The following is a 97,329-nucleotide window of genomic DNA, read 5'->3' as shown; positions in this document are numbered from 1 at the left end:
GCGCCCCGTTGGTGCATCTCTGCGCCGCCGGTGAGGTGGGTTCTACGGTTAGTGGCCGGTACCCGCAACCCCTTTTTTCAAGAAACGACGCTTTTTTTAATCTTTTCTTCCTTTATGAACAAAAACAATGGGTTAGACTTCATTATTCTTTGATACTTCCGCGCCTGCTGCTTCAGATTAGGTTTACCGTAGGTCAAAGGTGCGCCCGGAATCCCTACATATTGGGGTATCAGATGACTTATCCCCAAGAGCAGCCGAGTCTTTTCGCAAATCACTCGTGAATCATTCCCGGAATCGCATGAATCGCACAGAGCGAGTCGGGTGATTCATTCCGAATTTCTCGTTCTGGCGTCAAAAAACCAGGGGGACTGCTGAGAAACTGTGTCCTGATGACATGGAATCGATGAATCACTTTGGCTGGCTGGTTCGCAAACCGCTGCTTTTTCAGTCACAGCGCGCTCAGACTGTTTGATTCCTACGCTTCTTGGGTAGGCGCAGCGCCAACAGCCCCATGATCACGCCCAAATAGATCAAGGGCTCAAGCTCCCAGACCTTCTTGACCATGATGAAATGCACCGCACCAAGGATAACCGCGACATAAGCAAGTTTGTGCAGCTTGTGCCATGTGGCACCAAGGCGGCGCACGGACCAGTTGTTGGACGTCACCGCCAGCGGCACAAGAAGCAGAAACCCTATCATGCCGATGGTGATGTAAGGACGCTTTATAATGTCCGCCCAAATCTGGCTGATGATCCCCACATCCAGAACGAGCCAGACCAGCAGGTGCAAGGCTACATATATAAAGGCAAGCAAACCAAACGTTCGGCGGAACCGGATCAGGTTCACACCAAGATATCGCCGCAGTGGCGAGATACATAATCCGATGATCAGAAGCTGCAGGGCGATCTCGCCCAGCTCATGTTCCAACGCCTTGATCGGTTCACGCCCAAGGCCACCCGTTTGGGCCAGATAAAGCAACCAAGGCACGGGCAAGAGATACAGTATATAGACAGCCCAAACCGGAACCTTTCGGGCAAAGCCGTTTATGCGGTCTGTGAGTGGCATGGGCTGATACTATATACTAACGTTTGTGCTCAGTAGAACTTGCTCAGGTCCATACCGGCATAGAGGCTCGCGACCTCTTCTTCATAGCCGTTGAACATCAGGGTCGGAATACGCGGGGAAAACAAGCCGCCGCCGATCACGCGTTCCGTCGCCTGTGACCACCGCGGGTGATCGACCTCAGGGTTCACATTTGCATAAAAGCCGTATTCGCTGGGCTGCAGCTGCTGCCACGTATTTACCGGCGCTTCATCCGTTACCGTAATGCGCACGATCGACTTGATCGATTTGAAGCCATATTTCCACGGCACCACCAACCGCATCGGCGCGCCATTCTGGTTGGGGATATCCCTGCCATATATACCAGTGGCCATCATGGTCAGCGGATGCATCGCCTCATCAAGCCGCAGCCCCTCGACATAAGGCCAGTCGATGAAGTTGCTGCTCTGACCACGCATCTCGGAGGGCCGGTAAAGGGTTTCGAAGCGTATGTATTTCGCCCCCTCCTGCACACCCGCGAATTCCAGCAGGTCCGCCAGTTCAAAACCATTCCACGGAATCACCATCGACCACGCCTCAACACAGCGGAAGCGGTAGATGCGCTCTTCCACGGTCATCGCCTTCATGATGTCTTCGAAATCATAATCCGCCGGACGATCCACCATCCCGTCGATCTTCACCGTCCAGGGCGATGTCGTCAGCGCATCGGCATATCGGACCGGATCATCCTTGCCGGTGCCGAATTCATAGAAGTTGTTATATTGTGTAATGTCATCCCACGACGTGGGTTCAAGCGCCTCTTCAGCAGCAACCGCCTGCCCCGTCATCGCTAATCCGGCACCCGCCGCCGCTGCGCCCATCAATTGACGTCTGTTCAGAAACAGCGCCTCATCCGTCACATCGCGATCTTTAAGGGTGTTCTTCCAGCGAAAGGCCATTTTTTGCTCCGGTTTTTTACGTGTTGCAGCAGATGTAGGCGTCGGAGCACGCGCAACCAAATGAATTGCGGACAGATTTCACATTTATCACCAGAATGTTTGACGCTGTAATAGAAGGCAAAGCGCCGCTAGAGGCCCAATAGCCCCGGCAAATCACCCATCGCATGAAAGACATCGTCGCATACAGGCGTCAGCAGCGCGGCATCCGTTTCCGCAGCAAACCCCAGACACCACATGCCCGCTGCCTGCCCGGCGCGGGCCCCATTGGGGCTGTCTTCAATGACCACGCAGCGGTTGGGCGCAACACCGGCATCCGCCGCCGCCTTGAGATAGACATCCGGCGCGGGTTTTGGCTGCGCGACGTCTTCGCGTGAATAGACGCGCCCCTCTAGCCGGTTGATGAGCCCTGTTCTGGTCAGTGTGATCTGCATCTTTTTATGGGGACCATTGGACCCGACCGCATAGGGTATGCCCGCCGCATCCAGCGCATCCAGAACACCAAACACACCGGGAATGATTTCAACGGACGCCCCAAGCGTCTCGAAGACCTCCGCATAAATCTGATCTACCCAGTCTTTTGGCAGGTCCGCGCCAAGTTCCAGCGCCTTGGCTTCTACACCCATGATCGTGCCACCAAGAAACATCGCGCCAAGTTCTGCATGGGTAAGCGCCAAGCCGTGCCGCCGCAGGTTCAGACACAACACGTCCGCCGTCAGCGCTTCGCTATCGACCAAGACGCCGTCACAATCAAACAGAACCATTTCGGGGGGCATTTTCATAGGCTTCGTAGTGCACCCCAGCCCGCCGGTCGTCAATGCTCAGGCGTGAAATAGCGGCAGATCACTCACGGTTCCTGACATATTCGTTATTGGAAATAATCACGCGGCACTGCTTAGTGCGAAGACCAGCCCGATCAATGCCAACCTGTTGAAAAATAGGGTGATCCAGCCGTGGGTTTCAACCGTTTCCCTTACGATGCCACTCACGGCAGACCTAAAACAAAATATCGGGAGAATTCCATGCTTCGTAAAACACTCTTTGCCCTTACAGCAGCAACAGCCCTCGCAACTACCGCCGCCTTTGCAGGTGCCAAGAAAGACATCGTCGACACAGCTGTCGGTGCCGGCACATTCGAAACACTGGTTGCAGCCGTCAGCGCGGCTGATCTTGTGGACACGCTGAAAGGCGATGGCCCCTTCACTGTATTCGCACCCACGGATGAGGCATTCGCCGCTCTGCCCGAAGGCACGGTCGAAAACCTGCTCAAGCCAGAGAACAAGGACCAGCTTATCGCGATCCTGACCTATCACGTTGTCGCCGGCAAAGTGATGTCCACGGACCTGACTGACGATATGACAGCCGCAACTGTCAACGGCAGCGACATCATGATCGATCTGGATGACGGCGTGAAAATCAACGAGGCCAGCGTGATCACGGCGGACATCGAAACATCCAATGGCGTGATCCACGTGATTGATGCGGTGATCCTGCCGCCACAAAGCTGATCACGGTATCTGTAAAAAAGGATGGCCCGGCAAAACTGAATTGCCGGGCCATTTCAATTATTGATGTGGGTTAGTGTACGACCGCTTCATCCGGCTTGGGCTTGTTGGTCGCCGCGATCCTGTCGCCGATTAACAGACCTTCGCTGCCGACACTGACCTGAATGACATCGCCATCTTTGACGTCCCCTGCCAAGATCATCTCGGCAAGCGGATCCTGCAAGGCACGCTGGATCACACGTTTCAGCGGGCGCGCGCCAAAGACCGGGTCGTAGCCTTCGTCCGCGAGCCACATGCGTGCCGCGTCATCCAGTTCCAGTGCGATCTTGCGACCCGCCAGCCGTTTCAACAGACGCGCCATCTGAATGTCGACGATCCCATCCATATCGGTCCGTGCAAGTCGGTCAAAGATGATCGTCTCATCCAGACGGTTCAGGAATTCTGGCCGGAAATGGGCGCGGACCGCATCCATCACATCCCGCTTTGCACCCGATGCATCGGCCCCATCAGGCAGCTGGCTAAGCGCCTGCGCCCCAAGGTTTGATGTCAACACGATCAACGTCTGTTTGAAATCCACCGTGCGACCCTGACCGTCGGTCAGAACCCCATCATCCAGCACCTGCAACAGGACGTTGAAAACATCCGGGTGGGCCTTTTCGACCTCATCGAACAGGACAACCTGATAGGGTCTGCGACGCACAGCTTCGGTCAAAACGCCGCCTTCATCGTACCCGACATAGCCGGGAGGGGCACCGATCAGGCGCGACACCGCGTGTTTTTCCATGAACTCTGACATGTCGATGCGCACCATCGCATTGTCGTCATCAAACAGAAACTCAGCGACCGCTTTGGTCAGTTCGGTTTTACCAACACCGGTTGGCCCAAGGAACAGGAACGAGCCCAAAGGCCGGTTCTCATCATTCAGACCCGCGCGCGCACGGCGCACCGCGTTGGAAATCGCGCGCACCGCGGGTTCCTGCCCGATCACCCGGCCATGCAGCTGATCCTCCATGCGCAGCAGTTTATCGCGTTCACCTTCCAGCATTTTGCCCGCCGGGATACCGGTCCAGCGCTCAACCACACTTGCGATCTGCTCGGGGCGCACGGCTTCTTCGACCATGACGTCGCCGTCGTCCCGCCCCTCGGCAGCCTCCAGCTGCTTTTCCAGTTGCGGGATCACACCATAGGACAGTTCGCCCGCTTTACCGAGGTTCCCCTCGCGCTTGGCGATTTCCAGTTCCGCGCGGGCGTGATCAAGTTGTTCCTTGAGATCACGCGCCCCGGCCAACTTGTCCCGCTCGGCCTGCCATTTCGCAGTCATCGCATCGCTGCGCTCCTGCAATTCGGACAGTTCCTTTTCCAGCGTCTCAAGGCGATCCATGCTTGCCGCATCGTCCTCACGCCGGAGCGCTTCGGCCTCGATCTGCATTTGCAGAATCTGGCGGTCGATGGCGTCCAGTTCTTCGGGTTTGCTGTCCACTTCCATGCGCAAACGCGATGCCGCTTCGTCCACGAGGTCGATTGCCTTATCAGGCAAGAACCGGTCGGTGATGTAGCGGTGGCTCAGCGTCGCCGCCGCGACCAGCGACGAATCCGAGATACGCACACCATGGTGAAGCTCGTATTTCTCTTTGATACCACGCAGGATCGACACCGTGTCCTCGACCGTTGGCTCCTGCACCAGAATGGGCTGGAACCGACGCGCAAGGGCTGCGTCTTTTTCAACATATTTGCGATACTCATCAAGCGTGGTTGCCCCGACACAATGCAACTCACCACGCGCAAGGGCAGGTTTGATCAGGTTGGCCGCATCCATTGCGCCATCCGCCTTACCCGCGCCGACAAGCGTGTGCATCTCGTCGATGAAAAGAATGATCTCGCCCGCAGCTTCCGTGACTTCGGTCAGCACCGCTTTGAGGCGTTCTTCAAATTCACCGCGAAACTTTGCACCCGCGATCAATGCACCCATATCCAGCGCGAGCAGCTTCTTGTTGCGCAGGGATTCAGGCACATCGCCATTTACGATCCGCAGGGCCAGCCCTTCGGCAATCGCGGTTTTACCAACGCCCGGCTCCCCGATCAGCACCGGATTGTTCTTGGTCCGGCGGCTCAGAACCTGCATGGTGCGGCGGATCTCCTCGTCCCGACCGATAATCGGGTCGATCTTGCCCGCCTCGGCCCGATCTGTCAGGTCCATCGCGTATTTCTTCAACGCATCATAGCCTTCTTCGGCGGTTGCGGTATCCGCTGTGCGCCCCTTGCGCACATCGTTAATTGCGCCGTTCAACGCCTGCGCGGTCACCTGCCCCGCATCCAAGGCCGTTTTGGCCCCTGATTTGACCATGCACAGCGCCATCAAGATGCGCTCGACAGGGACAAAACTGTCACCGGCCTTTTTGGCCAGTTGCTCGGCCTCGGCGAGGACCTTGGTCGTGGTGCCATCCACATAAACCTGTGCAGCATCACCGGTCACCTTGGGCATTTTACCCAGTGCGAGATCAACAGCATCCAGGACCTGCGCTGGTTGCCCACCCGCAGCCGAGATCAGATTGCTGGCCAGCCCCTGATCGTCATCCATCAATGCTTTTAATAAGTGTTCGGCTGCCAATCTCTGATGGCTTTCACGTGCCGCAATCGTCTGTGCCGCCTGGATAAACCCGCGCGACCGTTCCGTGAACTTGTTCAAGTCCATGGCAATCTCCTTTTCGTTAAGCGTCCCCTTTGCGCTGCGCCCGACTTGGCGGCACGTCAGCGTACTGGACCTTTCCTTTCATTTGGGAAGCGGAACCCGACGCTTCAAGAGCGAAACAATACCACCTCCGCCTTTCTTCTACTTTAACGCGCCGTAAAACGCAGTGATCCATGTCAAGATCAGGGTGGGAATAGGGTGCGGCCTTTCCCCGTTACGCACACCGAGCGGTCGCGTAAATTGATCTCAAGAGGGTGGGATGGCGAGTGTTTGGTTAAGTTGTATTCCTCTTAGGTACGAATAGTGACGAGTTGGCATGGTACGCCATAAACGCATAAAAACGCCTGCGTGTTAAAGCGGCGTGCATTGCAAAAGAGCCTTTGGCGTTTTGTCGATGCGCGCAGTCCTTTCTCGGGGCGAGCCGCTTTTCCAACGCAACGGCTGCAAATTGACCTTACGCCCGAGTACAGTCAGCCGACTGTGTTCGGGCTTTTTCATGCACATCTCCCTGCGCTACATAGACAGCATGCGCCGCAGCGCATAAAGCATCGCCCCATGCACAGGAGAATGCCCGATGACTGACACCACAACACCCGACGACCGCCTGATCGTGGCACTGGATGTCCCGAACGCCCTTGCCGGGCACGAGCTTGCCGCTCAGATCGGGGATGCGGTCGGTTTTTATAAAATTGGCCTTGGCATGTTGACGGGCGGCGGGCTTGCCTTGGCCAATGAGCTCAAGCAAGAGCACGGGAAGCGGATCTTTCTGGACATGAAGCTCTTTGACATCAGCGCCACGGTAGAAGCAGCCGTTCGGGGCCTTGCGCAATTCGATCTGGATTTCCTGACGGTGCATGGTGACCCGCACGTGGTACGCGCCGCGCGCGAGGGTGCCGCCAATTCCGACATGAAAATTCTGGCCGTAACGATCCTGACATCGCTGGACCGGGGCGATCTTGACCAATGCCTGATCCAAGACGGTGAACTCTCTGATCTGGTGCAGATGCGCGCGGATCGCGCCTTTGAAGCCGGGGCAGATGGCGTCATCGCGTCCCCCCATGAGGCGGCACTCATCCGCGCCCTTCCCTCCGCCACGGGTCGGTTGATCGTGACCCCCGGCGTGCGCCCCGCAGGCGCGGATCTGGGGGATCAAAAGCGAGTCGCCACGCCTGCAAACGCGATTGCGGATGGCGCGGACCACATTGTGGTGGGCCGTCCGGTCTGGAAGGCGCAAAATCCGCGTGCCGCGGCACAAGCCATCCTGACCGAGCTGAAAAGCCCACAAGCCCACAACCCAAATCGCTGAAAAGCCTTTGGAAACCGGACTTATCCACAACCTGAAGAAGACTGTCGCAAAACCTCTGCGACGCTAAAGACTGTGGCCCACAGACAACAGACAACAGGATGTAGCCAAATTATGGCGCGGCGGCTTAGGTAAATTCACTCATGAGTGGTACCGTTAGCTGAGTGATACTCCCCGACGAACCGCTTCTTCCTGAGGTTCGTTACCTCCCCCCGCTCAAGGCAGCGGGGGGCTTTTCACCGCCAAAGCATGACATACTCAGAACTGCGAAGCCAAATTCGGCATGTTCATTGATCCTGATCTGACCTAACCTGAGCGCCAAGCGTTCTCCACATAGCTGCGATATGCCAACACTCTGCCGCGACTGTTTTTCCCTATTTGACCACGGGCAACGCTGCCCCAACTGCAGCAGCCCGCGCAGGATCGCGCATGCTGAACTGACGGACCTTTCAATCGCGCATATGGATTGTGACGCCTTTTACGCCTCGGTGGAAAAGCGCGACAATCCTGAGCTTGAGGGCAAGCCCGTGATCATCGGCGGCGGGCGGCGCGGCGTTGTCTCAACCGCATGTTATGTGGCGCGCATTCGCGGTGTCCGTTCGGCGATGCCCATGTTTCAGGCGCTCAAACTCTGCCCCGAAGCCATCATCATCAAACCCCGGATGCAAGCCTACGTCGAGGCCTCCCGCGCGATCCGCGCCATGATGGAAGACCTCACGCCAGCCATCGAACCGCTGTCGCTGGACGAAGCCTTCATGGACCTGTCCGGGACCGCGCGCCTGCACGGGGCACCACCGGCGGTCATGCTGGCCAAACTGGTCAAGCGGATGCATCAGGAACTGGGGCTGACCGGGTCAATCGGGCTGTCTCACAACAAGTTCCTCGCCAAAGTCGCGTCTGACCTCGACAAACCGAACGGTTTTTCGATCATCGGCAAGGCCGAAACCGCCGCCTTTTTGCGCAACAAGCCGGTGCGCATGATCTGGGGGGTGGGCGCGGCAGGGCAGGCCTCGCTGGAAAAAGCGGGTATTCGCACGTTTTCCGACCTGTTGCGGTGGGACAGGCGTGATCTGGGGGCACGGTTCGGGTCCATGGGCGACAGGCTCTGGCATCTGGCGCGGGGCGAAGATCATCGTCGCGTCTCAGCCCACACGCCAATGAAATCAATCTCGAACGAGACCACCTTTCATGATGATACCTCTGATCCGGAGCTTCTGGACGGGCACCTGTGGCGCATGGCTGAAAAGGTTTCAGACCGCGCCAAAGCCAAACAGCTTGCGGGCAGGGTCATCACGCTGAAACTCAAGCGCGCGGATCATTCGCTGCTGTCACGACGGGTCAGCCTGCGCGATGGCACCCAGATGGCAGATACGATCTATCGCACCGCCCGTGGTCTGTTTGATCAGGTCGGCAATCAAGGCCCCTACCGCCTGCTGGGCTGTGGCCTGTCGGACCTTATTCCAGAAGGCGGCGCGGATCTGTCAGGCGACCTTCTTGATCCACAGGCGCGGCAACGAAACGCTGCTGAGCGCGCAACAGACAAGATAAGGGATCGCTTTGGCGCGGATGCCATCCTCAAAGGGCGCTCGCTGCGTTAAGTGGCCAAGTAGAGCCGTCGGCGTTACTCTGCGGCAAGCGGCATTTTTTCCTGACCGATCTGCGCGATTTCAGCCACCGCCGCGCGTATGGCCGCGCGCACAGCTTCAAAATTTGAATTCGTCCGAATGCGTTTTTCATCCATGTAAAGCGCTCGATCAAGCTCTACCTGAACCGCATGCTGCCCGCGCTGCGGCCGCCCATAGGCCTGCGCAATATAGGCTCCGGCAAAGGGCGCATTGCGCGCCACACGAAACCCCTGCGCAACAAAGGCCGCTTCGACACGGTCCACGACACTGCCCGCCGCCGCCGCGCCGAATCTGTCGCCCAACACGATATCCGGACGTTGCCCACCGGACCGCACAACACTTTCCACGGCCTCATGCGGCATCGAGTGGCAGTCAATCAACACCGCCTGTCCGTGAAAACTATGCGCGTCATTCAAAAGAACCTGAAGCTTTTGGTGGTAGGGATGCCAATATCGGTCAAGCCGTTCCTGCGCATCGGCCATGGCGATCTTGCCGCGATAAATCGCGCGCCCATTCGCCACGACCCGTGGAATCACGCCCAACCCTGATGCCACCCTCGGGTTATGCCCCTGCCGGCGCACGCCTTCGATCAGTGCAGGGTCCAACTCATCGGGGCTGCGGTTCAGATCGACATAGGCACGCGGTGCGGCTGCCTTGATGAACCGCGCACCAAAGGCCGGCGCACAGTCAAACAAGCGGTCAACGAAAGCGTCCTCGGATGACCGTATCAACCGGTCATTCAGAACCGTTTTGCGGATCATATCCTTGGGGTACGCCGAACCACTATGCGGTGACGCAAATACCACGCAAGATGTATCGCGCTTCGGCAGACAGATGTGATAGGCGACGTGTACCATTCGTATTCCCTCGTCTAATACATAGCGCAGAACGATTGGAAACCAAAAGCCCTTGATCCCCCGGACGACTCCTTTTATAGACGCCGCTACCGGCGCGTTTTTTCGCGCCCCATTTTTTGTGGGGTTCGGGAATGCGCGGCAACATAGTGGGTGATTAGCTCAGCGGTAGAGCACTTCGTTGACATCGAAGGGGTCACTGGTTCGATCCCAGTATCGCCCACCATTTGATACACTGGTCCGTTTCGACGGGCTGCCCGAAACCCGGCGCCGCACCGCGCCACAACATGAGGAGAACGACCATGAAGGTTCGCAATTCGCTCCGCTCGCTCAAGAATCGGCACCGCGACTGCCGTGTTGTGCGCAGGAAGGGCCGCGTCTACGTCATCAACAAGACGCAACGCCGGTTCAAAGCCCGTCAGGGTTAAACCAGACAAATTACGAAAAAAGGCCGCCCCACTCGGGCGGCTTTTTTTATGCGCTCAACAGGGGAACTTTCGCACCTCATATGCGGGGTTCGAAAAGTACGGCGCGAAATCCGTGGGAATCACGGGATCATCTGTGCCCGCAGACAACCGGTCCGGTGCAAAACGGTTTGGAAAACGCACCAGCGCGCCCTCATCCGTCAATCGCGTCGCATAGCCATCAAGATCATCAAACGGCGCTTGTGGTCGTGCGAATTCGGCCGCGCTGATGCGCTGACAAATGAATTGAGCCTTAACGGTGATGACATCCTGAGAGGCCGTAAAATCGATGACATGGCCCAGCTTCGTCGCGAAATCCATCACGGCAAATTGCAACGACCCGTCCAAAACGAATAGCGTCGTTTCATCTTTACCGAATAAAAACTCTTCGCCCTGCCACCGCGCGCCCGTCGCAAAGCGGACGTCATAATCCCCCGGCGGCACCAGTACCTTGAAGAATTGCCCCCCTTCGATAAAGGCGGCAAGGGCGGGGGCGTGCGTTTCAGCATCCACCAACGTCATCATGTAATCCTGACCCGGCGATGTCTTGACCTGTAACGGGAAAACGGCAGGCAGCCCGGTCTTATTCCACATGAGACCAGCTGGCTGCTGCTCGGCCCAGACCGCTGTCACCAAGAGGCTTAACCACAGGGACGGCAGGAATATGAGTTTTGAAATCACTTTCCGCACGGGCTGCCTATACCATACCTTCGGTTGTGATGCGAACCACTGCACCACAATGTTTGCAATGCACCGCGTCATGGTCATGTTTGGTCAACCCACAGGACTGACAGGTATACCGCACCTTGGAGGGCTGGATGATGGCCCGCGCCAACTGCACGAACAAGGCCACGCCCACCACCATGATCACCACAGCCAGCAGCTTGCCGCCCGTGGTCGTGGGTGTGATATCTCCGTACCCTGTGGTCGTCAGCGTGGAAACCGTGAAGTAAAGGGCGTTGATATACCCCTCAATCCCCGTGCCGCGTTCGACAAACAAAGCAAACACAACCGACGTTGTGAAAAACACGAACACGAACAGGTTGACGGCCGCAATGACGGCGCCCTCATGTTTGACAAAAAATGGGCTGACACGCCGCAAGTCGCGCAGCAGGTGGTATGAATGAATGATACGCAGGCCGCGCAGAATGCGCAGAAAGGCGAGATTTGCATGAATGAAAGGCGCGATCAACAAAGAGAGAATCACGATCACATCTGCGATCGTATAGATTTTCAACAGCATCTCCCTGCGGTCAGTGGCAATCCAGAGCCGCGCAGCAAAATCCATTAAGATAAACAGGCCAAGTGCGAAACCGAGAGTTTCCAGCCCGACGGTCGCAGGCAAGGGTGCAATGGCGATAAACAGGATGATCGTGAACACATCAAAAAGGATCAGCCCAAATCGGAATCGCCGTGAGCGTCGTTCTGAGCCTGTGTAAAGCTCTGTCACTGTTTGTTTTAATTGGTCCATCATGGGCAGCATCAACTCAAAACCCGGTGTTCTTGGCAAGGGTAATCCGGCAACCCGGGGACGGACATCACAAAACAGTGCGCTTAAAACGGCCTTGCGATCTCAACTTCAGAACTTAGGTTCCCTTACACACTCGCAAATTCAAGAGGCTCTCATGACCATCGAAACGGAATACACCCCGCCCAAAGTCTGGACGTGGGAGGCAGAGAGCGGTGGCAAATTCGCCAGCATCAACCGCCCCATTGCAGGCCCAACCCATGACAAGGACCTCCCGGTTGGCAAACACCCCTTGCAGCTTTACTCGCTTGCGACACCCAACGGCGTCAAAGTCACCGTGTTGCTCGAAGAGCTATTGGCGCTTGGCATAAACGAGGCCGAATATGATGCCTGGCTGATCAAGATCGGCGATGGCGATCAATTCGGCAGTGGCTTTGTCGAGGTGAACCCAAACTCCAAAATTCCCGCCCTGATGGACCGGTCCGGCGATGCACCGCAGCGTGTTTTCGAATCTGGTGCCATACTTCTCTATCTGGCGGAAAAATTCGGGCAGTTCATCCCGGATGATCCCGCCGGGCGTGCCGAAACGTTGTCATGGCTCTTTTGGCAAATGGGCTCCGCGCCTTATCTGGGCGGTGGTTTTGGCCACTTTTACGCCTATGCACCCGAAAAGATGGAGTATCCGATCAACCGGTTTTCCATGGAGGCCAAGCGCCAGCTTGACGTGCTGGAGCGACAGCTTTCACAGAATGATTTCATCGCAGGAAACACCTATACGATCGCGGATATGGCGATCTGGTCGTGGTACGGGCAACTCGTGCTTGGGCGGCTCTATGATGCGGCTGAGTTTCTGGATGTCACCAGCTACACGCATGTGCTGAACTGGGCCAAGAAGATCGACGCACGTCCCGCTGTGCAACGTGGGCGCATGGTAAACCGCATGTCCGGCGCGCCGGAAACACAATTGCACGAACGCCACGATGCATCTGATTTCGAAACGCAGACGCAAGACAAAATCGGCGATAAATCCTGATCGTTCCGGTTCGGGGGCGCGACAGTTCAAATCGCACCCCCGGCCCCGTTTTAACCCGTGACAAAGCCGCGTTTCACAGCGCGATGCCACCGCCTTTGCGGGGTGGACGTCCCTCAAAAAAATCAAAGATATCGTCAAACACCGGCAGATGCGACGCAAACATCAAATGCCCCTGATCCGCGTATCCGGTCACAGGAACACCACCGATCTGGCGCGCAAAATGCGTCACCTGTTGTGGTGAAAACACCGGATCCTCCAGCCCTTGGAAAAACCGGATCTGTCCCTTTTCAAATGCTGTATCCTTGGGCAAGCGCCACCGCCGCAAGTCAGCCATATGCGCCTTCGGCATGCCACCTTCCGGGAAAACAATCCGATCTGCACGCCCATCGATGATCTGTGCCGCGCGGATGCTGAGCGTCTGATCAGACAGCACCGGCGTGCCAAATAGCAACAGTCTGTAATACTCAAGCCAAACCTTGCGCAGCCGACCCGATCTGACCCGCCATGCAGCGCTCAGGATCAGTCGTGTGGTGCGCAACGCCGTTTCTGTGCCACCCCCACGTTCAACTGCCGGCGATAAACCCGCCACTTTCACATCGTTCCGCATCCTGTGCGCCGCTGATAACGCGATTGGCGCGCCTGTGGAAAAGCCAAGCAGGCGAAACGGCGTATCTGGATGCGCGCTCGCGAGGTCCGCGATTTCAGCCGCTGCCTTTTCTATTTTGAGCGCAGGGGACAGAGGGCGGCTGTCAAGCCCGGGAAACCGATATGTAGCCAACCCATAGCCAGCCTCCTGCCAGCGCTGCACGGGGGCAAAAATGTCGCCACGCGACAGCGCACCGGGGATCAGCACGGCTATCACCCGCGCCCGCGACAAAGCTTGCGCGTCGTAGCTGAGGTGCGGCACGTCAGTCGTAGCTGCGCTGGTCTTCGATGACCATACCATCCTTGGGCAGACTTCCCACGGGGACAACTTCCACCACCGCCTTCAACTTGAGGGTCTCCACAACACTCGAAGCATAGCGCGTTGCATCTGCAGTGTCGTTTGCCTCAACCTTGACGGTCATCGCGTCTTGCTCGTCCGCGCGGGTGATAACAACGCGTGCCTTCACGACTTCCTCGTGATGATCGACAAAAGACGCGACCTGTTCGGGGCGCACGAACATCCCCTTGACCTTGGCTGTCTGATCTGCGCGCCCCATCCACCCTTTGATCCGGCGATTTGTGCGACCACACGGGCTTTCACCTTCCATGAACGCGCTCAGGTCACCGGTGGAAAAACGGATCAGCGGGTAATCGGGGTTCAGCGTGGTGACGATGACCTCGCCAACTTCCCCCTCCGGCACAGGTGTCCCGGTTCCGGGTGTGACAATCTCAACGACCACCTGTTCATCCAGAATGAGCCCTTCCATCGCAGGTGATTCATAGGCGATGTTTCCCAAATCTGCCGTCGCATAGCACTGCAAACACAGGATGCCCCTCTCCGCATATTCCTTACGCAGGGACGGAAAGAGCGCGCCGCCGCCAACTGCCGCCTTGGCAATCTTCAACTCGATGCCCATGTCATCTGCTTTATCCAGAATGACCTTGAGGAAATCCGGCGTGCCCGCATAGGCGGTGGTGCCGACGTCTCGCGCGGCAGTGACCTGGAGTTCAGTCTGGCCCGTTCCGGCGGGCAGAACAGTCGCCCCTACGGCATGGGCGCCGCTTTCAAAAATGGCACCTGCAGGTGTCAGGTGATAGCCAAAACAGTTCTGGACAATATCCCCGTTGCCAATGCCAACCGCATGCAGAAAGCGGCCCATGCGAAACCAGTCATGGTTCACATCGAAGGGTTCGTAAATCGGGCCCGGTGACTGGAATATATGGCTGAAACCGGTGGCCGGTTTCGTGGTGAAGTTGCCGAACGGCATATGCATTGATTGCGCATGGCCCAGATCGGATTTACGCAGCACAGGCAGGTCCGCCAATGTTGCCACGTCTGTTATGGTGTCGGCATCGTATGCGTCCAAGCGGCCCGCATATCCTTGCAGTTTCTGGGCCTTGGCGATTTGCCGGGGTAATGTCCGGCTCAAATGCCCGGCGCGTTCATCCGCTGTGCGTAATTCCAAGCTGTCAAAAAATAATTCTAAATGTTTTTTCATTGTTTCCTAATGATCCTGAGGCTGTCTTCCAATTCAACAATAGTCTCATTCAACTCATCAATAGACTCGACAAGTTCCCAAACGTCTTTCTTACTATGATCTTTTCGGTATTTGGGGTCAGTTTCGAGCAGCTCGCTTCCGATCGCTTTGACTCGATTTCTGACATTTTTCTTTAAATCATACGAGTTCTCTAACTGCCTGCGCTGTCGTTTCGAATAGTTTTCCTTATCGGAAAAGCGGTTTGCTAATTTCGACAACTCGAGGCGAACGTCCATCTCATCGAAAAAGAAACTATTCAGTCGCTGTTGAGCATCATCAGGCAAAGGCTCTCCATTTCCATAGGCCCTTAACAGACCCAACGTGCCACTCTCTTCAAAGTAAAGAAATTCCAGAGCCCGGGCCAGCAAACGGTAGTCCGTGTTTCCATATGTCCGAACAAGTTGCTCACGCTCTTTTGGCAAACTGGAGAATAGCAGCTTGAGGGATTCGACAAGTGCTTTGATTTCCGCAAGGGACATGGAATAGACACCCTCCCTTAACTCAGCCAACGCTTGCGTCGACGATAACTGCGCACATCGCGAAAAGACTTCCGCCCCTGTTCCGACATACCCAAATAGAATTCCTTCACGTCCGGGTTTTCCCGCAAATCCGCTGCGGGCCCGTCCATCACAACACGTCCGGATTCCAAAATATACCCGTAATGCGCAAAGCGCAGCGCCACGTTTGTGTTCTGTTCGGCCAATAAAAAGGTTACGCCCTCGTTTTCGTTCACAGATTTCACGATCTCGAAAATTTGCTCAACCAACTGAGGGGCGAGGCCCATCGAGGGTTCATCCAGCAGAATCGTCTCCGGTTTTGACATCAGCGCCCGCCCGATCGCGGTCATCTGCTGCTCCCCGCCTGAAGTATAACCCGCCTGACTTTTACGCCGCTCTTTCAGGCGCGGGAAATAGTCATAGACCATTTCCAGATCGCGTTGGATCGCGGCTTTGCCCTCGCGCCGGGTGTAAGCTCCGGTCAGCAGGTTTTCTTCGACCGTGAGGTGTTCAAAGCAGTGCCGCCCTTCCATGACCTGCACGACACCGGATTTCACAGTATCCGCGGGATCCTGATGCTGGATCACCTTGCCGCGGTACTTGATTGAGCCTTTCGTGACCTCACCACGTTCGGAAGCCAAGAGGCCCGAGATCGCCTTGAGGGTCGTCGTCTTGCCAGCACCGTTCCCGCCCAGCAAGGCAGTAATACCCCCTCGCGGCACATTCAGGCTCACACCTTTCAGAACGAGAATCACATGGTTGTAGATGACCTCGATGTTGTTCACTTCGAGAACGTTTTCGGTCTGGCCCTCTGCTGCGTCGAACATTTCCATCGCTCCTGATCTATGCGCCGGGCCAGCCCGTGTTTGCACATTTAACGCCTGCTGGATGCATGACGTCCAGCCTATCATGGGTGGCGCCCCCCGGCGACATATCTGTCGCCGGGGGGCGCCCTAGTGTCTAGTTACAGCCGGGTGTGATGTTATTTTCAGCTGCAAAGGCTGCGGCGTCCTCAGCGATCAACGGCCCGATGACATCCTGATCCGACTGTTCGTAATCGGAAATCAGCGTCCACTGGTCATTTGTCCCGCTCCACTGCGCCATGGCGACAAAGCCACCACCACCGTGGTTTTCACAGGACACATCAAACGCAGGGCCGAAGTTTGGCAGCCCAAGTGCCGCCATCTTCTCTTCGGTGATCTTGAGGGCTTCCATACCGTCGCGCATCATGGGTGCCGTAATTTCCGCAACTCCATGGATTTCCTGCGCGGTCTTGGCCGCTTCAGCCGCCAGCATCGCCGCGTAAAGGCCGCGGTTATACAGAACCGTACCGATCTGATCCCCCGCTCCGGCGGCCTTGCCCGCATCCACTACATATTTCTGGATGTCGTCGAACACAGGGAAATCACTGCCGACATTGTGGAACGCCAACGCCTTATACCCATCAGCGGCACCGCCCGCCGGGCGGACATCGTTTTCAGACCCAGACCACCAGATGCCAATGAAATTTTCCATCGGGAATCGGATGTTCGCGGCTTCCTGAACGGCGACCTGATTCATCACACCCCAGCCATACATGATGACATTGTCAGGGCGTTCGCGACGAATCTGCAGCCACTGCGATTTCTGTTCCTGTCCGGGGTGATCCACCGCCAGCAACAACAGCTCGAACCCGTGCTTTTCCGACAGCTCTTCGAGCGTGCGGATCGGTTCCTTGCCATAGGCAGAGTTATGATAGACCAGCGCGATCTTTTTGCCATCAAGCGACCCGTCGTTCACCTCCAGCAGATGCTTGATCGCAAAGGACGCGCCATCCCAATAGTTCGCAGGATAGTTAAAGATGTTGCGGAAAACCGTGCCATCCTTGGCAGAGGTGCGGCCATAGCCCATCGAATGAACCGGAATACCATCTGCCGTCGCCTTCGGGATCAGCTGATAGGTGATGCCGGTCGACAGGGGTTGATAGACCAGCGCGCCGTCCCCCTTGGTGCTTTCATAACACTCCACACCCTTTTCGGTGTTGTACCCGGTTTCGCACTCGGGGACCCGCGTCATGACACCGCCGATCCCGCCATCGCGTTCGTTCAGCAGCGTAAAGTAATCCGCATAGCCATCCGCAAAAGGGATCCCATTCGCGGCATATGGACCGGTGCGATAGCTCAGCGACGGGAACACGAGGTCCGCCATGACCGGGCTTGCCGCCATCAGGGCCGCAACGGCCCAGGTTCCTATTTTGTATTTCATCGGTATTTCCTCCCTAAATTGTTGTCCGATGCGCCGGTAGGCCGGCGTCTTATCTGCGGGCGAGCCCGCCTTCCGTTTCCTGTCTTCACCCTAGTGCGGGAAAGGCCACAAGCGTAGCTTTTCCTTGGCCAGACGCCAAAGCTGTGCAAGCCCATGCGGCTCAACGATCAAAAACAGTATGATCAACGCACCCACGACGACCAGATTGAGGTGCGCCACGATATCCGTGGGCCAGCCAAACCAATCAACTCCAATCACCTTGAGCAACACAGGCAGCAGCACCAGAAATGCAGCCCCCGCGAAAGAGCCAAAGATCGACCCCAAGCCACCAATGATGATCATGAAGAGCACAAGGAACGACTTGGTGATCCCAAAGACCTCACCGACCTCCACAGCGCCCAGATAAATCGCGAAAAACAAGGCACCTGAAATGCCCACAAAGAACGAACTGACAGCAAAGGCCGTCAGCTTGGCCTTGAGCGGGTTCACCCCGATGATCTCGGCTGCGATGTCCATATCCCGGATCGCCATCCACTGCCGCCCCATCGCCCCCCGCGTGAGGTTGCGCGCGATAACGGCGCTGGCAATGGTGAAAATCAGGCAAAACACATAGGCCGCCCATGCATCCGTATTGGGGCCTGTGATGATGATTCCAAAGGTGTCCCGCTCGGGCGCGTTGATCTGACCCGAGGCCGAATAGTTATAAAACCAGGAAACACGGTTAAACATCCAGACCAGAAAGAACTGCGCAGCCAGCGTCGCAACGGCCAGATAAAACCCCTTGATCCGCAAGGAAGGCAGGCCAAAAAGCACGCCGACAGCGGCCGTGATAGCGCCTGCCAAAAGCACGTGAATGAACATGCTCACGTCAGGAAACGCCGTCATCAGTTTGTAACAGGCGTAGGCCCCCACAGCCATAAAACCACCCGTGCCAAGGCTGACCTGCCCACAATATCCCACCAGAATATTCAACCCGATTGCCGCAATTGAATAGATCAAGAAGGGCATAAAGATCGAATTGACCCAATAATCGTTGACCATAAAGGGAATGACGACAATCGCGATGAACAACACCACATAGTAGCGATACCGGTCAAACCGGATCGGAAAGGTCTGGCTGTCTTCAGGGTAGGTTGTGCTGAAATCACCTGCTTCACGATAGAGCATTACGTATCCCCTGCGATTTTTGCATCGGTTGTCTCGTGGAAAAAGGAGCGTTCAAGCATCGCATGGCTCCGACGTTGAGAGGTTAACCACGTCACACAAAGCCACGGGATTTCCTAATTTTGCCCCAATTGAACTGGCACAACCGTTCGTGTGGGACGGAGTGGGTTTTATGACGGCGGTATTAAACGAGATCAGAAATCTGGATGCGCGGCTTGGTCGTGGGGAAATTACCCCGGCCGAGTATGAGGCAGCGCGCGGACGGCTCCTGCACGATATCGAAGACGCGCAAAGCGATTTTATCGACATCACACCGGCGCCCGAGGCACGCAATGCGCCACGACAAGGATCATCTGCATTGGGTCTTGGTCTGGTGGTCTGTCTGTTGGTCATGAGCCTGTGCATCAGCCTGACCTTGCTGTTCCTGCCCGATCTCAATCTGGCGCTGACTTTGGGCGTGACGATCCTCGCCGCGCTCAGCGTCGCGTTGTTGCAGGTCAAGGACGACTGACACTGCGCGCGCCGGTGCGCCCTTATGGCGTCAGACGCGCTCAATGATCTTCTCCCCAAAGAGGCCCTGAGGCCGGAACAGCAGGAATACCAGCGCCAACATATAGGCAAACCAGTTTTCCGTGGCGCCGCCAAGGTAGGGCTGACCAATCAGAAACTCGAACAACTTTTCGCCAACCCCGATGATCAGACCGCCAACGATCGCGCCGGGGATCGAGGTGAAACCGCCCAGCATCAGAACCGGGAGCGCTTTGAGCGCAATAAGGGACAGCGAAAACTGCACACCCGATTTCGCCCCCCACATGATACCGGCAACAAGGGCCACGAAACCCGCCAGCGACCACACCAGTATCCAGATGAAATTGAGCGACACGCCTACCGACAACGCCGCCTGATGGTCATCCGCCACCGCCCGCATCGCCCGGCCCTGCTTGGTGTATTGCGCAAACAACACGAGGCCCAGCACCAGAATGGCGGCCACAATCGAAGCCACGATGTCCAGATTATCGATGAAAAATCCGTATCCAAAGGCCTCGAAGGTCACGGCGTCTATGGTCTCGTTGATGCCCTGCGGCAGGCCGACTTCAAGCGTTTTGATGTCTGAGCCCCACATCAAATCCCCGACACCTTCGAGGAAATAGGCCAGCCCGATGGTCGCCATGAACAGGATAATCGGCTCCTGCCCGACCAAAAACCGGAAAATATATCGCTGCACCAACCAACTGAACAGCACCATGACTCCCATCGTCAGGAAAATCGCCGCCAGCGCGGGCACATTCCAGCCAAAATAATGAATCTCGGTGCCGAAAATCGCATTGATCAGATGCGCAAAAGGCACCTGCCCGTTCATGATCCCGTACAGCGTCATCGCCGCGAAAAGCGCCATGACGCCTTGGGCAAAGTTGAAAATACCGCTGGCCTTGTAGATCAGCACGAACCCCAGCGCCACCAGCGCATAAAGAACCCCGGCCATAAGCCCGTTCAGAAAAACCTCAGCGGTCCAAAGCAGTTGTTCAGGCATCGGAGTTCTCCCTGCACGAGCGAATGAGAGCGGGCTTGCCGGTTGAAGCGCCGCACCGACGCAATACCGACGTCATACCGACGTCATACCGACGTCCCAAATCAGTCATGCGCCACCCCCAGATAGGCGTCGATCACCGCCTGATTGTTGCGCACCTCGTCCGGTGTGCCGTCGCCGATCTTTTTGCCGTAATCCATCACAACCACCCGGTCTGAAAGGTCCATGACCACGCCCATGTCATGCTCGATCAGCGCAATCGTCGTGCCAAATTCATCGTTCACATCAAGGATAAAGCGGCTCATGTCCTCTTTCTCCTCCACGTTCATGCCCGCCATCGGCTCATCCAGCAGCAACAAAGACGGCTCCGCCGCCAAGGCCCGCGCCAGTTCCACACGCTTCTTCAACCCATAGGGCAGCCGGGATACCGGCGTTTTGCGGATCGCCTGAATTTCGAGGAAATCAATAATCTTTTCAGCAACTTCCCGATTTTCAGTCTCTTCGGCTTCGGCTTTGCCGCGCCAGATCGCCTGCCGCCAGATTTTGGTTTTCATATGCGTCAGACGCCCGGTCATCACATTGTCGAGCACTGACATGCCTTCGAACAAGGCGATGTTCTGGAACGTGCGCGCAATGCCTTGCCGCGCCACCTGATAGGGCTTCAACGCAGGACGCGGTGCACCCTGATAGAACACCTGACCTTCCTGCGGGACGTAAAACCCGGAAATGACATTCAGCATCGAAGACTTCCCGGCCCCGTTCGGCCCAATGATCGCGCGGATCTCCCCCTCGCGGATGTCAAAAGAGATGTCCTTGATCGCCTCCACTCCGCCAAAACGCAGGGTGATGTTCTTCATCTCCATCACCACTGGACCGATCTGGCGGCCATCTTCGGTCACGTAGCCGTCAATAGTATCTTTCATTCATACCTCTGAAAAACGGGGGGGTACGCCGTGTCCATCATTGCGCTGCCATCCTTGCACCAACCGGTTGCACCGCTGCCACCCGAACTTCCAGCGTTGCGGAGATTGAGCCCTTGCGCCCGTCTTCATAGGTCACTTCGGTCACGGTCGATATCTCAGGCGAGCCGTCATATAGTGCCGCGATAATATCCGCATATTTCTCTTCGATGATCCGGCGGCGGACCTTGCGGGTGCGGGTCAGCTCCCCATCATCCGCGTCCAGTTCCTTGTGCAGCACCACAAACCGATGGACCTGACAGCCAGACAGCATGACGTCCTCCGCGACGGAAGTGTTCACCTCTTCCACATGCTCCTGAATCATAGCCATAACCTGCGGGTGCCGCGCCAATTCCTGATAGGAGGCATAGCCGATATTGTTCCGTTCCGCCCAGTTGCCCACAGCGGTCAGGTCGATGTTGATAAAGGCCGTGCATTCGTCACGCTCGTTGCCAAACACCACGACCTCCAGAATGTTGGGAAAAAACTTGAGCTTGTTCTCCACATATTTGGGCGCAAAAAGCGATCCATCCGCCATTTTCCCAACATCTTTGGCGCGGTCGATGATCCGCAGATGGCCCGTGTCCTCTTCGATAAAGCCCGCATCCCCCGTGGCCACCCAGCCTTCGGCGTCCTTGGTGTCTGCCGTGCTTTCGGGGTTTTTGAAATACTCTACGAACACGCCCGGACTGCGGTAAAAGACTTCGCCATTCTCCGCGATTTTCAATTCAACGCCAGGGCAGGTCACACCAACCGTGTCGGATCGCACTTCGCCATCGGGTTGCGCGGTGATGAACACGGTCGCTTCGGTCTGCCCGTAAAGCTGTTTGAGGTTGATCCCGAGTGAGCGAAAAAAGTCGAAAATCTCAGGCCCGATCGCTTCGCCGGCGGTATAGCCCACGCGAATACGGCTGAACCCCAATGTGTTCTTCAGGGGGCCATAGATCGCCAATTCGCCAATGTTATATTTGAAACGGTCCCATTGGTTCACCGGTTGACCATCCAGAATATCCGGCCCGACGCGGCGCGCATGGGCCATGAAATAATCAAACAGCCATTTTTTGAACTGGCCCGCATCTTCCATACGAATCATTACATTGGTCAACTGCGTCTCGAAAACGCGCGGCGGGGCAAAATAATAGGTCGGACCGATTTCACGCAAGTCAGTGTGCATCGTCTCGGCACTTTCCGGGCAGTTGGTGCAAAACCCTGTCCACAGCGCCTGACCCACCGAGAAAATGAAATCCCCGACCCATGCCATCGGCAAATAGGCCAGAATCGAATCCGTCTGCCGCAGATCATCAAATTCTGACGATGATTTTGAGGTTTCAATGACATTGCGGTTGCTCAAAACGACGCCTTTTGGCTTGCCCGTTGTGCCGGACGTATAGAGCATGACGCAGGTGCTGTCATAATTCAGCTTGGCTTGCCGGGCGGTAATCTCTGGCAGCAATTCGTCTCGCTTTGCCCGGCCTGCATCCTGCACATGCGTGTATTGGTGTAATTTCGCATGGTCGTATTTGCGCAGCCCTCTGGGATCGAGATAGAGCATCTGTTCAAAGCTCGGCAGCTGGTCGCGGATTTCGATGACTTTATCGACCTGTTCCTGATCCCCCACGATAACAAATCGCGCGCCGCAATGGCTGAGAACATAGGCCATCTCTTCGGCCACCGCGTCCTGATAAAGCGGAACCGGCACCGCACCGACCATTTCGGCGGCGATCATCGACCAGTACAAACGGGGGCGGTTGCGTCCGATAACCGCAATGAAATCACCTTCACGCACGCCAAGGTCAACCAACCCGAGAGCCAGTGCCTCAACCTCTTCCAAGGTTTCGGCCCATGTCCAGGACTGCCAGATCCCATACTCTTTTTCACGGTATGCCGGTGCGTCCGCGAACTCTTTGGCATTACGATGAAGCAGCGCCGGGACGGACTGTGGTCCGTCGACCTGCGTTGAAACTATACTCAATTTTTGTCCTCCCAGACCTTGCCATCTATAGGCAAGCGCGGTCGTTTTTTGACCGTCGTGTGCACAACAATGTAAGTTTTCAGATGAAGGTCAACTTTTTAGTTTCATTTGGTCAGTGCGCAAGCGCTAACGGGCCGGATTCTCCACGGTCTGAGCCAAAGCACTACGTCGGGAAACAGGGTCATCCTTATCCGTATTTTCGTCCAGAAGGTGGCTGATTCCATCGGCTGACAGCACGGAACAACAATGCGCCCTGTTTCAGGTGTGACGCTTTTGCCATCCCGACACGGGCGCTTTGAACACTTTAGCCAATCGAACGCGCCTTGGGCCACGCATCGCAAGGCCCGGCAAGGTGGACGACACGTTGAAATACCGGGTCGTCCACGCAACTTGCTACGTCACCCTATTCTGCAGCCACCTGATTTTTCGTGGCCTCAACCCGGACAGCGGAAAACTTGAACTCCGGGATTTTACCGAACGGATCGACCGCAGGGTTGGTAAGGATATTTGCAGCAGCTTCGACAAAGGCGAATGGCAGAAACACCATATCAGGTGAGACGGCACGATCCTCACGCGCCATGATAGAAATGCTGCCGCGCTTGGTGGTCAAGGTCACGTGCTCTCCCGGAGCCACACCGAGTTTACGCAATGTGGATGGGTGCAGCGAGCAGTTTGCTTCCGGCTCCAGCCCATCGAGCACATGCGAGCGCCGCGTCATCGAGCCCGTGTGCCAATGTTCAAGCTGCCGCCCGGTGGTCAGAATCATCGGGTATTCAGCATCCGGAACATCATCCGGCGGTATCACACTGGCCGGTGTGAACCGCGCGCGCCCATCCGGTCGGGGGAAGCCATCGCCAAAGACGATCGCCTGCCCCGGATCCTCGGGGCTGAGGGAAGGGTAGGTCACGGCGTTTTCATTTTCCAGACGGTCCCAAGTGATGTTTTCAAGACTGCGCATGTTCTGCTTCATCTCTGCAAAAACATCTGCGGGGCTGTCATAGTTCCAATCCAGTCCAAGGCGTTTGGCCAATTCAACTTCGATCCACCAATCGGGACGCGCGTCACCGGGTGGGGACACCGCAGGGCGGCCCATCTGAACCTGACGATTGGTGTTGGTGACGGTACCTGCTTTTTCCGCAAAGGCGCTGGCCGGCAGAATGACATCGGCATAGTTGGCGGTTTCCGTGATGAAGATATCCTGCACAACCAGATGGTCGAGTTTCGCAAGCGCTTTACGCGCATGCTCAACATCCGGATCAGACATCGCGGGGTTTTCACCAAGGATATACATGCCCTTAATCTTATCATCGTGCACCGCATCCATGATCTCGGTCACGGTCAGCCCACGCTCGTTAGAGAAATCCGCAGACCCCCAGACCTTGGTAAAGGCAGAACGCACACCGTCGTCCGTGACGGGCTGATAGTCCGGCAGGAACATCGGGATCAGACCCGCATCGGACGCGCCTTGCACGTTGTTCTGACCGCGCAACGGATGCAGGCCAGCGCCGGGCCGCCCGACCTGTCCGGTCATCAGCGCCAGCGAAATCAAGCACCGCGAGTTATCTGTGCCGTGGATGTGCTGGCTGATTCCCATGCCCCAGAAGATCATCGCGGCTTTGGCACCTGCAAAGGTCCGCGCAACATCCCGCAGCGTTTCCGCATCAATTCCGCAAATCCCGGCCATCGCCTCAGGGCTGAAATCTGCCAGGTGCGCTTTCTCTGCCTCCCAATTTTCGGTGTAGGCTTCGATATATTGCTGGTCGTAGAGTTTTTCCTCAACGATTGTGTGCATGATCGCGTTCAGCATGGAGACATCCGCACCGGGCCGGAACTGAAGCATATGGCTCGAAAAACGTTTGAGTGCCTGCCCCCGTGGGTCCATCACAATCAGCTTGCCGCCGCGTTTGGTGAACTGTTTGAAGAAGGTCGCCGCAACGGGATGGTTCTCAATCGGGTTACAGCCAATCGCAATGGCCACATCCGCGTTTTCAATTTCATTGAATGTCGCTGTCACAGCGCCCGAGCCGACGTTTTCCATCAATGCCGCCACCGAGGACGCGTGACACAGACGTGTACAGTGATCGACGTTATTGTGACCAAACCCCTGACGGATCAGCTTTTGAAACAAATACGCCTCTTCATTTGTGCATTTGGCCGACCCGAAACCGGCAATCTCGCGGCCGCGGCCCTTCATGCCCGCGGCGGCAAAATCCAGCGCCTCATCCCATGATGCTTCGCGGAAATGACTTTGCCAGTTCGCCGGGTCGACATTCAGACCTTTCGCAGGCGCATCCTCGCGCCGGATCAGCGGTTTCGTCACGCGATGGTCGTGATGGATATAATCAAACCCGAAACGACCTTTGACACAAAGCCGCCCTTCGTTCGCGGGGCCGTTGATCCCCTCGACGTATTTGACCTTGTTGTCCTTGACCTTCAGGGACACCTGACAACCGACGCCGCAGAAGGGGCAGATGCTTTCGACTTCCTTGTCGAAATCCGCGCTGTCACCGACCTGATTATCATCAACAACCGTCGACGGCATCAGCGCGCCGGTCGGGCAGGCCTGCACACATTCACCGCAGGCCACGCAGGTGCTGTCGCCCATCGGGTCGGCCATGTCGAATGTCGGATAGGAATCATGCCCGCGCCCGGCCATGCCGATCACATCATTGACCTGAACCTCGCGGCAGGCGCGCACACAAAGACCACATTGAATGCAGGCATCCAGATTGACGGACATCGCGACATGGCTGTCATCGAGCAGGGGAATGCGGCCCTCTTCCAGCTTTGGGAAACGGCTTTCTTGCACGCCACTATGCGCGGCCATGTCCCACAGGTGGCTTGATTTGTCATGCGCCACATCCTGTTCGGGCTGATCGGCAACAAGCATCTCAATGACCATCTTACGCGCACTCTCTGCACGGGCTGAGTTGGTGGTCACGACCATGCCTTCGCTGGGTTCGCGAATGCAGGACGCAGCAAGCGTGCGTTCGCCTTCGATCTCTACCATGCAGGCGCGGCAGTTGCCGTCAGGGCGGTATCCCGGCGCCGGTTTGTGACACAAATGCGGGATCACAAGACCCCGACCATTGGCCACTTCCCAGATCGTCATTCCAGTATCGACCTCGACACTTTGACCGTCGAGCATAAAGGTAATCTTGTCAGCCATGGTTTCCCGCTCCTCACATTTCCAAGGACTATATGAAACAACAGGTCTTTCAAGGAGTCCCAATCCCGACACCCAAAACCGAATTTGCGCCACCCCGTTTCCGATCGGAAAACCAATGGCGCCTATTGGCGGCGGCAGCGCGCGATTTACATCGCCCGATCCAAGCACCCTTTCCACCCTGCGCACAGTCGCCTACTAAAAGCGATACCAAGTAGAAAGAACGCATGTCCCACATTACTCTTATTCGCCACGGTCAGGCAAATTCAGGCGCTACAGATGAGAAAAGCTATGACAAGCTGAGCACTTTGGGCCATCAGCAATCCGCGTGGCTGGGCGCGCATCTGAAGGCGCAAAGCCAACACCACGCGCGGCTGTTTACCGGCACATTGAGGCGGCATGTCGAAACCGAGGCCGCGATGCAAACCGGCCTGTCACCGATCAGAGATGCGCGTCTGAATGAATTGGAGTACCTGACGCTTGCGCGCGCGATGGAGCAAGAACATGGCGTACCCTTTCCCACGGATCAGGCCGGTTTCACAGCCCATCTGCCCATGCTCTTTGCCGCTTGGCAAAGGGATGAGATCGCCGGGGCACCAGAACGGTTTTCCGAGTTCGAAACCCGGATTTCAGACGTTTTGCGCGAAATAGCCGAAGGGGATGGGCCCGCATTGGTCGTCACCTCTGGCGGGCTGATTTCCTGCGTCATGCGGCAGGTCCTGCGGTTGGATATCGATGCGATGGCGCAACTTGCGCTCGCGATCTACAACACATCGCAGCATCGGCTCTTTCCGATTGGTGGCCAGCTTTCGCCCACCATGTTCAACGCCATTCCGCATCTGGAAGACCCAAGCCGCCACTATGCTCAAACCCACGTTTGAAGGAGCACTCCATGCGTCTCTATTATTCTCCCGGTTCGATTTCGATTGCCGTTGCAATCACCCTGTACGAAGCAGAACTGCCCTTTGAGGGCGTGATGGTAAACTTCGGGGAGGCGGAGCAGACAAAACCAGCCTACCTCAACATCAATCCCAAGGGCCGCGTTCCAACGCTGGAAACCGACGGTAACCACCTGACAGAAACCGGTGCGATCCTCGAGTATATCGCCGCCCGGACGCCACAGGCTAAGCTGGTCCCGCAGGATGCGCTGAAGGCGGCACATATGCGCGCCACGATGTATTACCTTGCCTCAACCATGCATGTGAACCATGCGCACCGCGTGCGCGGTAACCGCTGGGCAGATCGGCCCGAAAGCCTTGCCGATATGGCAGCCAAGGCACCTCAGACCATGACGAACAGCGCCCGATACGTGGAAGAACATTGCCTCAGAGGTGACTTTATCATCGGTGACCACCTGTCTATCGCCGACCCTTACCTGTTTGTGGTCTGCTCATGGCTTGAGGGCGACGGCGTGAATATGGCTGATTTCCCCGGGATCACGGCGTTTCAACAGCGGATGCACGCGCGCGACAGTGTGCAACAAGCAAAAAACGCGGGGATGCTGCCATCATGACACATCTTTGGGTACGCGCGGAACAACGCGATAATGAAACACGGGTTGGGTTAACGCCTGAAGGCGCACGTCAATTGATTTCATCAGGGGTCACTCTGACGGTTGAACAAAGCCCGACGCGCGTCATCCCGGATCATGCGTACGACGCGGCGGGCTGCACACTGGCACCCGCGCACAGCTGGCCCACCGCACCGAAAGACGCGATCATCTTCGGCCTGAAGGAACTGCCCGAGGATGCAACGCCCCTGCCGCACCGCCACATCATGTTTGGCCATGCGTTCAAGGGGCAACCAGCGGGGCAGGTTCTGTTGCAGCGGTTTAAAGCGGGCGGGGGCACGCTACTGGATCTGGAGTATCTGGTAGATGACCAAGGCCGCCGGGTTGCCGCCTTTGGGTATTGGGCAGGCTACGCCGGGGCTGCGGTCGCTTTGAAATGCTGGGCGGCGCAACAGCGTAACGACATCGCAGGCCCGGTCGCACCCTATGACAGCGCAACGCAACTACTTGACGATCTGCAAAGCGAGCTGATGGCGACTGGTACAAACCGCCCCACCGCGCTGATCATCGGGGCGCTGGGGCGCGTCGGGACAGGTGTGTTCGATATCTGCTCGGCCATGGGTGTCGCCTGCACAAAATGGGACATGGCAGAAACCAAAATCGGCGGTCCTTTCCCCGAGGTGCTTGCGCATGATCTGTTTTTCAACTGTGTACTGGCGCGTCCCGGCACGCCGGTTTTTGTGCCCTCAGGGGCTGGCGGCGCGCCGCGGCAACTTTCGGTGATAGGCGATATCGCCTGCGATCCGGACAGCGATTTCTCCCCGATCAAGGTATATGAGCAAACAACCACATGGGCAGAACCAGCGCTGCGCGTATATGGCGACCCCGTTCTTGACGTTACGGCAATCGACAACCTGCCTTCCCTGTTGCCACTTGAAAGCAGCGAGGACTATGCCGCGCAGTTGTTGCCAACACTGATGACCCTCAAGGACAACGGCGATGTCTGGCACCGTGCCGAGGCGACCTACAGAACGCATAGCGAGCAGATTTAGCGGTCAGGAAAAGATACGGAAATACAGCCAGTCAGGCAGGAACTGGCTGCCCCGAAAAACCCAAGAGAACAGCGTCGGAAAACTGTTCTTGAAACGGTCGGTGTTCATATGCCGGAACATGTGATCCGCTGCCTCATCCGGCGTCATGATGAAGGGCATGGAAAAGTCGTTCTTGTCGGTCAGCTGAGTCTTGATGAAGCCAGGATTTGACACCTGTACGTCAACACCGCTGCCGCGCAGATCCGCGTACATGCATTCCGCCAGCGACATCGTACCTGCTTTTGATGCCGTGTATCCGATCGAACCGGGAAGCCCGCGAAACCCGGACAGACTGCCGGTAATCACCACATGGCCCGCGCCTCTGGACACGAATTGCGGCACAATACGCCCCATGACGCGCATCAGACCGGTGAAATTGATATCCGCCATCGCGGTCGCTTTTTCGGCATCCCATTCCTGCGCAGCGAATGGCCAGTAGACACCCGCCAGATAGACGACGCCATCTATCTGGCCGATCGCGTTCGCGGCCTGATCGACACTTGCATCATCCGACACATCGACCACCTGAACCGAGCCTTCGTTCGGCAGGCTTTCCACAACGGCGGCCAGTTTATCCGCGGACCGGGCGGACACGATAACATGCGCGCCTGCGCGGCTCATCTTCAGCGCGAGCGCCGCGCCCAAACCGTCACTTGCGCCAACAAGCCAATATCGTTTGCCTTTCCAATCGCGCATCACGCTTCCTTGGGTCGCATGGTCGCGACGAGTTCTGCGACCTTGATGCCGAATTTTCTGAACTGGGAGCGGTTCATGATCGTCCCGTTCGGCGTCAGATACATCCAGTCGACGGTATTGAGAATATGACCGCCAGACGCCTCGGGCAGGCGAATGTCATATTTCAACAGCACGGTTGAGCCAGATTGCCTGCCCTGCCCTTCGCCGACAACATCGGACGCCAAGGCACGGATTTTGCCATCATTGCCAAGCGTCAGATGCCATTCGCGATCCTGAACGGTGCCATCATCATAGACAAACCGTTCTTTCATCACACCCTTGTTCCCCTCCCATGAGGCGTCGAAATCAGCAACAAAACGGCTGCTGACGCGCCCCAGTGGGCCATAGATCACACCTTCACACAGGATCGGCCCGTTAAGATGCTCGCGCACGTCAAAGGCGGGGTTTTCATCCTCGTAATCCTCGGGTGTCTGCGCGGTGAAGCTCCAGAAGGCCCGCCGCATCCAGACAAGAGCAAACGCAAGGAGCGCGCCGATCAGGATATAAAACCACATATTCACACTTCAGGCCTCCTTCAGGTCGGTCATCACCAGCAAGGCGATGGCGATTAGTTTCAAGGCGCAGGGCACCGCCGCATATAAAAGCGTCAGCAACGCCAAAGCCTCCGGCGGGTTCTGCAACGACCCACTTTGAAAGCCAGCCCGTTCAAGCAGGGGCAACAAAGTGACTGCCGCAAAGGCCAAGGTCAGTTTCGAAACGAATGACCACAGCCCAAACCCCTCAGATGCCGACGGCGATATTTGCGCCATTCGAGACGCAAAAATTGCAGGTAGCAATGTCAGATCAGCCCCCAGAGTCGCCCCAGACGCCAAGCAGATCAGAGCAAACAGCAGCCAATCGCCGGGGCCGAGCGTTAAGGTAAGTCCAAAAGCGGCGATGGCCAGACCCATTGCCAGTAAAAGTACATTACGCGACCCAAAACGCTCTGCCAGCGCACTCCAAACCGGCGCAGCCAAAGCCGCTGACAGGAAAAAAATCAACAGCAGCGGCCCTTCGAAACCGGGCGCGGCAAGTTTGCTTTCCACATAGAATAAAAACAGCGTGGAACTGACGGCGACCGGGGCGGCATTGACCATGGCGATCAGCAATAGGCGCCGTGCCAACCGGTCTTTGAGAACGGTGCCAAACCCGGTGGACGGGGCAACGCCAGACGTGCTCCATTCCTCTCTCATGGCCCAAACAGCCGCCAGGCCCAGCACGCAAAACCCAATGGCAAACCCCGCAAAGGGTGCATCCATCGCGGCCCCCAAGGCGACGGGCGCGACCGAAGCCACGCATACGCCAGTGAGCGCACCGCTTTCGCGCCAACGTGCCAGACGCAGATGCCCCTGTCCGGGCATCGCATCCGCCTTGATCACACCCTGTGCGTAAAAGTTGATGGTCAAAAAGCTGAACGCGGAAAACACGAAAGTCAGGCACAGCCCGAACCAGACCAGCGGGGGCAGCAAAGGCGGCACCGCAAAGAGCGCAACCATCGAGACAGCCATGATCACCGCGGCAATGGACACATAGGTGCGGCGCTGTGTGCGGGTTTTTTCCGCCAGTTTGCCCAGCAGCGGGTCCTGAACTACATCAAGCAGGCGCAGCCCGAACAGCACCGCCCCCAAGGCCGCGAGTGATACGCCAAATTCATCCAGATAGAATTTCGGCGCGTGGATATATATCGGCAAGCCCGCCGCTGCCAGCAGAGCCGCAAAAAGAGAGTACGCGGGTAACCTCTGCGTCTTTTGCACTAGCGAGACACTTCTTTTGACGGCGGTTTGGGACGTCCGCGATAAATGGCGCCCTTGATCCAGAGCTTGAGCGCCTGCCAGTGGATCAGTGCCAGAACGCGGCGCGCGCCAAGAGGTCGGCGAAACGCGGCGCGCAGGATCGCCCGGTTGGTCAATGGTTTGCGATGACCCGTCAGCGTGGCGATCAAGCCGCCATCCGGGCGCGCGTAATCAATCCAGATGCCGATGCGCGCATCCGTCACGTCAAAGCGGAATTTGTATCCGCCCTCGACCGGCTGAAAAGGTGAGACATGAAAAATCTTGGTCGCCTGAAGCGTGTCACTCGGTTCAATCGGGCGCTGGTCAGAATGCGCACACAGATAACTGTGCCGATCCCCGAAGGTGTTTGACACCTCGGCGATGACCGTGATCAAGGCCCCGTCAGAGCGACGGCATAACCAGAAACTCACAGGATTGAAAACGTGCCCCAACACCCGCGGCTGTGCCAGAAGTTCAATCGTTTCCACATCGCGGATCTGATGCTGGCCAAGCACGTCACGCACCCAAGAGGCACCGCGCCCCTGCCCCGGTGCACCGCCGTGATCAAGGTCCTTCAGACCGGTGAACCCGCGACCGTTGCGCGAAAACAGCCATGGGGTTTTGACCTCCGCTTCGGCGTCCAGCAGCACATAATCCACCGAATAGCGAAACGCGTTGCTGATCGCACCCTTGCGGCCATGATACGTCAGCCCGGCGATATGATCGACGCCTGAGGTCACTCGGCCGCGACTTTCATCTGCTCATTGCTGCGCAGCTTGCGCACAACGTCAACTGCGCTCGACAGACCGTCTTCGTGAAAGCCGTTTTTCATCCATGCCCCGCAGAACCACGTGTTTTGCGCCCCGTTAAAGGCTGCGACCTCCTTTTGTGCCGCTAAGGCCGCGAGATCGTAGACCGGATGGCGCAGCGTGACCTGATCGTAGATCAACTCTTCGCGGATCGTGCGTTTCGTGTTCAACGTCACGAAATGCGGATCATCATGCGGAATAGGTTGCAGGGAATTCATCCAATAGGTCAGATCAATCCGGTCGGACAGGGCGTTCTTGTCCTCTGTGTAGACCCAACTGGCCCATGTCTTTTTGCGCTTCGGCATGATGCTTTCATCCGCGTGCAACACGATGTCATTTGGCTGATAGGCGACGGCACCCAATGCGGCAGTTTCCTGCGCGCTGGGGTCTGCCAGCATCTTGAGGGAATCATCCGAATGGGTCGCCATGATCACGTGATCGAACGCCTCCTCTTCGCCACCCCACGGACGGATGAACGCTTTTCCACCCGCACGGCGCACCGATTGCACAGCCGCGCCCAGACGCATGTCGACACCCTGCGCAAGCAGTGCATTTTCCAGCCGCCGCACATATTGCGTCGACCCGCCTTGGACCGTGTACCACTGATGTTGACCGGTCGTATTCAGCAGCGCATGATTTTCGAAAAACCGGATCAGCGCATAGGCCGGGAAATCCATGATTTTCTCAACCGGCGTGGACCAGATCGCCCCGGACAGCGGCAACAGATAGTAATCGCGAAACCACGGACCCGTGCCCATCTTGTCAAGGAATTCCCCCAGCGTCAGGCTTTCATCCTGTGCCACGCGTATCGCATGTTTGTTAAACTTCAGAATGTCCCGCACCATGCGCAAAAACGCGGGGTTCACCGCATTGCGCCGTTGCGCAAAGAGCGCATCAAGCGAGGTAAGCGCGTATTCCAGCGCACCCCCGTCAATGGACGCGCCAAAACTCATGTTCGATTTGACAACCGGCACATCCAGTTCTTCGAACAGCGCGGCCATGTAGGGATAATTGGCGTAGTTAAAGACGATGAACCCGGTATCCACAGGCTGATCACCGCGCTTGCCGGCCAGTTTGGTGCGCGCGTGACCGCCCAAGCGGCCCTCGGCTTCGAACAGGGTGACATTGTGCGTCTTGGACAGCATATGCGCGGCCCCTAGTCCAGAGATACCAGCGCCAACAATCGCAACTTTGCTTTGATTTTCAGGATGAGTAGACGTCGGCAGATTACCCAACGTGAGAGCTTCAAACGGCATTAATGACTTTCTACCTCGGTGACGGTCTTTACTTGTATACGCGGCATATTGGTCGCTGGATGAATTGAAAACCATCTTAAAATAAGAGTGATCCAAATTCTGTCGCATGGCGTAACCCTGTCATGTGTGCAAATCTGAATATCCAACCGAATACGGCACCGCCGGTTCACCTCGCAGGACTGGGTGCTTCGAAGTATTTGAAAGTAGTGAAAACGGGACGTGGGCAAGTGACGTCAAGCGAAGTATCGAAACGGATGCTCTGGGTATCTCACATGACGCGTATCCGGGATGATCAGGACCGCGCTGCATTCGCAGAGCTGTTCGATCACTTTGCGCCGCGTGTGAAAGGGTTTTTGATAAAATCCGGGGCGGATTCGACCTTGGCCGAGGAATGTACACAGGATGTGATGGCCACGCTCTGGCACAAATCGCATCAGTTTGATCCGTCGCGGGCATCCGTTGCTACGTGGATTTTCACAATCGCGCGGAATAGAAAAATCGACCTGTTGCGACGCCAGAGACGACCAGAGCCCGAAGATCTGACCTGGGGCCCCGAAGCGGAGCCGGATCAGACCGACGTAATTGGCCTGCAGCAAGAGTCAGAGATTTTGGTCTCTGCCCTCAACGCGCTGCCCCCCGCACAGCGGGAATTAATAGACAAGGCGTATTTCGGGGACCTCACCCATAGCGAAATTGCCGCACAAACCGGTCTGCCGCTCGGCACGATCAAATCCAGAATAAGATTGGCGTTGGACAGACTTCGCCACGCAATGAAGTGATGAAACGATGACTGATACCATTAAACACCATCTCAATGACGCGGTTCTGATGGCCTATTCCGCCGGAACGCTGCCCGAAGCCTTCAATCTGATTGTCGCCGCACACCTCTCGCTCTGCGATAGCTGCCGTGCGCAGGCGGAGAGCTTTGACGCGCTCGGCGGCGCGCTGCTGGAACAGAATGTGGATACCGATATGGACAACAACAGCTTTGCGAATACCATGGATTTGATCGCGGGCGGCGATATCGCTGTGACCATGCCAGCGGCGGAAATGACACCCGGCGTGCTGCCCAAGCCAATTCAGGATTACGTCGGCGGTGATCTCGACAGCATCAAGTGGAAGCCGATTGGTATGGGCGTCAAACAAGCGATCTTGCCGACATCGAAAGATGCAACCGCGCGTTTGTTGCTGATCCCGGCGGGCACGGCGATGCCGGATCATGGACACAAGGGCACCGAAATGACCATGGTGCTCAAAGGCGCGTTTCAGGACGATGACGGATATTTCGCACGTGGCGATGTGGAAATTGCCGACAGTGACCTGCATCACACGCCGGTTGCGGACATCCACGAGGATTGTATCTGCCTTGCGGTCGCGGATGCGCCGCTGGAATTTAACCGCCTGCTGCCGAAGATCGCACAACGGTTCCTTAGAATTTAGGCTGGCTGCAAGACCTCAAACGCCTCCAACCTCTGCCAGTCGAACGTCACGCCGATCCCGGTTTCATCCGGCGCAACCGCGCGTCCGTTTTCAATCACCAGCGGACGCATTGTGTATCGGTCGATTGGGAAGCTGTGTACTTCGATCCAGCCCGCGTGCGCCTGAGCGGAGACAAGGCTCACGTGCAATTCCTGCATACCATGCGAACATATTGCGATGCCGCTTTGTTTGGTCAACGCCGCAACCTGCAACCACCCGGTGATACCACCGCAATTCGATGCATCGGGCTGAATGAAGCCCAGATCTGACTGCGCCACCGCCATTTCAAATTCGTGAATTGTGTGCAGGTTTTCACCCTGCGCCACGGCCATGCCGGTCGCTTTGGTGATCTGCGCATATCCGGGGTAATTGTCCGGAATGATTGGCTCTTCAAACCACAGTATATTCTGGTCTTTCACCGTATTGGCGAGGGTTATCGCCTGCTCCACCGTCAGCGAATAATTCGCGTCGATCATGAAAACGGCGTCGAGACCGATATGGTGACGCACAGCGCGGATACGGGCAATATCGTCTGCCATATCTGGCTGGCCAATCTTTATCTTGACCGCGTTCAACCCCGCATCCAGATAACCTTGCACATGCGTGAGCAGTTTGGGCAGCGGAAAGGCAAGATCTATGCCGCCGCCATAGGCTTTGCAACTGTTAGCCGCGCCACCCGCCAGTTGCCAGAGAGGCACGCCAAGCCCCTTGCAGCGCAAATCCCACAGCGCGATATCAACCGCCGAAATCGCAAAGCTGACAATACCGCCACGCCCCACATAGTGCATATGCCATTGCATCGCATCGTTCAGCGCTTCGACGTCCTGCGCGTCCTTGCCGATGAGAAAGGGCGCCAGATCATGCGTGATCATCGCGGCCGTCGCATGCCCGCCGCGCCCGCCGTTATAGGTATAACCCGTGCCCTGACGCCCGTCTTCCAGCGTTATGGTCGCCGTGATGAGGTGAAAATGGCTGTGACTGCCGTGTTTGGCATCCACCAGCACCTCATCCAAGGGCACATTGAAAAGCCGGGCCTGAACCGTGGCGATCCGGCTCATCTCACATATCCGTGCATTCCGGCACCGGGGATACGGTGCTGCCATCGGAGAGGTGCTGCAACAGGTTGTCGACGGTCAAGGCCCCCATCGCGGCACGTGTTTCAACCGTGGCGCTCCCGACATGGGGCAACAGCACGACATTGGGCAGATCACGCAGGGCCTGCGGAACCTTGGGTTCCGCCTCAAAGACGTCCAGCCCCGCCCAACCGAGGCGTTTTTCCTGCAAGGCTGCAATCATCGCGGCCTCATCCACAACCGACCCGCGGCTGACATTGATGAGCGTTCCCTTGGGCCCCAAGGCGTCCATGACGTCCTTGTTGACGATCTTGTTGGTCGCTGGCCCACCCGGTGTGATGCAGATCAGACAATCCACGTTGGCCGCCATTTCCTTCAGATCAGCGTAGTATTTATACGCCACGTCTTTCTGCGTGCGGGAATGATACACGATCGTCGTGCCAAAGGGCGCGAGCTTGTCAGCAATCGCCTGACCAATGCGTCCAAGGCCCAGAATTCCAACCGTTTGATTGTCCACCGAACGGGTCAGCGGCGCATTGCCCTTCGCCTCCCAATTGCCGGAGCGCACCCAGGCATCATCGTGCAAGAGCTCACGATAACAGGCCATCATCAGCATCACCGCCGTGGTCGCAACTTCACCGTTCAACACATTCGGCGTGTGCGTCACGACGATGCCGCGCGCCTTTGCAGCCACAACGTCCACCGCGTCATAGCCAACGCCATAGCAGCTGATCATCTTGAGGTTGGGCAACGCGCTCATCACATCGGCGGGCACACCGTCGTGCCCATTGGTGGCAATATGCGTGATTGCCTCCGCCGGGTAGGTGCCATCGGCCAGCTTATGGATGGTAAATGCCGCCTCAAGCCTTTCGCGCATGACATCCGTGACACCGCCGATTTGCAACAGGTCCGGCATCTATGCGTCCTCCGTCACGGTCTGGCGCTGCTTGCCAAGGCCTTCGATCCACAACTCCATCACATCGCCTTTTTTCAGATAGACGGGCTCGGGCTTTATCCCCATGCCGACACCGGGGGGCGTGCCGGTGGTGATCACATCACCCGGATGCAGCGTCATCAGCCCCGAAAGATGTTCGATGATCTCGGCCACGGTAAAGATCATGGTACTGGTTGTTCCGGTCTGCATCCGCTTGCCATTTACGTCCAGCCACATATCCAGCGCTTGCGGGTCCGCAACTTCGTCACGCGTCACCAGCCAAGGCCCGGTCGGCCCGAAGGTGTCGCAGGATTTACCCTTGGTCCACTGCCCCGTCAGCTGCGTCTGGAAATGCCGCTCAGAGACGTCGTTGATCACGCAATAGCCTGCCACGTGGTCCAATGCGTTCTCTTTGGAAACATATTTGGCCGTCGTCCCGATCACAACGCCCAGCTCGACCTCCCAATCGGTGTGGGTGGAGCCGCGCGGCATGGACACATCGTCATTCGGCCCCACGACCGCAGAATTGGCCTTGAAGAACAGGATCGGATGCTCGGGGATTGCGGCACCTGTTTCGGCGGCATGATCGGAATAGTTCAACCCGATGCACATGAATTTCCCGATGTTCCCCACACAGGGTCCAATGCGCGGGTTGCCGTCAACAACGGGCAGGCTCGCCGGATCAATCGCGCGCAGCTTTTCAAGGCCCGCGTCGGACAGCACGTCTCCAGCGATGTCATTCACATGGCCGAACAGATCGCGCAGCACGCCTTCTGCATCCAGCATGCCGGGTTTTTCTGCGCCTGCATCACCATATCTTACAAGTTTCATGTCTTCTTCCTTTTCGTCTGTGCGCCGCAGCGCTTAGTGGTTATCGCGCGGCATGAACCGACGCGAGATGTCCTGATATTTGTCAGCATCTTCGAGGATCATTCCCTCGTCAAAACGGCCGACTTTTTCGCGGAAATATTGCTGCCAGGGCGACTGGCTTTCGGGGGCGTCATAGCCGCCATTGGCCTCGAACACGCGGGCGCGTTCCGCCAGTTCATCCAGCGGCACGAGGCTGTTGGCGGTGCATTTTTGCAAATCAATGCGCACAGGGTCACCGTTTTGCAACAGCGCAAGACCGCCACCCGCCGCCGCCTCAGGCGAGGCGTTCAGGATCGACGGGCTGCCCGAGGTGCCCGATTGCCGCCCGTCGCCCACGCAGGGCAAGGCTTCAACGCCCTGCTTGATCAGATAGGAAGGGGGCCGCATGTTCACGACCTCAGCCCCACCAGGATACCCTTTTGGGCCTGCACCGCGCATAAACAGGATGCAGTCTTCGTCGATCCCCTCGGATGGGTCATCAATACGGTGGTGAAAATCCTCCGGCCCGTCAAAGACGACCGCCCGCCCCTCAAAGGCATTCGGATCCTCCGGGTTCGACAGGTATTTGGCGCGGAAATTCTCGCTGATCACGCTGGTCTTCATGATCGCGCTGTCAAAGAGATTGCCGGTCAGGTTGATAAAGCCCGCCTGCGCTTTCAACGGATCGGCAACGGTCTTGATCACCTTGATATCCGCGCTGCGCATATTGGCGCAGTTCTCGCCCATCGTTTTGCCATTCACGGTGATCGCGTCGGGATGGGGCAACATGCCCTCGGCCATCAACTCACCCACGACAGCAGGCACCCCGCCCGCATGGCTATAGTCTTCGCCAAGGTATTCACCCGCCGGCTGCAAGTTGACCAAAAGCGGCACATCATGCCCCAGCTTCTGCCAATCATCATTGTCCAGCGGCACACCCAGATGGCGCGCAATCCCGTTCAGGTGGATCGGCGCATTCGTCGACCCGCCAATGGCCGAATTGATGACAATCGCGTTTTCGAAGGCCTCACGCGTCATGATTTGCGAGGGGCGCAGGTCTTCCCAGACCATATCAACGATGCGCCGACCGGTTTCATAGCTGATCTGTCCCCGCTCGCGGTAGGGTGCCGGGATCGCCGCAGAACCGGGCAGTTGCATGCCCAAGGCCTCGGCCAGTGAATTCATCGTGGTCGCGGTGCCCATCGTGTTGCAATAACCCACCGACGGCGCGGAAGAGGCGACAAGCTCCATAAAGCCATCATCGTCAATCTCTCCGGCGGCCAGCATCTCGCGGGCTTTCCACACGATTGTCCCTGAGCCCGTCCGCTCCCCCTTGAACCAACCGTTCAGCATCGGCCCCACCGACAGGGCAATCGCAGGGATGTTCACCGTCGCAGCGGCCATCAATAGCGCAGGTGTGGTCTTGTCACAGCCGATGTTGAGCACAACACCGTCCAGCGGGTAGCCAAACAGCGTCTCAACCAGCGACAGATAGGCAAGGTTGCGATCCAGCATCGCCGTAGGGCGTTTCCCGGTTTCCTGAATGGGGTGCACGGGCACCTCCATGCAGGTCCCGCCCGCCGCAATGATCCCGTCGCGCACGCGCTTGGTCAGCTCAAGGTGATGGCGATTACAGGGGCTAAGGTCACTACCGGTTTGCGCAATGCCGATGATCGGCTTGCCCGATTGTAACTCGCCCCGCGTCAGCCCATAATTGAGATACCGCTCAAGATAAAGCGCGGTCATTTCCGGATTGTCCGGGTTCATGAACCACTTGCGCGACCGCAAGTCTTCGATACCGATTTTTTTTGTCATTGGCCTGACCAGCCTCCGTCAATGATATGGGGGTGCCCTGTGGTGAACGCGCTTTCATCGCTGGCAAGATAGACGACGAGCGCGGCGATCTCTTCGGCACTTGCGACGCGCCCCATGGGTTGACGGGCCACGAATTGCGTCAGCGCTTCCTCCCGGCTGCCCAACTGTTTGCCCAGAGCGTCCACGCGGTCAAGCCAGCTTGGGCTTTCCACCGTGCCGGGGCAGATCGCATTGCAGCGGATGCCCTTGTCGATGAAATCAAGCGCAACCGATTTGGTCAGCCCGATCACTGCGGCCTTGGTCGTGCCATAGATAAACCGGTTTGGCGCGCCCATGACCGAAGAGCAGGCAGACGACATATTGATGATCGACCCGACACCGCGATCCAGCATGCCGGGCAGCGCCGCCTTGATGGTGCGCAACATGGAGCGGACGTTCAGATCAAAGGCAAACTCCCAATCACCATCCGTTGCATCCAGAATTGTACCGTGATGCACAAAGCCTGCACAGTTGAACAAAACGTCCGGTCTGGCCCGTTCGACACCTGCGGCCACGCTGTCATCGCTGCGGGCATCAAGTTCGAAAATTTCGATATTTTCGTGATTCGCCTCCCGAATCGTTGAAAGCGCGTCCATGTCTATGTCTGTCGCAAAGACCTGCGCCCCCTCATCAGCCATCGCAAACGCACTTGCGCGTCCAATCCCCTGACCAGCGGCGGTCACAAGCGCACGTTTTCCTTTAAGTCTTTGCCCAGACATAATATTCTCTCCCTTCATCAGCATGTATGCTGTCGGCGTATGGTGGGTTTCAACCTGCGTCGCCTCACACATTTTTTGCTGACTTTTATCAAAAAACCACCGGACGGGCTGGTCCAATGGCTGCTTTAGGTTAGCGTATGACAGCGCAGCTGCTTTGGCTACTGCATAGAAGATCAACCACGACGGGGAAACAGGGCCGATGGCACAATCCAGAAAAATCACACTTATCGGAACCGGCCTGATGGGTGTTCCCATGGCCCGGAACCTTTTGAAAGCCGGGCATGACGTGACCGTCTGGAACCGGACCGCTGCGCGTGCTGAACCGCTTGTCGCCGATGGCGCGCAGCTGGCAGCCGACGCGGTGCAGGCCGTGCAGGGCGCGGAATTCGTGATCACCATGCTGTCGGATGGATTTGCCACCGGCGCGCTCGTGGATGACCCGGCCATTCAGGCCGCGTTAAGCCCCGGCGCGATCTGGATCGACATGTCGAGCGCAAAGCCGGAACACGCCCGCGCGCAGCACGCTACCCTCACGGCGCTGGGTTTTGGCCATCTGGATGCGCCCGTCTCAGGTGGTACCAAAGGCGCGCAGGATGCGACATTGGCAATCATGGTCGGCGGAACCGCAGAGACATTTGAGGCCGCCCGTGCAGTGTTTGAGGCCATGGGTCGCCCGGTGCATGTCGGCCCCTCCGGCACGGGGCAGTTGTCAAAACTGGCGAACCAGACAATCGTCGCCGTCACAATTTCCGCCGTCGCCGAAGCAATGCTGCTGGTTGAGCAAGGCGGCGCAGACCCCGCAGCCGTGCGCGCAGCGCTCAAGGGCGGATTTGCCGATAGCACCATCCTCCAACAGCATGGTGAGCGCATGACGAAGGGCGATTTTGAACCCGGCGGGCTGACCAAATTCCAGATCAAAGACCTGAACAACACCTTGGATGAGGCTGCAAGCCTCGGACTTAGCTTACCCGCTACAGAAACCGTGCGCGACCGTTTCCAGCATTTCAGTGACGCAATGGGGGGCGCGGAAAAAGACCACTCGGGCCTCTATCTGGAACTGAAACAGCGCAATGGGCTGGCGACATGACCCGCGTTTTGATCATCGGCGGCGGTGGTATGGTCGGCCAGAAACTGGCGCACCGCTTGGCGACGTCGGGCCTGGAGGGTGCTCAGGACCTTGACGTCACACTCTTTGACGTGGGCTTTCCTCCGGCCAGTGCGCCGGGCGCGCAGATCACGGGGAACCTGACGGACGCGGCGGTGATACAGAACCTCGCCGCGCAGCGTTTCGATGTGATCTTTCATCTCGCCGCCATCGTGTCGGGCGAGGCGGAAACCGATTTTGACAAAGGCTGGGCCGTCAACATGATGTCCATGTGGCATCTGCTCGAAGCATTGCGGTCTGAGCATAACGCCACGGGCGGGGCCTATGTACCTCGCGTGGTGTTCACCTCATCCATCGCCGTCTTTGGCGGTCCGTTCCCAGACAAGATAGACGACGCATTCCTCTCCGCTCCGCAAACCAGCTATGGCGCGCAAAAGGCAAGCTGCGAGTTGATGCTGAGCGATTTCAGCCGGAAGGGTTTTGTCGATGGCATGTCGCTGCGCTTTCCGACCATTTGCGTGCGCCCCGGCAAGGCAAACCTCGCCGCATCGTCGTTTTTCTCAGGCATCATACGTGAACCGCTGAACGGTCAGGAGGCCATTCTGCCGGTGCCTGATACCGTGCGCCACTGGCATGCATCGCCGCGATCTGCCGCCGGGTTTCTGGTGCATGCCGCGGGCTTTGATACGAGCCGCTTGGGCGCTCGTCGCGCGCTCAACCTGCCGGGGATCAGCTGCACCGTTGCCGAACAGATCGAAGCTTTGCGCCGCGTCGCAGGCCAAAAGACGGTGGACCTGATCGTTTCCCGGCCCAACGCTGATATCGCGAAAATTGTCGAAGGCTGGCCGCGCGATTTCAACCCGGCCCGCGCAGAGGCACTTGGGTTCAAGGCCGAGGATAGTTTTGATGAAATAATCGAGATCTACATTGCGGAGGATTTGGACCGCTGAATATCCTGCGCGCTGAACGCACCACCAAGATGCCGCGCCAGATGGTCGTGGATTTTCTGGCGGGTCAGATTCTCATTGCCATCAAGGGCTGCGACCATGATCGCGTGATGATGCTGGATGTTCTTTGAAATGAAATCAAAACTGCGATCGGCAATCATCAGCTGTTGGCGGAAGCGTCGGTAGACCTGCACATGCATCGCCTTGAGCGTGGCGGACTCGCAGGCCGAGATCAGCGTTTGGTGAAATTCCAGCTCGGCCTGAAACCACAAAGGCACCAGATCGGATGGATCATCGCTGGCGTGGATTCGCTTTTCGATGTGGCTGAGTTGATGGTGCACCGCTGTCAGGCGCGCTTCCCAAGCAACCCCGCCCTGCCTGATCGACAGCACCGTACCTTCGCCCTCAAGCAGGATTCGGATATGCGTCAGTTCAGCCAGAACCGCAGCCGATTTCTCGGGCACACGAAAACCACGTTGTTCCTGAAAATCAACCAGCCCTTCGGTAGACAGTCGGAAAAGAGCTTCGCGCACGGTACTGGCAGAACAGCCATAATCGCGTTTCATTTGCTCTGCGCGCAGTTTCTCGCCATGATCAAAATCATTTGTGATGAGGCGATGCTGCAGATCTGTGTAAATGTCACGGTCGAACATCCACGTACCTCAAATGCTACTTGTCTTGAGCGTACCAATAAAATTTCAATAATCTACAAAAATCTCAAAATTTTTTAAAATATGAAAATTCTATTGCGAGATAGGCCAGCCCCGCATAACGTTCTGCCAGCGTATTCAAAATGAGCGCCCTTGGGCGGCTCAGCAATAACAACGCTTCAACGTCTGGGAGGACAACATGAACCTATTGAAAAAAGCGGCAAGCGTTGCCGTGGTCGCTGCATTGGCAGCAACAACGGCGATGACTGCATCGGCACAAACAACAACCCTGCGCATGCAAACGCATTTTTCGCCTGAACAACTGTCCGGCCAACTGGCGGCGAAATTCATCGACGACGTGACGACCATGTCCAACGGCGAAATCCAGATCGAGATGTTTTACAGCTCATCCGTGGTCAAATCGGTTGAGACATTCGACGCCGCGGCCACAGGTATTCTCGATTGCGACATGACGGGCGGTGCGTATCAAACTGGTAAGAACCCTGCGTTCCAATTCGCGGGCGACTTGATGGGTGGCTATCAGAACCCTTACCAGCAAATGGCATGGCTTCTGCATGGTGACGGCAAGGCCGCATTGAACGGCCTTTACAACCCCTACGGCATGGAATTCATCGGCTGGTGGATCCCCGGTCCGGAATCGCTGTCCTCGACCAAACCAATTCGCAACGTCGCTGATTTCAAAGACTGGAAATTCCGGTCCCCTCCTGGCCTCGCGACAAAAGTGTTCGCAAACCTCGGTGCATCACCGATCGTCATGGACTTCACCGAAATCTTTACCGCACTTGAAACCGGGATCATCGACGGTGCAGACGCCGCGAACCTGACCAACAACGTGGGCTTGGGTCTTTATGACATTGCTGAGCACACGAACTTCCCCGGCTTCCACTCCATGCCTGCGGACCATCTGGCCTGCAACAAGGACGTGTGGGACGCGATGCCCGAGCATCACAAACGCATCATGGAAGTCGCCATGGACAGCCTCGCGCTGCACAACGCGACCATCAATGAAGTGCAAAACGCGCAAACCGCGAAAGACCTTCGCGCCAAGGGTGTGAATCTCTATGAGTGGTCCGCTGAAGATCTGCAAGTCTATCGTGATGCGGTTCAAAAGGGCTGGACAGAGTTTGCAACCACACCAGAAGCGCAGGCGCTTTTGGCAAGCCACATCAGCTTCCTGCAAGACATGGGCGCGATGAAGTAAGCCACGCATCCGCGTTATCGACATAGTGGCAGGGCTAGAAATGGCCCTGCCTCTTTTCCCTCAGGCACCCCATGAAAATCACCCGCATCATCAGCCATGTATTGCAGTATGAAATGCCCGAGCAGCTTGGGTATTCGCAGCAGTATTACGGGCACCGAACCGCCCATCTGGTGGAGGTTGAAACGGATGAGGGCGTGACCGGGTGGGGCGAATGTTTTGGGCCGGGCAATATCGCCCTTGCCAACAAGAGCATCGTCGAAAAGGTGATCCAGCCCATGGTGCTTGGCATGGATCCGATGGACCGCGACGTGATCTGGCACAAAGTTTACAATCTCATGCGCGACCACGGTCAAAAGGGGATGCCGATGCAGTCCCTGTCCGGAGTGGATATCGCACTTTGGGATATTGCGGGTAAGGTGGCCAACCTGCCGCTCCATAAAATGATCGGCGGCGCACATCGCACGTCGGTGCCCTGTTACGGCTATGGCATGATGCTCCGGGATGAACCCGTTGACGCACTCGCCGCCCGTTTCACCGATGAAGCCGCCGCAATCAAGGAAATGGGTTTCGTCGCCACCAAGATGAAAACAGGTTTCGGCCCCAAACCGGACGTGGCCCTTTGCACCGCCGTGCGCAAAGGCATCGGCGACGCGTACCCTTTCATGGTCGATGCCAATCACGCCTACACGACGTCTGACGCTTTTTACGTTGGCCGGGCATTGGACGAACTGGACGCCTATTGGTTCGAGGAGCCCATCGCCCCCGAAGACCACGCCGGATATGCCGAACTGCGGCGCGGGCTGTCGGTCAATATCTCGGGTGGTGAGGCAGAATTCGGCCGTTGGGGTTGGCGCGCGATCCTTGAAAACCGCGGGTTGGATATCGCCCAACCCGAGGTTTGCGCCCTTGGCGGTATCAGTGAATACCTGCGGGTGCTGGCCCTGTGTCACGCGCATTTCACGCCCGTGGTGAACCACGTTTGGGGGTCCGCCATCGCCGTTGCCACGAACCTGCAACTGCTGGCCGCCATGCCCCCCCTGCCCGGTGGCCTGCACCCGTGGGAGCCGATGCTGGAATTCGATACCACCGACAATAAATTCCGCGACGATCTGCTGACGCACTCCCTGAACATTCAGGCGCAGGTCAAGGCAAACGCAGGTCGCGTCACCATTCCAGACCGCCCCGGTATCGGGGTCGAACCAGACCGAGACTTTATCGCCCACTACGCTTTAGCCGCGTAACCACGCCAAAAACGAAGGAGCAAAATAATGCAGAGAACCTCAGGCAGCCTCATAGAATGGCTGATCCCGCTGGCCTTCATTCTCTGCGCCGGCTGGGTTGTCTGGCACATCCCTGCCTATTTCCTCACATGGTTTCCACATGAAAATGAATCAATGCGGGGACAGGTCACTGCCATTTTTGACCGCAATGATGTGACGCCCAACCTTTCACCGCTCTTTGGGAAGATCGACCTCGTCGATCTGATTGCCCTCGTTATGGTCCCGGTCCTTTTCTTTTTCGGGGCCAAAACCGTGCGTCGGGCCAATATGGAATTTGAACACTGGCGGCCGGTGGATCGTGGTGCGGTCTTTATCGGACGCGTTACGATGATGCTGATCATCCTGATGACCAGTGTGATGCTCTACGAGGTTTTCCTGCGCTATGTGGTTGAGCGTCCGACACTTTGGGCCAATGAACTGTCCCTCTGGCTTGCGGGATTCATTTTCCTGATGGCCGGGCTTTATGCCATGCAGCAGCGCAGCCACATCCGTATTTTTCTGCTCTACGATGTCTGTCCGCGATGGTTGCAACGTGTTTTTGACTGCATCACCACGCTGCTGATCGTGTTGTTCGCCTTCTTTCTGGTCTACGGCAGCTACAAGCAGGTGTTTGAGAACAAGCTCTACAAATGGGAGACCTTTGGTACGGCGTTTGACCCGCCGATCCCTGCGACCCTGCAACCGCTGGTGCTGATCGTGATCTCACTGGTGGCGGTGCAGGCGGTGCTGAACCTGATCTCTGACTGGAACGCTGAGCCTGAGATACATGACGACACACCAGACGAAGACGAAATTCGGGCCCTGAAACGCGCGGTAGGACAAGACTGATGGATATTGGAACGATCTCTTTGGTGTTGATGCTGGCACTGATCCTGCTGCTGGCCATCGGCATGCCGCTCGGGCTGGCATCGGCGTCGCTGGCGGTTCTTGTGCTGGTGATGAAGTTTGAACCCACGCTTTTGTCCAACCCGATGACCTTTGGCGACGGTATTCTGACCTCAAGACCCGGGACAGGGCCGCTTTATATTCTGACGCAGAAAATATACGGGCTCTTAACGGACTATGTGCTCATATCAATTCCGCTGTTTATCTTCATGGCCGCTTTGCTGGAACGCTCCGGCGTGGCCAAGGATATGTATTCCTCCCTGAATGTGTGGCTGTCGGGTACGCGCGGGGGCATTGCCATCGTGACGTCGATCATGGCCGTGATCATGGCGGCCATGTCGGGTATTATCGGGGGCGAAGTCGTCCTGCTAGGCCTGATTGCCCTGCCGCAGATGCTCAGGCTGGGGTATAATCAGAACCTTGCCATCGGGGTCATATGTGCCTCGGGCAGTCTGGGGACGATGATTCCGCCGTCCATTGTTCTCATTATCTACGGCCTGATCACTGAAACCTCGATCAAGGCGCTGTTCACCGCGTCCTTCCTGCCGGGGTTCATGCTGGCCTCGTTTATCATCATCTACATCATCATCCGCACGCAGCTTCATCCCGAAGACGCCCCCCTGCCCGATCCTGTGCCCGGTGATCCGCAGGGCCGCGAAAAGGGTCGGTTGTTTCTGGCGTTCCTCTCCGTCGTCACGGCAGGTTTTTCCGTGGCCTTGTTCCTGCGCGCGGCCTTCTTTGAATTCACTGGCTCCAACGCCGCAAACGAAGGCGACCCCTTTGCCTTCGGGACCGCCGAATGGTTGCCGTGGTTCGGCGGGACTTTCATCCTGATGATGGGGCTGATGTACTTTTACTTTGGTATGAAAGACACCAAAACAGGCTGGAACATGGGCAAGGGTCTCGTGGCCCCAATCGTCGTCATCGGCGTTGTCATGGGATCGATCTATGGCGGTATTACGGGCATTACCGAAGCCGCCGGCATGGGCGCATTCGCCGTTCTGGTCATCGCAATCATGCGCGGTGAGGCCTCGTGGGACCTGATCTGGGACAGCCTGATGCGCACGCTGAAATCCACGGGCACGATCATCTGGGTCACCATCGGTGCCGCGGCCCTTGCGGGCGCCTATACCATCGCGGGCGGGCCCACCTATGTGGCGGATTTCATCGTCGGCACCGATCTGCCCACCATGGGGATTATTCTCGCGATGATGCTGATCCTGCTGTTCATGGGGGCCTTCATGGATTGGGTTGGCATCGTATTGCTGATTATCCCTGTGTTCCTGCCCATCATCCGCCGTCTGCCCATTGAAGAGATCGGCTTCATCGGCCAGCTGGAACCGCAGCACATCGCCATCTGGTTCGGCGTTGTCTTTTGTATGAACATGCAGGTCAGTTTTCTGTCGCCCCCCTTTGGCCCGGCTGCGTTCTACCTGAAATCAGTGGCCCCGCCGCACATCAGCCTGACGGATATCTTCAAGGGGTTCCTGCCTTTCATCGGTATTCAGCTTTGCGCCCTGACGGTCCTGCTGATCTGGCCTAATATCGTGACACTGCTTTTATAGAGATCGGAGGATTTATATGCTGACGCCTGCACAAATCGACGACTTCGAAACCCAAGGCTATTTGGTCGTACCGGACGTGGTCCCAATTGACGTGCTGAACCATGTCAAAGCGGAATACGCGGCCCTTTTGGATCGGTTGTACGCGGAGTGGTTTGAACAGGGTCGCGTGGCAACACCGCCTGACACCCTCGATTTCTGGGGAAAGCTGATTGAGGCCTACCGCGCCAAATGCGACTACTTCCAGCCGCTCGATATCAGCCTGCCGGGCGACGAAATTGCACCCGACACGCCGTTTCATTTTGGCCCGGCCGTATTCGATCTGTTGACGGCACCAAGGTTGCTCGATGTCGCGGAAAGCCTCTTGGGGCCTGAACTTACGTCCAATCCCATCCAACACGTCAGGTTGAAACCGCCTGCCACCGATCTGCAATCGGACGAAATACGTGCGCATATTACTGCGACTGACTGGCATCAGGACCGCGCTGTCGCTTTGGAAGAAGCGGACGAAACCCGCATGGTGACGGTTTGGATTGCCGTCACGGATGCCACCATCGAAAACGGGTGCCTGCAGGTTCAGGCACAAACACCGGATCAGGATATCCTGCCCCATTGTGCGCGCACGCAAACAGGCATCGCGGATGGATTTGTCGATGAAGCCAAAGCCATCCCGCTGCCCATCAAGGCAGGGGGCGTTGTGCTATTTCATCCGCTCACGCCCCATGCATCGCTTACAAATCAGACGGATGCGTTTCGCTGGTCCTTCGATGTCCGCTACAATGTCACGGGTGAGCCGACGGGGCGCAGTCATTTCCCCGATTTTATCGCCCGCTCGCGCGCCAACCCGGACAGCGAATTGCGCGACTGGCGGGTATGGAAAGCGATGTGGGAAAACACACGCGCAAAGCTTTCCGACGCGCCACATATCCCGATTCACCGCTGGACATCAGATGCGCCTTTCTGCGCGTAAAAGGAACTCTCATGGATACTGTTCGCCTAGATCCCTCAGATAATGTCGTGACTGCCACCCGCGCTCTCGAAGTCGGCGTTGATATCGGGGAGACCAAAACAAATGCACTGATCCCCTCAGGGCATAAGATCGCAACGCAAGCGATCCCCAAGGGCGATGCTATCCGCAAATATGCACAGATCATTGGCTATGCCATTGAGGATATCGCCGCAGGTGATCACGTACACACGCAAAACGTCGAGTTTCGCAATACAGATGCCGACTATGAATTCTCAACCGATCAACGGCCCGTCACACCTGTGCCAGAGGCTGAGCGCGACACCTTTATGGGCTTTCGGCGCGGGAACGGCGCAGTGGGCACGCGCAACTACATCGCGATTGTCACGTCGGTAAACTGCTCGGCCACGGCGGCGCGGATGATTGCCAACCACTTCACCCCCGAGGTGATGGCCGCCTATCCCAACGTCGACGGTGTGGCCGCTTTCGTGCATGGCACGGGCTGCGGTATGGCAGGTGATGGCGATGGGTTTGAGGCCCTGCAACGGGTGATGTGGGGCTATGCGCGCCATCCGAACCACGCTGGCGTTTTGATGGTCGGCCTGGGATGCGAAATGAACCAGATCGACTGGCTCCTCGAAGCCTATGGCCTGAAGCAAAGCAAAACCTTTCAGGTCATGAACATCCAGTCGGTTGCGGGCCTGCGCAAGACCATCGAAATGGGCATCCAGAAGATCGAGGCGATGCTGCCCATCGCCAATCAGGCGACACGCACGCAGTGCCCCGCGTCCGAGTTAATGGTCGCCTTGCAATGCGGCGGATCAGACGCATGGTCGGGGATCACGGCGAACCCTGCGCTGGGTCATGCCTGTGATCTGCTGGCAGCACAGGGCGGCACCGGCGTTCTCGCCGAAACACCCGAGATTTATGGAGCTGAGCACTTGCTGACGCGTCGCGCCATAGACCGCGCAACCGGTGAACAGCTTGTCGGCCTGATCAAGTGGTGGGAGGATTACACCGCCCGCAACAAAGGCACGATGGACAACAACCCATCCCCCGGCAACAAGGCAGGCGGCTTGACCACGATCCTTGAAAAATCGCTCGGTGCTGCGGCCAAGGGCGGCACCTCACCGCTGATGGGGGTCTACAAATACGCCGAACCTGTACGCGCGCGCGGCTTCACCTTCATGGACAGCCCCGGCTATGATCCGGCTTCCGTCACGGGCCAGATCGCTGGGGGCTGCAATCTGGTTTGTTTCACCACGGGGCGCGGCTCCGCATTTGGGTCAAAACCCAGCCCGACCATCAAGGTGGCGACCAATTCGGCCATGGCAAAGCGCATGAGCGAGGACATGGATGTTGATGCCGGCACCATCCTGACCGAGGGCATAAGCGTCGAAGAGAAGGGGCGCGAGATTTACGAGATGTTTTTGCGCGTCGCCTCAGGCGAGGCAACAAAATCCGAAGCGCAGGGCCTTGGCGATTACGAATTCGTGCCATGGCAAATCGGGGCTGTGATGTGAAAAAAGTCCTCATCGTGGGTGGAGGGTTGATTGGTGCACGTCACGTGCAGACAGTGAAAGACCACCCACGCTGCACGCTGGTTGGCCTTGTTGATCCGAACCCTGATATCAAAACTGGCGAAGGCATCCCACGCTTTGAAGACATGGCGCAGGTGACAACACCCGTGGACGGTGTGATCCTCGCGACACCGACGGATTTACACAGCACACAGGGTCAGTATGCCGCCGAACGTGGCTGGCATATGTTGATCGAAAAACCTGTCGCGGGCAATGTGGGCGCCGCCCGCGTGCTCGGCGATGCGGTTAAAAAGGCTGGTGTCGGTTCGCTGGTCGGGCATCATCGCCGCTATCACGCGTCGGTCCAGCAATTGAAACACCTGCTGGCCGAAGGCGCTATTGGGACGCCGGTCACGGTCAGCATGATCTGGGCGATGCGCAAGCCGGATGCTTATTTTGACGGGAATTGGCGCACGGCAGGCGGCAGTCCTGTTCTTATCAACCTCGTGCATGACATTGACACTTTGCGTTTCGTGGTCGGTGAGATCGTCGCAACAGCAGCCTTGCGCGGGCGCGGCCTGCGCGGGGAATCGCGGATCGAATCCGGTGCCATCGCGCTGGCCTTTGAACATGGGGCGACAGGCACCATCAGCTTTGCCGATACCACGCCCAGCCCCTGGGGGTTCGAAGCAGCCACCGGCGAGAACCCCAATATCGGCGCAACCGGTCAGGATATGCTGTGGATTTCCGGCACGGATGGCGCGATCAGTTTTCCCTCCATGACGCTGTGGCAGGGAACAGACTGGGGGAAAGCTGCGCGCCAAAAACCTTTGGTCCGCTGGGAAAACACAAAACCACCCCTCGACGCTCAGCTGGATCATTTCCTTGACGTGATGGATGGGGCCGCGCCACTGATTGATGTTGCGGATGCGACCCGAACGCTTGAAATCGCACTGGCCATCGAAGACCAACTGGCAGCTCAGACGACAGGAGACGGCCATGACCGAAGTGCTCTCGCCTGAACAAGTCACGCGATACAATGACCATGGCTATCTGGTTGTGGAAAACCAGATACCGCCCGAATGGATCACGCAACTCCGCGACGAGATCACCCGGTTTGAGACCGAAGCCGCTGGCATGACGCAGTCGAACGACCGCCTGGACCTTGAGGATACCCATACGCCAGCCGAGCCACGTCTGAGGCGTGTGAAACTGCCGCATATGATATCGGATGTGGTGCGCGACTTGATGGTTTCAGACCACATTCTCGGCCCGGCACGCGATCTGATCGGACCTGACCTGAGGCTGCACACGACCAAACTGAACATGAAATCGGCGGGATATGGCGCGGCGGTAGAATGGCATCAGGACTATGCCTTTTACCCCCATACCAACGATGACATTCTGGCCATTGGGGTACTGATCGACGATATGGCCGCTGAAAACGGGCCGCTTATGGTCTACCCCGAAAGCCATAAGGGGCCGGTCTATGATCATCATGTGGATGGCGTCTTTGCGGGTGCGATGCTGCCCGAGGAAAACGGGCTCAACCCTGACGACGCGGTTCAACTGACCGGCCCGGCAGGCTCCATCAGCATCCATCACGGCCGTATTGTGCATGGCTCGGCGCTGAATACATCTGATCACCCACGCCGCATCCTGTTTTTCGAAATGATGGCGGCGGATGCTTTTCCGATCATGGGGTCCATGACCCGCTGGGACGGCATCGAAGACTATGACACCCGCATGCTATGCGGTCAGCCGACCAAAAGTCCGCGCCTAAAGAACATCCCGGTGCGCATTCCACAACCGCAGCCGGACGTGCCGATATCGATTTATGAAATCCAGAAAGGCATGAAAAAACGTGCCTTTGATACCGCGAAATAGGAGACACCTCGCATGACAAAACCAACTATCGGATTCATCGGCCTTGGGCTTATGGGCGGGGCAATGGTCGGTCGCCTGCAAGATCAGGGGTACGCGCTGAGCGTTCTGGGCAACCGCGACCGGACCCATCTGGACGCAGCCATCGCCCGAGGGGCAACGGAAGTCGCCAGCGCCAAAGAGGTGGCCGCAGCCAGCGACATCATAATGCTCTGCATGGGTACATCGGATCATGTGGAAAGCCGTATGCGCGGCGAGGATGGCGTGATCGCCGGTCTCAGACCCGGCGCCGTCGTGATTGATTTCGGCACATCGCTGCCAGCATCCACCCGTGCGCTAGGCACAGAGGTCGCGGAAGCTGGCGGCACCTATCTGGATGCTCCCCTGGGTCGCACACCCAGCCACGCCAAGGACGGCATGCTCAACATCATGTGCGCGGGTGACAAGGCGACCTTTGACAAGGTCGAGGGTGTCTTGAAAGACCTCGGCGAAAACGTGTTTCACCTCGGTGCCCTCGGGTCCGGACATACGATCAAGCTCATCAACAACTTCTTTGGCATGACCGTGGCCAATGCCATGGCCGAAGCCTTTGCCATGGCCGACATCGCCGGTGTGAACCGCAAGGAGCTTTATGACGTGATGGCCGCCGGACCGCTGCACAGCGGGATGATGGATTTCGTCAAAGGGTACGGCGTAGACGGTGACCCGAACCTGCTGGCCTTTGCGATCAAGAATGCGGCCAAAGACGTCGGGTATTATTCGAAGATGGCCGATGACGCAGGCGTCAAAAGCATCATGTCGCAGTCCGCATTATCCGCTTTGAGCGAAGCGCGTGACACGGGTCATGGTGATGAGATGGTCAGCCAGATGGTTGATTTCTTTGCCAATAAATACAGCACCTAAATGGCAGTCGCGGCGCAAGCCATAGAGGACCGGCCCCAGCTTGGCATTCTCATGATGCTGGTGGCCTGGTACTTCTTTGCGATGGTCGATGTTTCGGCCAAATGGCTTGCGCTGGCGGGCTTTCCGGCGTTTCAACTGGTGTTCATGCGCTATGCCGGGCATCTGGTGATTTCGGTGGGCATGATTGCCAAAGACGGCATGGCCCTTGATCGGTTTCGCACCGATCACATCTGGCTGGTACTGAGCCGGGCCTTGCTGCTGATATCCGCCACATTGGGTAATTTCTATGCGCTGAGCTATCTGCCGCTGACGATCATTTCGGCGATCATGTTTTCCAGCCCGATCATTGTGTGCTTTTTGTCGATGACCATTCTGAAAGAGCAAATCGGGCCGTGGCGCTGGGGGGCCATCGTGTTGGGGTTTGCCGGCGTTCTAATCGTGATCCGCCCGTTTGGCGAGACGTTCCATCCGGCGATGATCCTGCCATTGTATAACGCGACTGCGCTGGCGCTGTACTCCCTGATGACCCGCAAACTCGCCGGGATTGTCGCAACCGAAACGCAGCAACTCTACCTCGGCGCTTTGGGAACCATGCTGACCCTGCCCTTTGCCCTCTGGTTCTGGATTCCGCCGCAAAGCCTCTTGGACACGGTATTGCTGATCGGGCTGGGCGTCTTGGGCTGGGGCGGGCATCAATTGCTTACCAATGCGCACCGCTTTGCGCCTGCCAATACGCTGATGCCATATACCTATTCGTTCATGATTTACATTGCCGCCTTCAGCTGGCTGATCTTTGGGGATGTGCCTGATTTCTGGGTCGTCGTCGGCGCATTGGTGATCGTGGCGTCCGGCCTCATCATCTGGAAAAGGGAGCAGCGCACATGACCCGTATCGCCTGCGTCGGAGAAGCGATGATCGAACTGTCCATTCTGGGGCAGACCTCGCAAGTCGGTGTCGCGGGCGACACGTTGAATACGGCGATTTACCTCAAGCGGAATGCACCGCAGTTCAGCGTCGATTACGTGACCTGTCTGGGTGACGATCCGTTTTCGGACCAGATTGAGGACTTCATCGCAGCACAAGACATCGGCACCGGTGCTGTGACCCGCCTGACCGGGAAATCCCCCGGCCTCTATGCGATCACAACCACGGATGATGGCGAACGATCTTTCACCTATTGGCGCAGTGCTGCCGCTGCACGGGACCTGTTCAAGACCGATGCGGGTTATAATTTCGAGATCCTTGAGGCCTATGACCTCGTGTACCTCTCGGGCATCAGCGTGGCGATTCTGCCGGATGCAGCGCGCAGTGCATTGGTTGAGTGGTTGGGCAGAACACCCATCAAACTGGCCTATGACAGCAATTATCGACCGCGCCTTTGGGAGGATAAACCGACCGCACAGCGCGTGACATCTGCCCTGTGGGAGCGTGCAGACATCTGCCTGCCCTCCATTGATGATGAAATGCTGCTCTTTGATGAAGATGCCGCAGCGGTTGAGGCGCGATTTGCCCGGTATCGCGGCACCGGCGCGTTGAAACGCGGCGAAGAGGGCCCAATCAGTCTGGGTGATGCAGTCTCGCAATCCTACGGTGCAGCACCGCATGTAGTTGACACAACGGCAGCGGGTGACAGTTTCAATGGCGCTTATCTCGCGGCAATCCTCGCCGGTCAGACGCAAGCGCAGGCTTTGCGTGCCGGACATGATTGTGCAGCACAGGTCGTGCAATACCGGGGGGCGATTATGCCCAAGGCTGCGCCATGAAAAATGCTGTTCTGATCGGGCTTGGCATGGTGGCGGATACACATCTTGCCGCGTTTCGGGATGCTGAGACCGTTGATCTATCCGGCATCATGGGGCGCGACCCGGAAAAGGCCCGCACCTATGGCCGACATGCCGCCGACCTGCTGGGCCGCGCGGTGAAAACATATCAAAACGCAGATGAGATTGCCGCCGACCCTGGGGTCGATTTCGTTGTCATTGCGACGCCCCCGGATGCACGGCGCGACTTGATTGCGCCTTTGGTGCGAGCGGGCAAACCAATCCTGATGGAAAAACCCGTTGAGCGGACCCTTGAAGCCGCACAAGACATTGTCACGCTCTGCGCAGATCATGCTGTGCCGCTGGGTGTTGTGTTCCAGCACCGCGCGCGCGCCGCGTCACAGGCGTTGAAACAGGCGCTTGATCAAGGCAAGCTGGGCGATATCACCAATGCCGAAATTCGCGTTCCGTGGTGGCGGGATCAGGACTATTACGATGCCCCGGGGCGCGGCACCTATGCCCGCGATGGCGGTGGCGTGATGATATCGCAGGCGATCCACACGCTGGACCTTTCGCTTTGGTTGCTGGGGCCGTTTTCCACGGTCTGCGCGCATATGCACCGTACCGCCCTGCACAGGCTGGAGGCTGAAAACTGGGCCGGTGCCTTGTTTGAAACTTTAGCGGGCTGTGTGGGTACACTGACGGCCACAACTTCGGCTTTTCCGGGAACGGCGGAAACCATCAGCCTGCATGGCACCAAGGCCAGTGCGCATCTGGAAAGCGGCGTGCTTACGATATCCTATCTGGACGGGCAGACAGAAACACATGGTGCCAGCGCCACGACCGGCGGCGGCGCGGACCCTATGGCCTTTACCCACGCGTGGCATCAAAGCGTGATCGAAGACTTCGCGCAGGCAATCACCGACCAGCGCGACCCGATGGCCACCGGGAAACAGGCCCTCATGGCCCATGCGGTCATTGATGCAATGGAACGATCCGGCACATCGCGGGTCTGGGAAAAGGTGGCACAGGTTTGAGCGTTAAATTCATCGCCATTGGCCTCGATCACCGGCATATTTTCGGCATGACGCAAAACATGCTGGACGCCGGGGCGCAATGCCTCGGGTTCTGGACCGCAGGCACGCCACACAGCCTTGAGGGGTTTCGCAAACGCTTTCCGCTGCTTAAACGATTTGAAAGAATCGAGGATGCACTGGCATCTGGCGCAGATCTGGCCTTGATCGCCGCAATCCCCGCAGACCGTGCAGCACTGGCGATCCAATGCATGCAGCGCGGCATGGACGTGATGACCGACAAACCCGGCTGCACCACCATGGCGCAACTGGACGATTTACGCAGCACTGTCCGTGACACCGGGCGGATCTGGTCGATCAACTTTTCCGAACGGTTTGAAGTCCCGGCCGTCACGCGCGCCAGCGCATTGGTGGCCGAAGGGGCAATTGGCCGGGTGGTGCACACCGCCGGGCTGGGTCCGCACCGGCTGAACAAAGAAACTAGGCCGGATTGGTTTTTCGACCGAAGCCGGTACGGTGGCATCCTCACCGATATCGCCTCGCATCAGATCGACCAGTTCCTGCATTTCACCGGCTCCACAGAGGCCGAGGTGACCCATGCTTTCGTGGCCAACCACGCGAACCCGGCCCACCCCGGGCTTCAGGATTTCGGTGAGATCACCCTGAAAAGCGATCAGGGCACGGGATCCATCAGGGTGGATTGGTACACGCCCGATGCGCTACCCACATGGGGCGACGGGCGTCTGACCATTCTGGGTACCGAAGGCTATATCGAGTTGCGCAAATATGTGGATGTCGGGGGCAGGGACGGCACCGACCACCTGATCCTAGTTACCGGGGACAGATGCGAAAAGATCGACGCGTCAGATGCCGGATTGCCCTATTCCGACCATTTGTTGAATGACATCGAAAACCGCACTGAATCGGCGATGACACAAGCGCATTGCTTCAAAGTAATGGAGCTTGCCTTGCAAGCGCAAGCGCTGGCCGAAGGGGCGTAACATGTTGAATGTTGCCATTCTTGGCGCCGGAATCGGGGCGCAACATCTTGCCGCCTATCAGGCACTGCCGCATCTGTTCCGGGTTGCGGCCCTTGTGGACAAGGATCAAACCCGTGCCGAGGTGTTGCGTGGCACGCATGATTTCCTGATTACACCCGATTGGGATCGCGTTTTTGCGATGCCCGACATTGACCTTATCGACATTTGCCTGCCCCCTCACCTGCATCTGCCCGTCACGCTGGAGGCACTGGCTGCGGGCAAAAATGTCATCTGTGAGAAACCGCTGGCGACCAGCCTCGCCGGGGTAGAACAGATCGCGCAGTCCGCCAGACAACACAACCGGACGGTATATCCGGTTTTCCAATACCGCTACGGTCCGGCCTTTACGCAGTTGCGCCACCTGCAACGCGCAGGTCTTTTGGGTCAGCCGCTGGTGGCTTCGATGGAAACGCATTGGGCCCGTGATGGCGACTATTATGCCGTACCATGGCGCGGCACATGGGCGGGCGAACAGGGCGGTGTGGTTTTGGGCCATGCCATCCACGCTCATGACCTACTGACGCATTTCATGGGGCCGGTGCGATCCGTTTCGGCGGTGACGACCACCCGCGTCAATCCGATCGAAACAGAAGATTGCGCGGCAATAACCTTTGAAATGGTGAATGGGGCAATAGCGACAAGCAACATCACCCTTGGGGCTGCAAGGGATGAAACGAGGTTGAGGTTCGTGTTTGAAAAGCTAACGGCGACATCGGGCACAATCCCTTATGCGCCCGGCACGTCAGATTGGTCGTTCATAGCCAGAAATCCCAAAGACCAGCCCACAATCGACAACGCATTGGCAAGCGCACCTATCGAACCACCGGGTTTTGAAGGTTTTTTAAGCGCGGTCGCAGCTGATCTGGCCGGGCAGCCTTCGAATTCGGTTCCACTGGCGGATGGGGCGGCTTCCATTGAACTGGTGACAGCGATATATCATTCTGCAAGGAGCGGCGCGCGCGTTTCGTTGCCGCTGCCATCGGCTCACCCCTTATTCAACGGATGGATACCATGAAACAATGTTGGCGCTGGTTCGGACCCGCAGACAAGATCGCCCTGCCCGATCTACATCAGGTCGGCGTGCAAGGGATCGTGAGCGCCCTGCATGATGTCCTGCCCGGTGCGCTTTGGACGCCCGAAGCGATCCGGCAACGGCAGGATATGCTGCACCAACAAGGCTTTGACTGGGCGGTTGTCGAAAGCCTGCCTGTGTCGGAAAGCATCAAGACACAAAGTCCGCAGATGGCAGATCATCTACTGGCCTATAAGGAAAGCCTGCGCAATCTGGCAACGGCTGGCATCAGCACCATTTGCTATAATTTCATGCCGATCCTCGATTGGACCCGGACGGAACTGCGCGCAAAGCAACCCCACGGCGGGACGGCGATGCTATTTCGCTTTCTGGATTTTGCCGTGTTCGATCTGCATATTCTGCAACGGGACGGCGCAGCCTCGGATTATTCGCAAGAGCTGCAAGAAATGGCGGCACAGCGATTTGCCGAGCTGACTGACACGCAACGCGTCGCGCTGCAGAACAACATCGTCGCGGGCCTGCCCGGGTCCAACGACAAGTGGACAACGGATGATGTGCGGGCGCATCTGGCGACCTATCAGGACATTTCGCCCGCGCAACTGCGCCAGAACCTCATTGATTTCCTGTCCGAGGTATGTCCCGTCGCCGAAGATCTTGGCCTGCGCCTGTGCTGTCATCCGGATGATCCGCCCTTTTCACTGCTTGGCCTGCCACGCATCATGTCGTCCACCGATGACTATGCACATATCCTGAATGCCGTACCCAGCCCGGCAAATGGCGCGACACTGTGCACCGGATCGCTCGGCGTGGCGGAAGGTTTCGACCCGGTTGAGTTTGTCAGCCGCCTTGGCGACAAAATCCATTTCGTGCATCTGCGCAATACCAAACGCCTACCCGGATCGGACCGGGCGCGACCAGATTTCTTTGAGGCCGCGCATCTGGAGGGTGACACCGATATGGTCGCCACCATCAAAGCGCTGCTGGCCGAAGAAAAACGTCGCAAGGACGCAGGCCGGTCAGATTGGGAAATCCCCATGCGCCCCGACCATGGGCAGGAATTGCTCAGCGATCTGGGGGGCGGCAGCATGCCCGGCTATCCGCTGATCGGGCGCATGCGGGGCCTTGCGGAGTTGCGCGGGATCATGGCGGCGTTTGACTCGGCCTAGAGCGTCTGACGAAACATCAAGTATCACGTAACGCGTTGAAATCTTTGGTTTCAGGCAGCCTTACGTGATTCAGGTTTTTGGCATGACCCTTTAAGCTTCGGTACGGGTGAGCGGGAGGATCGTGTCATCCTCCTGCGGCAATTCCTCAAAGTCGAAGTTGTCCAGTTTGACCGCGCGCTTGCCTGCGCGTTCTGCCGCTGTGCTAATTTCATGCACGTCACGCTGCGCCTGTCTGAAATGCGTATCCAGCTTGCCGACCCGTTCCACCACCAGTTCCACATCCCGGTGCAGCATCTTGAGCGTTTTGCGGATCGCACCGGCCTGTTCGCGCATTCTGGCATCTTTCAGAATGGCCCGCATCGTGTTCAGCGTCGCCATACATGTGGTGGGTGAAACAATCCAGACCCTTGCGTCGAACCCCTTGCGCACAAGCTCGGGGAAATTTGAATGAAGCTCAGCATAGACAGCTTCGGACGGTAGAAACATCAGCGCGCCATCCGCCGTTTCGCCCTCAATGATGTATTTGTCAGAGATATCATTGATGTGTTTCGTGACGGCCGTTTTCATTTTCGCAACCGCGTCTTTGAGGTCCCACTCCGTCTTGGCAGCGCGCAATTGTTCATAAGCCTCCAGCGGGAATTTGCTGTCGATCACAATCGGGCCCGGTGGGTTAGGCAGGTGGATCAGACAATCCGCGCGTTTTCCATTGCTCAAGGTATGCTGCAAGGCATAGCTGTCGTTCGGCAACGCCTTTGAAACAATATCGTGCAGCTGAATTTCACCAAAGGCACCGCGCGTTTGTTTGTTGCTGAGGATGTCCTGCAAGGACAATACGTCACCGGATAGTTTCGTGATATTGTCCTGCGCCTTGTCGATAGAGGCCAGCCGTTCCTGCAACTGGGTCAGCGATGTGGTCGTCTGCTTGCTGGACCCGTGCAGCGTTTCTTTCATGCGTTCCTGCATATCGGTCATTGCGCGCTGCGAGCGCATCGCGTTGTCCGCCAACCGGTCCTGCATCTGCTGCTGCACGGCGGCAAGGCGTGCCTCAACCGTTTGTATCACCTGTGTCTGCGCATTGGCCTGCGTGTCCGACACCGTCTGCAACCCACCGCGCAGCTGTTCCTGACCCGCCGAAAGATGCTGGACATGCTGCCCCAATACACCCAATTGCTGCATCAAAGGCTCCGTCGATCTCGCCGAGCGACCTGCGGCCCGCACTGCCATCACAAGCAGCACAAGGATCAGCAAAACCAAAGCGCCGCCGCCCATCGCCGCGAGAACAATGGGGTCTGTGAGGTTAATCGTTTGTCCTGCAACCTCAATCATGTGCGGCCAAACAAGCGTTCGATGTCGGACAACTTCAACTCAACGTAAGTGGGTCGCCCGTGATTGCATTGCCCGGAATGCGGCGTCGCTTCCATGTCGCGCAACAGCGCATTCATTTCCTCGGTTTTCATCCAGCGCCCCGAGCGGATTGAGCCATGACAGGCCACACGGCTCAGGATCGCATCTATACGCTGGCGTATGTTGTCAGACGTGTTCTGATCCGCAAGCTCGTCCAAAATATCCAGTATCAGCGCGCGTGCATCCACCAACCCGAGAATGGCAGGTGTCTCACGCACCGCGATCGCATCCCCGCCGAAGGGCTCCACAACCAGACCCAACTGGGCAAGATCATCAGCAACCTGCATCAAAGACGCGCAATCAGCGGCGGACAGTTCAACAATCTCAGGGATCAGCAAGGCTTGCGAAGCGACCCCATTTTCCGCCATCTGGCGTTTCAGTTTTTCATAGACGAGACGTTCGTGCGCGGCATGCTGATCGACAATGACCATGCCCGTCGCAGTCTGCGCAATGATGTAGTTTTCATGCACCTGACCGCGAGCGGCACCGAGAGGAAAATCAACAGGTTCATCCGCAGTTTCCCCGTCAGGGTCCGTTTCTGCCACACGCCCCCAAGGCGCGGCTACCTCCTGAAAAGCCGGTGTTTGCGGCGGCGCAGACATCGGCCTTGAGGCATGATCCATTTGGTAGACGCGCGCGCCAATGGGTTCGGGCTGCATCGCCCCAAGGGTCGCTGTGCTGACGGTCGTTGATGCACGATGGCCTGCCTCGGCCAGCGCGTGGCGCAGCGCCGAAACGATCAGGCCGCGCGCGATACCGGGATCGCGAAACCGCACCTCTGATTTGGCCGGGTGGACATTCACATCAACCAGTTTGGGATCACAATCCAGAAACAGCGCCGCCGCTGGGTGGCGGTCCCTGCTCAGGAAATCGGAATAGGCCCCCCGGAGCGCCCCAACCAGCAGCTTGTCCTTGACCGGACGCCCGTTCACGAAAAGAAACTGTGCGACCGCTGAGCCACGCGAATAGGTCGGCAGGGCTGCAAAGCCAGTGAGATGCAAACCCTCACGTTCCGCATCAATTGCCAAAGAATTCTCGGCAAACTCACGGCCCAGAACGCGCGCGAGCCGCCCATGCAACGCTCCAAACAGATCGCCCTGCTGCGCGTCGGCGCGAAATACTTCGCGGCCCGGTCCATCGCCGGAGACATCGCGCAGTACAAACTGCACGAACGGCTCCGCCATGGCGAGGCGTTTGACCACATCAGAAATCGCCTGCGCCTCGGCGCGATCACTGCGCAGGAATTTCAGCCGCGCAGGTGTTGCGTAAAACAGATCGCGGATCGTGACCGTCGTCCCCGGGTTGCAGGCCGCTGGCTTGAGGGGTTTTTCAGTCCCGCCTGCAACAGTCGCCTCGACCCCGTCATCGCCATCGGCGCGCGTGACAATCGCCAGGCGACCGACCGCCGCCAACGAAGGCAACGCCTCCCCACGAAACCCGAATGTCTGGATGTTCAGCAAATCACTGCCGTCAATCTTGGACGTGGCATGACGCGACAAGGCCAAGGGCAAATCATTGGCCGTCATCCCGCAGCCGTCGTCCTGAACCCGGATCAGCGTCTTGCCACCATCCCCATAATCAATCGCGATCTTGCGCGCGCCCGCATCGAGTGCATTTTCGACGAGTTCCTTGATGGCAGAGGCGGGGCGTTCCACCACCTCACCTGCCGCAATGCGGTTCACGGCCCCCTCGTCCAACTGGCGGATAACGGGGCGGCTCGCGCTTATATTGGGGTTCGCTACGCTCATGACACTACACTTAGCATGCCTTGGCACGATTCTGAAACCCGTAACACGCGGAACCACAGACATGTCAGACCGCTTGCCAAGATACTTGGGTCATGCGACTTTCCGACTCTCCCGGACACAGGATGTGCATCATGGAAACAACCGATACCGCCCCCCAATCGCAGAGCGTGCAGCAATCCTTGCCGCAGGTCGTTGAGCCGCGCAATCCGGGGATGGATCTGGACATGGATTGGGTGATGAGCCTGCAGGCCAATACCTCTGCCATTGAACGCCGCGCGGCAACATTACCCGCACGCAGGTCTGTCAAAAAGACGCATCAGGCGGCATGGTTGCTGCGCGCGATCACGTGCATCGATCTCACAACGCTGTCTGGCGATGATACGGAACGGCGCGTCGAACGTTTGTGCGCCAAGGCGATGCACCCGGTATCAGACAGCTTGCTGAGCGCACTTGGCGTGGATGACATCAAAACCGGTGCGGTCTGTGTCTATCACGAAATGATCCCAGCGGCGTTGCGGGCGCTGGAGGGGTCTGGCATTCCGGTGGCAGCGGTCAGCACGGGGTTTCCCGCAGGGCTTTCCCCGCTGCATCTGCGCATCGCGGAAATAGAGGAGAGCGTGGCAGCGGGTGCGGCAGAAATCGACATTGTCATTTCACGCCGCCACGTGCTGACCGGCAACTGGCAGGCACTTTATGACGAAATGCGCGCATTTCGAGCGGCCTGCGGAAGCGCGCATATAAAGGCCATCCTCGCAACCGGTGAATTGGGCAGCCTGCGCAACGTGGCGCGCGCCTCGATGGTGTGCATGATGGCCGGGGCCGATTTCATCAAAACCTCAACCGGCAAGGAAAGCGTCAACGCCACGCTGCCTGTCACATTGGTCATGATCCGCGCCATCCGGGACTATTACGAACGCAGCGGTTATCGCGTCGGCTACAAACCGGCCGGGGGCATTTCAAAAGCCAAGGACGCGATCACCTATCTAGCGCTTATCAAGGAAGAGCTTGGCACTGCGTGGCTTGCGCCGAACCTCTTTCGATTTGGCGCGTCCTCACTTCTCAACGACATCGAACGGCAGTTAGAACACCATGTGACCGGCCAGTATTCAGCCGGGTATCGTCATGCCACCAGTTAAACCAACACGCCGCGCCGGGAGCCTCCAATGACCGTATCTGATATCTTCGCTTCGATGGAATATGGCGTGGCACCTGAAAGTGCTGCGGACGCACTGGCCTGGATCGCCGAACAGGGCGGGCATTTCGGACATTTCATTGACGGTGCATTTACGCCCCCCAGCGACGGGTTCGAAACGCGAAACCCCGCCACGGGCGAGACGCTCGCGCGGCTCAGCCAAGCAAAACAGGACGATGTGGACCGCGCAGTTGCTGCCGCACGCCGCGCGCAACCACGCTGGGAAAAACTGGGCGGGCATGGGCGTGCGCGCTTTCTCTATGCTTTGGCGCGCCTTTTGCAAAAACACAGCAGGCTGTTTGCGGTGCTCGAAACCCTCGACAATGGCAAACCCATTCGCGAGGCGCGCGACATCGACATCCCACTTGCGCAACGCCATTTCTATTTCCACGCAGGCATGGCGCAGCTCATGCCGACCGAACTGGCAGACCGCGCGCCGATTGGCGTTTGTGGTCAGATCATCCCGTGGAATTTCCCACTTTTGATGCTTGCGTGGAAAATCGCACCCGCGCTCGCGATGGGCAACACGGTGGTGTTGAAACCAGCGGAATACACCTCTCTGACAGCGTTGCTGTTTGCTGAGATTTGCACGCAAGCCGGGCTGCCCAAGGGGGTCGTGAATATCGTGACCGGCGACGGCGCGGTTGGCGAAAGAGTTGTTGCTGCCCCAGTCGACAAGATCGCTTTCACCGGCTCCACCGAAGTCGGCCGCCGCATTCGCGAACAAACGGCAGGCAGTGGCAAGGCGCTCACCTTGGAACTGGGGGGCAAATCACCCTACATCGTTTTTGACGATGCCGATATCGACAGCGCCGTCGAAGGGCTGGTGGATGCGATCTGGTTCAATCAGGGTCAGGTATGCTGTGCCGGTTCAAGACTGCTGGTCCACGAACCTGTGGCGGATGTGTTTTACAGGAAACTGCGCGCACGGATGGACAAGCTGCGCGTGGGCGATCCGATGGACAAGAACATTGATGTGGGCGCGATTGTTGATCCGGTTCAGGTCAATCACATTTCCGGTCTCGTATCAGCGAACCGATCCGGCGACACCCATGTGGCGGCGGTCACGATCCCGGAAACAGGGTCGTTTTACCCGCCCACGTTGATCACCGGACTCAACCCCGCCGATACGTTGATGCAGGAAGAGATCTTTGGCCCTGTTCTCGTCTCAATCACGTTCCGCACCCCGGCGGAGGCGGTGCAGCTCGCGAACAACACACGCTATGGCCTTGCTGCGACGGTCTGGAGCGAGAACATCAACCTTGCATTGGACATCGCACCCAAACTTGCCGCCGGGATCGTCTGGATCAATGGTACGAACATGATGGACGCCGCAGCCGGGTTCGGCGGCGTGCGCGAAAGCGGTTGTGGACGCGAAGGTGGATGGGAAGGTTTGGCCGCTTACACAAAGCCGAAAACGAAAACAAAGCGGCTGAGGAAAGTCGCCCGCGTTGCAGGTAAAGCGTCACCAGGCGACGCGATAGATCGCACCGCGAAACTTTACATCGGTGGGAAACAGGCACGCCCTGATGGCGGGTATTCAAGGCCCGTTTTCAACAAATCGGGCGGGCTGGCGGGTCATGTGTCGCTGGCCAACCGCAAGGATGTACGCAATGCCGTGGAGGCCGCGCATGGCGCTGTGGCCTGGTCAAAAACAACCGGGCACCTGCGCGCGCAGATCCTGTATTACATCGCCGAGAACCTGTCGGCGCGCGCCGGGGAGTTCGCCGCCCGGCTGAACGCACTTCAAGGTGGAACGAACGGTGCCGCTGAGGTCGAGGCGACGGTACAACGGCTCTTTACCTATGCGGCATGGGCGGACAAATTCGACGGTCAGATACACGGTGTGCCCCTGCGCGGCGTCGCCTTGGGGGTGAAGGAACCCGTAGGTGTCATCGGTGCGGTCTGCCCTGATGAAGCCCCGCTGCTTGGGCTTGTGTCTTGCATGGCGCCCGCCATTGCGATGGGAAACCGGGTCATTCTGGCGGCATCTGAACCCTTCCCGCTTGCGGCAACGGATTTTGTTCAGGTGCTGGAAACCTCGGATGTTCCTGCCGGTGTCGTCAATATTCTCACCGGTGATCATGCCGATATTGCCGCACCGCTCGCGGGGCATATGGATGTTGATACGGCGTGGTGTTTCGGTGCGGCTGGCTTGTCGGAAACGGTTGAAAAAGCCGCCGCCAGCAATCTCAAACGCACATGGGTCAACCATGGGCAGGCCCGAGACTGGTATGGCGTGGACGCTGAAGGCCGGTTTTTTCTGGAGGCCGCGACAGAGGTCAAAAACGTCTGGATTCCTTACGGGGAATAAGACCGTCTGCCCCGCACTTGTCGGGGCAGACTTGTTAACGCTCTAGTTGCCGGGCGTGCTTTCGAGCCCGACTGGTTGCCCGACCACGACGAAATGCAGGTTTTCCGGTTCGAGCAACGCGCCTGCAACACGTTTGACGCCCTCAACGGTGACCGCTTCGATCTGCTCATTGCGCGTCGCGATATAGTCGATCGGCAGACCAAGCATTTGCATGCCCACCATGATATTTGCGATCGGGCCGTTGCCATCAAAGCGTAGTGGATACGCCCCGGTCAGGAACGTCTTGGCGTTTTCGACTTCTTCAGCCGTTACACCTTCGGTGGCTGCCTTTTCCCATTCATCGCGGATAACGTCGATGGCCTCCGCAATGCGGTCGTTGGCCGAACTGACCGAGCCGACATAAACCTCCGCCAGATCTTTGCCCGCAAGATAGGAATAAACCCCGTAGGTGAGCCCACGTTTTGCACGTACCTCATCCATCAGACGGCTTTCGAATGATCCACCGCCTAGTACATGGTTCAGAACAACGGCGGTGAAATAGTCGGGGTGGTCCAGTTTGATCCCTTTTTGCGCAAAGCGCGCGACGGATTGGGGTGTTTCAAAGGGAACCACAGTGATCCCACCGGTAATTTCAACATCGGCACGCGGTGGCATGGGCGCGCCTTGTTCTGGCAATGCACCAAGCAATCCGTCGAGCATAGTGGCGAGTTCCTCTTCGGTGATGTCGCCGACCGCACCGATGTAAATGCGGTCACGTGTCAGCAGATTTCGGTGCGCCTGCACCAAATCATCGCGCGTGAGCGCTTCAACCGACGACACGGTCCCCGATAGATTCGTGGCATATGGGTGATCGCCAAACATCATCTGGTCCATGGCGCGGCTGGCCAGCGCATCCGGGTCCTTCTCATTGGATTCGATACCGCTGATCACTTGTTCGCGCACCCGTTCAATCGCGTCCTCATCAAATCGGGGTTCCAACAAAGCCGCACGCAACAATGCGACGGCTTCATCCCGGTTCTCAGTCAGAAAACGCGCTGAAACAGACAGCGCATCATCATCCAGACCAAAGCTGATCGAGGCTGCCAACCCTTCGACGGAACGCGCAAATGCGCGCGCGTCCATGTCTGCGGCACCCTCTTCCAGCAGCCCGGTCATGAGGTTGGTCGCACCGCGTTTACCCGCGACATCCAGCGAACCACCGCCCCGGAACCGGATTTCGAGCGCCATGAAAGGGATTGACTGGTCTTTCACAAGCCAAGCCGTCAGCCCGCCGGGCGTGTTGACTTCCTTAATGTCCACGGTCGCAGACGCCGGGAGCGCCAGACACAGAACCGCAGCAATTGTCATCATCAATCGCATCATTGTGTAACCTCTTCGCGCATGATCCAGCCTGTCACCGACGCGCGGCGGTCAAAAACCTCGCGTGCGGCGGCCATGATGTCTTCTTCCGTGACAGCTTGCAGGACATCAGGCCACGCCTGCACATCCTCAACCGTAAGCCCGGAGGTCAGTGCCTGCCCGTATCGGTTGGCGATCCGGTCCACATCGTCGCGGGCATAGACCTGATCCGCGCGGATTTGAAACTTGATCCGCTCAAGCTGCTCAGGGTCGACGCCGGTTTCCATGAATTTCACGAGGGCGGCATCCATCGCATCCTCAGCTTCCTGCAAGGTGACATCGGGCCTTGGCACAACAATCAGATTGAACGTCGTATCATCCAGCGATACCGGGCGATAAAAACTGGCGGCATATGTCGTGACCTGATTGTTGAATTGCAACTCTTCCGCGAGGAAAGACGTTGTTCCACCGCCGAGAATCTCACTCAGAAACACAAGAGCGGCCGCTGTCTCCTGCGCGCCGGGGTCGCGTTCCGGCGCAAGATACGAGCGGCGCACGTAAGGTTGCGCAACACGCGCATCCCGGTAGATCAAGCGCCGCTCCGCTGTTTGCGGTGGCTCTTCAGTGCGCAGCCGGGTGGGCAGGTCGGGGTTGCGCGGAATAACACCATAGTGTTCTTCGGCCAGGGCGCGCACCTGTTCGGGCGTCACATCACCGGACACGACCAGAACCGCGTTGTTGGGCGAGTAGTAAATCTCGTAAAATCCAAGCGCGTCCTCCATATCCAGCGTTTCCATCTCGTGCATCCAGCCAATGATTGGCACGCCGTAGCGGTGGTTGAGGAACTGTGCCGCGTTCATTTGCTCGCCAAAAAGAGCACCGGGGTTGTTTTCGGTGCGCTGATTGCGCTCTTCGATGATCACGTTGCGCTCGGTCGTGATGTTTTCTTCGGTCAGGCGAATGTTCTTCATCCTGTCCGCTTCCATTTTCATCATCAACCCAAGCCGGTCTGACGCGACGCGCTGGAAATAGGCGGTGTAGTCATAGGAGGTAAACGCATTGTCGCGCCCGCCGTTTCGCGCAACCGTGGCCGAGAGTTCTCCCTCAGCCAACGTATCGGTCGCTTTGAACAGCAAATGCTCAAGGAAATGCGCAACACCTGACGACCCTTTCGGCTCATCCGCTGATCCGGCGCGATACCACAGCATGTGCTGAACCACAGGGGCACGGTGGTCTTCGACGACAACCACCTGCATGCCATTCTCTAGTGCAAAGGTCGTTACCGACTCTTCGCCGGCACTCACGGTGACGGGTATCAGGCTCAAAAGCGCCGCAAAGGCGGTAAATCGCAACATGTGCTATCCTTTCGCAAAGTAAAAACACATAGGTCTGCGCAGTTAGGTACGTTGCAAAAGCCATGGTTCAAGGCACGCTGTCACGAAAGTGAGCGACGTCCTGTTAATTTCAGGTTATTACTGAGGTGGGAAACTGGGCGTACGGGCGCCAGCGCGACGCCATGCCTCAGCTGTCTCACGCGGGTCCAGCGCCTGACCGCTGTAGACTTGGTTGTACAAGTTCTCCGGAAAAAGCTTGAATTGCGTGAACCGCGACTGCCCTCTGCGAAATTCCGCGTCTTCGGTCGCGAGCGACTGGCGGATGTCGGGGTACACTCCGAACCGACTTGCCGCTGTGACCAATGCACCATCCGAGGATGGCACCGGCGCGGATGCATCCCCCGGCCTGCCCCCCAGCGCGACGACCATCTCCGCCAGAGGGTCCGTATCAGTCCGGTTTGCCTGCCCCGGCGTCGGCTGCGGCAGACTGGCGAAATCGGGCGGCAACGTCAGTTCCGCTTTCGGCTCAACGATGAACTCGTCAGGCCCCCGCGAGTTGGACGTCAGAGTTTGCAGCCCCTGATTGGAGCAGGCGCCAAGGGTCATGGCGATCAAAAGAAATGGCACTTTCATGCGCATGAAACGTGTCTCCTTGCGGTTACATCTAAATACGCCAGAGCAGCAGGCATTGTCACTGACCTTTTTTAACCGCCTTTTTTTGCATCCGCCTTGGGGTCTGGCGCGAGGAATACCAAACCAATCGCACCCATGAAAATAAAGACATCCGCCAGATTGAACACGAACCGATTGTCGATACCGCAACACGACATGTTCAGAAAATCGAGCACATAACCATAGATCAACCGATCCAGCACATTCGCAAGCGCACCGCCGATCAACAGACCCGCCGCAACCGCAGCCCAGCCACCCAAGTGCGATCTGCGCGACCAGATGAAAACGCCCATGCAGATCGCAAGCGCCATAATGATCAGAGCCCACCGCGCGGCGTCTGATCCCCCGTCAAACAGGCCAAAGTTAATGCCCCTATTCTCGCCATAGCGAAAATTCAGAAAAGGCGGATAGACATCCACCGCACGAATGCGCCACAGCTCCATCATGTGGATCACGATGTATTTGCTGACCTGATCCACGACGAACGCAATCACAGCAGCCCAATACAGCAAGCGCATGGTGGTCCCCTTGTTCAGTGCCGGAAATGTCGCATGCCGGTAAAGACCATCGCGAGACCCGCCTCATCTGCGGCGGCAATAACCTCATCATCGCGCATCGACCCGCCGGGCTGAATAAGCGCGGTTGCCCCCGCCTCAGCTGCAGTGATCAACCCGTCGGCAAAGGGGAAAAACGCATCAGAGGCAACGACCGCCCCTTGTGTCAGTGGCGCAGGCAGGCCCATCGCCTCGGCCATGTCCTGCGCCTTGCGGGCGGCGATTCTCGTACTGTCGACCCGGCTCATCTGCCCGGCGCCGACGCCGACGGTCGCGCCGTCTTTGACGTAGATGATGGCATTGGATTTGACGTGTTTGGCGACGGTCCAGGCAAACATCAAATCAGCCATTTCCTGATCACTTGGCGCGCGCTTGGTGACGATTTTCAGATCCTCCGCCAAAATGCGACCGATGTCCTTGTCCTGCACCAGATACCCCCCCGACACCTGCCGGACGGCCAAGCCTGCCGCCGAAGGGTCCGCCAGCCCGTCCGTCGTGAGCAGGCGCAGGTTTTTCTTTTTGGCAAAAATCTCTTGTGCCTCTGCGTCCGCACCGGGCGCGATGACGACTTCGGTAAAAATCGACGAAATCTCTTCGGCGGTGGCCCCGTCCAGCGGTTGGTTCAGGGCAATGATGCCCCCGAATGCAGAGGTCCGGTCACAATCAAAGGCGCGCTTGTAGGCTTCGGTCAGCGTTTCGGAGCGCGCCACGCCACAGGGGTTTGCATGTTTGATGATCGCACAGGCAGGACCCTCAGCAGGGTCAAATTCACTGACAAGCTCAAAGGCCGCATCGGTGTCATTGATGTTGTTGTATGACAGCTCTTTGCCCTGAAGCTGGCGCGCGGTGGCAACGCCGGGGGTGTTCGATCCATCCAGATAAAACGCCGCATCCTGATGTGGGTTCTCGCCGTACCGCAGGGTCTGAGCCAGCGTGCCGCCAAAACTGCGCCGTCGTGGCGTTTCACCGACCTGTGATGCCATCCAGGTGCTGACCGCCGTGTCATAGGCAGCGGTCCGCGCATATGCGGTCTGGGCAAGGCGCTGGCGCAGGGCATATGTCGTGTGCCCGTCATGCGCCTCGAGTTGCTCGATCAGGACATCGTAGTCCTGCACATCCACCACCACGCTCACGAATCCGTGGTTCTTGGCGGCAGAGCGGATCATTGCCGGGCCACCGATATCAATATTCTCAATGACTTCGTCGTATTGCGCGCCTTTGGCAACCGTCTGCTCAAAAGGATACAGGTTCACAACAACCAGGTCGATGCCCGCGATCCCATGTTCCTGCATCGCCGCCACATGGTCGTTATTGTCGCGCAGCGCCAGCAATCCGCCATGCACGGCAGGATGCAGCGTTTTCACGCGCCCATCCATCATTTCCGGAAAACCCGTGACCTCGGCCACATCTTTGACCTCAAGCCCTGCCTCCCGCAGAGCCTTGGCCGTGCCGCCGGTCGACAAAAGCTCGACACCGCGCGCGGCGAGCGCCTTCCCCAGCGTCACCAACCCGGTTTTGTCTGATACGGAAAGGAGCGCGCGGCGCAGCGGAGCAAGGTCGGTCATATCTGATCCTTTGAGCGATCTAGTCGTTGTAATTCCGTGTGTCCCGGCTCAGGTCCCGTACCCCGATCGCAGTTTCCTGCGCCTTTGACAAAGACCACCTGACACGGGTCGCATATGACATAGCCCGACCGACAAGCACAATCTGATTTGCCGCCCGCGGCTTTAAACGGCCAACCTCAAGATAGACCGATGGTTCAAGTTTGAGCTTTTGACTGCCATCATGGCGGAAAACCCAAATTTCACCGCTTTTCAAGGCAATGGAAATGGCAGCGCCCCCCATATCAATCGTGGCATCGACGTCCGGATGCAGATGGAACCGGATTTCAAAGCCGATACCCGCCAGTTTGGTCGCATCAAGCGCCAGATCAAATCGACGTTTTTCGGCGTCTCCCATGGCCAGCAGCATATCTTCGCCCGCGATTCCCCGTCCGTCAAAGGTCATCTCAAGGGTACGCGCATGGGTCAGGCCATGGGTGGGCACGAACCCGTTGTGCCCGCCCTGAAACCGGATGCCGTCCGATGCATCCGTGATCTCGATCGGCACATGGGTTGGCGCTTCGATCAAGGGCTCGCCACCCGTTGCAGGGTCAGCAGACCCAAGGCGCGCACTTGAATAGCCCCCCAGCGCCAGTGTCGAATGGGACGGCGTGGCGCGCCCCGCCCGCCGCCAGTCCGGGCCGAAAGTGCGCCCCGAGCCGCAATTGACGATCAGAGGGCGACGCCCGGAGGTGACTTCAAACGCCAGTGTTGACGCATGCGCGTTGAACGAGGCGCGCCCGACCGGTGGGACACTCGCATCAATGATGACGCTGGTACGCCCCGCCGAAAGACGCGCAAACCCCATCGACAGCCCATCAGGTTGCTGTGTCTTGATCCGCGCCTGCGCAAGGGCGTGGTCAAGCCAGCCCTCGGCCCCACGCCCCCCGCCGTGAAACCGCGCCAGACCGCCATCGGCATGACGCAGGGTGCGCAGCGTTGGGGCAATCCGTGCAATCGCTTCCAGATGCTCTTTGGATGGCGTGTATCCGGACTCTTTCAGCGTTGCCGCAGTCCACGTCAGCAGCGTGAAAACCTCCAGCAGGTCCTCGGGGTTGCGCGAAGGAAGCCCCCCTTGCGCGTCAATCTGCGTACGACATTCGCGCGCCAGACCTTTGAGAGCAGGCATTGCCATGGCCTGCATCCCCTCCAGCGACAAGGCCGCATAGATCAGGCCGGTGAGCGCCTCGAACCGGGGCAGGCCACTGGCGGCACCCTGCCATCGCCGCGACAGGAAATGCGTCTGCTGGTTCAAACTGCGGTAAAACGTGTCGCTGTCCGGACCGTCGCTGCCGCGCAGCAGGAAAATCGCGTGGTTGATCCAGCGGATCAGGCGACGCCCGGTCAGATCGGGTGTCCAGCCGGGGCCGCGCCCCCGCCCATACCGTTCGATCCATCCCCACAGCCAGCCCTGCGCCACCCCACGGGCCGCCGCATCGCCAACAGCAGCAAGGTCGTCAAGCCATTGAAATCCGCTCAGCTCTAACGTGAATTCCTCATTGGGCGGCGGGAGATCCCAGATGTCCGCGTTTTTTTGTTCGAGAAGATGCCCCGCAAACAGCAAATTACCGGCCAGCAGCTGACGGCCACGCGCGTAACTGCCGATAGTGCGCGGCTCGGGCGTCGACACGAACCCGACCGCGCGTGAACGCATACGCCCGGCGCGGGCGGCATGCCACCGGTTTAAAAAATGCACCTTTTTGGCTGCAAAGCTCTTGCTCTGTGACATTGTGATCTCTGCCTGGCGCGCTCTGACGACGCTTTGCGATATGATAGCGCGGTGCCCGCTGCGAGTCACCGCTCTTTGTCAGGTGATTGCCCAGTGTGAGCGCAAGGCTATCCGTCCTTGCGCAGCACCGCGATGTAAAACCCATCCATACCGCCCAGATCAGACCAGTAATCAGGCCGCAGCCGCAGCCCCCCCTCGGAGGTGCGCCACGCGGGATCGACACCGGGAATTTCCAGTGCATCTGCATCCGTACGCATGTCCGCATGCCGCTCCAGCGCGTCATCAATCTGCACTTCGCCTTCATCAGGCAGCAAGGAACAGGTGCAAAACACCAAGCGTCCTCCGGGTTTCACACAGCCCCAAGCATGATCAATGAGGTCGGCCTGCATGGCAATCAAGTCGCCAAATTCCGACCCGTCCTTGGCGTGTGGCAGATCGGGATGGCGGCGGATCGTACCCGTCGCAGAACAGGGCGCATCAAGCAGGACCGCGTCAAATGTGCCGGTCGTGATCTGCGCGTCCTGCACCAGCGTCTTGGCCTTGAGACCCGTCCGCGCGAGATTTTCCTCTACCCGACCCATGCGCACGGACGAATCATCCACCGCCGTGACCACCGCACCCGCGGCCGCCAGTTGCATCGTTTTGCCACCGGGGGCTGCGCATAAATCAAGCACGGTTTCGCCGGGCTGGGGCGCAAGAATGCGCACGGGCAAGGCGGCAGCGGCATCCTGCACCCACCATGTTCCGTCAGAAAAACCCGGCATGGCCGAGACCTGACCCGCATTTGCGATCCGCACCGACCCGGTCGGCAACAATGTACCACCTGTCAGCGCAGCAACAGCGGGGGCGTCGGATTTCGCGGTCAGGTCCAGCGGCGCACCCGCAAAATGCGCGATGTCCATGCGCGCCATTGCATCAGCGCCCCAAGCCTCGACCAACGGGCCACGCAACCATTTCGGCAGACGTGGTGGGCGTAAGGCATCCCATGCGGTCGGGCCATCGGCGGCGACTTTGCGCAGAACAGCATTCGTCAGCCCTTTAAGGTGACTGTAGTGTTTGTGGCGCGACACCAATTCCACCATCGCGTTCACCACCCCATGCGCGGCAGTTCCGGTGCACAGCTCAAAGGCACCGACACGCAACGCGTTGCGCACCGTCAAAGGCGGATATTTGGACAGGTGTTTTTGCAGAATACGATCTGCGCGCTCCAACCCTCTGAGGGTGTCCTGTGCCAGCCGGGCTGCGCGCGCGCGGTCTTCGGGTTCCAGCTTATCGAGCGTGCCCGCTGTCAGAAGTTCCGACATCAGGCGGCCTTCACCAAGGATCTGATCCAGCAGGTAGACAGCGCTTCTGCGCGCCGGGAGGCCTGTGTCTGCCATCTATTGGGTGCTCCTTGCCACACGGGTGCCTTGCCTGCCCCGCAGCGCGACGTATATCAAGACGCAAGCCAGAGGACAGAGCGAAATGACCCAAGACAGTGATGACACGCAAGACATGAGCGATCTGCCACCCGCCGCGCAACGCGCACTCGCCGAGGCCGAAGCCCGGCGCAAAAAGGCACAAGACATAAACCTGCCCCCGGAACTTGGCGGCAGAGAGGGGCCTGAACCCGTGCGTTACGGGGATTGGGAAAGAAAAGGCATCGCCGTCGATTTCTGACGCGATGCCCTGTTTTTTGCTGACGTCTCAGATCGCTGGACCAACCTGCGGTCACGGAAACACTGTCACCTCAGACGGAATTCAGCCGAATCGCCCGCACCCCGGTCGGATGTAAAGCGAATGCGGTCTTCTGTTGCCTGAACTTCCTGGCAGTTATAGCCCAGCGGGTCACCGCCCCAAAAGATATCCCGGCAAAAATAGCCGTCTCTCCACGTCCAGTTTCCCGTCACCGGCCATGCCGCGCCGTATCCGCTGATGGAGCCATCGGGCGTGACTTCCAGATTGACAAAGGGGCGGCGCAATTCTTTTCCACTGATCAGCTCCATAAATTCGGATTGGTCATCGACCTTGGAAAACTCTGCAAAGGCGGGTGCCGCGATCAGTGTTGCTGCGATCGTGAGGGATGATAGAGCAATGCGCATTGTTTCTTACTCCGCTTGATTTGCTTTCTATGACTACGCAGCTCACTCAAGATCAGATCATTTTTCGAGTAGAAAAAATCCGGCAGGCATCAGCCATCTTTCAGCCCCAGCACATCCAGCATGTCATAGGCCCCGGGCGCGCGGCCCCGCGCCCACAACGCCGCCTTGAGCGCACCGCGCGCAAAGACAGATCGGTCAGAGGCCACATGACGCAGGGTGATTCGTTCGCCAAGTGCCGCGAACAGAACGTCGTGCTCCCCGACGATGTCGCCCCCGCGGACAGAAACAAAACCGATGTCACCCTTTTGGCGCGCGCCAGTCAGACCATCGCGCCCGCGATCTGACACCGCATCAAGCGACACACCACGCCCCTCTGCTGCCGCCTCCCCCAGCATCAGCGCGGTGCCCGAGGGGGCGTCTACTTTCTGATTGTGGTGGGATTCGATGATCTCAATGTCAAAATCATCGTCCAGCGCCGCCGCCACGCGTTTTGTAAGCTGCACAAGCAGGTTCACACCAAGGCTCATGTTTCCCGCGCGAACGATCACCGCACCCGCCGACTGCGCATCAAGCTGTGCGATCTCCTGTTCTGTCATACCAGTGGTGCCGATAACATGAACGGCGCCCACCCGCGCTGCGGCCTGCGCAAAACGGATCGTCGCGGCGGGGCTGGTGAAATCAATCACCGCCTCACTGTCCGCCAACGCGCTGTCGATGTCATCGCTTACCAGAACACCCCGTTCTGCACCGCCCAGCGCCAGACCCAGATCGCGACCGATCCAGTCATGACCCGGTCGTTCCAATGCGGCGGACACGGTCACGGCATCGGAGGCGTCGATGGTTTCCAACAGCATCCGGCCCATACGCCCGGACACACCGGTGATGGCAATCTTCATGGGTGTTGTCATTGCGCCCTCCTGCATCTGTCGCTCAAGGGGCGTCTTAGCCTGCGCGGCACCGCTTGGCAAAGGGCCCACAACGGCGTAAATGAAATTCATGGGAAAGAACAAATTTCACACCGGCCCCGGCCCGTCACAACGCCAACTCCGTGTCGGAGAGACAATAAGGCGTGCACTGTCGGATGTTCTGGCACGCGGCGACGTGCATGACACTGACCTGAACCGCTTGTCGGTGACCGTGGGCGAGGTGCGCGTCTCCCCGGACCTCAAGATCGCGACCGCTTATGTCTTGCCCCTCGGCGGTCAGGGCCGGGATGAAGTCATCGCCCTTCTGGCCCGCAACAAGGGCGAGTTACGGCGATTGGTGGCCAAAAAGCTGACGTTGAAATTCGCGCCTGACCTGCGGTTTCAACTGGATGAGACCTTTGATCGGATGGATGAAACCCGCGAAATGCTCAACCGCGCCGAAGTCAAGCGCGACACCAGCACCGTGCCGGCGGGAGAAAGCGACACCGAATGACCCGCTTTGGGTGCATGGCCTTGTTTTTCTTCGCAACTGCCAGCGCCTTGGGGGCTGCGGTTTGCGAAGAGATCACACACGACAGCGCGCAATATACCATCTGTGAAATCGACGCCGGCACACAGCAGCTTGACCTGTTCCTGCGCGATGATGCGGGCGAGATTTTCGGCCAGTTCACTTCCGTAGACCGGGCGCTGTCAGAGCGTGGCGAAAAGCTGGTCTTTGCCATGAATGCAGGCATGTATCACGATGATCGCTCTCCGGTGGGGCACTACGTCGAAAACGGCGAAGAGATCATGCGGGTCATTCCCAACGCTGGCCCCGGCAATTTCGGGCTCTTGCCGAACGGCGTCTTATGTGTGCGTGAGGGCCGCACGGATGTGTTTGAAACCCTCACCTATATCGACGAGGCGCCGGCCTGCAAACATGCGACCCAATCGGGTCCGATGCTGGTGATAAACGGCGCGCTCCACCCGAGGTTTCTGGCGGACGGAACATCGCTCAATATTCGCAATGGTGTCGGAACGTCAGCCGATGGGCAGCGTGTGGTCTTCGCCATATCGGATCAGCCCGTGAACTTTCATAGTTTTGGAACACTGTTTCGCGATTATATCGGCGTTCCGAACGCCTTGTATTTCGACGGCAAGGTGTCGCGACTTTATGCACCTGACCTGGGCAGACGTGATTTTGGCTTTGCCCTCGGGCCAATCATTGGTGTCGTCGAACCTGCCGACTAGAATGGCCCTCTGTTTGGGCCGCCGCAGCGTCGCATCTGTCACTTCAGGGGTGGGCAGCGCGTTTTTCTGACGATAAGAGCGCGGCACAGATCAAAGGAGTACACTATGGGGCGCAGGCGCAAGGGACGCGACATTTCCGGCTGGCTGATCGTGGATAAACCCGCAGGGCTCACATCAACGGCAGTGGTCAACAAGGTCCGCTGGGCGCTTGATGCCAAAAAGGCAGGCCATGCAGGTACGCTCGACCCTGATGCGACTGGCGTTCTGGCCGTGGCCTTGGGGGAGGCGACGAAAACAGTGCCCTATGTGACGGACGCGCTGAAAGCCTATGAGTTTGAAATCCGTCTGGGTCAGGCGACCAACACCGATGACGCAGAGGGCGAGGTGATCGCGCAAAGCGACCTGCGCCCGACAGATGATGAGATCAAGGAAGCGCTGAGCGCTTTCATCGGGGATATCGAACAGGTCCCGCCGCAATTCTCTGCCGTGAAGGTGGATGGCGAACGCGCGTACAAACGTGCGCGCGATGGCGAGGAGATGACCCTCGCGGCGCGGCCACTCCATGTAGAAAGCCTGCTGCTGATCGACTGCCCTGACGCGGATCATGTGCTTCTTGAGATGGTCTGCGGCAAGGGCGGCTATGTGCGTTCCATCGCGCGCGATCTTGGGGCTGCTCTGGGATGTCTGGCGCATGTGCGGTCCTTGCGCCGGGTCTGGTCGGGTCCGTTTGATGCTGAAAACGCAGCGGATCTTGAGACGATCGAATCCCTCGCCAGAACCCCTGAGCTTGACGCGCATGTCCAGCCTCTGGAAACCGCGCTTGATGATATGCCCGAGGTCAAGGCCACTGCGGAGGGGGCTGTGCGCCTGCGCAACGGCAACCCCGGTATGGTTATGGCAAGCGGCATTGAATACGGCGAAACCTGCTGGGCGTCGTTTGAGAACCGCGCAATCGCCATCGGGCGATATAAATCCGGCGAATTGCACCCGGTGCGCGTGATCAACGCCCCAGACTGACGGGGCCGTTTGTTTCAATTCGTCGCAAATCTCGCGCGCGCGTCATCAATTCGAGGCCATTGTTACACTGATTATTACAAAAACCGACCAGTGCATCAGCGGTTCGTGAACGATGTTCAAATTGTGCAGCATATCCCCATATTGAGGTCAATCGAAACAGGAATGACCCCAAAAGGACCACACGATATGAAACGCACTGCTCTTACACTCCTCACCGCCGGCGCCTTTGCAACGATTGCTTTTGATGTCTTTGGCCAAGCCCTAAGCCCCCTTTTCGGTCACGCCAAGCTGGCACCTGTGGGTCTGGCCGGGGCAACGATCAAATCCGTGTTCGGTACGAACCCTGCCGGGGCCGCTTACCTCTTGCACAGCATAACCGGCCTGATCTTTTACGTCGTTGGGTATTTCGCCATCGCCCGCCCGGTGCAGATCGCCATCTTGCCCAAGCTGCATTGGAGCATAACAGCTGCCGTCTACGGTGTCGCCTTATGGGCCTTCGCACTATACGGCATGGCGCATCTGGTGGCTGGAATGAAACCATTTCTGGGCTTTACCGGCATCACCTGGGTCGCGCTCTGGGGCCACATTGTCTATGCTCTGGTCGCCGCAGCAATACTGGAAAGCAAGGGCGTGGTCATGGAACTGCCCAAGCGCGCGCAGCTTGCGCTCAGCTAATCCAAACCCTGAGCAAGACCGTCCCGATTATCGGGGCGGTCTTTGCGTTTTGTGGTGTTACGCCGGGCGGACGGGCTTCAAGGCTTCAGGCCTGTTTGCCCGTCTCCTTTGTGACCTTCCGCTTACAGGTGAAATGCATCACGGTAAGTTAAATAGAAAACCAGCGAGTTGAGCAGATGAGAAATGACACTACCGCTGCCCTTCATGACCCCGGTGGCAAGGTGCACCTGCGCCTCGGCGACGGCGTCACGGGGGGCGCGACTTTCTCCGCTTGTGGCCGATACCGCCATGTACTTACCCGCGACTGGACCCCACAAGGCAAGCAGCCGCGGACGATCATGTTTGTTGGCCAAAACCCCTCTGTGGCCAGCGCGGAAGTATCAGACCCAACCTGCAATAAAGAGGTACGTTTTGCCAAGCGGTGGGGGTACACAGGCTATGTGAAAACCAACATTCTGGACTGGCGCGCGACAAACCCCAAAGACGTGCCACATGATCCCAGCCTTGCCTGTAGTCCGGACAACCTGCCGCATGTTTTGACAGAGGCCGCGCAGGTCGATGAGATATTGATGGCGTACGGGAAGCTGCACAAACGCTATCTGGATATCGTTATGCGGACGGTTCGTGCGCTGAGAGAGACAGGCAAGCCTCTGAATTGTCTCAAGCTCAACAAGGACGGCTCGGCCCAGCATCCGCTTTATATTCGCGATGATACCCAAAGGATTTCTTTCCCGAGTTTCCTGAACGCACCGGACTGATCCAAGCAAAGCATCCACCGATGGGTCTTGCAAGCAGTGCGATGCATAGATGAGGCATCCACAAACCAAAGAGTTGTGCGGCACGTCTTGGTTAACCCGCCAGTTACAATTTCGAATTAAAACACCCCTGAGTGATTTGTTGACGTGTTTTGTGCAAACAGAGGTCGCGTATGCTGTGGTTAGCCGGTTTGATGGGCGTAGTAGGTGTCAGCGCGGCCTCCATCTGTATCTTTCAGCCCTGAGACGGCCCGAATGTCGATGCGCTTGACGGCGATCAAGATCAGCAAGACGAACCACACGAGCACGACACCCGGACCTTATGCTGCTCCTGGCCGATATCATTATCGGTGCCACTGGGCCGGAAGTGGCCGTTGTAGATGATCCTTGCGACGCAGCGGTGCGGCACGCTCTATGGCCGAAGTCTGAGGCGATACGGATCTGGGCACGTCAGACGTCACGCTAATCCCACTGAATTCCGGGTCAATCGTTGGCCTTGGACAGGTTTGATACCATCGCAATGCAGGCAAAGCGGTAACTGCAGCGATTCAATAATTGCCTTCTGTCAAAAACCCGCCTATACGCGCCCATCGCCGAAAGGAATCCCGTTTTTTCCGGCGACCCTCCACGGGCCTGTGCTGGACGACATCCCGGCCTGCGCCTTATTGAAACCTTAAAATTAGGAGACCCCGATGTCGATTACAGCCGAAGAAAAAGCCCGCGTCATGAAAGATTTTGCAACCAAAGAAGGCGACACAGGTTCGCCCGAAGTACAGGTTGCGATCCTGAGCTCGCGCATTGCTACACTGACCGAGCATTTCAAAACGCATAAAAAAGACAATCATGGCCGCCGCGGTCTGCTGAAGATGGTGGCAACACGCCGCAAACTTCTGGACTACACAAAGGCCAAAGACGAGGCACGGTATCAGGACCTGATCAAGCGTCTTGGACTGCGTCGCTAAGCGATCGCTTCAAAGCCAACCGTGGACAGCGTGTTTCGGTTGGAACGCATCTGCAAATCAAGCCGGCACATCGAACTAGACCCGTTGGTCGCGCCGATTAGCTCCGAGCGCATAAACGAAAGAAACCGCGTCATATGGCGCGGTTTTTTTAATGGATAAGCCACCTGCACAACCACGTCAGCTTACGCTAGGGTCTTGGCATGTATACCTTTGCCGCCGCTGTCTTTTTTCTGATCATTACCCCGGGACCCGGCGTTTTGTCCGCAGCCGGTGTCGGCGCGTCATTCGGCGCGCAGGCCGGAACGCGCTATCTTGTCGGGCTCTTCATCGGCACCAATCTGGTTTGTCTGGCCGTCGTAAGCGGGTTGACCGCCTTTCTGTTCGCCGATCCCCGCTTGCGCACGGTCTTGTTTTTCGCCTCTATCGCTTATCTGACCTATTTGGCGCTGCGCATCGGATTCGCGGGCAGTAAGATCGCGTTCATCGAACGACAAAAACCACCGGGCGTTATGGGCGGAATTGCGCTGCAGGCGATCAACCCCAAAGCTTATGCGGTCAACACGGCCCTGTTTTCCGGTTTCGGGTTTATGTCGGGCAACCTCTTGCTGGAAATCACCCTGAAATTCCTCATCATGAATGCCATTTGGATACCGATCCATTTCGCGTGGCTCTACCTTGGGATCACCCTGCGCAGAATGAACCTCCCCGAGCGGACACAAAGAGCCATTAATGTCGCCATGGCTGTATCGATGATGGCGGTTGTCGGCTTGGCCGCGGCGGCTCAGTTCTGAACCGTAACAGGTGCCGCACACCATCAAAGATTTCGCGATGCCGCCTACTTCCTTCGCAGGATTAGTCATAATCGCTGCATTATCTGGCAACTTTAGTCAAAAACACTGTGTTTCAGAAAAATGAAGGTTAAAGTTTCCTTAAATTCTTCTATCATCACGGGTGAGAGGTCGTGCAATACACCCGCTTACAGTTTGCGACCGGCCTGACCAACAGGACTCTCCTCTCCCGGCCACAGACCCAGATTATGGGCGGGCTGACAGGAGATACTTCACAATGACAACAAAACTGCTAGTGGGCCTTGATGGCCACAGCTCAGGCGAGCGTGCACTGGCATATGGCGAAAGTATGGCAAAACTCATCGGAAACTGTACGCTTCTGGTGGTCTATGTCATCGAATGGTCGCCCTATTCCTTCCAAACCGCCGAAGAAAACGCCCAACGCCACAAACGCCGCGAGGAAGAAATTTCAACCGCGATGTCGCGCGTCGTGCAACCCGCATTGGACAGTCTGAAAGAAAAGGGCATCACGGCCGAAGGCATGGTGCGACATGGCAATGTTTCAGACACGCTCGAATCCATCGCATCCAGTAAGTCTGCCGATCAAATCATCGTTGGTCGCTCGACGGAAACCGGGCTGTCACAACGCATATTCGGCAGCTCCACTGCTAATCTGGTGATGCAAGCCACCGTACCAGTCACAGTGGTCGCATAAGGAAAACACAATGCATAAAAAACTAAACTATTTGGCAGCTTCTGCCGCACTCGCGATGATGGCCAATCCGGCCATGGCGCAAGAGGCCAGTTCTCTTGATGCGCGCGTGAACGAGATGTTCGCGACGTTTACAGGGCCCTTTGTCAGCCTGATATTTGCACCTTTTCCGGGCACGAGCTTCCCGTGGATTGTTCTGTGGCTGGTGGTCGCGGCAACTGTCTTCACGATCTATTTCGGTTTCGTCCAGCTTCGGTTTTTTGGGCATGCGATCTCTCTGGTCAAAGGCGACTACTCTGACCCGAATGACGCAGGCGAAGTCAGCCACTTTCAGGCGCTTGCAACAGCGCTTTCCGGCACGGTCGGGCTCGGCAATATTGCCGGTGTGGCGGTCGCGGTCGGCATCGGTGGGCCCGGCGCGACGTTCTGGATGATCCTTGCGGGTCTGCTCGGCATGGCCTCGAAATTCACCGAATGTACGCTTGGCGTCAAATATCGCAACGAATACCCCGATGGCACCGTTTCCGGTGGCCCGATGTATTACATGTCCAAGGGCTTTGACGAACTTGGTCTTCCTGGCGGCAAAATTCTGGCTGTCCTCTTCTCAGTGTTCTGTATTCTTGGCGCACTTGGTGGAGGCAACATGTTTCAGGCCAACCAAGCGCATGCTCAGATCACCCAGATCACCGGGGACTATCCCGGCTGGATCACCGGTATCATCTTTGCCGGTGTGGTTTTCGCTGTAATCGTCGGCGGGATCAAATCCATCGCGAAGGTTACCGAAAAAGTCGTTCCCTTCATGGGCATCCTTTATGTCGGTGCGGCGCTTATCATTCTGATCGTGAACTACGATATGATTGGTTGGGCCTTTAGCCAGATCTTTGTCGGGGCCTTTACCGGGCTTGGGGTTGCAGGCGGTTTCGTCGGCGCCTTGATCCAAGGGTTCAAACGGGCTGCGTTTTCAAACGAGGCGGGCGTGGGTTCCGCCGCGATTGCGCACTCCGCGGTGAAAACCAAGGAACCGATCACCGAAGGGTTTGTATCCCTGCTGGAACCGCTGATCGACACGGTTGTGATCTGCACGATGACGGCATTGGTGATCATCATCTCGCAACAGCTGATCGTTGATGAGGCAACCGGCAACTACATGCTTAATGAAGCAGGCTCCGCGATTGCGACTGTCGATGGCAACACGGGTGTGGCGCTGACCTCCGCAGCCTTCGCGTCCGGCATCAGTTGGTTCCCCTTCATTCTGGCCATCGCCGTGGTACTCTTTGCTTTCTCCACAATGATCTCGTGGTCCTACTACGGGTTGAAAGCATGGACCTATCTGTTTGGTGAGGGCAAAACGTCTGAGCTGACGTTCAAGGTCATCTTCTGCATCTTCATCGTGATCGGCGCTGCGGCCAGCCTTGGCCCTGTGATCGATTTCTCGGATGCTGCGATCTTTGCCATGGCCGTTGTGAACATCTTCGCGCTCTACTTCCTGATGAAGCTGGTTCGCGCGGAACTGGCCAGCTACAGCGCCCGCCTCAAATCAGGCGAAATCAAGAAGTTCAGCCACTAAAGACGCCGGGCGCGCCCTTCGCGGCGCGCCCAGCTATACATCTGAGTGTGTTTCGACATCTTTGTGTGCCACGCAGAACAATTAACCCAGCGTTCCAAGCACAACTGGACTAATTTTTTTGAACTCTAACAATCATTGTAGTTGTTTTTGCTCTTTGTTAGCTGCAGGAAATGAACCTTTCTTCCAGATTTGCACCAAACGAGGCCATCGCGGAGACATTACTGCCGTTGGTAATTGAGGTGTCCGATGACGGGTCACATGATCTTTCCCACATCCTCAGAGTCTGGCGAAACGTGCAGCTGCTGAGGGAACGAGAAGGTGGTGACGCCGCCATCCTGACAGCAGCAACGCTGCTTCATGACTACGTAGACGTGCCAAAAACTTCACCGCTCAGATCATCCGCATCTCGTATGGCGGCTGAGGAAGCAACTAAGATACTGACGGATCTTGATTGGGATCAAAGCAGAATTCAAAGAGTAGCCCATGCGATCGAAGCGCATAGCTATTCAGCGGGAATAAAGCCGGTCAGCTTAGAAGCAAAAATATTGCAAGACGCAGATCGGCTTGATGCAATCGGGCATATAGGGATCGCTCGCTGTTTCTACGTCTCAGGACGTCTTGGTCGAGCAATTTATGATCTGGAAAACCCTGACGCATCAAACCGGGATCTGGATGATGCCACCTATTCTGTCGATCATTTCTACACCAAACTACTACACCTGTCTGAGACGTTCCAAACGGAGACTGGACGCGAGTTGGGAGCGGAGCGGCATAAAGTCACGCGAGACTTTTTAACCGGCCTGCTCAATGAAGTTTCTCCTGAAATATCTGCGTCCTGAGTGTTCACCAAAGGGTCAGCGACAGAATGCACAGCCAATATTCGCTTCTTGATCCATCCCTTTCCAAATGCCCGTATCTCGTGTACCACCGCGCCATCTGAAAGCCGGCGCCCGGACCTCAGCGCCGCCAAAAGAAGATACCGGGGTCAGGGGGAATTCGCCCTCTATGAAATGGCCAATGGGCCGAAACAGGAAACGTAGATGTTTAACGAGACGAAAAAATCAATTGAGTGGGGCGAAGAGACGCTCACACTGGAAACAGGAAAAGTGGCCCGTCAGGCAGATGGGTCGGTGATTGCAACGCTGGGCGAAACCAGCGTCATGGCAAACGTCACCTTTGCCAAGAAACAAAAACCCGGTCAGGATTTCTTTCCGCTGACCGTGCACTATCAGGAAAAATACTACGCGGCGGGTAAAGTCCCCGGTGGTTTCTTCAAGCGCGAAGCGCGCCCGACTGAAAAAGAAACGCTGACCGCGCGTTTGATTGACCGCCCCTTGCGGCCACTGTTCGTCCCCGGCTTCAAAAACGAAGTTCTGGTGATGTGCACCGTTCTGTCCCACGATCTGGTGAATGACCCGGATATGGTCGCAATGATTGCGGCCTCTGCGGCGCTGACGATTTCTGGCGCACCGTTCATGGGCCCCATCGCGGGTTGCCGCGTCGGTTACGAGGGTGGCGAATACGTTCTCAACCCGACTGTCGACGACATGCAGGACCTGCGCCTGAACCCCGAGCAGCGCCTCGATCTGGTCGTTGCCGGGACAAAAGACGCGGTGATGATGGTCGAATCCGAAGCCTATGAGCTGTCCGAAGCAGAAATGCTCGGCGCGGTGAAATTCGCCCATGACGCGATTCAGCCAGTGCTCGACCTGATCATTGATCTGGCCGAAGACACAGCGAAAGAGCCGTTTGACTTCGCCCCTGCCGATTATTCTGAGCTTTCCGCAGCCGTTAAAGCTGCTGGTGAGACAGAGATGCGCGCCGCTTTTGCGATTTCTGACAAGCAGGAACGCACATCGGCTGTTTCCGCTGCCCGTGACACCATCATGGCCGCGCTGACAGACGAGCAAAAAGAAGATCCAAACCTCGGCTCCGCGATGAAGGGTCTTGAAGGCTCCATCCTGCGCGGTGACGTGGTGAAAACAGGCACACGGATTGACGGTCGTAAAACCGATGAAATCCGCGATATCGTGTCTGAAACGGGTCTTTTGCCCCGGACCCATGGATCGGCGCTGTTCACCCGTGGTGAGACGCAAGGTCTTGTCGTGACCACACTGGGCACTGGCGATGACGAGCAATTCATCGACGCGCTGCACGGGAACTTCAAATCGAACTTCCTGCTGCATTATAACTTCCCGCCCTACTCGGTCGGTGAAGCAGGTCGCGTGGGCCCTCCCGGACGTCGTGAAATCGGTCACGGTAAATTGGCGTGGCGTGCGTTGCAGGCGGTTCTGCCAGCGGCGACCGACTTCCCATATACCGTGCGTGTCGTCTCCGAGATCACCGAATCCAACGGTTCATCTTCGATGGCATCGGTCTGCGGTGGTTCCTTGTCCATGATGGACGCGGGCGTTCCGCTCAAGGCACCGGTTGCCGGTGTTGCCATGGGTCTGATCCTCGAAGAGGACGGTTCCTACGCGATCCTGTCGGATATCTTGGGTGACGAAGACCACCTTGGCGACATGGATTTCAAAGTGGCCGGTACAGAAGCCGGGATCACATCGTTGCAGATGGACATCAAGATCGCAGGCATCACGCCCGAGATCATGGAGAAAGCACTGGAGCAGGCCAAAGCGGGTCGTATCCACATTCTGGGCGAGATGGCAAAAGCCATCACCGGCGCGCAGGATTTCTCGATCCACGCACCACGTATCGAAACCATGCAGATCCCAACGGATAAAATCCGCGAAGTGATCGGTTCTGGCGGTAAAGTTATCCGCGAGATTGTGGAAGTTTCCGGTGCCAAAGTGGACATCAACGACGAAGGTATCATCAAGATCGCCAGCCCGAACGGCGAAGCGATCAAGAAAGCCTACGACATGATCCACTCCATCGTGGCCGAACCCGAAGAAGGCATGGTTTACACCGGGACAGTCGTCAAGATCGTCGATTTTGGTGCTTTCGTGAACTTCTTTGGCAAGCGGGACGGTCTTGTGCACGTCTCCCAGATCGAGAACCGACGCCTGAACCACCCTTCCGACGTTCTGAAAGAAGGTCAGGAAGTAAAGGTCAAGCTGCTGGGCTTTGATGATCGCGGAAAAGTCCGCCTGTCGATGAAAGTCGTTGATCAGGAAACCGGCGAAGAAGTCAAAAAAGAAGAAGCGGCAGCTGACTGATCCGCATTATTCTTGGAAAACCAAACCCCGGCGGCAACGTCGGGGTTTTTTTGTTTGTCTACCGGCGTTCGTACTTGCCTTTAAACCAGGTTAGACGCATCTGCTCTTTGGCAGAAACCCGCCGGAGTTTGTTCAGAAACAACCACATCTGAAACCGTTCCGAAACTGAAATGTCGGGCTCTCGGAAAGCAATGCGCATGGCCCCGAACGAGGGCAGCAGAAAACGCTTGAACCGGGGAATGTAGTACTTCCACCGTTTCTTTGGATCCGCGTTACGAATCTGAGCGCCAAGAATACGCCGCCGCTTGATCACATGTGCTTCCATTGATGCGCGTGCAGGGTGGCCAACGATAACTTCGGGCACGTAAAGTTGTTCGACACCTTGCGCCATACAACGCCTTGCCCACTCCATATCCCCACCGGATAAGGCGGTATCATCGAACAGACCAACCATCTCAAACGCAGCGCGACGCGCAAAAACATTTGCGGTCGCAGCCCGACCCTGAGTGGCATAATGCTCTTGCTTGAGGGACATCATACGATCCACACGCTCTGCAACCGTCCACACCTGACCTGCCGCCTCAAGCTCGACAGCACCAGCAAACCGCATGACGTTCGGATGGGCCTCAAAGGCCTTTAGGCCATGCGCTATATAGTCCGACCGCGGCCTGCAATCAGCATCGGTAAAAAACAAAAGGTCTGTGCCCGCGGCGCGTATACCTGCATTGCGCGCGGCATATGACCCCGGCTTCGGCTCCTGAATCACGCGGGCATTGGGCGGCAAACGAAAGTCATCCGGCACATCATCAGAGACTGCATTATTGGCGACAATGATTTCAAAATCGGACGCAGGTGTTGTTTGCGCGGCCAACAGGTCAAGGCAAAGCTGCAGATCCTGCCAGCTGTGATAGGTCGGGATAATAACGGACGCTTTTTTGTCCAACTGAACACTCCGCTTGACGCATGACGCTTCCAGCGCTGGTTGCGCTGGCCCGGTATAGACAGTAATCGGTATTTATGTCCACATCGCGCACCCTTCGCATTACGGTTTCAACCCTCACCCGGCAGCGCCCTGCCATGCTTGCTGCGCTTATTGAAAGCTGGGGCAAAATGGCCGTGCCCGTTGATTGCGAAATCACTTGTCTGGTTGTGGAAAACGACAGTGAACCCAAGAGTGTCGGGGTGATTGAAGCGGCTAAGCCACTGCCCAACGGCATGGGGCTGGCCTATGTGCTTGAAACCGAGCCAGGTATTCCGTTCGGGCGCAACCGGGCGGCAAAAGAGGCGATCGCTGCCGGATCAGATTTGCTGGCCTTTGTGGACGATGATGAGATCGTGGCAGAAGACTGGCTGGTCAAGCTTATCGCCGCTTACCGCCAAAGCGAGGCCCTTTTGATCGGCGGGCCATTGCGCGTCAAGCAGACACCGCGCAAGCTGTCCTTCATGGACGCACTCATGGATAAATGTATCGCCCGCAGATACCTGCGCAAGGAAACGCGCGCCGCCCGCCGCGCCGATCTGACCGGCACGCCGGGTGTGACCATCGTCACCAACAACTGGCTGGCCGAAACCTCGGTTTTCGAAAAGCACGGTATCTGGTTTGACGAGAAAATGCGTTTTACCGGCGGAACGGACTCCAAGCTTTGCGCTGAGGTGAAGGCCGCCGGATTGCCCACCGCATGGGCTGCTGACGCTGCCGTTTATGAAGAAATCCCGCCTGAGCGGCTCGCCGTCAGTTATCAGTTCAAACGGGGTCGGGATCAATCCTCGACCAACTACACCCGCAAGCTCGAAGGGCAACCTTCGGCAAAATACAATGTCCTGGTCAGCGTGCCGATCAAGATCGTCATCATCTGCGGTCTTGTGATTGCCCTGCCGTTTACAGGCGGGCGCACCTTGCTGGACGTTGTACGCACGTCGGGCTGGGTGGCCGGTCGTTTCGACGCGCTGCTTGGGCGCCGTTCTGATCTTTATAAAACCGTCACGGGCGATTAGCGGCAGGCCCGCACCCTGCGTCGCGGGTACGGGCGGGTTTCTCAGTCTGGCGCTTTTGTCTTGCGCAGATAGGGCAGCACGGTTTCAAACACGCCGAATTTCGCCTTCGCGTCTTCATCCGAAACCGATGGTGGAATGATCACATCCTCACCGGGAACCCAGTTGGCAGGGGTCGCGACACCTTTGCCGGTCGACATTTGCAAACCATCCAGAGCACGCAGCACTTCTGCGAAATTGCGACCAACGGTCATCGGGTATGTCATCGACAGTTTAAGCTGCTTGTCCGGCCCGATGATAAAGACCGACCGCACCGTGGCGCTGTCAGCGGGGGTGCGGCCATCGGGCAGATAGGCCTCGGACGGCAACATATCAAAGGCTTTGGACACGGCCAGACCTTCGTCAGCGATAATCGGGAAACCGGCGGTAGCCCCCGCAACCTTTTCAATGTCGCCTTTCCACTTCTTGTGATCCTCAACGCCATCGACCGAAACGCCGATCACCTTGGTGCCACGTTTTTCCCATTCATCCGCCAGCTGCGCTACGGCGCCGAACTCCGTGGTGCACACAGGTGTGAAATCCTTGGGGTGTGAAAACAGAATAGCCCAGTTGTCACCAATCCAATCATGAAAGCGGATCGTGCCGTGGTCCGTTTCTGCCGTAAAATCGGGAACTGTGTCGTTGATGCGCAAGCCCATAAATACCTCCAGTGCAATGCTGTCTTTTACGTGTGATGCGCACATAATACGAAACGTTCCGGGTGACACCCCCTCTCTTGCCGTTCACACGCGACAGTGACACAGTGCGCGCCGGACAAGGTGTATCAGATACCCTCTTAAAGGAATAAACCTCATGCTTGAAAAGCGCGAATTCTATATCAATGGCCAGTGGGTTGCCCCGGCAAAACAAAACGACTTTGCCGTTATTGATCCCTCTACGGAGGAACAATGCGCCGTGATCTCACTGGGCGGACAGAGCGATACCGATGCGGCTGTCGCGGCGGCGCGTGCGGCATTTGATGGGTGGTCGCAAACCTCAAAATCAGAACGCCAAGCACTGCTCAAGCGGCTGCTTGAGGTTTATAACGACCGCGCTGAAGAGATGGCGCAAGCCATGTCGATGGAAATGGGCGCGCCCATGGCGCTCAGCCGTGCACAACAGGTAGGCGCGGGCAGCTGGCACCTTGAAGGTTTCCTGAAAGCCTTCGAAAACTTCAGCTTTGAGCGTGATTTCACAAGCAGCGAAAAGACGCTGCTCGAACCGATCGGGGTTTGCGCACTGATTACGCCATGGAACTGGCCGATGAACCAGATCGTACTCAAGGCGGTGCCTGCGATGGCGACCGGCTGCACGATGATCCTCAAACCATCCGAAATCGCGCCTCTTTCCGGTCTGCTGTTTTCCGAGTTCGTCCATGAGGCAGGCTTTCCAGCGGGCGTTTTCAACATGGTGAACGGCGATGGGGCCGGAGTGGGCAGCCAGCTTTCCGCGCACCCCGAAGTCGATATGGTCAGCTTTACCGGCTCGACCCGCGCCGGGATCGCGATCTCCAAGGCGGCGGCGGATTCGCTCAAGCGCGTAAGCCTTGAGCTTGGTGGCAAAGGTGCGAACATCATCTTTGAGGACGCACGCCCGGATGCTGCGAAATCCGGCGCGGTAAGGTGCTTCAGAAACTCGGGCCAGTCCTGCAACGCACCAACACGCATGCTGGTACATAAATCGCGTTACGACGAAGCGGTCGAGATGGCCGCGGATGTGGCCAAAAACACCCACGTCGGACCGGCCTCCGAAGAGGGCAAACACATCGGCCCTGTCGTATCCGAGGCACAGTTCGACAAAATCCAGAAACTGATCGAGCTCGGCATCGGTGAGGCGCGCCTCGTTGCGGGCGGGCTGGGGCGGCCAGACGGGCTGAACCGGGGCTATTTTGTCAAACCGACGGTATTCGCGGATGTCACCAATGAGATGACCGTCGCGCGCGAAGAGATCTTTGGCCCGGTGCTGTCGATCATCCCGTTTGAAAGCGAAGAAGAAGCCATCGCCATCGCCAATGACACGCCTTACGGGCTGACCAACTACATCCAGACTGAGGATACCGACAAACGCCGCCGCGTGGCGCGTCGCTTGCGCTCTGGCATGGTGGAAACAAACGGTCAGGGCTTTGCCCAAGGATCACCCTTTGGCGGCTATAAACAGTCCGGCAACGGGCGCGAAGGTGGCATCTATGGCCTTGAGGAATTCCTCGAAGTCAAAGCCGTCTCTGGCTGGGCTGCTGAATAAGCCCCCCTGCCAAAGATACTCTCGTCAAAGGCCACCGCATCGGTGGCCTTTTTGCATTCCTGCCACCAAAGGACCCTGAGACTGCGCCCGAAAGCCCGGCGCGTTAAAATGGCGCGGTTGCGCGCACCTTCATCGATCTCCCGCCCTGCGGATGTTTAAACCGCAACTCTTCGGAGTGCAGCATCAGGCGCGGGTAATCGCGCGCAGGCCCCGTCGCATAAAACGGATCACCCAAAATCGGGTGGCCAAGGGCGAGCATATGCACCCGCAACTGGTGACTGCGCCCCGTAAGCGGATGCAGGCGCACGCGCGCGGTTTGCCTGTCGTCTTTCAGAACCCGCCATTCGGTTTGCGCGGATTTACCTGTCTCGTGGCAGACCATCTGCCGGGGCCGGTTCGGCCAATCCACGATCAGCGGCAGATCAACGGTGCCCGTTCTTTCGCACGGCACACCCCAGATCCGCGCGACATAGGTCTTGCGGGTCATGCGCTTTTCAAACTGCAACCCCAGATGGCGTTGCGCGTGCGGCGTCAGGGCAAAGATCATCACACCTGAGGTGTCGCGGTCCAGCCGGTGCACCAGCAGCGCGTCGGCAAACATCGCCTGCACGCGCGCCAACAGACAATCGGCCAGATGCGGCCCCTTGCCGGGCACAGACAAAAGCCCCGCCGGTTTATCCACCAGTAGCACTTCGGCGTCTTCATGCAGGACCGTCAAAGGGGTTTGCGGGGGCGCGTATGTCTCATCCATACGCCCTGCTCGCAGATCGCCCCCGGCTTTTCAACCCGCCTTGACCCGTTCGGATTTCGGATCGTACATCGGCTTCAGCGAGACTTCGGCCGCCACGCGCACGCCTGCCACATCCACCTCATATTCAGAGGCAAGCACCTCGGCTGCGGTCTCCCCGGCGCAGGGGACATACCCCAGCCCCATCGCGCCCCCCAGATGATGACCATAGGCACCGGAACTGAGAAACCCGACGATCTCACCGTTTCGCAGGACGGGTTCATTATGATAGAGCAGCGGTTCGGGATCTTTCAGTCTGAATTGCACCAAGCGGCTTTCGAGCCCGGTGTCCTTTTTGCGCAGGACCGCATCGCGACCGATGAAATCAGGCTTGTCCGTTTTGACCGCAAAACCAAGCCCCGCCTCCAGCACGTGATCCTCGCAGGTGATGTCATACCCGAAATGGCGGAAGCCTTTTTCCATCCGCGCGCAATCCATCATATGCATGCCACACAGCTTGACCCCGAGGTCCTGCCCTGCCTCATGCAGCACTTCAAAGGCATGCGCGGCCATATCCGACGAGACATAGACCTCCCAGCCCAACTCGCCCACATAGGTCACGCGGTGGACACGGGCCAGCCCCATGCCCAGCTCGATCTCCTGCGCGGTCCCGAAAGGGTTCACCGCGTTTGAAAAATCCGCCGGCGAGACCTGTTGCAACAGTTTGCGCGCGTTCGGCCCCATGATGGCCAACACGCCCTCGCCCGCCGTGACGTCCGTGATCACAACGTTGAAATCCCCGCGATGGCGCATCATCCACGTTTGATCCGCCAAACGGGTTGCCGCGGGAGTGACGACCAGAAATGCCGTTTCCGACAGACGCGTGACGGTGACATCCGCCTCGATCCCGCCTTGATGATTGAGGAATTGCGTATAAACGATCTTGCCGACCGGCACATCATACTGCCCGCCGCCCACATGGTTCATGAAGGCCACCGCATCGCGACCTTCCACGCGAATTTTACCAAAGGACGACATGTCATACATGCCGACATTCGTGCGGACCGCCGCCACTTCTTCTGCGACATTGGCAAAGAAATTCTGCCGCTTCCATGTGTATTCATATTCCGGTTTCTGGTTATTGACCGCGAACCAATTGGCACGCTCCCAGCCGGCCAATTCCCCCATCACGGCACCATGCCGGATCAGATGTTCGTGGAACGGCGTGCGCCGCACCCCGCGCGCCGTCGCCTTTTGCCGGAACGGGAAGTGATCTGCGTAAAGCAGCCCCAGCGTTTCTTTTGATCGCTCGAACAGATAGGTCTTGTTGCCTTGGAATGGCTGCATGCGGCTGATGTCAACATCCCCCAGATCAAACGGTTTTTCGCCAGCCTCCATCCATTGCGCAAGCGCCATCCCCGCCCCGCCAGCGGATTGGATACCAATCGAGTTAAATCCAGCGGCAACCCAGAAGTTATCCATCTCAGGCGCAAGGCCGAGGTGATAGGCGTCGTCCGGCGTAAAGCTTTCGGGGCCGTTGAAAAACGTATGAATGCCCGCTTCCGCCAGCATCGGCATACGCTCCACCGCCGCCTCAAGGATCGGCTCAAAATGGTCGAAATCTTCGGGCAGCTGGTCGAATTCAAAATCAGCAGGAATACCCTTCATCGCCCAAGGCTTGGCGTTTGGTTCAAACGCGCCCAGCAGCATTTTGCCCGCATCTTCTTTGTAATAGGCGCATTCATCGGGCACGCGCAGCACCGGAAGCTGGGTCAAACCGGCGATGGCCTCGGTGACAATATAAAAGTGCTCGCAGGCATGCAGCGGTACGTTGACACCCGCCATGCGGCCCACTTCATGCCCCCACATGCCCCCGCAATTGACCACCATATCCGCCGTGATGTGACCCGTCTCCGTACCCTGCGCCCAATCCACGCCGGTAACGCGTCGCCCGGCGCGGGTGATGCCAGTGACGCATGTGCGCTCCAGCACCTTAGCACCGCCTTGCCGCGCGCCCTTGGCCAGCGCCAGCGCGATATTGGCCGGATCGCCCTGCCCGTCCTTGTCGAGATAAACCGCACCGGTCACATCCTTGATGTTCAGATGTTCGTACCGCGCCTTGACCTCCTGCGCAGAGATTTCCTCGACATCGACGCCAAAGGCGCGCGCCATGGCCGCCTGACGGTAGATCTCTTCGCGGCGTTCTTCGGTCAGGGCAACGGTAATCGACCCACAGCGTTTGAACCCCGTCGCAACGCCCGTTTCCGCTTCGAGGTTACCGTATAATTCCTGACTGTATTTCGCCAGTTTCGTCATATTCGCCGTGGCGCGCAGTTGCGCAATCAATCCAGCCGCGTGCCAAGTCGTCCCGGACGTCAGCTGTTTGCGTTCCAACAAGACAACGTCTTTCCAGCCCTGTTTGGTCAGGTGATAAGCAACAGAACAGCCGATGACACCACCGCCGATAATGACGACCCGTGCGTGCGAAGGAGGAAGTGCCATAAGAGGTCTCCGTTCAGAAAAACCTGCCCTCAGGCGAGGGTGTGTTCGGCTGCCAGCAGCCGCTTTTTAAGTTCCGCGATGTGTTTTGGGCCGACCTCGCAGCAGCCACCGACGATGGTGGCCCCGGCGGCGACCCACTCCATGACATACCCCGCATAGGCGCGCGGCCCCATATCGCGGCGCGTTTCGAGCGTGTCCACGGTCGGTTTTTCTTTCAGGAAGTCTTGGCTGATTTGCACGAAGCCGTTCGCATAGCCGCCAAATGGTTTTCCGCTTTGCGCGAGGATGGGCATTGCCTTGGTGACCGCTTCGGGGGCTGAGCAATTAACGAGTACCGCATCCGCATTTGCGGTAACCTCCAAAGCGTCCTCAAGCGGTTCACCCGAACGCAACTGCATCCCGTCACCGTCCGAAACTGTCAACGACAGCCAAACGGGCAGGTTTGTGCTGCGCGCCCCTTCAAGGGCATCGCGCGCATGGGCAACCGAGGCGACCGTCTCAAGGATCAGTGCATCACACACAGGCGCGAGCAGCGCCGCAGCCTCGGCAAACAATGGCACAGCAATCTCACGAGACGGGTGAAGATCAGGACGATAGCTCGCCACCAGCGGCCCGAGCGCTCCAGCGATACGACCCGATCCATGTTTCGCGCGCGCGGCGGAAGCTTCGCTCAGGGCGCGCTGATATAGATCCTCAAAAGCGTCCTCCATACCGGTGCCTTCCAACCGATCATGGTGGATCGCATATGAATTCGTCGTGGCGACCGTCGCACCGGCGGCAAAGTAATCAGCGTGCACCGCTTCAACCAGACCGGGGTGATCCACCATCACCTGCGTTGACCAAAGCGGCGTGGGCTTGTCCCCGGCGCGGTGCACCAATTCCTGCCCCATGCCACCATCCAAGAGGGTAATCTGCGTCATGCACGGATCCTCTCGTTTTGCGGATCCCAGAGCGGCTGATCTGCCTGCACCGTCGCGCGGCGGCGTTGGCCATAGATTTCAACCTCGATCTCGGTGCCCGGTTCGGTCAGGTCCTTGCGCAGCATGCCAAGCGCGATGGACTTGTTCACACGGTAGCCCCAATCGCCCGAGGTCGTCTCGCCCACGACCTCATCCCCGTGAAACAGCGGCGCCATATAGGGCGCATCCTGTGCATAGGCATCCACCACCAGCGTGACGAATTGCTTTTTCACGCCCTGTTGCTTTTCGTTCAGCAACGCAGATTTTCCGGGAAAATCCTGCGGCTTGTCAAAGCGGATGAACCGTTCCAGCCCGCCTTCCAGCAGCGAATAATCCGACGACAAATCACCTTTCCATGCGCGATATCCCTTTTCGATCCGCATCGAATTCAGTGCATACATCCCGAAAGGCACAGCCCCCGCATCAAGGATGGCGTCATACATCGCCGGGATATCCGCGTTTTCGGCGTGCACTTCCCAGCCAAGCTCCCCCGCAAAGGAAACGCGCAGCAAGGCCGCCCAGCCGCCCGCAACCTCGGTCTCCTGAAAGCTGAGCCACGGCAAGGTCAGATCAGCGTCGCACAGCTTGCCCAGAAGGGCGCGCGCCTCCGGGCCGGTCACGATCAGGGTCGACATCCGGTCGGTCCAGTCTTCAAGCGTAAAGGCGCAGTTGTCCGGCATCTGACCTTCAAGCCAGTCGCGGTCATGCCATTGGGCCGATGCGGCCGTCACCAGAACAAAGCGGTCCTCCGCCTCGCGCGTCACTGACATTTCTGTCAGGATACGCCCACGGCTGTCCGCAAAATAGAGCAGACCAACGCGGCCGATCTTGGGCAACGATCCCGTCGTCAGACCACGCAGCCATTCATCTGCCCCCAGTCCTGCCACCTTGAAGCGCGAAAAGCCCGGCAGGTCCAGCACGCCAACGCCATCGCGCACGGCCTCGACCTCTTCCTTGATGCGTGCGGCCCACGGCCCGTTGCGATCCCATGTGTGGGTCGAGTCCTCTGAGGTATCATCGCCGGGTTTGGCAAACCAATTCGCCCGCTCCCACCCGTTATAGGCCCCCATCTGACCGCCAAGCGCACGGATTTTCGCATCCACCGGTGACAGTTTCTTGTCCCGCCCCGCAGGCCATTCGTGGCGCGGGAAATGCATGGCGTATTCATGGCCATAGGTTTCAAGCGCCTTGGAAAGGCAATAATCGTGATCCGCATAATCGGTGTAGCGGCGCGGATCGACGGCCCACATGTCAAGTTCGGTCTCGCCATGCATGATCCATTCCGACAACACTTTGCCGGCCCCGCCACCCTGCGCGATCCCGAAAGTAAAGCTGTGCCCTTCAAAGGCATTCTTGACCCCCGGCATCGGGCCGATCATCGGCAAACCATCGGGCGCATAAGGG

The 97,329-nt window shown here is 57.7% G+C and carries 90 protein-coding genes and 1 tRNA gene (1 of these 91 cut by a window edge); 45 read left to right on the top strand and 46 right to left on the bottom strand.

Going from position 1 to position 97,329, the window contains the following annotated elements:
- Positions 1-459: 459 nt before the first annotated feature.
- The 3 genes from msrQ to K5Q35_RS16645 all read right to left on the bottom strand — a co-directional run bounded on the left by msrQ (position 460) and on the right by K5Q35_RS16645 (position 2,779).
- Complete coding sequence (gene msrQ, locus K5Q35_RS16655) at positions 460-1,065, bottom strand: protein-methionine-sulfoxide reductase heme-binding subunit MsrQ (RefSeq protein WP_220800403.1); 606 nt, start codon at positions 1,063-1,065, stop codon at positions 460-462.
- Between the two features lie 29 nt (positions 1,066-1,094).
- On the bottom strand, positions 1,095-2,000 hold the full coding sequence (gene msrP / locus K5Q35_RS16650) for a protein-methionine-sulfoxide reductase catalytic subunit MsrP (RefSeq protein WP_220800401.1): 906 nt from the start codon (positions 1,998-2,000) through the stop codon (positions 1,095-1,097).
- 128 nt (positions 2,001-2,128) lie between these two features.
- Positions 2,129-2,779 carry an HAD family phosphatase gene (locus K5Q35_RS16645; RefSeq protein WP_220800399.1) on the bottom strand — a complete coding sequence of 217 codons (651 nt, stop codon included), beginning with the start codon at positions 2,777-2,779 and terminating at the stop codon, positions 2,129-2,131.
- A 240-nt stretch (positions 2,780-3,019) separates the two neighbouring features.
- Between K5Q35_RS16645 and K5Q35_RS16640 the strand changes: the two genes are divergently transcribed.
- On the top strand, positions 3,020-3,505 hold the full coding sequence (locus K5Q35_RS16640) for a fasciclin domain-containing protein (RefSeq protein WP_220800397.1): 486 nt from the start codon (positions 3,020-3,022) through the stop codon (positions 3,503-3,505).
- A gap of 70 nt (positions 3,506-3,575) precedes the next feature.
- On the opposite strand, the gene clpB is transcribed toward K5Q35_RS16640, so the two are convergent.
- Both clpB and K5Q35_RS16630 read right to left on the bottom strand, forming a co-directional pair.
- Positions 3,576-6,194, bottom strand: a complete 2,619-nt coding sequence (clpB, locus tag K5Q35_RS16635; RefSeq protein WP_220800394.1) for an ATP-dependent chaperone ClpB — start codon at positions 6,192-6,194, stop codon at positions 3,576-3,578.
- 348 nt (positions 6,195-6,542) lie between these two features.
- Positions 6,543-6,689: a hypothetical protein gene (locus K5Q35_RS16630; protein ID WP_220800386.1), complete on the bottom strand. Its 147-nt coding sequence runs from the start codon at positions 6,687-6,689 to the stop codon at positions 6,543-6,545.
- Positions 6,690-6,765: 76 nt separating this feature from the next.
- On the opposite strand from K5Q35_RS16630, the gene pyrF reads away from it, so the two are divergent.
- On the top strand, positions 6,766-7,497 hold the full coding sequence (gene pyrF / locus K5Q35_RS16625) for an orotidine-5'-phosphate decarboxylase (protein WP_013963613.1): 732 nt from the start codon (positions 6,766-6,768) through the stop codon (positions 7,495-7,497).
- Positions 7,498-7,838: 341 nt separating this feature from the next.
- Complete coding sequence (locus K5Q35_RS16620) at positions 7,839-9,092, top strand: DNA polymerase IV (protein WP_220800384.1); 1,254 nt, start codon at positions 7,839-7,841, stop codon at positions 9,090-9,092.
- 23 nt (positions 9,093-9,115) lie between these two features.
- On the opposite strand, the gene K5Q35_RS16615 is transcribed toward K5Q35_RS16620, so the two are convergent.
- Positions 9,116-9,976 (bottom strand): N-formylglutamate amidohydrolase, encoded by an 861-nt coding sequence (locus K5Q35_RS16615; RefSeq protein ID WP_220800382.1) that lies wholly within the window; start codon positions 9,974-9,976, stop codon positions 9,116-9,118.
- A 148-nt stretch (positions 9,977-10,124) separates the two neighbouring features.
- Between K5Q35_RS16615 and K5Q35_RS16610 the strand changes: the two genes are divergently transcribed.
- A tRNA-Val gene (locus K5Q35_RS16610) sits at positions 10,125-10,199 on the top strand.
- Positions 10,200-10,275: 76 nt separating this feature from the next.
- Positions 10,276-10,401 carry a type B 50S ribosomal protein L36 gene (ykgO, locus tag K5Q35_RS16605; protein ID WP_005850168.1) on the top strand — a complete coding sequence of 42 codons (126 nt, stop codon included), beginning with the start codon at positions 10,276-10,278 and terminating at the stop codon, positions 10,399-10,401.
- Between the two features lie 54 nt (positions 10,402-10,455).
- Here ykgO and K5Q35_RS16600 read toward each other — a convergent pair whose 3' ends face one another.
- Entirely contained in the window at positions 10,456-11,118 is a 663-nt protein-coding gene (locus tag K5Q35_RS16600; protein WP_259650564.1) for a hypothetical protein, read from the bottom strand.
- A gap of 16 nt (positions 11,119-11,134) precedes the next feature.
- Entirely contained in the window at positions 11,135-11,908 is a 774-nt protein-coding gene (locus K5Q35_RS16595; RefSeq protein WP_259650563.1) for an ion channel, read from the bottom strand.
- A gap of 154 nt (positions 11,909-12,062) precedes the next feature.
- Between K5Q35_RS16595 and yghU the strand changes: the two genes are divergently transcribed.
- The gene (yghU, locus tag K5Q35_RS16590) at positions 12,063-12,938 is read left to right on the top strand and encodes a glutathione-dependent disulfide-bond oxidoreductase (RefSeq protein ID WP_220800378.1); all 876 of its coding nucleotides are present in this window, start codon (positions 12,063-12,065) and stop codon (positions 12,936-12,938) included.
- 73 nt (positions 12,939-13,011) lie between these two features.
- Here yghU and K5Q35_RS16585 read toward each other — a convergent pair whose 3' ends face one another.
- The 6 genes from K5Q35_RS16585 to K5Q35_RS16560 all read right to left on the bottom strand — a co-directional run bounded on the left by K5Q35_RS16585 (position 13,012) and on the right by K5Q35_RS16560 (position 19,029).
- Entirely contained in the window at positions 13,012-13,884 is an 873-nt protein-coding gene (locus K5Q35_RS16585; RefSeq protein ID WP_259650562.1) for an alpha/beta fold hydrolase, read from the bottom strand.
- A complete protein-coding gene (locus K5Q35_RS16580; RefSeq protein WP_220800376.1) occupies positions 13,847-15,082 on the bottom strand; it encodes a phenylacetate--CoA ligase family protein in 1,236 nt (411 codons plus the stop codon). Before K5Q35_RS16580 ends, K5Q35_RS16585 begins: the two co-directional genes overlap by 38 nt.
- Positions 15,079-15,600, bottom strand: coding sequence for a hypothetical protein (locus K5Q35_RS16575; protein WP_220800374.1), 522 nt, complete (start codon positions 15,598-15,600; stop codon positions 15,079-15,081). Before K5Q35_RS16575 ends, K5Q35_RS16580 begins: the two co-directional genes overlap by 4 nt.
- A 17-nt stretch (positions 15,601-15,617) precedes the next feature.
- Positions 15,618-16,445, bottom strand: a complete 828-nt coding sequence (locus tag K5Q35_RS16570) for an ABC transporter ATP-binding protein (RefSeq protein WP_013963621.1) — start codon at positions 16,443-16,445, stop codon at positions 15,618-15,620.
- A gap of 133 nt (positions 16,446-16,578) precedes the next feature.
- Positions 16,579-17,862, bottom strand: coding sequence for an ABC transporter substrate-binding protein (locus K5Q35_RS16565; protein WP_220800373.1), 1,284 nt, complete (start codon positions 17,860-17,862; stop codon positions 16,579-16,581).
- 90 nt (positions 17,863-17,952) lie between these two features.
- Positions 17,953-19,029: a branched-chain amino acid ABC transporter permease gene (locus K5Q35_RS16560; protein ID WP_220800372.1), complete on the bottom strand. Its 1,077-nt coding sequence runs from the start codon at positions 19,027-19,029 to the stop codon at positions 17,953-17,955.
- A 169-nt stretch (positions 19,030-19,198) separates the two neighbouring features.
- Here K5Q35_RS16560 and K5Q35_RS16555 point away from each other — a divergent pair, with 169 nt between their 5' ends.
- Complete coding sequence (locus K5Q35_RS16555; protein ID WP_013963624.1) at positions 19,199-19,537, top strand: SHOCT domain-containing protein; 339 nt, start codon at positions 19,199-19,201, stop codon at positions 19,535-19,537.
- 30 nt (positions 19,538-19,567) lie between these two features.
- Here the strand turns inward: K5Q35_RS16555 and K5Q35_RS16550 are convergent, their stop codons facing one another.
- From K5Q35_RS16550 to fdhF, 4 genes are all read right to left on the bottom strand, one after another.
- Positions 19,568-20,557: a branched-chain amino acid ABC transporter permease gene (locus K5Q35_RS16550; protein ID WP_044025434.1), complete on the bottom strand. Its 990-nt coding sequence runs from the start codon at positions 20,555-20,557 to the stop codon at positions 19,568-19,570.
- Positions 20,558-20,658: 101 nt separating this feature from the next.
- Positions 20,659-21,477, bottom strand: a complete 819-nt coding sequence (locus K5Q35_RS16545; protein ID WP_220800371.1) for an ABC transporter ATP-binding protein — start codon at positions 21,475-21,477, stop codon at positions 20,659-20,661.
- Between the two features lie 37 nt (positions 21,478-21,514).
- Complete coding sequence (locus tag K5Q35_RS16540) at positions 21,515-23,485, bottom strand: AMP-binding protein (protein WP_220800370.1); 1,971 nt, start codon at positions 23,483-23,485, stop codon at positions 21,515-21,517.
- A gap of 403 nt (positions 23,486-23,888) precedes the next feature.
- Positions 23,889-26,654, bottom strand: a complete 2,766-nt coding sequence (gene fdhF, locus K5Q35_RS16535) for a formate dehydrogenase subunit alpha (RefSeq protein WP_220800369.1) — start codon at positions 26,652-26,654, stop codon at positions 23,889-23,891.
- 224 nt (positions 26,655-26,878) lie between these two features.
- Between fdhF and K5Q35_RS16530 the strand changes: the two genes are divergently transcribed.
- Genes K5Q35_RS16530 through K5Q35_RS16520 form a run of 3 tightly spaced genes read left to right on the top strand, consistent with a single transcriptional unit; the run spans position 26,879 to position 29,213 of the window.
- Positions 26,879-27,532 carry a histidine phosphatase family protein gene (locus tag K5Q35_RS16530; RefSeq protein WP_220800368.1) on the top strand — a complete coding sequence of 218 codons (654 nt, stop codon included), beginning with the start codon at positions 26,879-26,881 and terminating at the stop codon, positions 27,530-27,532.
- Between the two features lie 11 nt (positions 27,533-27,543).
- On the top strand, positions 27,544-28,164 hold the full coding sequence (locus tag K5Q35_RS16525) for a glutathione S-transferase family protein (protein ID WP_220800367.1): 621 nt from the start codon (positions 27,544-27,546) through the stop codon (positions 28,162-28,164).
- Positions 28,161-29,213 carry a saccharopine dehydrogenase gene (locus K5Q35_RS16520; protein WP_220800366.1) on the top strand — a complete coding sequence of 351 codons (1,053 nt, stop codon included), beginning with the start codon at positions 28,161-28,163 and terminating at the stop codon, positions 29,211-29,213. The genes K5Q35_RS16525 and K5Q35_RS16520 overlap by 4 nt, the downstream gene beginning before the upstream one ends.
- 3 nt (positions 29,214-29,216) lie before the next feature.
- On the opposite strand, the gene K5Q35_RS16515 is transcribed toward K5Q35_RS16520, so the two are convergent.
- Genes K5Q35_RS16515 through K5Q35_RS16495 form a run of 5 tightly spaced genes read right to left on the bottom strand, consistent with a single transcriptional unit; the run spans position 29,217 to position 33,824 of the window.
- Positions 29,217-29,948 carry an SDR family oxidoreductase gene (locus K5Q35_RS16515; protein ID WP_220800365.1) on the bottom strand — a complete coding sequence of 244 codons (732 nt, stop codon included), beginning with the start codon at positions 29,946-29,948 and terminating at the stop codon, positions 29,217-29,219.
- On the bottom strand, positions 29,948-30,502 hold the full coding sequence (locus K5Q35_RS16510) for a DUF3833 domain-containing protein (protein WP_220800413.1): 555 nt from the start codon (positions 30,500-30,502) through the stop codon (positions 29,948-29,950). Before K5Q35_RS16510 ends, K5Q35_RS16515 begins: the two co-directional genes overlap by 1 nt.
- 9 nt (positions 30,503-30,511) lie before the next feature.
- Complete coding sequence (locus tag K5Q35_RS16505) at positions 30,512-31,741, bottom strand: MFS transporter (protein WP_220800364.1); 1,230 nt, start codon at positions 31,739-31,741, stop codon at positions 30,512-30,514.
- The gene (locus K5Q35_RS16500; protein WP_220800363.1) at positions 31,741-32,499 is read right to left on the bottom strand and encodes a DUF1365 domain-containing protein; all 759 of its coding nucleotides are present in this window, start codon (positions 32,497-32,499) and stop codon (positions 31,741-31,743) included. The genes K5Q35_RS16505 and K5Q35_RS16500 overlap by 1 nt, the downstream gene beginning before the upstream one ends.
- Positions 32,496-33,824 carry an NAD(P)/FAD-dependent oxidoreductase gene (locus tag K5Q35_RS16495; RefSeq protein ID WP_220800362.1) on the bottom strand — a complete coding sequence of 443 codons (1,329 nt, stop codon included), beginning with the start codon at positions 33,822-33,824 and terminating at the stop codon, positions 32,496-32,498. The genes K5Q35_RS16500 and K5Q35_RS16495 overlap by 4 nt, the downstream gene beginning before the upstream one ends.
- A gap of 254 nt (positions 33,825-34,078) precedes the next feature.
- On the opposite strand from K5Q35_RS16495, the gene K5Q35_RS16490 reads away from it, so the two are divergent.
- Both K5Q35_RS16490 and K5Q35_RS16485 read left to right on the top strand, forming a co-directional pair.
- Positions 34,079-34,603 (top strand): sigma-70 family RNA polymerase sigma factor, encoded by a 525-nt coding sequence (locus K5Q35_RS16490; RefSeq protein WP_220800361.1) that lies wholly within the window; start codon positions 34,079-34,081, stop codon positions 34,601-34,603.
- A 7-nt stretch (positions 34,604-34,610) separates the two neighbouring features.
- Positions 34,611-35,264, top strand: coding sequence for a ChrR family anti-sigma-E factor (locus K5Q35_RS16485; RefSeq protein WP_220800360.1), 654 nt, complete (start codon positions 34,611-34,613; stop codon positions 35,262-35,264).
- On the opposite strand, the gene K5Q35_RS16480 is transcribed toward K5Q35_RS16485, so the two are convergent.
- Genes K5Q35_RS16480 through K5Q35_RS16460 form a run of 5 tightly spaced genes read right to left on the bottom strand, consistent with a single transcriptional unit; the run spans position 35,261 to position 40,732 of the window.
- On the bottom strand, positions 35,261-36,361 hold the full coding sequence (locus K5Q35_RS16480) for a mandelate racemase/muconate lactonizing enzyme family protein (protein WP_220800359.1): 1,101 nt from the start codon (positions 36,359-36,361) through the stop codon (positions 35,261-35,263). The two genes, K5Q35_RS16485 and K5Q35_RS16480, sit on opposite strands and share 4 nt — an antisense overlap.
- Position 36,362: 1 nt before the next feature.
- On the bottom strand, positions 36,363-37,292 hold the full coding sequence (locus tag K5Q35_RS16475; protein WP_220800358.1) for a 2-hydroxyacid dehydrogenase: 930 nt from the start codon (positions 37,290-37,292) through the stop codon (positions 36,363-36,365).
- A complete protein-coding gene (locus tag K5Q35_RS16470) occupies positions 37,293-38,141 on the bottom strand; it encodes a fumarylacetoacetate hydrolase family protein (RefSeq protein ID WP_220800357.1) in 849 nt (282 codons plus the stop codon).
- A 33-nt stretch (positions 38,142-38,174) separates the two neighbouring features.
- Positions 38,175-39,974 (bottom strand): IlvD/Edd family dehydratase, encoded by a 1,800-nt coding sequence (locus K5Q35_RS16465; RefSeq protein ID WP_220800356.1) that lies wholly within the window; start codon positions 39,972-39,974, stop codon positions 38,175-38,177.
- Entirely contained in the window at positions 39,971-40,732 is a 762-nt protein-coding gene (locus K5Q35_RS16460) for an SDR family oxidoreductase (RefSeq protein WP_220800355.1), read from the bottom strand. Before K5Q35_RS16460 ends, K5Q35_RS16465 begins: the two co-directional genes overlap by 4 nt.
- Positions 40,733-40,931: 199 nt before the next feature.
- Here K5Q35_RS16460 and K5Q35_RS16455 point away from each other — a divergent pair, with 199 nt between their 5' ends.
- Together K5Q35_RS16455 and denD are read left to right on the top strand one after the other, a co-directional pair.
- Complete coding sequence (locus K5Q35_RS16455; protein WP_220800354.1) at positions 40,932-41,819, top strand: NAD(P)-dependent oxidoreductase; 888 nt, start codon at positions 40,932-40,934, stop codon at positions 41,817-41,819.
- On the top strand, positions 41,816-42,787 hold the full coding sequence (gene denD, locus K5Q35_RS16450; RefSeq protein WP_220800353.1) for a D-erythronate dehydrogenase: 972 nt from the start codon (positions 41,816-41,818) through the stop codon (positions 42,785-42,787). Before K5Q35_RS16455 ends, denD begins: the two co-directional genes overlap by 4 nt.
- Here the strand turns inward: denD and K5Q35_RS16445 are convergent.
- Complete coding sequence (locus K5Q35_RS16445; RefSeq protein WP_220800352.1) at positions 42,760-43,437, bottom strand: GntR family transcriptional regulator; 678 nt, start codon at positions 43,435-43,437, stop codon at positions 42,760-42,762. The genes denD and K5Q35_RS16445 overlap by 28 nt on opposite strands.
- Before the next feature lie 196 nt (positions 43,438-43,633).
- Between K5Q35_RS16445 and K5Q35_RS16440 the strand changes: the two genes are divergently transcribed.
- From K5Q35_RS16440 to uxuA, 15 genes are all read left to right on the top strand, one after another.
- Positions 43,634-44,656 carry a TRAP transporter substrate-binding protein gene (locus K5Q35_RS16440; RefSeq protein ID WP_013963647.1) on the top strand — a complete coding sequence of 341 codons (1,023 nt, stop codon included), beginning with the start codon at positions 43,634-43,636 and terminating at the stop codon, positions 44,654-44,656.
- A 71-nt stretch (positions 44,657-44,727) separates the two neighbouring features.
- Positions 44,728-45,897: a mandelate racemase/muconate lactonizing enzyme family protein gene (locus K5Q35_RS16435; protein WP_220800351.1), complete on the top strand. Its 1,170-nt coding sequence runs from the start codon at positions 44,728-44,730 to the stop codon at positions 45,895-45,897.
- Between the two features lie 27 nt (positions 45,898-45,924).
- Positions 45,925-46,764: a TRAP transporter small permease subunit gene (locus K5Q35_RS16430; RefSeq protein ID WP_259650561.1), complete on the top strand. Its 840-nt coding sequence runs from the start codon at positions 45,925-45,927 to the stop codon at positions 46,762-46,764.
- Positions 46,764-48,386, top strand: coding sequence for a TRAP transporter large permease subunit (locus tag K5Q35_RS16425; protein ID WP_220800350.1), 1,623 nt, complete (start codon positions 46,764-46,766; stop codon positions 48,384-48,386). Before K5Q35_RS16430 ends, K5Q35_RS16425 begins: the two co-directional genes overlap by 1 nt.
- 16 nt (positions 48,387-48,402) lie before the next feature.
- Complete coding sequence (locus K5Q35_RS16420; protein ID WP_220800349.1) at positions 48,403-49,353, top strand: phytanoyl-CoA dioxygenase family protein; 951 nt, start codon at positions 48,403-48,405, stop codon at positions 49,351-49,353.
- Between the two features lie 11 nt (positions 49,354-49,364).
- Complete coding sequence (locus tag K5Q35_RS16415) at positions 49,365-50,873, top strand: UxaA family hydrolase (RefSeq protein WP_220800348.1); 1,509 nt, start codon at positions 49,365-49,367, stop codon at positions 50,871-50,873.
- The gene (locus K5Q35_RS16410; protein WP_220800347.1) at positions 50,870-51,892 is read left to right on the top strand and encodes a Gfo/Idh/MocA family protein; all 1,023 of its coding nucleotides are present in this window, start codon (positions 50,870-50,872) and stop codon (positions 51,890-51,892) included. The genes K5Q35_RS16415 and K5Q35_RS16410 overlap by 4 nt, the downstream gene beginning before the upstream one ends.
- Positions 51,870-52,757, top strand: a complete 888-nt coding sequence (locus K5Q35_RS16405; protein WP_220800346.1) for a phytanoyl-CoA dioxygenase family protein — start codon at positions 51,870-51,872, stop codon at positions 52,755-52,757. Before K5Q35_RS16410 ends, K5Q35_RS16405 begins: the two co-directional genes overlap by 23 nt.
- A 12-nt stretch (positions 52,758-52,769) precedes the next feature.
- Entirely contained in the window at positions 52,770-53,657 is an 888-nt protein-coding gene (locus K5Q35_RS16400) for an NAD(P)-dependent oxidoreductase (protein ID WP_220800345.1), read from the top strand.
- Positions 53,658-54,542, top strand: a complete 885-nt coding sequence (locus K5Q35_RS16395; protein WP_220800344.1) for a DMT family transporter — start codon at positions 53,658-53,660, stop codon at positions 54,540-54,542.
- Positions 54,539-55,420 (top strand): sugar kinase, encoded by an 882-nt coding sequence (locus tag K5Q35_RS16390; RefSeq protein ID WP_013963657.1) that lies wholly within the window; start codon positions 54,539-54,541, stop codon positions 55,418-55,420. The genes K5Q35_RS16395 and K5Q35_RS16390 overlap by 4 nt, the downstream gene beginning before the upstream one ends.
- Entirely contained in the window at positions 55,417-56,454 is a 1,038-nt protein-coding gene (locus K5Q35_RS16385) for a Gfo/Idh/MocA family protein (protein ID WP_220800343.1), read from the top strand. The genes K5Q35_RS16390 and K5Q35_RS16385 overlap by 4 nt, the downstream gene beginning before the upstream one ends.
- The gene (locus tag K5Q35_RS16380; RefSeq protein WP_220800342.1) at positions 56,451-57,452 is read left to right on the top strand and encodes a Gfo/Idh/MocA family protein; all 1,002 of its coding nucleotides are present in this window, start codon (positions 56,451-56,453) and stop codon (positions 57,450-57,452) included. The genes K5Q35_RS16385 and K5Q35_RS16380 overlap by 4 nt, the downstream gene beginning before the upstream one ends.
- A 1-nt stretch (position 57,453) precedes the next feature.
- Positions 57,454-58,506, top strand: coding sequence for a Gfo/Idh/MocA family protein (locus tag K5Q35_RS16375; protein WP_220800341.1), 1,053 nt, complete (start codon positions 57,454-57,456; stop codon positions 58,504-58,506).
- Positions 58,503-59,690, top strand: coding sequence for a mannonate dehydratase (gene uxuA / locus K5Q35_RS16370; RefSeq protein ID WP_220800340.1), 1,188 nt, complete (start codon positions 58,503-58,505; stop codon positions 59,688-59,690). Before K5Q35_RS16375 ends, uxuA begins: the two co-directional genes overlap by 4 nt.
- A gap of 90 nt (positions 59,691-59,780) precedes the next feature.
- Here the strand turns inward: uxuA and K5Q35_RS16365 are convergent, their stop codons facing one another.
- Positions 59,781-61,016, bottom strand: a complete 1,236-nt coding sequence (locus K5Q35_RS16365; RefSeq protein WP_220800339.1) for a DNA recombination protein RmuC — start codon at positions 61,014-61,016, stop codon at positions 59,781-59,783.
- A complete protein-coding gene (gene mutL, locus K5Q35_RS16360) occupies positions 61,013-62,842 on the bottom strand; it encodes a DNA mismatch repair endonuclease MutL (RefSeq protein WP_220800338.1) in 1,830 nt (609 codons plus the stop codon). Before mutL ends, K5Q35_RS16365 begins: the two co-directional genes overlap by 4 nt.
- A gap of 131 nt (positions 62,843-62,973) precedes the next feature.
- Here mutL and deoC point away from each other — a divergent pair, with 131 nt between their 5' ends.
- Together deoC and K5Q35_RS16350 are read left to right on the top strand one after the other, a co-directional pair.
- Positions 62,974-63,978 (top strand): deoxyribose-phosphate aldolase, encoded by a 1,005-nt coding sequence (deoC, locus tag K5Q35_RS16355; protein ID WP_220800337.1) that lies wholly within the window; start codon positions 62,974-62,976, stop codon positions 63,976-63,978.
- A 27-nt stretch (positions 63,979-64,005) separates the two neighbouring features.
- Positions 64,006-66,348 carry an aldehyde dehydrogenase family protein gene (locus K5Q35_RS16350; protein ID WP_220800336.1) on the top strand — a complete coding sequence of 781 codons (2,343 nt, stop codon included), beginning with the start codon at positions 64,006-64,008 and terminating at the stop codon, positions 66,346-66,348.
- 42 nt (positions 66,349-66,390) lie between these two features.
- On the opposite strand, the gene K5Q35_RS16345 is transcribed toward K5Q35_RS16350, so the two are convergent.
- The 7 genes from K5Q35_RS16345 to K5Q35_RS16315 form a co-directional block, all read right to left on the bottom strand.
- Positions 66,391-67,707 carry a M16 family metallopeptidase gene (locus K5Q35_RS16345; protein WP_374758639.1) on the bottom strand — a complete coding sequence of 439 codons (1,317 nt, stop codon included), beginning with the start codon at positions 67,705-67,707 and terminating at the stop codon, positions 66,391-66,393.
- A complete protein-coding gene (locus K5Q35_RS16340; RefSeq protein WP_220800334.1) occupies positions 67,707-69,041 on the bottom strand; it encodes a pitrilysin family protein in 1,335 nt (444 codons plus the stop codon). The genes K5Q35_RS16345 and K5Q35_RS16340 overlap by 1 nt, the downstream gene beginning before the upstream one ends.
- A 117-nt stretch (positions 69,042-69,158) precedes the next feature.
- A complete protein-coding gene (locus K5Q35_RS16335) occupies positions 69,159-69,659 on the bottom strand; it encodes a DUF3035 domain-containing protein (protein WP_013963668.1) in 501 nt (166 codons plus the stop codon).
- Between the two features lie 65 nt (positions 69,660-69,724).
- The gene (lspA, locus tag K5Q35_RS16330; RefSeq protein ID WP_220800333.1) at positions 69,725-70,210 is read right to left on the bottom strand and encodes a signal peptidase II; all 486 of its coding nucleotides are present in this window, start codon (positions 70,208-70,210) and stop codon (positions 69,725-69,727) included.
- 14 nt (positions 70,211-70,224) lie between these two features.
- Entirely contained in the window at positions 70,225-71,811 is a 1,587-nt protein-coding gene (gene purH, locus K5Q35_RS16325; protein WP_220800332.1) for a bifunctional phosphoribosylaminoimidazolecarboxamide formyltransferase/IMP cyclohydrolase, read from the bottom strand.
- Positions 71,812-71,830: 19 nt separating this feature from the next.
- On the bottom strand, positions 71,831-73,576 hold the full coding sequence (locus tag K5Q35_RS16320) for a heparinase II/III family protein (protein WP_220800331.1): 1,746 nt from the start codon (positions 73,574-73,576) through the stop codon (positions 71,831-71,833).
- 107 nt (positions 73,577-73,683) lie between these two features.
- The gene (locus K5Q35_RS16315) at positions 73,684-74,955 is read right to left on the bottom strand and encodes an RsmB/NOP family class I SAM-dependent RNA methyltransferase (RefSeq protein WP_220800330.1); all 1,272 of its coding nucleotides are present in this window, start codon (positions 74,953-74,955) and stop codon (positions 73,684-73,686) included.
- Between the two features lie 85 nt (positions 74,956-75,040).
- On the opposite strand from K5Q35_RS16315, the gene K5Q35_RS16310 reads away from it, so the two are divergent.
- Positions 75,041-75,235, top strand: a complete 195-nt coding sequence (locus tag K5Q35_RS16310; protein WP_013963673.1) for a DUF1674 domain-containing protein — start codon at positions 75,041-75,043, stop codon at positions 75,233-75,235.
- A 65-nt stretch (positions 75,236-75,300) separates the two neighbouring features.
- Here the strand turns inward: K5Q35_RS16310 and K5Q35_RS16305 are convergent, their stop codons facing one another.
- Positions 75,301-75,657: a hypothetical protein gene (locus K5Q35_RS16305; RefSeq protein WP_013963674.1), complete on the bottom strand. Its 357-nt coding sequence runs from the start codon at positions 75,655-75,657 to the stop codon at positions 75,301-75,303.
- 89 nt (positions 75,658-75,746) lie between these two features.
- Complete coding sequence (gene dapB, locus K5Q35_RS16300) at positions 75,747-76,565, bottom strand: 4-hydroxy-tetrahydrodipicolinate reductase (protein ID WP_220800329.1); 819 nt, start codon at positions 76,563-76,565, stop codon at positions 75,747-75,749.
- An 88-nt stretch (positions 76,566-76,653) separates the two neighbouring features.
- Between dapB and rbfA the strand changes: the two genes are divergently transcribed.
- The 11 genes from rbfA to pnp all read left to right on the top strand — a co-directional run bounded on the left by rbfA (position 76,654) and on the right by pnp (position 87,465).
- Positions 76,654-77,076, top strand: coding sequence for a 30S ribosome-binding factor RbfA (rbfA, locus tag K5Q35_RS16295; RefSeq protein ID WP_044025440.1), 423 nt, complete (start codon positions 76,654-76,656; stop codon positions 77,074-77,076).
- A complete protein-coding gene (locus K5Q35_RS16290) occupies positions 77,073-77,813 on the top strand; it encodes a phosphodiester glycosidase family protein (protein ID WP_220800328.1) in 741 nt (246 codons plus the stop codon). The genes rbfA and K5Q35_RS16290 overlap by 4 nt, the downstream gene beginning before the upstream one ends.
- 105 nt (positions 77,814-77,918) lie before the next feature.
- A complete protein-coding gene (truB, locus tag K5Q35_RS16285; RefSeq protein ID WP_220800327.1) occupies positions 77,919-78,830 on the top strand; it encodes a tRNA pseudouridine(55) synthase TruB in 912 nt (303 codons plus the stop codon).
- Positions 78,831-79,016: 186 nt separating this feature from the next.
- A complete protein-coding gene (locus tag K5Q35_RS16280) occupies positions 79,017-79,505 on the top strand; it encodes a hypothetical protein (protein ID WP_220800326.1) in 489 nt (162 codons plus the stop codon).
- A 176-nt stretch (positions 79,506-79,681) separates the two neighbouring features.
- The gene (locus K5Q35_RS16275) at positions 79,682-80,263 is read left to right on the top strand and encodes a DUF1643 domain-containing protein (protein ID WP_220800325.1); all 582 of its coding nucleotides are present in this window, start codon (positions 79,682-79,684) and stop codon (positions 80,261-80,263) included.
- Positions 80,264-80,952: 689 nt separating this feature from the next.
- Positions 80,953-81,222, top strand: coding sequence for a 30S ribosomal protein S15 (gene rpsO / locus K5Q35_RS16270; protein ID WP_013963682.1), 270 nt, complete (start codon positions 80,953-80,955; stop codon positions 81,220-81,222).
- Between the two features lie 200 nt (positions 81,223-81,422).
- A complete protein-coding gene (locus K5Q35_RS16265) occupies positions 81,423-82,013 on the top strand; it encodes a LysE family translocator (RefSeq protein ID WP_220800324.1) in 591 nt (196 codons plus the stop codon).
- Positions 82,014-82,287: 274 nt separating this feature from the next.
- Positions 82,288-82,725, top strand: coding sequence for a universal stress protein (locus K5Q35_RS16260; RefSeq protein WP_013963685.1), 438 nt, complete (start codon positions 82,288-82,290; stop codon positions 82,723-82,725).
- A gap of 10 nt (positions 82,726-82,735) precedes the next feature.
- Positions 82,736-84,289 (top strand): sodium:alanine symporter family protein, encoded by a 1,554-nt coding sequence (locus tag K5Q35_RS16255; protein WP_220800323.1) that lies wholly within the window; start codon positions 82,736-82,738, stop codon positions 84,287-84,289.
- Between the two features lie 170 nt (positions 84,290-84,459).
- Complete coding sequence (locus K5Q35_RS16250; RefSeq protein ID WP_220800322.1) at positions 84,460-85,128, top strand: HD domain-containing protein; 669 nt, start codon at positions 84,460-84,462, stop codon at positions 85,126-85,128.
- Between the two features lie 201 nt (positions 85,129-85,329).
- Positions 85,330-87,465 carry a polyribonucleotide nucleotidyltransferase gene (gene pnp, locus K5Q35_RS16245; RefSeq protein WP_013963688.1) on the top strand — a complete coding sequence of 712 codons (2,136 nt, stop codon included), beginning with the start codon at positions 85,330-85,332 and terminating at the stop codon, positions 87,463-87,465.
- Between the two features lie 58 nt (positions 87,466-87,523).
- Here pnp and K5Q35_RS16240 read toward each other — a convergent pair whose 3' ends face one another.
- Positions 87,524-88,408, bottom strand: coding sequence for a glycosyltransferase family 2 protein (locus K5Q35_RS16240; RefSeq protein ID WP_220800321.1), 885 nt, complete (start codon positions 88,406-88,408; stop codon positions 87,524-87,526).
- A 74-nt stretch (positions 88,409-88,482) separates the two neighbouring features.
- Here K5Q35_RS16240 and K5Q35_RS16235 point away from each other — a divergent pair, with 74 nt between their 5' ends.
- Positions 88,483-89,460, top strand: a complete 978-nt coding sequence (locus K5Q35_RS16235) for a glycosyltransferase family 2 protein (protein ID WP_220800320.1) — start codon at positions 88,483-88,485, stop codon at positions 89,458-89,460.
- A gap of 41 nt (positions 89,461-89,501) precedes the next feature.
- Here the strand turns inward: K5Q35_RS16235 and K5Q35_RS16230 are convergent, their stop codons facing one another.
- Positions 89,502-90,155 (bottom strand): peroxiredoxin, encoded by a 654-nt coding sequence (locus K5Q35_RS16230; RefSeq protein ID WP_220800319.1) that lies wholly within the window; start codon positions 90,153-90,155, stop codon positions 89,502-89,504.
- 154 nt (positions 90,156-90,309) lie between these two features.
- On the opposite strand from K5Q35_RS16230, the gene K5Q35_RS16225 reads away from it, so the two are divergent.
- Positions 90,310-91,737 carry an aldehyde dehydrogenase family protein gene (locus K5Q35_RS16225; protein WP_220800318.1) on the top strand — a complete coding sequence of 476 codons (1,428 nt, stop codon included), beginning with the start codon at positions 90,310-90,312 and terminating at the stop codon, positions 91,735-91,737.
- A gap of 103 nt (positions 91,738-91,840) precedes the next feature.
- On the opposite strand, the gene K5Q35_RS16220 is transcribed toward K5Q35_RS16225, so the two are convergent.
- The 4 genes in view from K5Q35_RS16220 to K5Q35_RS16205 are tightly spaced (at most 30 nt apart) and all read right to left on the bottom strand, a layout consistent with a single transcriptional unit that may run on beyond the window.
- Positions 91,841-92,488: an RluA family pseudouridine synthase gene (locus tag K5Q35_RS16220; RefSeq protein ID WP_220800317.1), complete on the bottom strand. Its 648-nt coding sequence runs from the start codon at positions 92,486-92,488 to the stop codon at positions 91,841-91,843.
- Between the two features lie 30 nt (positions 92,489-92,518).
- Entirely contained in the window at positions 92,519-94,966 is a 2,448-nt protein-coding gene (locus K5Q35_RS16215) for an FAD-dependent oxidoreductase (protein WP_220800316.1), read from the bottom strand.
- Positions 94,967-94,995: 29 nt separating this feature from the next.
- Positions 94,996-95,886: a homocysteine S-methyltransferase family protein gene (locus K5Q35_RS16210; protein WP_220800315.1), complete on the bottom strand. Its 891-nt coding sequence runs from the start codon at positions 95,884-95,886 to the stop codon at positions 94,996-94,998.
- Positions 95,883-97,329 carry the 3' portion of an FAD-dependent oxidoreductase gene (locus tag K5Q35_RS16205; RefSeq protein WP_220800314.1) on the bottom strand. The gene runs 1,004 nt beyond the window's last position, so only the last 1,447 of its 2,451 coding nucleotides appear in the window; its start codon lies off the right edge, out of view — the gene reads right to left on this strand; its stop codon occupies positions 95,883-95,885. Before K5Q35_RS16205 ends, K5Q35_RS16210 begins: the two co-directional genes overlap by 4 nt.

Source organism: Roseobacter sp. OBYS 0001, from assembly GCF_019654895.1.
In the GTDB taxonomy this organism is placed as follows: domain Bacteria; phylum Pseudomonadota; class Alphaproteobacteria; order Rhodobacterales; family Rhodobacteraceae; genus Roseobacter; species Roseobacter litoralis.
Note: the sequence above shows the minus strand (reverse complement) of the source record. Positions and strands in the feature narration are given on the sequence as shown.

Coding starts and splice junctions, on each gene's coding strand:
- K5Q35_RS16350 (WP_220800336.1), top strand. CDS start 64,006: ATGACCGTATCTGATATCTTCGCTTCGATGGAATATGGCGTGGCACCT.
- clpB (WP_220800394.1), bottom strand. CDS start 6,194: ATGGACTTGAACAAGTTCACGGAACGGTCGCGCGGGTTTATCCAGGCG.
- K5Q35_RS16225 (WP_220800318.1), top strand. CDS start 90,310: ATGCTTGAAAAGCGCGAATTCTATATCAATGGCCAGTGGGTTGCCCCG.
- K5Q35_RS16570 (WP_013963621.1), bottom strand. CDS start 16,445: ATGTTCGACGCAGCAGAGGGCCAGACCGAAAACGTTCTCGAAGTGAAC.
- K5Q35_RS16425 (WP_220800350.1), top strand. CDS start 46,764: ATGGATATTGGAACGATCTCTTTGGTGTTGATGCTGGCACTGATCCTG.
- pnp (WP_013963688.1), top strand. CDS start 85,330: ATGTTTAACGAGACGAAAAAATCAATTGAGTGGGGCGAAGAGACGCTC.
- K5Q35_RS16395 (WP_220800344.1), top strand. CDS start 53,658: ATGGCAGTCGCGGCGCAAGCCATAGAGGACCGGCCCCAGCTTGGCATT.
- K5Q35_RS16290 (WP_220800328.1), top strand. CDS start 77,073: ATGACCCGCTTTGGGTGCATGGCCTTGTTTTTCTTCGCAACTGCCAGC.
- lspA (WP_220800333.1), bottom strand. CDS start 70,210: ATGCGCTTGCTGTATTGGGCTGCTGTGATTGCGTTCGTCGTGGATCAG.
- K5Q35_RS16565 (WP_220800373.1), bottom strand. CDS start 17,862: ATGAAATACAAAATAGGAACCTGGGCCGTTGCGGCCCTGATGGCGGCA.
- K5Q35_RS16595 (WP_259650563.1), bottom strand. CDS start 11,908: ATGGACCAATTAAAACAAACAGTGACAGAGCTTTACACAGGCTCAGAA.
- K5Q35_RS16485 (WP_220800360.1), top strand. CDS start 34,611: ATGACTGATACCATTAAACACCATCTCAATGACGCGGTTCTGATGGCC.
- K5Q35_RS16305 (WP_013963674.1), bottom strand. CDS start 75,657: ATGCGCATTGCTCTATCATCCCTCACGATCGCAGCAACACTGATCGCG.
- K5Q35_RS16640 (WP_220800397.1), top strand. CDS start 3,020: ATGCTTCGTAAAACACTCTTTGCCCTTACAGCAGCAACAGCCCTCGCA.
- K5Q35_RS16510 (WP_220800413.1), bottom strand. CDS start 30,502: ATGTGGTTTTATATCCTGATCGGCGCGCTCCTTGCGTTTGCTCTTGTC.
- K5Q35_RS16440 (WP_013963647.1), top strand. CDS start 43,634: ATGAACCTATTGAAAAAAGCGGCAAGCGTTGCCGTGGTCGCTGCATTG.
- K5Q35_RS16215 (WP_220800316.1), bottom strand. CDS start 94,966: ATGGCACTTCCTCCTTCGCACGCACGGGTCGTCATTATCGGCGGTGGT.
- K5Q35_RS16470 (WP_220800357.1), bottom strand. CDS start 38,141: ATGAAACTTGTAAGATATGGTGATGCAGGCGCAGAAAAACCCGGCATG.
- K5Q35_RS16460 (WP_220800355.1), bottom strand. CDS start 40,732: ATGTCTGGGCAAAGACTTAAAGGAAAACGTGCGCTTGTGACCGCCGCT.
- K5Q35_RS16310 (WP_013963673.1), top strand. CDS start 75,041: ATGACCCAAGACAGTGATGACACGCAAGACATGAGCGATCTGCCACCC.
- msrQ (WP_220800403.1), bottom strand. CDS start 1,065: ATGCCACTCACAGACCGCATAAACGGCTTTGCCCGAAAGGTTCCGGTT.
- K5Q35_RS16560 (WP_220800372.1), bottom strand. CDS start 19,029: ATGCTCTATCGTGAAGCAGGTGATTTCAGCACAACCTACCCTGAAGAC.
- rpsO (WP_013963682.1), top strand. CDS start 80,953: ATGTCGATTACAGCCGAAGAAAAAGCCCGCGTCATGAAAGATTTTGCA.
- K5Q35_RS16480 (WP_220800359.1), bottom strand. CDS start 36,361: ATGAGCCGGATCGCCACGGTTCAGGCCCGGCTTTTCAATGTGCCCTTG.
- K5Q35_RS16340 (WP_220800334.1), bottom strand. CDS start 69,041: ATGTTGCGATTTACCGCCTTTGCGGCGCTTTTGAGCCTGATACCCGTC.
- pyrF (WP_013963613.1), top strand. CDS start 6,766: ATGACTGACACCACAACACCCGACGACCGCCTGATCGTGGCACTGGAT.
- K5Q35_RS16335 (WP_013963668.1), bottom strand. CDS start 69,659: ATGCGCATGAAAGTGCCATTTCTTTTGATCGCCATGACCCTTGGCGCC.
- K5Q35_RS16525 (WP_220800367.1), top strand. CDS start 27,544: ATGCGTCTCTATTATTCTCCCGGTTCGATTTCGATTGCCGTTGCAATC.
- mutL (WP_220800338.1), bottom strand. CDS start 62,842: ATGAGCGTAGCGAACCCCAATATAAGCGCGAGCCGCCCCGTTATCCGC.
- K5Q35_RS16515 (WP_220800365.1), bottom strand. CDS start 29,948: ATGCGCGATTGGAAAGGCAAACGATATTGGCTTGTTGGCGCAAGTGAC.
- K5Q35_RS16585 (WP_259650562.1), bottom strand. CDS start 13,884: ATGGTATGGTCATCGAAGACCAGCGCAGCTACGACTGACGTGCCGCAC.
- K5Q35_RS16615 (WP_220800382.1), bottom strand. CDS start 9,976: ATGGTACACGTCGCCTATCACATCTGTCTGCCGAAGCGCGATACATCT.
- purH (WP_220800332.1), bottom strand. CDS start 71,811: ATGACCGACCTTGCTCCGCTGCGCCGCGCGCTCCTTTCCGTATCAGAC.
- K5Q35_RS16420 (WP_220800349.1), top strand. CDS start 48,403: ATGCTGACGCCTGCACAAATCGACGACTTCGAAACCCAAGGCTATTTG.
- K5Q35_RS16315 (WP_220800330.1), bottom strand. CDS start 74,955: ATGGCAGACACAGGCCTCCCGGCGCGCAGAAGCGCTGTCTACCTGCTG.
- K5Q35_RS16260 (WP_013963685.1), top strand. CDS start 82,288: ATGACAACAAAACTGCTAGTGGGCCTTGATGGCCACAGCTCAGGCGAG.
- K5Q35_RS16235 (WP_220800320.1), top strand. CDS start 88,483: ATGTCCACATCGCGCACCCTTCGCATTACGGTTTCAACCCTCACCCGG.
- K5Q35_RS16320 (WP_220800331.1), bottom strand. CDS start 73,576: ATGTCACAGAGCAAGAGCTTTGCAGCCAAAAAGGTGCATTTTTTAAAC.
- K5Q35_RS16280 (WP_220800326.1), top strand. CDS start 79,017: ATGAAACGCACTGCTCTTACACTCCTCACCGCCGGCGCCTTTGCAACG.
- K5Q35_RS16375 (WP_220800341.1), top strand. CDS start 57,454: ATGTTGAATGTTGCCATTCTTGGCGCCGGAATCGGGGCGCAACATCTT.
- msrP (WP_220800401.1), bottom strand. CDS start 2,000: ATGGCCTTTCGCTGGAAGAACACCCTTAAAGATCGCGATGTGACGGAT.
- K5Q35_RS16465 (WP_220800356.1), bottom strand. CDS start 39,974: ATGACAAAAAAAATCGGTATCGAAGACTTGCGGTCGCGCAAGTGGTTC.
- rbfA (WP_044025440.1), top strand. CDS start 76,654: ATGGGAAAGAACAAATTTCACACCGGCCCCGGCCCGTCACAACGCCAA.
- K5Q35_RS16275 (WP_220800325.1), top strand. CDS start 79,682: ATGAGAAATGACACTACCGCTGCCCTTCATGACCCCGGTGGCAAGGTG.
- K5Q35_RS16405 (WP_220800346.1), top strand. CDS start 51,870: ATGACCGAAGTGCTCTCGCCTGAACAAGTCACGCGATACAATGACCAT.
- K5Q35_RS16530 (WP_220800368.1), top strand. CDS start 26,879: ATGTCCCACATTACTCTTATTCGCCACGGTCAGGCAAATTCAGGCGCT.
- K5Q35_RS16550 (WP_044025434.1), bottom strand. CDS start 20,557: ATGCCTGAACAACTGCTTTGGACCGCTGAGGTTTTTCTGAACGGGCTT.
- K5Q35_RS16455 (WP_220800354.1), top strand. CDS start 40,932: ATGGCACAATCCAGAAAAATCACACTTATCGGAACCGGCCTGATGGGT.
- K5Q35_RS16580 (WP_220800376.1), bottom strand. CDS start 15,082: ATGAAAAAACATTTAGAATTATTTTTTGACAGCTTGGAATTACGCACA.
- K5Q35_RS16620 (WP_220800384.1), top strand. CDS start 7,839: ATGCCAACACTCTGCCGCGACTGTTTTTCCCTATTTGACCACGGGCAA.
- K5Q35_RS16265 (WP_220800324.1), top strand. CDS start 81,423: ATGTATACCTTTGCCGCCGCTGTCTTTTTTCTGATCATTACCCCGGGA.
- K5Q35_RS16415 (WP_220800348.1), top strand. CDS start 49,365: ATGGATACTGTTCGCCTAGATCCCTCAGATAATGTCGTGACTGCCACC.
- K5Q35_RS16630 (WP_220800386.1), bottom strand. CDS start 6,689: ATGAAAAAGCCCGAACACAGTCGGCTGACTGTACTCGGGCGTAAGGTC.
- K5Q35_RS16345 (WP_374758639.1), bottom strand. CDS start 67,707: ATGCGATTGATGATGACAATTGCTGCGGTTCTGTGTCTGGCGCTCCCG.
- K5Q35_RS16385 (WP_220800343.1), top strand. CDS start 55,417: ATGAAAAATGCTGTTCTGATCGGGCTTGGCATGGTGGCGGATACACAT.
- K5Q35_RS16520 (WP_220800366.1), top strand. CDS start 28,161: ATGACACATCTTTGGGTACGCGCGGAACAACGCGATAATGAAACACGG.
- K5Q35_RS16555 (WP_013963624.1), top strand. CDS start 19,199: ATGACGGCGGTATTAAACGAGATCAGAAATCTGGATGCGCGGCTTGGT.
- K5Q35_RS16445 (WP_220800352.1), bottom strand. CDS start 43,437: ATGTTCGACCGTGACATTTACACAGATCTGCAGCATCGCCTCATCACA.
- K5Q35_RS16365 (WP_220800339.1), bottom strand. CDS start 61,016: ATGATTGAGGTTGCAGGACAAACGATTAACCTCACAGACCCCATTGTT.
- K5Q35_RS16475 (WP_220800358.1), bottom strand. CDS start 37,292: ATGCCGGACCTGTTGCAAATCGGCGGTGTCACGGATGTCATGCGCGAA.
- denD (WP_220800353.1), top strand. CDS start 41,816: ATGACCCGCGTTTTGATCATCGGCGGCGGTGGTATGGTCGGCCAGAAA.
- truB (WP_220800327.1), top strand. CDS start 77,919: ATGGGGCGCAGGCGCAAGGGACGCGACATTTCCGGCTGGCTGATCGTG.
- fdhF (WP_220800369.1), bottom strand. CDS start 26,654: ATGGCTGACAAGATTACCTTTATGCTCGACGGTCAAAGTGTCGAGGTC.
- K5Q35_RS16400 (WP_220800345.1), top strand. CDS start 52,770: ATGACAAAACCAACTATCGGATTCATCGGCCTTGGGCTTATGGGCGGG.
- K5Q35_RS16220 (WP_220800317.1), bottom strand. CDS start 92,488: ATGGATGAGACATACGCGCCCCCGCAAACCCCTTTGACGGTCCTGCAT.
- yghU (WP_220800378.1), top strand. CDS start 12,063: ATGACCATCGAAACGGAATACACCCCGCCCAAAGTCTGGACGTGGGAG.
- K5Q35_RS16645 (WP_220800399.1), bottom strand. CDS start 2,779: ATGAAAATGCCCCCCGAAATGGTTCTGTTTGATTGTGACGGCGTCTTG.
- dapB (WP_220800329.1), bottom strand. CDS start 76,565: ATGACAACACCCATGAAGATTGCCATCACCGGTGTGTCCGGGCGTATG.
- K5Q35_RS16255 (WP_220800323.1), top strand. CDS start 82,736: ATGCATAAAAAACTAAACTATTTGGCAGCTTCTGCCGCACTCGCGATG.
- K5Q35_RS16545 (WP_220800371.1), bottom strand. CDS start 21,477: ATGAAAGATACTATTGACGGCTACGTGACCGAAGATGGCCGCCAGATC.
- K5Q35_RS16435 (WP_220800351.1), top strand. CDS start 44,728: ATGAAAATCACCCGCATCATCAGCCATGTATTGCAGTATGAAATGCCC.
- ykgO (WP_005850168.1), top strand. CDS start 10,276: ATGAAGGTTCGCAATTCGCTCCGCTCGCTCAAGAATCGGCACCGCGAC.
- K5Q35_RS16210 (WP_220800315.1), bottom strand. CDS start 95,886: ATGACGCAGATTACCCTCTTGGATGGTGGCATGGGGCAGGAATTGGTG.
- K5Q35_RS16230 (WP_220800319.1), bottom strand. CDS start 90,155: ATGGGCTTGCGCATCAACGACACAGTTCCCGATTTTACGGCAGAAACG.
- deoC (WP_220800337.1), top strand. CDS start 62,974: ATGGAAACAACCGATACCGCCCCCCAATCGCAGAGCGTGCAGCAATCC.
- K5Q35_RS16490 (WP_220800361.1), top strand. CDS start 34,079: ATGCTCTGGGTATCTCACATGACGCGTATCCGGGATGATCAGGACCGC.
- K5Q35_RS16250 (WP_220800322.1), top strand. CDS start 84,460: ATGAACCTTTCTTCCAGATTTGCACCAAACGAGGCCATCGCGGAGACA.
- K5Q35_RS16390 (WP_013963657.1), top strand. CDS start 54,539: ATGACCCGTATCGCCTGCGTCGGAGAAGCGATGATCGAACTGTCCATT.
- uxuA (WP_220800340.1), top strand. CDS start 58,503: ATGAAACAATGTTGGCGCTGGTTCGGACCCGCAGACAAGATCGCCCTG.
- K5Q35_RS16495 (WP_220800362.1), bottom strand. CDS start 33,824: ATGCCGTTTGAAGCTCTCACGTTGGGTAATCTGCCGACGTCTACTCAT.
- K5Q35_RS16575 (WP_220800374.1), bottom strand. CDS start 15,600: ATGTCCCTTGCGGAAATCAAAGCACTTGTCGAATCCCTCAAGCTGCTA.
- K5Q35_RS16430 (WP_259650561.1), top strand. CDS start 45,925: ATGCAGAGAACCTCAGGCAGCCTCATAGAATGGCTGATCCCGCTGGCC.